Source organism: Streptomyces sp. NPDC001709 (genome assembly GCF_053596375.1).
The window spans coordinates 38,655-133,181 of the sequence record NZ_JBSFGB010000028.1; the positions used below are offsets into that span (position 1 = coordinate 38,655).

Here is a 94,527-nt window from a genome sequence, read left to right on the forward strand (position 1 = left end):
CACCGGCTTCTCCGGATAGACCGGCTTCACCGGCTTCGCCGGATACACAGGCTTCACCGGCTGCACCGGCTTCTCCGGATAGACCGGCTTCACCGGCTTCGCCGGATACACAGGCTTCACCGGCTGCACCGGCTTCTCCGGATAGACCGGCTTCACCGGATGGACAGGCTTCTCCGGATAGATCGGCTGCACCGGCTTCTCCGGGTAAACCGGCTTCACCGGATGGATCGGCTTCTCCGGATAGATCGGCTTCACCGGATGGATCGGCTTCTCTGGATAGATCGGCTTCTCCGGATACATGGGTTTGCCCGGAGACACCGGCTTCTCGGGATGAAGCGGGTACGCGGGCTTCTTCGTGTCCGGCGGTTGCGGGGTGGGGTGCTGCTGAGCATAAGCGGCACCCGGGCTCGCCAGCGCGGCAACGGCGAGCGCGGCGATGGTGGCAGCTGACGCCAGAACGGATCGCCGTCGCGGCGATGTCGTCATTCTCTCCACTCTCCTCGACTTGGGTCAGAGCTTGATGACGGCTAGTCAGTCCCGAGGGCTTGTCAATGAATGATCAGGAAATCGGAGCCGCATATAACGCTGCGGCGGTCAGAAGCCACCGGATGGGGTAGCGCACAGCACCCGGCAGTCGGCGCGTCGCCCCCGGCAGACCTGATAGTGGCTCAGTTCTCCTGCCGTTCCCGCGCCGTGCGGGCGGCTGCCCCTCCCCCGGCCTGGAAGCCGCGCCGACTCGGGCCCTGCAGCCCAGCGCGATCGCCTGGCACGGCGGGCTCGTCGAGATGCGCGATCCCCCATATGCCATCCGCTTTTCGCTATTCGCTCACCACGGTCTCGGCAGCCGGCCACAGCCCTGCTCGCCGCCCACCGCCACCTCTCCGGGCCCCGCCCCGGGGACGCTCTGGCGCAGGCGCCCGCCCGCTCCCCTCGAACTCGTTTCCTGCCCGCTTCTGGTCCGCGCGACCTACTGGACGGTATACAGACCGAGTCGAACGCGCGTGGGCCGCTCTCCGGTGCCGGCACCGTGCGATGAACCGGTCTCAGGGGGAGGATCCATGGCGAACGGCACACCTATGGCGAGCGGGGCGGGACGTCGGCGGAGAGCCGCCGTAGCAGCAGGGGCGGCACTGGGCGGTTGTGTTCTCGTCGCCGCTGCCACGGCACCGGCCTCCGCGCACCCCGCGGGGCACGGCCGCGGCATCGACTACGTCGCCCTCGGCGACTCCTACACCTCGGGCCCCGGCATCCCGCAGCAGGTGGACGCCAACTGCGCCCGCTCCGACCACAACTATCCCTCACTCGTGGCGGCCCAGCGGCACGTGAGCACGTTCACGGACGTCAGCTGTGCCGGGGCGACCACCGCCGAGATGTGGCAGGCGCAGGGCACCAACAAGCCTCAGCTCGACGCGCTGGACCGGGACACGGACCTGGTGACGCTCCAGATCGGCGGCAATGACGTCGGCTTCGGCCCGATCATCAGCACCTGCGCCCACCTGGCCGCCCAGGACCCGACGGGCAACCCCTGCGAACGCTCCTACAAGGCGTCGGGATACGACCAGCTGGCCCTCGCGATCGTCAAGGCCGCGCCGAAGGTCGACCGGGTGCTGCGGGCGGTGCACGCCCGGGCGCCGCACGCGCGCGTGGTCGTCGTCGGCTACCCGGACCTGCTGCCCGAGGACGGCATCGGCTGCTTCCCCCAAGTACCCTTCGCCCAGAAGGATTTCGCCTACCTCCGGGACACCGAGAAGCGGCTGAACCTGATGCTGCGCCTGGTCGCCGGGGTGAACCGGGCCGAGTACGCCGACACCTACGGCCCCACGGTCGGCCACGACATGTGCAAGGCACCCGCGGACCGCTGGATCGAGCCGCTCCAGCCGGCCGCACCCGCCGCCCCCGCACACCCCAACGCCAAGGGCGAGGAAGCCATGGCGCAGACGGTGCTGGAGACGCTGGAGCAGGGGCGCGGACGAGACTGAGCCCCCGCCGGGCGGCCTCGCGGCAGGGGAGGCCGCCCCGGGTCGGTCAGCCGCCCAGCGCGCCCAGGACCACGGCCTGGGCCTCCTCCTGTACCCGGGCGAGGTGGTCGGGCCCGAGGAAGGACTCGGCGTAGACCTTGTAGACGTCCTCGGTGCCCGACGGGCGGGCCGCGAACCAGGCGTTCTCCGTGGTGACCTTGATGCCGCCGATCGCGGCGCCGTTGCCGGGCGCCTCGGTCAGGACGCCCGTGACGGCCTCCCCGGCGAGCGTGTCGGCGGTGACCTGCGCCGGTGACAACTTGCCGAGCAGCGCCTTCTGTTCGCGGGTCGCGGGCGCGTCGATGCGGGCGTAGGCGGGTTCACCGAAGCGGGCGGTCAGGTCGGCGTAGTGCTCCGACGGCGTCCGGTCCGTGACGGCGGTGATCTCGGAAGCGAGGAGGGCCAGGATGATGCCGTCCTTGTCGGTGGTCCACACCGAGCCGTCGCGGCGCAGGAAGGAGGCGCCCGCGGACTCCTCGCCGCCGAACCCGAGGGTGCCGCCGACCAGTCCGTCCACGAACCACTTGAACCCGACCGGGACCTCGACCAGTTGACGGCCGAGGTCGGTCGCGACCCGGTCGATCATCGTGGAGGAGACCAGCGTCTTGCCGATGCCCGCGCCGGCGGGCCACTGGTCGCGGTGCCGGTAGAGGTAGGAGATGGCGACCGCGAGGTAGTGGTTGGGGTTCATCAGGCCCGCGTCCGGGGTGACGATGCCGTGCCGGTCGGCGTCGGCGTCGTTGCCGGTGGCGATTCGGAACCGGTCGCGCTGCTCGATGAGGGAGGCCATCGCGTAGGGCGAGGAGCAGTCCATGCGGATCTGGCCGTCCCAGTCCAGCGTCATGAACCGCCAGGTGGGGTCGGTGTGCGGGTTGACCACGGTGAGGTCGATGCCGTGCTGTTCGGCGATGCGTCCCCAGTAGGCGACGGAGGCACCGCCGAGCGGGTCGGCACCGATGCGCACGTCGGCCGCGCGGACGGCGTCCAGGTCCAGCACGCTCGGCAGGTCGCCGACGTAGGCGCCGAGGAAGTCGTACCTCTGTGTCGTCTCCGCGGCGAGCGCCTGCGCGTACGGCACCCGGCGTACGTCCTTCAGGCCGCCCGTGATGATCTCGTTCGCCCGGTCCTGGATCCAGGAGGTGGCGTCGGAGGCCGCCGGGCCGCCGCTCGGCGGGTTGTACTTGAAGCCGCCGTCGGCGGGCGGGTTGTGCGAGGGGGTGATGACCACACCGTCGGCGAGTCCGGTGGTGCGGTCCCGGTTGTAGGTCAGGATCGCGTGCGAGACGGCGGGGGTGGGCGTGTAGCCGTCGCCGCTGTCGATGAGCACGGTGACGCCGCCCGCGGCGAACACCTCCAGCGCGGTGACCCTCGCGGGCTCGGACAGGGCGTGGGTGTCGGCGCCGAGGAAGAGGGGGCCGTCGGTGCCCTGGGCCGCGCGGTACTCGCAGATGGCCTGGCTGGTGGCGGCGATGTGGTCCTCGTTGAAGGCGGTCGCCAGGGACGAACCCCGGTGCCCGGAGGTGCCGAACGCCACCCGCTGTGCCGGGTCGGCCGGGTCCGGGTGCAGTGCGTAGTACGCCGTGGCCAGCCGGGCCACATCGACAAGGTCCTCGGGACCGGCCGGCCGGCCGGCTCGCTCGTGCGGCATGAGTCCGTTCCTCCGCGTCGTCGGTTCGATCGCTCACCGCCCATCTTTCCTCGTCAGGGCCCTGACACGCGAGTGCACCCCGCCCTATGATCCAGTGCTCCGATCTCCACGCGGTGCCGCCGCCCGTGCGGGGCGCCTTCCACAGACAGGTCTTCCACCGTGACCGGATCCGCCGCCCAGGCTCCTTGGTTCCTCGCGCGTTGCGCGCAGTTCGCCGTGCCGGTGGCGGCCGGTGTCGAACTGGTCCGGGCGCTGAAGGTCCGTGCCCATCTGCTGCATCCGTCGGCCACGCCGGCCGCCGACTCCGGCCGGGTGTCGATGATGTTCGTGTATGTGATGACGGCGGCGGTCGTGCTGTTCCTCGTGTGGTTCGCCCGCTGCCGGCGCAACGCCGAGCTTCTCTCGCCCGGAGCGGTGCGCGGCTCGGCCGCGTGGGCCGTTCTCGCCTGGCTGCTGCCGGGAGTCAACCTCTGGGCTCCGCGCAGGCTGCTGCTCGACGTGCAGCGCGCGAGCGGCCCGGCCGGCGCGGACCCGGGCCGCGGGGATGTCCTGGTGAACGTGTGGTGGGCGGCCTGGTTCGGGCACAAGGCTCTGTCCCTGGCGGACATGAACCTGGGCGACGGCACCTCGCTGCCGCTGCTCGTGGCGGCGCAGGCCCTCGACCTCCTGGCCGCCACCCTGGCGGGCGTCCTGATCCAGCGCATCACGGCACGGCAGGCCGCCGGGCTGGGTTCGGGACTCCCGGCACCCCTGCCCGTCGACCTGCCGCACGCGTCGTAGCACCGGTGCGTCAGCCGATGTGGTAACTGTCCCCGTACACCTTCCAGTCGAGGGGGGTGTTCAGGTCGAGGTTGCCCTTGCGCAGGAAGACCCGCTGCTCGGTGTCGACACGGCTGGTGTCGCTGTGTGCCTCCTCCTGCTTCATGGCCCACACCCGGGCGTCGAGGAAGGCGTTGAGGTACGTCGTCTCGTCGCCGCCCTGCGCCGGCGGCTTGGCGCTGCGCAGGGCCCGCTTGCGGATGTTGCGGAAGCTTGTCGGGTCGTCGCCGTCGCCGTGCATGACGAGGGCGTCGTAGTAGCAGAACTGGCCGAGCGCCCGCAGGCCGTCCGCCTTGCCCTGGGCGACCGCGGGGTTGAAGTAGACGCGGTCGCGCTCGTCGTTCTGACACTGCTGGAACACCGTGTCCTGGGCGGCCTTGCGCCAGTCCTTGGGGAAGTTCGGGTCCAGGCCCTCGTGGGAGTCGGTGCCGTTGACCTTGCGCAGGGCGGGCAGGTACTTGGCGAGGACGTTGCCGGGCTTGCGGTCGGCGTAGAGCTGGACCAGGTCGAGCATGTCGCCGGTGCCGGAACAGAAGCCGATGATGCCGCCGGTGTAGCCGCGTCCGTCGGCGATGTCCTCGATGTACTTGTACTGGGCCTTCCAGTCGAGCGAGGAGTTCTCCGCGCTCGACACCAGTTCCATGGCGATCTCCTTCTTCGCCGGGTCGTCGAGGCCCGACGACGCCGCCGCCGGTGCGGCGGTCGCGCGCTGGGACGCGAGCAGGGCGCCGGAGGCAACGGTGGCGCCGAGCAGGGCGACGACGGTCCGGCGGGATATGGGTGTGGGGGCTGCGGTCTCGCGGTCTGGGTTCACCACAGGGCTCCAAGCGGGAGTGGGGGGTGGGTCGTTGGTCCGTGCCAGATACTGGTAGGAAAGTTTCCTATCAAATGCGGGCGGACTCGGTAACAGGCTCGCGAGAAGTTCGTAGGATCGAACGAGGACGCTGTCGGAGGAGCGTGCCTCAGGTGGGCCGCACGCCGTCCCGTTGCTGCTCGGAGTCGTACAACTGCCGTGACACCGTCATCAGTTCGCGCTGCTCCTCACGCGAACCGACCATCGGCATCGTCACCGGTGGCCGTGACCAGCGCGGCGGTCACCAGCGGGGTGGTGCCGCCGAACGCGGAGACGGCGACGTTGAAGCCGATGCCCATCGCCGCGTAGCGGACGGCGGTCGGGAACAGGGCGGGCAGCGTGGCCGCGCTCGGCGCGGCGAAACAGGCCAGCAGGGTGGCCAGGAGCAGTACACCGAGGATCGGCGGCCAGGTGCCGTGCGCCTTGATCAGCTGAAACGCGGGCACGGCCAGCACGATCATCGCGGCGGCGGCGACGCCGTAGACGGGCCGCCTGCCGACGCGGTCGCTGAGCCGGCCGAGGAAGGTGATCAGTACGACGATCCACAGCATGCCGACGAGCACCAGGAGGTCCGCGGAGCCGCTGGAGCGCTTCAGGGTCTCGGTCTGATAGGTCGGCAGATAGCCGGTGACCATGTAGTTGGTGACGTTGTACGGCAGCACCAGGCCCATGCAGACCAGCAGGGGCCTCCAGTGGCTGCGGACGATGTCCTTGAACTCGCTGCGCGCCGATTCCTGCGCCAGGGCCTTCTCGTGCTCGTCCAGCTGCTGCCGGAAGGCCGGGGACTCCTCCAGCCGGAGCCGCATGTACAGGCCGATCACACCGAGCGGCCCGGCGACCAGGAATGGGACGCGCCAGCCCCAGGACAGCATCTGGGAGTCCGTCAGGGCGAGATTGAGCACGGTGACCAGGGCCGAGCCGAGGGCGTAGCCGACGAAGGTGCCGAAGTCGAGCCAGCTGGAGAGGAATCCGCGCCTGCGGTCCGGCGAGTACTCGGCGACGAAGGTGGTGGCGCCGCCGTACTCCCCGCCAGTGGAGAAGCCCTGGACCATACGGGCCAGCAGGAGCAGCACGGGCGCGGCGATGCCGATCGTGCCGTAGCCGGGGACGACACCGATGGCGAAGGTGCCGACCGCCATCATGATCATGGTGGTGGCCAGCACCTTCTGCCGGCCGATCCGGTCGCCGAGCGGCCCGAACACCAGGCCGCCGAGCGGCCTGACGACGAAGGCCCGTCGCCCTTGCCGAAGGCCCTGCGGCCCTGGCGGAGCCGGTCGGTCAGCTCCTCGCGGACCTGGCGGGGCAGCCGATTCAGAAACGGAACCGCACAATCCCATCCGGGACGGCGGTTGGACTTGCGGGGCGCGCGGGCGCAGGGTGGACGAGCCCGTCCGCACACGGAGGGGCAACCCCTACCGCACCACCCGGAGAAAGACCCGATGACCCACGTCGCGGACCCCGCACGCTACGACGGCACCATGCGCTACCGGCGCACCGGCCGCTCGGGGCTGGACCTGCCCGTCCTGTCCCTGGGCTACTGGCACAACTTCGGCGACGACCGCCCCTTCGAGACCCAGCGCGAGATCGCCCTGCGCGCCTTCGACCTCGGCATCACCCACCACGACCTGGCCAATAACTACGGCCCGCCGTACGGCGCGGCCGAGCTGAACTTCGGCCGGCTGCTGCGGCGGGACCTCGCGCCGTACCGGGACGAGCTGGTGATCTCCACGAAGGCCGGCTGGGACATGTGGCCCGGCCCCTACGGGCAGGGCGGCGGCTCCCGGAAGTATGTGCTGGCCTCGCTGGACCAGTCGCTGCGCCGGATGGGCGTGGACTACGTGGACATCTTCTACTCCCACCGGCTGGACGCGACCACGCCGCTGGAGGAGACGATGGGAGCGCTCGACACCGCCGTACGCCAGGGCAAGGCGCTGTACGTCGGCATCTCCTCCTACGACGCCGAGCGCACCCGGCAGGCGGCGGCGATCCTGCGGGACCTGGGCACCCCGCTGCTGATCCACCAGCCGTCGTACAGCATGCTCAACCGCTGGATCGAGACCGACGGCCTGCTGGACGCGGCCCGGGAGGAGGGCTTCGGGGTCATCGGCTTCACGGCGCTGGCCCAGGGCCTGCTGACCGGTCGCTACCTGGACGGAGTGCCGAAGGACTCCCGGGCGGCGCGCGGCACGTCGCTCGACGCCTCCTGGCTGACGGACGACATGCTGCGACGGCTGCGCGCCCTGAACGAGATCGCGGCCCGGCGCGGTCAGACGCTGGCGCAGCTGGCGCTGGCCTGGGCGCTGCGCGACGAGCGGGTGACATCGCTCGTCATCGGCGCCTCCCGCACCGAGCAGCTGGAGCAGAACGTCGCCGCACTGGAGAACCTCGCCTTCACGGCGGAGGAGCTGGCCGAGATCGACAAGTACGCGACCGACGGCGGTGTGGACCTGTGGCGCGAGGCCCGGCTGGGCCGGCTCGGGTGACCGGCGCGATGCCGCTCGGGCAAGAAAATGGCACTCAGTGACATCCACTACTGACATCAGGGGATAAATCCGACATAATGGAGGTCGTACGGACAGCGTTGTCATGGCGCGACTGCGCCTTCACGTTCTCCCGCGACTTCCAAGGAGCCGCTCCCCCTATGGCACACGGAGCCCATCGCAGCCCCCTCCTGCCTCCCCGCCCCGACCTGGGCCTCGCCCGTGACTGCGAGGTGTGCCTCGGCTGGGGCACCGTCGTCACCCGCGACGGGGACCACGAGCTGTGCCACATGTGCCAGGCCGCTTTCGACGACGAGGACACGTTCCACTCCGAGTCGTAGGCGCAGCCCCGCGGGCCCGGCCCGCTGATCCCGGCGACGTACCGTTGATGCATGGCCGCCCCTCCGCTACCGGGTCCGCTGGCGCATCTGGCGCCGCTGCTCGGCCACTACGGCTACTGGGCCGTGGGGGCCGTGGTCCTGGTGGAGGACTTCGGTGTGCCCGCACCCGGCGAGACGATCCTGCTGGCCGCCGGGGTGTACGCGGGCGCGGGGCGGCTGAACGTCGTCGCCGTGGCAGCCATCGCGTTCGCCGCGGCGGTCATCGGGGACAACATCGGCTATCTGATCGGCCGGACCGGCGGGCGGGCCTTCGTGCACCGGTGGGGGCGGTACGTCTTCCTGACACCGAAGCGGTTCGAGGCCGCCGAGGCCTTCTTCGGCCGGCACGGCGGCAAGATCGTGACCGTGGCCCGGTTCATCGAGGGCCTGCGCCAGGCCAACGGCATCATCGCCGGCACCACGGGCATGCACTGGCGCCGCTTCCTCGCCTTCAACGTACTCGGCGCCGCCCTGTGGGTCGGCCTGTGGACGGCCCTGGCCTACCAGGTGGGCAGCCACATCACGACCGTCTACGACGAGGTCTCGCGCTACCAGCTGTACGTTCTCATCGCCGTCGCCGCTCTGATCGCCACGTTCGCCGCATGGCACGTCGTACGACGGCGACGCGAGCGCTGACCCCGTTCAGGCGGGCAGCTCATCCGGCACGCGGCGGCTGCCCAACACCCGTATCGGACACCGGCGTTGCCGCCCTCCGGTCCGGCCCCGCCTGCCCGGTGTCGTTCTCGGCACGCTCGTGGCTGCCGCGCAGGGCGGAGGCGAGCGCGGAGACCAGGGCCATGGCGGCGGCGACACCGAAGACGACGGTCAGGCCGTGGTGGAAGGGTCCGGAGACGAGCCCCGGGAAGAAGGTGTGCCCGGTGAGAGTGGCGCGCTGGGCGGCCGTCAGGTGGTCCAAAGTGCCGCCGCCACCGAGCAGATGGCCGATCGGGTTGTCGCCCAGGAACGTGGCGAACAGGGTGCTCACCGGCGGCAGCGAGGCCACCTCGTGTGCGGTCCCGGCGGGCACGCCGTGCGCCTGGAGTCCGCTGCCGAGCGTCTTCGGCAGGGAATCCGCGAGGCCGGAGACCATCAGCGAGAAGAAGACACCGATGGACAGGGCCGTGCCCGAGTTCTGGAAGGTGGAGCGCATCCCGGAGGCCACGCCCCGGTAGCGGGCGGGCACGCTGCCCATGATCGATGAGGTGTTGGGCGAGGAGAACATGCCCTGGCCAAGGCCGTTGAGCAGCAGCAGCGCGGCGAAGAGGCCGTAGCCGAAGTTCACCGGCAGGGCCAGCAGGCCGAGGAAGGAGCCGGCCACGACGATCAGCCCGGCCGTGGAGAACAGGCGGGCGCCGAACCGGTCGGACAGGTAGCCGGAGACGGGGCCCGCGACGAGGAAGCCGAGGGTGAGCGGCAGCATGAAGATGCCGGCCCACAGCGGGGTGTCCTCGAAGTCGTAGCCGTGCAGCGGCAGCCAGATGCCCTGCAGCCAGATGATCAGCATGAACTGGAGTCCGCCGCGGGCGATCGCGGTCAGCAGGGCGGCCAGGTTCCCGGCGGCGAACGCCCGCACCTTGAACAGCGACAGCCGGAACATGGGCTCGGGGACCCGCATCTCGACGCGAGCGAACACCAGCAGCAGGAACACGCCGCCGATCAGTCCTGTGAGCACCCACGGGTTGGTCCAGCCGGTGGGGTGGCCGCCGTAAGGCTGGATGCCGTACGTGATGCCCGCGAGCAGGATGCCGGCGCCGAGGGCGAAGGTGAGGTTGCCGAGCCAGTCGACACGGCCGCGTCCGCCGGCCGCGGTCTCGCGCAGGCTCAGATACGACCAGACGGTGCCGGTGACGCTGACCGGGACGCTCACCCAGAACACCGCCCGCCAGTCGACCGCGGCCAGCAGACCACCGGCGAGCAGGCCGAGGAACTGCCCGGCGAGCGCGGTGATCTGGTTGATGCCGAGGGCCATGCCGCGCTGCCGGGCCGGGAAGGCGTCGGTGAGGATGGCGGCCGAGTTGGCGGTGAGCATGGAGCCGCCGAAGGCCTGCACGATGCGCCACAGGATCAGCCACAGCGCGCCCGCGCCCGCCCGGAACGGGTCGAGGGACAGGGCGACGGAGGCGCATGCGAAGACCAGGAAGCCCAGGTTGTAGATGCGGACCCGGCCGAACATGTCGCCGAGCCGGCCGAGGACGACCACCAGGACCGCCGAGACCAGCAGATAGCCGAGGATCATCCACAGCAGGTAGCCGATGTTGCCGGCGGCGAGCGGGTCGAGGCCGATCCCGCGGAAGATCGCCGGCAGCGAGATGATCACGATGGAGGCGTCCATCGTGGCGATCAGTACGCCGAGCGTGGTGTTGGACAGGGCGACCCACTTGTAGCCGGGGCCCGGGGGCATGTCCCGCTGCCGGGCGGAGCGGGCGAGCAACCGGGCACGCAGACCCGCGGCGGGTGCCTGGCCGTTCGGGTCCGCTGCGCCGGTCATATCCGCTCCGCCAGCCGGTCGAGCAGGGGCAGGGCGTCGCTCAGGGCCTGCCGCTCCTGGGGGGTGAACTCGTCCAGGGCGTGGACGAGACGGGCCACGGACTCGGAGCGGCGCTGCTCCAGCACGGTCCGTCCCTCGTCGGTGATGGAGACGATGGCCCGGCGGCCGTCGGCCGTGTCGGGGGTACGGCTCACCAGCCGGCGTTGTTCGAGTCCGGCGAGCGTTCCGGCCATCGCCTGCGGCCGGACCCGTTCGAGTTCGGCCAGCGAGCCGGGCGAGTCCGGCCCGGTACGGGCCAGCCGGGCCAGTACCGAGACCCCGGACAGCGTGACGTCCCCGACCCCGTGCGCCTGGCGCAGTCGGCGGACGATCCGGCCCATGGCCAGCCGCAGCTCGGCGGCGAGTGCAACCGTGTCCATGGTTATTAACGATAGGTTTATCAGTCTGGACTGTTCAACCAAGAGTAAGCAATCACGAGCAATCGGAGGATTCGGCAGGGCCGTCCCCTTGATCGTCGGTCCAGCGGGTAGCCGGGAAGGGCGGGGCGATCCCGCGTGTACCGGAAAGGACCCTGCACCCGGAGGAAATGGGCGACGACGTATGGACTTCCCGCTCAGGGCGCATGCGACCACGCAGGCCCGGCCCGAGCCCGCGCGCTGCGGGCGCGCCTGGGACGCCGGCGCTGTCGGCATCGGCGACGCCAGGGACGCCGTCGCCGCCCTGCTCTCCCGGGTACGGCCCGCGCCCGCACGGCGCGCGGTGCAGGATGCCCAGATCGTCGTCAGCGAACTCGTCACCAACGCGGCCCGGCACGCCCCCGGCCCGTGTGCCCTGCACCTGTCGCTGCTGCCCGATGCCACCGCGCTGCGCATCACGGTGACGGACACCTCCACCGCCCTGCCCCACCGGCGCCCTCCCGATCCCCGCCGCATCGGCGGGCACGGGCTGCATCTCGTGGCGGTGCTCTCCCGGGGGCTCGAGGTGACCCGGCTGCCCCACGGCAAGCGGGTCACGGCCACCGTGCCGCTCACCGCCGAGGAGGTGTGAACGGCCCCTCCCCGGGGCGGGTCACGCCCGGGCGAGGCGGTCCAGGAACCGGCCGACCAGGTCCAGGCCGGTGCGCAGGACCCGGGTGTCGTCGGCGAAGCCGATCCGCACGGTGTGCTCGATGCCGAACGCGGCGCCGGGGGTGACCATCACGCCGGTCTCCGCCAGCAGGCGGGTGCAGAACCCGTAGGAGCCGATGGGGGCGTGGTAGCGCAGCAGTGCGGTGGCGCCCGAGGCGGGCCTGACGTAGCCGACGTCGTCGCGGCCGCCGACCCATGCGACGGAACGCAGCTGCTGGCGCCCGGGCAGAGTGCCGTGATCGGCAGCGACCAGCAGTACGCCTACCGCAACGACGACGCCGAACCCGTCGTGTTCATGCGGGTCGTCACCGGCGCCTGACGGGCTCCCGGAACACCGGGCGCCGTTTCGGACGGGCGGACGCAGGGCACCCGTGCCACGCTCGAGGGAGAGCACCGAGAGTGAGGGCCCCGGTACGGGTGCGGGCAGTGATGCTGCCCGCAGTGCTGTTCCTGGTCGCCACCCGGCGGGCCAGCGAGGAGGTACGGCGATGAGGGACGGCGGCGAGGCCCGCGCCCATCTGTGGTACGGCCCGGAGCCGGACGTGACCGGTGCCTCCGGCTACCCGGACGCCCCGCCGAGGCTGGGCTTCTTCACCGACACCTCGGTGTGCATCGGCTGCAAGGCCTGCGAGGTGGCGTGCAAGGAGTGGAACGCCGTCCCGGAGGACGGCCTCGAACTGACCGGCATGTCGTACGACAACACCAAGAGCCTGGGCGCCGACACCTGGCGGCACGTGGCCTTCATCGAGCAGCGCAAGCCGTTCGGCGGGCAGGAGCCCGGGGTCGCGCACGACGACGTCGACGTCTTCGCCGCCGCCGCGCGACTCGGCACCGATGCCTCCTCCCCCGGCCCGGGTGCGACCGCTCCCCCGCCCGGGCAGGCACCCGGAGGCGCTCCCGCCGGGCAGATCGCCCCCATCTCCCCGGACGGCCGCACCGAGTTGCGCTGGCTGATGGCCTCCGACGTGTGCAAGCACTGCACGCACGCCGCCTGCCTGGACGTGTGCCCGACCGGCGCGCTGTTCCGCACCGAGTTCGGCACCGTCGTCGTCCAGCCGGACGTCTGCAACGGCTGCGGCTACTGCGTGCCCGCCTGCCCGTACGGCGTCATCGACCAGCGCAAGGACGACGGCCGGGTGTGGAAGTGCACTCTGTGCTACGACCGCCTCGGCGTCGGCATGGAGCCCGCCTGCGCCAAGTCCTGCCCTACGGACTCCATCCAGTTCGGCCCCCTGGAGGAACTGCGGGAGCGGGCGCGGGCCCGGGTGGCGCAGCTGCACGCGGCCGGCGTGACCGACGCGCGGCTGTACGGCGAGAGCCCGGACGACGGGGTCGGCGGCAACGGGGCGTTCTTCCTGCTGCTGGACGAGCCGGAGGTGTACGGCCTGCCCCCGGACCCGGTGGTCACCACCCGCGACCTGCCCGCCATGTGGCGGCACGCGGCGCTGGCCGCCGCCTCGCTGGCCGCCCTCGCCCTCGGCAGCTTCGCGAGGAGGTCCCGATGAGCGAATCCGACGTCACCCGGGACGGCGTCCAGGGGGTACGGCCAGGCCGGGAGGCGCCGACGGGCTCTGGTGGCGGCCGCCGCCGGGGCCGGCGCGGGCGGGGCGAGGAGCCGATGGTTCCGGACGCCGCGTTCTCGTCGTACTACGGCAAACCCGTGCTGAAGAAGCCGACATGGAAGCCCCTGGACATCGCCGGGTACCTGTTCCTCGGCGGGCTGGCCGGGGCGTCCTCGCTGCTGGCGGCCGGCGGGCAGCTCACCGGGCGGCCGGGGCTCGCGGCACCGGCGAAACTCGGGGCGGCCGGGGCCATCTCCCTCTCGCTGGCCGCGCTGGTGCACGATCTGGGCCGCCCGGCCCGGTTCCTCAACATGCTCCGGGTCCTGAAGCCCACCTCCCCGATGAGCGTGGGTTCCTGGCTGCTCGTGGGGTACGCGCCGGCGGCGCTCACCGCCGCGGCCACCGAGGCGGCGGGCCGCTACCGGCTGCTGGGCTCGGCCGCCACCGCGGCCTCCGCCGTCCTGGGCCCGGCGGTGGCGACGTACACCGCGGTACTGCTCTCGGACACGGCGGTGCCCACCTGGCACGAGGGCCACCGGGAGCTGCCCTTCGTGTTCGCCGGATCGGCGGCCACCGCGGCCTCCGGGCTGGCTCTGGCCGCGGCACCGATCGCCCAGGGGGGTCCCGCCCGCCGAATGGCCGTCCTCGGAGCCGCCCTGGAACTGGGCGCGTTCCGGACGATGAAGCGGCGCATGGGCCTCGCGGCCGAGCCGTTCGAGCGGGGCAGGCCCCACCTGTTGCTGCGGGCCGCGGAGGCACTCACCGCGGGCGGAGCGGCCCTTGCCCTCGTCTCCGGGCGACTGCGCGACCGCCGTCTGGCCGTGGCCGCCGGTACCGCGCTGCTCACCGGCTCGATGGCCCTGCGCTTCGGCGTGTTCCACGCCGGGGTGGCGTCGGCCGAGGACCCGAGGTACACGGTCGTACCCCAGCGGGAACGGCTGGCGGCACGCGGCCGTTGAGGACAGGGCCGAGGCGCCGATCCGGGCCCCGGGTCCGGCAGGGCGGTCACGTCCGGCCGGGGCACTGCGCGCCTCACCGCGGAGCGGGATGCCGTGGCCGCGGGCATGCTGGGAAAGAGGGGCCCACCGAGCGGGAGGAGTGGCTGTGGGCGTACGCACCTGGATCGGCTCCTGGCCGGTCTACCGCCAGCTGAAGGGCACCGATCCACTGGGCCGGGGCGCCGCGGCGAAGAGCGGGCGCAGCGAGCGGCTGGAGCCCCGGGTGGCCGCCGCCGACCGGGTGGTGAAGTCCGTCTGCCCGTACTGCGCGGTGGGCTGCGGCCAGAACGTGTACGTCCAGGACGAGAAGGTCACCCAGATCGAGGGCGATCCGGACTCCCCCATCTCGCGCGGCCGGCTGTGTCCCAAGGGCGCGGCGAGTCTCCAGCTGACCACCGGGGACGCCCGCGAGCACCAGGTCCTCTACCGGCGCCCGCACGGCACCGCGTGGGAGCGCCTGGACCTCGACACGGCGATGGAGATGATCGCCGACCGGGTGATCGAAGCGCGCCGCGCGGGCTGGCAGTGGGAGGTCGACGAGACCCGCACCCGGCGCACCCTCGGCATCGCGAGCCTCGGCGGGGCCACGCTCGACAACGAGGAGAACTATCTGATCAAGAAGTTGTTCACCGCGCTCGGCGCGATCCAGATCGAGAACCAGGCGCGCGTTTGACACTCCTCCACCGTTCCCGGTCTGGGAACCTCGTTCGGACGCGGCGGCGCGACCACCTTCCAGCAGGACCTGCAGAACGCGGACTGCATCGTCATCGAGGGCTCGAACATGGCCGAGTGCCATCCGGTCGGGTTCCAGTGGGTGATGGAGGCCAAGGCGCGGGGCGCGAAGGTGATCCACGTCGATCCGCGGTTCACCCGCACCAGCGCGCTGGCCGATGTGCACGTGCCGCTGCGGGCGGGCAGCGACATCGCCTTCCTCGGCGGGATCATCCACTACGTCCTGGAGCACGAGAAGTACTTCCGGGACTATGTCGTGGCGTACAGCAACGCCCCGGTGATCCTGCGGGAGGACTTCCGCGACACCGAGGATCTGGCGGGCGTCTTCTCCGGCCTCGACGCCGGCAACCGCCGCTACGACAACGCCAGTTGGCAGTACGCGGGCACCGAGATGCAGGCCGCGTCCGGCGAGCGCGACCAGGAGTACGAGGAACGCACCGGCGGCGGCCGTTCGGTGTCCGAGGCGGCACGCGGCGAGGCGCACGGCGCCGGGGGCGCGGTGATCGGCGAGGGCGTGCCCGAGCGGGACGAGACGCTGACCCATCCGCGCTGTGTCTTCCAGGTGCTCAGGCGGCACTACGCCCGCTACACACCAGAGCTGGTCGAGCAGGTCTGCGGGGTGCCGCAGGAGCTGTTCCGGCAGGTGTGCGAGCTGGTCACGCGGAACTCCGGGCGCGAGCGGACCACGGCCTTCGCGTACGCGGTCGGCTGGACGCAGCACACGGTGGGCGTGCAGTACATCCGCGCGGCGGCGGTGCTGCAGACCCTGCTCGGCAACATCGGCCGGCCCGGCGGCGGCATCCTGGCGCTGCGCGGGCACGCCTCCATCCAGGGCTCCACCGACATCCCGACCCTGTTCAACCTGCTGCCGGGCTACATCCCGATGCCGCACGCCCACCAGGACCAGGACCTCGCCGCCTTCGTGGAGGCCGAGGCGGCGCACAAGGGCTACTGGGGCAACATGCGCTCGTACCTGGTGAGTCTGCTCAAGGCGTACTGGGGTGACGCGGCGACCGACGCCAACGACTTCTGCTTCGACTACCTGCCGCGGCTGACCGGTTCCCACTCGGCGTACGAGACGACGATGGCCCAGCTGGAGGGCGTGTGCAAAGGCTACTTCCTGTTCGGTGAGAACCCCGCGGTGGGCAACGCCAACTCCAAGCTGATGCGGCTCGGCATGGCGAACCTGGACTGGCTGGTCGTCCGTGACTTCTCGCTCATCGAGTCGGCGACCTGGTGGCAGGACGGCCCCGAGATCGAGACCGGGGAGCTGCGCACCGAGGACATCCGCACCGAGGTGTTCTTCCTGCCGGCCGCCGCGCACACCGAGAAGGACGGCAGCTTCACCAACACACAGCGGCTGCTGCAGTGGCACCACCAGGCGGTCGAGCCACCCGGCGAGTCGCGCAGCGACCTGTGGTTCGCCTACCACCTGGGGCGGATCATCCGGGAGAAGCTCGCGGGGTCCACCGACGAGATGGACCGGCCGGTGCTCGATCTGGCCTGGGGCTATCCGACGAAGGGCCGGCTTGCCGAGCCGGACGCGGAGGCCGTCCTCGCCGAGATCAACGGCCATGACGCCGAGGGCCGTCCGCTCTCCTCGTACGAGCAGCTGAGGCCCGACGGCTCGACGACCTGCGGTTGCTGGATCTACTGCGGTGTCTACGCCGGCGGGGTCAACCAGGCCGCCCGCCGCAGGCCCGGCCGGGAGCAGGACTGGGTGGCGGCCGAGTGGGCGTGGGCCTGGCCCGCCAACCGCCGGATCCTGTACAACCGCGCCTCCGCCGACCCGCAGGGCAGGCCCTGGAGCGAGCGCAAGGCGCTGGTGTGGTGGGACCCGGACAAGGGCGAGAGCGGCGAGTGGTCCGGGCACGACGTGCCCGACTTCAAGAAGGACAAGTCGCCCGATCACCGGCCGCCCGCGGACGCGACCGGTCCGCAAGCGCTGTCCGGCACCGATCCGTTCATCATGCAGGCCGACGGCAAGGCCTGGCTGTACGTGCCGTCCGGGCTCACGGATGGCCCGCTGCCGGCCCACTACGAGCCGCAGGACTCGCCGTTCCCGAACCTGCTGTACGACCAACAGCGCAATCCGGTACGGCAGTTGATGCCCACGTTCCCCGACAACCGGTACCAGCCGAGCGGTGACGAGCCCGGCTCACGGGTGTTCCCGTACGTGGCGACCACCTACCGGCTCACCGAGCACCACACGGCGGGCGGCATGTCCCGCTGGCAGCCCTATCTGGCCGAGCTGCAACCGGAGTTCTTCTGCGAGGTCTCCCCGGAGCTGGCGGCCGAGCGGGGCCTGGAGCACACCGGGTGGGCGACGATCGTCAGCGCCCGCGGGGTGGTCGAGGCGCGGGTGCTGGTGACCGACCGGATGGCGCCGCTGATCGTGCAGGGACGCCGGCTGCACCAGGTGGGGCTGCCGTACCACTGGGGTCCCAACGGCTACACCACCGGGGACGCGGCCAACGAGCTGCTGCATCTGTCCCTGGACCCGAACGTCCACATCCAGGAGTCGAAGGCGTTCGCCGTGGACATCCGCCCGGGACGGCGACCGCGCGGTCCGGCCTCGGTGGAGCTGGTACGGGCGTACCGGGCCCGGGCGGGCATCGACGAGCACACGGGAACGGAGCCGTAGCGGCTACCGGAGGACGATCGAGCAGGAGCCGCGCGGCACCAGCTCCCCCACCACCGGCGCTCCGGGCAGCTCGCCGGCGACGAGCAGCCCGCCGGAGGTCTGGGCGTCGGCCAGCAGCAGCCGGGTGTCGGCGTCGGCGTTCCCGAAGTCGGTGTGCGGGGCGACCCATTCGAGGTTGCGCCGGGTGCCGCCACTGACGTACCCGTCCCGGACGGCCTCCCGTGCCCCGTCCAGATACGGTACGGCGGCGGTGTCGACGACGGCGGTCACGCCCGATGCCCGTGCCAGCTTGTGGAGATGGCCGAGGAATCCGAACCCGGTGATGTCGGTCGCGCAGGTGACCCCGGCCGCGAGGGCGGCCTGTGCGGCGTCCCGGTTGAGTGCCGCCATCGTGGCGACGGCCTGCTCGAACCGCTCGCCGGTGACCTTGTGCCGGTTGTTCAGCACGCCCACGCCCAGCGGCTTGGTCAGCGAGAGCGGCAGCCCCGGCCGGCCGGCGTCGTTGCGCAGCAGCCGCGCGGGGTCGGCGAGGCCGGTGACGGCCATGCCGTACTTCGGCTCCGGATCGTCGACGCTGTGCCCGCCGCCCACATGGCAGCCGGCCTGGGTGGCGACGTCCAGTCCGCCGCGCAGCACCTCGCGGGCCAGGGCGAAGGGGAGCCGGTCGCGCGGCCAGGCCAGCAGGTTCACGGCGAGCACCGGCCGGCCGCCCATCGCGTACACGTCGGACAGGGCGTTGGCCGCGGCGATGCGCCCCCAGTCGTAGGGGTCGTCCACGACGGGGGTGAAGAAGTCGGCGGTGCTGACGATCGCGGTTCCCCGGTGCGTGACCACGGCGGCGTCGTCCCCGGTGGCGAGCCCGACGAGCAGTGGGGTGTCGCCGCCGGCGAGCCGGGGCACGGTCAGCCCGGCGACCACCTCCTCCAGCTGTCCGGGCGGGATCTTGCAGGCGCAGCCGCCGCCGTGGGCGTACTGCGTGAGCCGGACGGGCGCCTCGCGGATCGGTGGGGATGTCGATGCCATGGCGGCGGTCTCCTGGGGCAGTAGCCTGACGGGCGGTGGAGGCGTGTGGGTGCCTGGTGGCCCTCCCGGTCTTCAAAACCGAGGGGCCCGAGGATCTCGGGCCGGCGGGTTCGATTCCCGTCCGCCTCCGTGCTCCGCGTCCGTACGGCAGCGCCGGCGCTGCTCGTCGACGCGCTCGGTGTGGCCGCGGGCGTCCAGGAACTCCAGCAGCGGTACGGCCACCCGGCGGGTGGTGTCCAGCGCGCGCCGGGCCTCTTGAAGCGTGAACGGCTGGGGCAGGGTGCGCAGCACGGCGACGGCCTCGGCGGCGGCGCCGGGCAGCAGCACGATCCCGTCAGCGATCCGCAGCAGCGCGCCAGCCGTGACGGCGGCGGCCAACGCCCGGCGGTCCAGGCCCAGTTCGGCGAGCCGGCCGGCCTCGGGGGCGCGGAACGGCGTACGGGCGAGGTCCTGGCGTACGGCGTCCACGGCGGCTCGGACGGGCGGGGGGAGCGCGGGCCGGAGACTGTGCACCGTATACAACCGGCCTTGCCGACTGCGGAGTTGAGGTGCGGCTGCGGTCAGGGCGTCGACGAGGGACCGGTCGGGCAGACCGAGCATCCGGCGGGCCGCCTCGGCGGGCAGGCCCGGCTCCAGCGGGTGTTCCTTCGCGTACCGCGCGACCTCGCTGACGAGCCGGCCCTGGAGGGCGGTCCAGTACGCGCCGTCCGCCAGCCAGTCCCCGGCGACGGGGCGGACGGGGGCCGGGATACCCATCGCCAGCAGGTCGGCGCGCCGGATCAGTGTGCGGCGGCGCAGTTCGGCGGCGCCGTCGGGGTGGCCGGTGAGGGCGGCGAGCTCGGCGGCGCGGGCCCGGCCGGCACCGCGCCGGGTCAGCCGGGGCGGCCGTACGTCGAGGACGGTGACGCCGCAGGGCGTACGGCTCCCGCCCGGTTCGCGCAGCACCGCGCGGTCGCCGACCCGCAGGGGCAGGCCCCGGGCGAGGGTGAGCCGGGCGGTGTCCTCGCCGAGCGGGCGGACGGTGACGGGTACGGCGGCGGTGCCGATGTGCAGGGTGACCGAGCGGGGCAGCTCGTCCACGGGCTCGCCGGTGACCCGCACGTCGAGCACCTCGGTGCCGAGCCAGCGGTCCGGGGTGAGCAGCACCTGGCCCCGGCGCAGCGCGTCGTCGCCGTGGCCGTGCACATTGACCGCCACGCGGGCCACCCCGCTGACGGCGGTTCGCTCCTCGTGCAGGGTCTGCAGCCCGCGCACCCGGAGCACGGCCGAGCCGTCCCCGGTCACGAGCCGGTCGCCGACCCGCAGGGTGCCCGCGCCGAGGGTGCCGGTCACCACGGTGCCGTACCCATGCACGCTGAAGGCCCGGTCGAGCCACAGCCGCACGTCGGCGCCGGGGTCGGGGTCGGTCAACTCACCGGCGAGTCGGGCCAGTTCACGGCGCAGCGCGTCAAGTCCCGCACCGGTGACCGCGCTCACGGCGACCGCGGGCACCTTGCCGAGGGAGGTCCGGGCCAGCCGCTCGACGGCGTCGGCGCGTACGGCTTCGGGGTCGGCGAGGTCGCTGCGGGTCACCGCGAGGACGGCGTGCCGGACGCCGAGCGCGTCGAGGACGGCCAGGTGCTCCTGCGACTGGGGCTGCCAGCCCTGGTCGGCGGCGACCACGAACAGCACGGCGGGCACCGGCCCGACTCCGGCCAGCATGGTCGGTACGAAGCGTTCGTGTCCGGGCACGTCGACGAAGGCGAGCTGCTCCTCGTCAGGACCGGGCCGCGTCCACACGAATCCCAGGTCGAGGGTGAGTCCCCGGCGACGCTCCTCCGCGTACCGGTCCGGCTCCATGCCGGTGAGGGCCCGGACCAGGGCGGATTTGCCGTGGTCGACATGGCCGGCGGTGGCCATGACCCGCATCACGCCTGCCTCCCCGTCCCGTCCGCACGGCCTTGGACCCGCCCGATGGCGGCGTCGTCCGGCCCCGTCCGGGCGAGCTGCCCGCCGATCCGCGACGGCGTCGCCGGTCCAGCCGCGGCGGGCCGCGCCTCGTACCCCGACCGCGCCGCCCGGATCGCCTCGGCGAGCCGTTCGTCGTCCTCCGGCGGCACCGCGCGCAGATCCAGCAGGCAGCGGCCCGCCTCCAGGCGGCCGACGACCGGGACCCCGCCGGTGCGCAGCGCGACGCCGTACGGCTCGGGCAGCGAGAGTGCCGCGCTGGGCAGGGTGACTCCGGGGGCACCTCCGCCGCCGACGGTGGCGGCGGAGGTGACGGCCCGTACGTCGATGCCGTCGGCGGCGAGAGCGTGGGCGAGCCGGTCGGCGCGGGCGCGCAGGCGGGCAGGGTCGGCGGCGAGGGCGAGGGCGGTCGGGGCGGGCGGGCCGGCGAGGGTGGCCTCCAGCGCGGCCAGGGTCAGCTTGTCGACGCGCAGGGCGCGGGCCAGCGGATGCCGGGCGAGGGCGCTGACCAAGTCCGCGTCGCCGAGCAGCAGTCCGCACTGGGGGCCGCCGAGCAGCTTGTCGCCGCTCGCGGTGACCAGCGAGGCACCGGCGCGAAGCTGGGTCCCGGCGTCCGGTTCCCCGGGCAGCGCCGGATGCGGAGCGAGCAGTCCGGAGCCGATGTCGACGACGACCGGGACGCCGAGGCCGCTGAGTTCGGCGGTCTCGGCGGACCGGGTGAAGCCGGTGATACGGAAGTTGGACGGATGCACCTTGAGCACGAACCCGGTGCCGGGACCGATCACGGCGGCGTAGTCGGCGGCGGTCGTGCGGTTGGTCGTACCGACCTCGCGGAGCCGGGCGCCGGTCGAGACGAGCAGGTCGGGCAGGCGGAAGCCGTCGCCGATCTCCACCATCTCGCCACGGCTGACGACGATCTCCTTGCCGGCGGCCAGTGCGGTGGCGGCGAGCACGAGCGCGGCGGCACCGTTGTTGACGACGTGGACCGCGCCGGCGGACGGCACGTGCCGGCGCAGGGCGGCGAGGGCGGAGCGGCCACGGCGGGCCCGGACGCCGGTCGCCAGGTCGAGTTCGACGTCCGTGGGTCCGGCGGCCTCCTGCACGGCCTGCCGGGCGGCGGCCGACAGCGGGGCCCGGCCGAGGTTGGTGTGCAGCAGCACGCCGGTGGCGTTGATCACCGGCCGCAGGCCGCTCGCGCCACTGGGCAACAGGGAGAGGGCCGTCTGCGGCACCTGCTCGGGCGGGATGCCGCCCTCGCGGGCCCGCTGCTGCGCCGCGCGCACGGCGGTCTTCACCACGTCGGCACCGAGCCGCTCCACCGCCGTGGCCAACCGGGGGTCGCGCAGCAGGTCGTCGGTGCGCGGGATACGGCGGCGTGCGTCGGCGGCGCCCGGCGGCTGCACGGTCGTGCCGTCGTGGGTCGTGTCGTCGTGGGGCGCGCTGTCGTGGGGCGCGCCGCCGCCGATCGCGCCGCCATGGATCGCGCCGGTATGGATCGCGCCGTCATGGGTCATGCCGTCGTGGGGCGCGCCGTCAGGCGGATTCGCGTGGCCGGAGCGTGAGCCGGCAGCCCCGGTCCGTCGGTCCGCCGCGCCCACCGTCCGCTGCTCCATGCCGCGCCCGTTCCTCCGCTTCGGCCCGTACCCGTTCCGGCTCCGACCATCGTCTCCCAGTGCCCCGGACCGGCCGTTCGACACGCCGGGCCGCAGGATCCGCCGGACAGGCCCTAAGGGGATGCCGTCGGCCAGGGCCGGTCGTTCGCCCCGTCGACGTTCTCGGTGTCCGGGTGCGGCCGGGGCGGCGGGGGCTCCCCGGCGGTGAGGTGTTCCAGTACCTCGACCAGTTCCTGGCAGGCCTTCTCCACCGAGCGCCGGGTGTTGCGCTGCTCGGTGATCAGAGCGGACAGCAGGAGCGCGGTCAGGGCCATGGAGCCGTTGAACGCCTGCAGCTTCGCCATGATCTCGATCCGGCTCAGCCCCGCGAAGGCCCCGGCGCCGTCCGTCGCGGCGACGGCGGCCAGCACCGACGTCAGCAGCGCGCACAGCACACTGCCGACGAGCTGGAAACGCAGGGCGGCCCAGATGAGGAGCGGATAGACGAGGAAGAGCACGCTGATGGAGTTGTAGACGGCCACGGGCACGAGAGAGCAGGCGACCACGGCCAGCGCGGTCGCCTCCTTCCAGCGGGCCGGGGACGGCGGCCAGCGCGCGCCGTGCAGCAACAGCAGTAGCGGGGTGACGAGCAGGACACCCATGGCGTCGCCGACCCACCAGGCCAGCCAGACGGGCCAGAAACTGTGCACGTCCAGCTTGTCGGTGGCGACGAGGAGGCCCACACCGGCGGTCGCACTGATCAGCATGGCTGTCAGTGCGCCCAGGAACACCAGGGCGACACCATCCCTCAACCGGCCGAGATCGAGGTGGAAGCGGGCCCGGCGCAGCAGGAGCGCCGCGCACACCGGTGCGCCCGTCTGGGCGGCGAGGGTGCCGAGCACGGTCAGGTGGGGGGTAGTGAGGGACATCACGGCGAAGAAGGCGCCGATCGTGATGCCGGGCCAGACGCGCAGGCCGAGGATCAGCAGGGCGGCGACGGCGACGCCGGTCGGTGGCCAGATGGGGGTGACGACGGCGCCCTCGACGGACAGCTGGCGCAGGAGTCCCAGCCGGGCCGCGCCGTAATAGCAGGCCGCGACGGCCAGTACCTGGACGGCGTAGCCGCCCGGCCGGCGCAGATCCTCGATACCCACCACAGCAGCAATCTCACACCGGCGGCCCCGGGTCGGCGAGGCGAGAGCCGGTGCGGTCCGGCCCTATGGCTGAATCCCGGAACGCGTGCGCGGCGGCCGGCCGTGCGCCGCAGCGCCGGACGCGGGTTCACAGGTGGCCGTCATGGCTGTTTCCGGGGCTTCCGGGGCTGTCCAGGCCGACGACCAGGACGGCGGCGTCGTCCTCGTGGCCGACGCTCTCCGCTCCCTTGATCACGGCGGCGGCCAGCGCGTGGGCCTCCAGGCCGGCCACGGCGGCGATACCGGCGAGGCGTACCACCTGGTCGAGGCCGTCCTCGATGTTCAGCGAGGGACCCTCCACCACGCCGTCGGTGAGCAGCACGAACACACCGCCGGTGGTGAGCCGGTGTCTACTCACCGGGAACTCCATGCCCTTCTCGATGCCGAGCGGCGGCCCTCCCTCGTCGTCGACGACACCGGACTTGCCGTCGGCCGTGGCCCACACGAACGGAATGTGGCCGGCCCGTGCGCTCTCCAGCACTCCGGTGGCCGGGTCGAGGCGCATGAAGGTGCAGGTGGCGAACAGGTCGCTGCCCAGGGAGAGCAGCAGCTCGTTGGTGCGGGCGAGGAGTTCGCCCGGCTCGCCGGTCACTGAGGCGAGGGCGCGCAGCCCGGCCCGCACCTGGCCCATGAAGGCGGCGGCCTCGATGTTGTGGCCCTGGACGTCGCCGATGGACAGCCCGATCCGGCCGTCGGGCAGGTCGAACGCGTCGTACCAGTCGCCGCCCACGTTGAGGCCGAGGTTGGCGGGTGTGTAGCGGACGGCGAGGTGCAGACCGGGTGCGGTGGGCAGGTCCCGGGGCAGCATGCCGCGCTGCAGGGCGATGGCCAGCTCGACCTGGGTGCGCTGCAGCTCCGCGCGCTCGCGGGCCTGGGCGGTGAGCGAGCCGAGTCTGGACAGCAGCTCGTCGCCTTCGTCCGAGGGGCGCTTGCGGGGCATCGGTCACTTCCGGCGGGGCGGTGGTCTGCGATGACCGGCCGCCTGAATTTTCGGCAAACGTCTAGATTTTACCTATACCGGATGATCTCGCCCCACGAGTGGGCCGCTGTACGGCTCCCGGTCAGCGCACCTCGGAGTCGATCCCGGTGATCACGGCTGGACCCAGAGGCGCGCTCCGCTCGTCCAGTCCCGCATCCCGGAGGGCGGAGCCGGCGAGCCGGCAGGCCTCCTCCTCAGCGTGCCGGCGGGTGTCCGCCCGGACGGTCAGGCGGAGGGTGAAGGTGTTGTCCTCGTTGACCCTGAGCACGTCCAGGCCCTCGGCGCTCCCCATCCGGGTGCCGTGCGGATCGGCGGGACTGAGCGCCGTGGCGAGGCGGGTCCGGGTGTCCGTCCCGATGTCCGCGGTGAAGGTGCCGGGAACGCTGATCACGTAGGTCGTCATGACGATCCTTTCCTCGGGCGTTCCCCCGCCTACCCCGATTCACGGCCGCACAACGCCTGCCGCGATCGACGGCGGGCTCGGCCACCGCCCGCCGGTCCGGGCCGGCGCCCTGCCGGTGACGTCGGCGCTCACCGCCCTGGGCGTGGCCCACCGGGGCGGGCGGGAGCGTCGGTCCGCGTGACGGGGTGGCGGTGGCTCACAGCGGCGAGTGGGCCACCGCCGTCACATAGGCGCCGAACAGCAGGGACACGACGGTGAGGCCGCTGTAGACGACCACGGCGTGGGCCGGCCGGACCCGCCAGGTCCGGACCAGTGCCCGGGCCATGGGAATGAGGAGCGGGAAGGCGGGCAGCAGGAAGCGCGGCTTGGAGGAGAAGGAACCCGAGCCGCCGACCACGAGGAGGACCAGGACTCCGGCGAAGACCACCAGGGCCAGCGGTGCGCGTTCCAGGCACAGCAGCGCGAACAGCAGCACGCCGGCCGCCACGATCACCAGGGCCACCGGATAGACCATGCCGCCGCCGTGCAGCAGCAGGGCTTTCAGGAAGCGCGCCGAGCCGAGGCCGAAGTCGAAGCGGGAGTCCCAGGCGCTCTGCACCTTGAAGTACCCGCCGAGCAGGTCTCCGGTCTGGTCGCCCACCCACAGCACGTAGCCGAGCCAGCCCAGCGGGGCCAGTACGGCACCGGCCCACAGGCTCACCGGGACCCGGCCGCGCAGCCGTAGCGCCTCGTAGCCGGCGGCGAGGGAGACGGCCACCGCGATCGCGAAACCGCTGGGCCGGGACAGGCCCGCCAGCGCGGCCAGGACACCGGCCCACAGCCAGCGGCCCTTGAGCACGCAGTACAGGGACCAGATGGCGAGCGCGGCGAACAGCGACTCGGTGTAGGCGATGGTCAGCTCGACGGAGTGCGGCATGGCGGCCCACAGTGCGACCAGCGCCGTGGCGACCCCGCGCCCGTAGAGGTGGTGGCCGATGACGTACACGCCGTATGCCGCGACGCCCGCCGCGATCCAGGAGATGAGCAGCGCGGCCTGGCCGGGCGTGAACGGCAGGACCGTGGTCAGCGCCCTGATGAGCCCCGGATACAGGGGGAAGAACGCCCAGTCGGACTGGACGGCGCCCTGCGGGGTGATCCAGATCCGGTGGCCGTAGCCCTGGGCGGCGATGTGCAGGTACCAGCGGGAGTCCCACGAATGGGCGAAGCTCCTGACCAGCGAATGACCCCGCAGGGCGTTCGTGAGGATCACCACGAGGACCCCGGCGAGCCGTACGGCCGCGAACAGGGCGAGGGCTGGGAGCGCCCCCTCGCGGATCCCGCGCCGGGCAATCCCTGGCGGGCTCGGCGGACGAAGGGGCCGGGACGGGGCGGCGGCCGACTCGGGGCGCGGTACTGATGAGGTGCTCACTCTCTTGACCTTGGGCACGCCTGGTTAGACGTGCAATCCGCGACTCGGGTTTCTTACGTACTTCCACCCTGATTCAGGAATCAGTCAAGGAAAGGGTGCAAATCCCTTACTCAGCGCCCCTCGGCCTCTTCCGCCACCCCCGGAAGGAGCACGTGAGGGGTGTGGTTACCATATGAGCGCTGCCTAGCTCGAAAGATGGATCCGTGACTGTCAACGACGACTCGTTCACCAACTGGAAGATCCGCGAGGAGATCGCGGAGTCGATGATCCCGCTCATCGGGAAGCTGCACCGCGAGCGGGACGTGACCGTCCTGCTGCACAGCCGCTCCCTGGTGAACAAGTCGGTGGTCAGCATCCTCAAGACGCACCGCTTCGCCCGGCAGATCGACGGCGCGGAGCTGTCGGTCACCGAGACCATGCCGTTCCTGAAGGCACTGACCGACCTCGACCTCGGGCCCTCCCAGATCGACCTCGGCATGCTGGCCACCACCTACAAGGCCGACGAGCGCGGGCTGAGCGTGGCGGAGTTCACCGCCGAGGCCGTGGCCGGTGCCACCGGTGCCAACAAGATCGAGCGCCGTGAGCCGCGCGACGTCGTCCTGTACGGCTTCGGCCGCATCGGCCGGCTCGTCGCCCGGCTGCTGATCGAGAAGGGCGGCTCGGGCAACGGCCTGCGGCTGCGCGCCATCGTCGTGCGCGGCGGTGGCGGCCGGGCCGCCGAGGATCTCGTCAAGCGCGCCTCGCTGCTGCGCCGCGACTCCATCCACGGCCAGTTCCAGGGCACGATCACCGTGGACGAGGACACCAGCACGATCGTCGCCAACGGCAACGCGATCAAGGTGATCTACGCCGACGACCCGTCGGCCGTGGACTACACCGAGTACGGCATCCGGGACGCCATCCTCATCGACAACACCGGCAAGTGGCGCGACCGCGAGGGCCTGTCCAAGCACCTGCGCCCCGGCATCGAGAAGGTCGTGCTGACCGCGCCGGGCAAGGGCGACGTCCCGAACATCGTGCACGGCGTCAACCACGACACCATCAAGCCGGACGAGCAGATCCTGTCCTGCGCCTCCTGCACCACCAACGCGATCGTGCCGCCGCTGAAGGCGATGGACGACGAGTACGGCGTGCTGCGCGGCCACGTGGAGACCGTCCACTCGTTCACCAACGACCAGAACCTGCTGGACAACTACCACAAGTCCGACCGCCGTGGCCGCTCCGCGCCGCTCAACATGGTCATCACCGAGACCGGTGCCGCCTCCGCCGTCGCCAAGGCGCTGCCGGACCTCAAGGCGAAGATCAGCGGCAGCTCCATCCGCGTCCCCGTGCCGGACGTCTCGATCGCCATCCTCAACCTCCAGCTGGCCCGCGAGGCCACCCGCGAGGAGGTCCACGACTACCTGCGCGAGGTGTCGCTGACCTCGCCGCTCAAGCGCCAGATCGACTTCATCACGGCGCCCGACGCGGTCTCCAGCGACTTCATCGGCTCGCGGCACGCCTCGATCGTGGACGCCGGCGCGCTCAAGGTCGACGGCGACAACGCGATCCTCTACCTCTGGTACGACAACGAGTTCGGCTACTCCTGCCAGGTCGTCCGCGTCGTGCAGCATGTGTCGGGCGTGGAGTACCCGACGTACCCGGCGACGGCGGTCTGATCCCCCCTCGCCACTACGCGTACGGCCGCCGACCGGGGTTCCCGGTCGGCGGCCGTCGTGCTGGGGCGCGTGCGGTCAGGCCTTGGCGGGCTTGGCGCAGGCGCCCGCGGCACACGCGGTGAGCCACTGGTCGAAGTCGGCGTCGTAGCGGGTGCCGATGCCGTCGTGGTAGACGGCGTATCCGCCGGCGTAGTCACCGACGCGGAAGCGGGCGAGCATGCGCTGGAGGTCGTCGGGGTGTCGCTCGGCCATGTAGCGCACGGCGAGGTAGCCCCACGGGTAGGTGCGGATCACATCGCTGTTGTCGTAGGTGCTCTCGAAGAGGGTGCTCAGCTTGTACGTGTGCTTGGCCGCCTCCTGGGTCGCCTGGTCGTCGGCGAGGTTCCGGTAGCTGTAGGAGACGTACTCGGCCAGGCCCTCGATCCACCAGATGTCCGGCACGGAGATCTGCTGGCCGAAGTCGCCCTTCATGTCGTCGCGGCCGTCGAGGAAGTGCGTGTACTCGTGGTTGAGGTTCCAGATCCGGGCCGTGAAACCGTCGTCGTAGTTCTTCTGGTACATGATCGACGTGACGTGGTTGGCCGGGTTGGACGGGTCACCGTCCAGGGTCATGCCGCCGTTGTCGGTACTGATGCCGTAGATGGGACCGGCGTAGGTCTGGTAGTCGGCGCGGCTGGCGAAGACCACGAGCTGGATGGTGGACACGTACTGACCGGGTATCGATCCGTCGGCCTTGACCACGCCGCGGAAGTAGGCACTCTGGTTCAGCACGCTGGCGCACGTGGCATCGAGGTCGGCGGCGGTCAGCGACTGGGCGAGGATGCTGACGTTCGTGTCGCACTGGCGGTTGACCGGCAGGACGGCCTTGGTCAGCTTGGCGGGCAGGTCGCAGACGTCGTAGTAGGCGCAGTTGGTGCTGTCGTAGGCGTTCGCCTGCGTGGCCACGGCGACCCAGAGCCCGGCCGTGGGGCCGGTGATCGCGGTCTCGTCGAGCAGCTCCTTGGTCAACGGCCGGACGGTGTCCTGCAGTTCGGGGTGCTCGACATAACGGGCCAGGTTCATCCCGGCGTTGGAGTCCAGGAACGCCTGGTCGGTGCCGAGCATATCGGTGTTGGCGAGCGCGAAGTCGTACAGGGTGTCGATGATGCCCGGGGCGGCCTCGACAGCCTTGACGTAGTCGGGGTTCCAGTTGCCGCGCCACAGCGGCGTGTAGACGTCGTTGACGGCCCTGATCATGCTGTCCACGGAGTCGTACGAGCTGTCGTAGTCGTTCAGCAGCCGCTGGTAGACGGACAGATAGCGGCCTTGCTGGTCGGCGCTGTCGGTGAGGATGACGCTCTCGCCGAGGATGTCACCGTTCACCGCCGTCACATCACGCGAGTGGGACCGGGCGAAGAAGGCGTCCAGGCCGGCCGTGACGGCGGTGGTCAGGCGGGTGGTGTACGCGCCCACGTCCGCGGAGTGGTTGAACTGCACGTAGTACCCGGCCCGCAGGAAGAGGACCAGCTGCTCCAGACCGCCGGAGTTGTCGCCGCGGTACAGCTTGGCCGTGCGGGTGTACGCGGCCGCCACGCTGAGCATCTGGGCCTGGCGGAAGACATCGTGCGCGTCCTTGCCGGTCACCGAGAAGAGGGTGTTGACGCAGTCCGTGGTCGAGGCCTTCACGAACGACACGAGGGCGGACCCGCTACGGCTGCCGAAGTCGGCCGGGGTGCAGGAGGCGGCCTTGGCCGTCCTGCGAGCCGGATGGTTCGACAGCGGCTGGAGAGGCGGGAGTTGAGCGGGGCTGAGCCGCCGGGCCTGGCTCGCGGGACGCTCGGTGGCGGGGGTCGTCGCACCGGTCGGCGACGGCTTGGACGCATGCTGCCGGGGAGCGGCGGCACCGGGGTGCGGCTGCTGCGGTGCCGCCACCGCCGGGGCGGACAGCAGCCCGGCGACGGTGAGACAGACGACCGCGGCGCCGGCCGCGCGTGCGGCCGTGCGGGGGTGGCTGCGGCCGGGCATACGTCTGGGCAGCGCGAAGCGATAGCGCATCTGGATTCCTCCACGAAGGGATGCGCCTCGGTGGGGTGTTGAGGCGTGTGAGGCACTGTCTCAGCGGGTCACCCGCCCCAACAATGCCGTGTGACATAGCACATGACACCGCACGCTCATAACATCAAGGCACGCGCTTGACGCTGGAGCGGGACCGCTACGCCCCGGTGACACTCCAGGTTCGCGAGGCCCAGGCGCGCAGGTGGGGTGCCTGGGCGACGAGGTCGCGGTAGGCGGCGGTGGCGGACTGGGTCAGTGCCTCCACGACCTCGTCGGTTACGGTGTCGGGCCGCCAGACCAGCACATAGCGGCACCACAGCGGGGTGCCGACCAACGGCTTGACCACGACGTGCGGAATCGGCCGCAGCGTCGGCTGCACCAGGGACACCCCGAGGCCGTCGGCGATCATGCTCTGCAACTGGTTCTGGTCGCCGAGGAACTCGTGGACGGTGACCGGGGTGAACCCCGCCGCCGCACAGGCGTCGTAGAACACGCCGGGCCAGCCGGCGCCGTCGTCCGGGGTCACGAACCACGCGTCCTCGGCCAGGTGGGCGAGCTGGACCTGGGCGCACTGGCGCAGCCGGTGCCGGGAGGGCAGGGCGACGAACGTCGGCTCGGTGACGATGCCGCGATGCCGCACCGCGCCCGAGTGGCGCAGCTCCATGCCCGGATAGTCGGCGGCGATGGCCGCGTCCACCATGCCCTCCTCCAGCAGCTCCACGATCCGCGAGGAGGCATAGACACTGGTGACCGCGAGGGACAGTTCGGGCAGCCGGGTACGGACGCGGGAGACCGTGCCGGACAGCATCGGCGAGTTGGTCGAAGCCACCCGCAGGGTACGGCGGGCTCGCGCGGCGGCCGGGCGGTGGCCTATGGCGTCGGCGCGGGCCAGCACGTCGCGGGCCTGGGCGACGACCTCGGCGCCGTAGCGGGTCGGCCGCACTCCGCCGGTACCGCGCTCGAAGAGCGGCTCGCCGAGGTGACGCTCGATGCGCCGCAGCTGGGTGCTCACGGCGGGCTGCGAGTAGCCGAGCTGTGTCGCGGCGCGGCCCACGCTGCCGGCGTCGGCGATCGCGCACAATACCCGCAGATGCCGCAGCTCCAGCTCCATCGCGCCACTCCCCGTTTCCGTCCCCGGCCGGTTCCCGGGACGCGTCCGCCTCCCCGGGAAAACCGGTGCTCACAGCCATCGCCGGCCGTGGTCGCGACCGGGCGGACCGAAGCGTCGCACTGTGCCGCCCCAGACACAAGTCGCAGGTCCGCCGACCTCGGGGGGCCACTGCCGGGCGCCCGGTCCGCTCACGCGACGCGTGACAATCCTGTGACTCCAGGGGGCAGCCCCGTCGGCCTCGGGAGCCACGCCATCGGGGCACCTCAGCGCCCCGCGGGTCCCGCCCCGCCGACCTCGGGGGGCGCGCTGTCGAGCAGGGCAGGCACGGCAATGACCTGCAGGGTTCATCCCCGGTCGGCCCCGGGGTCGTGCCGTCCAGCGGGGTGCTGGACCAGTCCGGTTCTCACCGCCGGCCCAGTACCTCCGCGACCCGGATGAAGCCGTCCGTGCCGTGGCCGAGGCCGATGGTGCGTCGGGTCATGCCTTCCACGGCGCGCATCACGCCCGCGTCGATGCCGTGGGCCTCGGAGACGTCGATGACGTGGGCCATGGTCGAGGCGGCCGAGGTGAGGGGATTGATCGCCCCGGAGTAGGTGCCGTCGTCGGTGTCCTGCGCGAACTCGGCGAAGAGCGGCGGCAGGATCGCGCCGATGCCCTGCGCGAAGGGTGCGAGTTCGCTGGCGGTGACGCCCTCGGCCCGGGCGATCGCCACGGCGTGCGCGTAGCCCGCCATCGCCGTCCAGAACAGGTCGAGCAGCGCGATGTCGAAGGTGGCGGCGCGTCCGATCTCCTCACCGAGGTGGGTGTGCGTGCCGCCCAGTGCCTCCAGCACGGGCCGGTGCTCCTCGTACAGGGCGCGCGGTCCGCTGTGCAGGAAGACGGCCCCGGGGGTGCCGATGCTGGGGGCCGGAGTCATGATCGCGCCGTCCAGGTAGCCGATGCCGTGGGCGGCCGCCCAGTCCGCGGTCTCCCGGGCTCGGGCCGGGGTGTCGGCGGTCAGGTTCACCACGGTACGGCCCTTCAGCGCCCCGGTGACGGGCTCGGGCCGCAGGAGGGCGTCGACCGCGTCGTAGTTCACCACGCAGACCACGGTCAGGTCACCGGCGGCCACGGCCTCCTCGGCCGAGCCGGCTCCGGCGGCTCCCTGCTCAACCAGTTCCCGGTCCTTGCCCGGTGTCCGGTTCCAGACCGTGGTCCGCACACCGGCCTTCAGGAAGGCGCCGGCCAGCGAGCGGCCCATCGGCCCGAGCCCGAGCACGGTGACCGCAGGAAGATTCGTGAACGTGGACATGTTTCAACTCCCGTACATTTCAAGGAATGTGGCCGTACGGCCGATGGGTTGGAGATGGAGGAAAGGGACACCGATGTCACGCAGCCGCGCCCAGGATCCGAACGTCTGCGGGGTGACCGCCGCGATCGCCGTGATCGACGGCAAGTGGAAGACGTCCCTGTTGTGGCTGCTGGAGTCCGGTCCTCACCGGCCCGCCGAACTACGGCGCCGCCTGCCGGGGCTGAGCGAGAAGGTGCTGACTCAGGCGCTGCGCGAGATGGAGGAGGACGGCCTGGTGCACCGGGAGGTGTACGACGTGCTGCCGCCGAAGACCGTGTACACGCTCACCGGATTCGGCCGCGAGCTGTCCGACGCCCTGGGCCCGGTGTCCGACTGGGGACACCGCCGCCTGGAACAGCTCCGCGAACGCGGGGCAGCGTCCTGACACACCACCGCTGTCACCTCCTCTCACGCGGCGTCGTAGCCCCTGACCTCGTGAAACAGCCTCTCCCGGCCGGGTGGCGGCTGCCAAGTACGCACAAAAAAGTGGGTATGGGGGAGCATCCGGAGGACGGGGGCGAGCGCCGCGCGGCTGCCGACCGCTGCCTGTAGCCCACCGACAGCCGCCCCGTCACCGCCGACGGGCGCGCCACAACCGCCTCCGGATCGCCACCCCCGGTCAGTACGCCCGTACCACGAACGGCAGATCGCCGCCCACGCACGGGCCATCGGGCGCTGTACCGGGCCGATCGAGCTGAGCCTGTCCCCCGGCACCGACATGTCCCTCGCCCGCCTGGACCATCTGCGCGAACACGCCACGATGTGGCGGGTCTGCGACGACCTGTGGGACCGGTGGGAGGACGTCGAGGCACAGTTCGCCCGGATGGCCCGGTGGGCGCCCTGGCAGGGCGAGGGCGGCTGGGCGGACGCCGACATGCTGCCGCTCGGCCGTGTCGGGATCCGTGCCGAGCGCGGCGAGGACCGGCTGTCCCGGCTCACCCGGCCGGAGCAGATCAGTCTCCTGACCCTGTCGCTGATCTCGCGTTCACCGCTGATGATGGGCGGCGACCTGCCCAGCAGCCCGCCGGAGACCGTCGGCCTCCTCACGAACGGCGAGGCGTTGGCCGTCCTCCTGCACAGCACCGGCAACCGCGAGGTGCTGCGCGAGGGCGACCTGGGGCTCTGGACCGCCCGGGACACCGACGGCCGTACCCGCTACGCCGCCGTGTTCTCCCTGGCCGACGAGCCCCGTCGGTACGAGATCCCGCTCGGCGCCCGGCCCGCCGACCGCGTCCGGCAGCTGTGGAGCCGTACGGCCGTTCCGCACGACGGCCGGCAGTTGGCCGTCGACCTGCCCGCCCATGGCGCCGCCCTCACCCTCATTTGCCTATAGTCTTTAGGAAGCTCCAAAATCACTTAAGGCAGATGGGAGAGGGATGATGGTTCGCGCAGGCCTGACCACCGAGCGCCTGGTCCGTGCCGGCGCGGAGCTGGCCGACGAGGTCGGCTTCGACCAGGTGACCTTGTCGGCGCTGGCCCGGCGGTTCGACGTCAAGGTCGCGAGCCTCTACTCGCATCTGAAGAACTCCCAGGACCTCAAGACCCGGATCGCACTGCTGGCACTGGAGGAGCTGGCCGACCGCGCCGCCGACGCGCTCGCCGGCCGGTCCGGCAAGGACGCCCTCACCGCGTTCGCCGACGTCTACCGCGACTACGCCCGCACACACCCCGGCCGCTATGCGGCCACCCGCCACCCGCTGGACCCCGCGGCGGCGGCCGCGAGCGCGGGCGGCCGGCACGCGCAGATGACCCGGGCGATCCTGCGCGGCTACGACCTGCCCGAGCCGGAACGGACCCATGCGGTCCGCCTCCTCGGCAGCGTCTTCCACGGCTACGTCAGCCTGGAGTCGGCCGGCGGATTCAGCCACAGCGCCCCCGACTCCCAGACGTCCTGGGCGCGGATCCTGGACGCCCTCGACTCCCTGCTGCGCGACTGGCCCAGCCCCTCCTGACCCCTCCGAAACACAGGCCGACACCATGCACACCATCCCGCTGACCCCCGAACTCCTGCGCGGAGCCCTCGACTTGGAACGCACCGCCCACGGACTGCTGCCGCACCGGCTGCCCGCCCGCGCCCGCGCACAGTGCGCCGACCCGCAGCTCGCCATGGCGGAGTCCCAGCCCTCCGGCGTACGACTGGTGCTCCGGACCCGCGCGACCACCATCGAGCTGGACACCCTGCCGACCAAGCGGATCCATGTCGGCGCACCGCCCCGCCCCGACGGCGTGTACGACCTGCTCCTCGACGGACGTCACGCAGGCAGCGGCCGGGTCGCCGGCGGCAACACGCTCACGATCGACATGACCGCCGGCACCGTGGAGCACCGGCCGGGCGAAGCCGGCACCGCGCGCTTCACCGGGCTGCCCGACGCCGTCAAGACCGTGGAGATCTGGCTGCCGCACAACGAGACGACCGAACTGGTCGCCCTGCGCGCCGACGCGCCCGTCGAGGCCGCGGCGGACGGGGGCGGCAGGGTGTGGCTGCACCACGGCAGTTCCATCAGTCACGGCTCGGACGCCGCGAGCCCGACCACCACCTGGCCGGCGCTCGCCGCCTCCCTCGGCGCGGTCGAGCTGATCAATCTGGGCCTGAGCGGCAGTGCCCTGCTCGACCCGTTCACCGCTCGCACGCTGCGCGACACGCCCGCCGACCTGATCAGCGTCAAGCTCGGCATCAACGTGGTCAACACCGACCTGATGCGGCTGCGCGCGTTCGGTCCCGCCGTCCACGGCTTCCTCGACACCGTCCGCGACGGACACCCCGACACCCCGCTGCTCGTCGTCTCGCCGATCCTGTGCCCCATGCACGAGGAGACGCCGGGCCCCACCCTTCCCGACCTCACCACCCTGAGCGAGGGACGGCTGCGGTTCCGGGCGGGCGGGGACCCGGCGGAGAAGGCGAGCGGGAAACTCACCCTGGGTGTCATCCGGGAGGAACTGTCCCGGATCGTGCGCGAGCGGTCGGCCGAGGACCCGCATCTGCACTACCTCGACGGCCGTGAGCTGTACGGCGAGGCCGACTTCGGCGAGCTGCCGCTGCCCGACGGCCTCCACCCGGACGCCGCCGCGCACCGCCGCATCGGCGAACGGTTCGCGGCGCTGGCGTTCACGCCGGGCAGTCCCTTCGCGGACGGCGTCGGCTGACCCGTACGGGCCGGCTCACACCAGGTGGGCGAAGACCACGAGGTTGTCGGTGTAGTCCTTCGCGTCGTGGTCGTACTCCCCCGCGCAGGTGATCAGCCGGACCTCGGGGCGCTGGGCGTCGGCGTAGACCCGCTTGCTGGGGAAGTCGTCCTTGGCGAAGGTCTCCTTGTCGTCCACGACGAACTCGGCGTCGCGTCCGTCGGCGCGCTCCACGGTGAAGCGGTCGCCCTCCTTCAGCTCGTCGAGGCCGGCGAAGACGGCCGCCGAGGTCGTCGTGTCGACGTGCCCGGCGATGATCGCGGTGCCCTTCTCCCCCGGCGCGGCGCCCTTGGCGTACCAGCCGACCAGGTTGGTGTCGCCGGCCGGTGGCGGTTCGAGCTGGCCCGAGGCGCCGATGGTCAGGGTGGTGAAGGGGGCGTCCACGGAGATCTTCGGGATGAGCAGGCGGGTGGGGGCGGACCGGGGCAACTCAGCGGCGTCCTCGGGCTCGGGCGGATCGGACTCGGTGGCGCTCGCGTCAGGCTGCCCGCCGGCGTTCGCGTCGGACGGCCCGGTGGTGCTCGCGTCGGGCGGCGCGGTGGCGCTCGCGCCCGCGGCACGGGACGCGTGGGGCGTGCCGTCCGAGGTCTGGTGGCCGCCGAACACGCTGACGGCGAGGAGGACGATCGCCACGCCCCACAGCGTCAGCCGCCCGCCACGGCCGGAACTCCGCCCGTCCGCCGGCGGTTCCGCGGGGGTCGGGGAGGAGGGATCTGCTGCCATCGGACACCACCTCTCTCGGGCACGGCAGCACGGGGATCAGGACAGGGGCGCCGGGAACGTTGCCCGGCGCGCAGGGGGACGGGGGGACGTACGTGCAGGGGAACGCGAGGGACCGCCCGCCGCGGGTGCGGGCCGCCGACACGCCGGGCGCGTCGGCGGCGGCCGCAGCCTCTGGAACGACGTCGGATCAGGACGCCTGCTCGCCGGCCTTCTTGCGCCGCAGCACGTACATGCCGCCTGCGCCTAGGGCCAGCACCGCCAGACCGCCCGCGGTGACGGTCGGAGTGGCGAGCGCGCCGCCGCCGGTGTGCATACCGCCGTGCGGTTTGCCGTGCTCGTCACCGCGCTCGTCGTGGTCACGGCCGCCGTCCCGACCGCCGTCGTGGCCACTTTCCCGGCCGCCGCTGTCCCGGTCGTTGTCGTTGCCGGACCGACCCTCGTCGCCACCGGAGCCCGAGCCCCAGTCGTCACCGCCCACCTTGGCGAGGGCTCCGCCACCGGCGTGCACGCCACCGCGCGGCCCGTGACCGCGACCCTTGCCGTGCTCACCACCGCGCTCGTCGCCGCCACCGTGTTCGTCGCCGTGTTCGTCGCCGCGCCCGTGGTCGTCGTCACGGCCGTTGTCCTCGTCGGAACCACGCTCGTCGTCCCGCCCGTGCTCCTCGTCGGAGCCCTGGTCGTGGCTGCGCAGCGTGGCGAGGGCTCCGCCACCGGCGTGCACGCCACCGCGCGGCCCGTGACCGCGGCCCTTGCCGTGCTCACCACCGCGGTCTCTGTCGCGGCCGCGGTCGCCACCGTGGTCGTCGCCGTGTTCGTCGCCGCGCCCGTGGTCGTCGTCACCGCCGTGGTCCTCGTCGGAACCACCCTCGTCGTCACGCCCGTGCTCCTCGTCGGAGCCCCGGTCGTCACTCCGGACGGCGGCAAGAGCTCCGCCACCCGTGTGGATTCCACCGCGCGGCCCGTCGTGTCCGCGTCCCTTTTCGCGGTCGCCGCCGCGACCCTTGTCGTGGTCGCGACCCGAGTCGTCGTCGCGGCCGTGTTCGTCGTCGGAGCCTCGGTCGTGGTCCCGGCTGTAGGAGGAGTCGTCACGGCCAGCGTCGTCGCCCGCGGGAACGGCGAACGCGGCACTGGGCGTGGCGAAGGCTAGGGCGGCTGTGGCGGCCGCCGTAGCCAGAAGCATGCGGGCAGATCGCATAGCGATGTCCTTCCGCCGTGGCCGGGCAGCGGATACCTCATCAGCTGGATGGACCCGGCCTCGACATGAACCACCGTCAGTGAGGGCGCAAGCTCCCACCATCCGAGCCACCCAGCCGGGTCATCGGGCCACCCGTCTGTCCCAGTGATTCCGCTCTGCGACCCCTCGTCCGGGCGAATCACCCGGCGCGTCGCTCCCGCTCTCACGCGGCCGAGTGCGGTATGTCCCGCCTTCCTCCGGAAGAGCCGGGGCGCGGCCCCCGAGGCAACACCAGCCAGACGGCCGCCGGATCGGTCGCCGGCATCACCCACGACGCCCTGCCGCCGGGCATCGCCCTCTTGTTATGACCGCCGTCATAACGCAGGCTGGTGCCGACAGCACGGCCGATGCGGTGGGAGGAAGTAGTGGCGGACCAGATGGCGCGGGCCCTGTGGGAGCGGTACGAGCCGGTGCACGATCTCGTGTACTTCGCACCGGAGGTGCGCCGGGCGGCGGACGCGCTCGGGATGCGCGGCTACTGGATGGGGTACTTCGCGCTGCGGGCGGCACCGCTCGGCATGGTCCCCCCGTCCGTCGTGACGAGCTGCTTCTACGTCTTCCACCCCGCCCGGGTGACCCGCGCCCTGCCGGACGCCTGGGCGTACGCGTCCCCCGCCGACGTGCTGGCCGCGCGCCGGGATGCCCTGGACGCGGCGATGACCGGCCTGTTCGGACCGGACGCCGTCGCCTCGGCCGACTTCGCCGAGGCCGCCGACCTCGCCTGGCAGGCCGCTACGGCGGCGGACACCACGGGCCGGGTGCTGGCCGCAGCCAACCAGGCGCTGGAACGCCCGGTCCGCCCCACCGCACGACTGTGGCAGGGCCTGACGACACTGCGCGAGCACCGGGGCGACTCGCATGTCGCGGTGATGGTGAGCCAGGGGCTCGGGCCGGTCGAGGCCATGCTGCTCAAGGCGGCGGCCGGCGAGTCCGACGGGACCCTGCTGCGGGAGTCGCGCAAGTGGGAGCAGGCGGACTGGGAGGCGGCCGGGGTGCGGCTGCGCGAGCGGGGCCTGCTCGCGGCCGACGGGTCGCTCACCCCGCCCGGGACCGTCGTACGCGCGGAGGTGGAGGCGCTGACGGACGCGGCGGCCGAAGGCCCGTGGACCGCGCTCGGCGCCGACCGCACCGCGCGCCTGGCCCAGCTGCTGGAGCCACTGTCCCGCACGGTCGAGAGCGCGGGCCTGCTACCCCCGGGCAATCCAGTGGGACTGACCCGGGCCACCGATCCCGCCGACCGCTGAGGAAGCGCAGGGCGAGCCCGCCGGGACGCCCTCGGGACACATCTCGTCGAGTGCCGACTGCCCCTCGGAGACCACCATCGGTGCCGGATCCCGCCGACCGGAGCGCGGGCCTGCTACCCCCGGGCACTCCGGTGGGACTGACCCGGGCCGCCGGTCCCGCCGGCCGCTGAGGGAACGCGGGGCAAGCCTCTCGGGACCTCCTCGGGACACATCCCGTCGACCGCCGACTGCCTGTCAGGCGAGTCCCTCGGAGACCACCGTCGGTGCCGGATCCCGCCGAGCACCCGGTCGGCCTTTAGGGATCCCCCGGGGCTCGTGCGCCGTCGGCCACCGGGCGAGCCCCGGACCAGCCTTCGGGGAGCCCCCGGCCTCATATGCCCTCGGCCGCCGACTGAGCCTCGGCCGGGCGCCGGGACTACCCCCGGACTCACACCTCGTCGGATCCCCCACTCGTGTGCGGGTATCTCCGTCAGCCGGGGCGCCCCCCAGCGCCCGCCCGCGCCGATGAGCCCGCAAGGGCCTGCGCTGCCCATCGCGGCGGCACTCGGGCGCCGGCTCGGCCCTGGCCGACCCCGGCCGACCCCGGCGGCGCCCCTGCCCGGGGTGCCGGGCCGGGGGCGTCGTACGGGTGGCGGGGTGTGGCCGGTTACCAGGTCACCGGCAGCCGCTCGGGGATGCGCTTCATGAAGCCGGTGCGCCACACCAGTTGGCTGGGCGGTACGGCGAGCGCGAGGTCCGGGAGCCGGTCGAGGAGGACCTCCACGGCGATCCGGGCGTGCGCACGGCCGAGCGCGGTCGCAGGGCAGTAGTGGGCGCCGCCGCCGAAGGAGAGGTGGTCGGCGGTGTTGTCGCGGTGGACGTCGAAGCGGTGCGGGTCGGGGAACTTCGCCGGGTCGAGGTTGGCGCCCTCCACCAGCACCAGCACGAGTTCGCCCGCGCGTACGTCGACGTCGCCGAGCCGGACGTCCTCCAGGGCGAGCCGGGGCAGGGCGTCGCCGATGGAGAGGTTGACCCGCAGCAGTTCCTCCACGCCGGGGCCGATCAGGTCCGGGCGGTCCCGCAGGAGGTCGCGGGCGATGGGGTGGGTGAGCAGGTAGACCAGGGCCATCGAGAGGAAGCCCGAGGTGGAGATGACCCCCGCGCCGAACATCGTGACGCCGACGGTGGCCAGCATCTCGTCGGTGAGATGCGCGTAGTCGGGGTCCTCGCGCAGGGCGGCGAGTTCGCCCATCAGGCCGTGCGTCGCCGGATCGTCGAGCAGGGCCGTCATCCGGGCGATGTCCCGGTCCCAGTTGATCTTCGCGCCGGTGATCGGGCACGGCGAGTTCATGAAGGCGATGTCGAGGCTGCGCAGGAAGGCCGGGGCCTCGGCCTGCGGGATGCCGAGGATGCGGCAGTGCATGCCCGCCGAGTACGGCTCGCAGAACGCGCCGCGCAGATCGGCCGTCGGGCCTTCGGCGGCCATCAGGTCCACCAGCCGGTGGGCGTCCTCGCGCAGCCATTCCATCAGGCCCGGCGACTTCGGGTTGAGCGCCTTCAGCACCGCCCGGCGCAGCCCGGCGCCGGTGATGTTGCCCATGTTGTTCACGACCTCGGGCGGGATCGTGAGCGCGTACTGCCGGGGCACTCCGGGGGCGGAGGTCTCCTTCAGGGAGAACCGGTCGTCCTTCAGCACCTGTGCGCACAGGTCGTACGACGACACCAGCCAGGCCTCGTCGCCGGCGATGGTCCGCACGCGCCGTACGGGGGTGGCGGCGCGCAGCTCCTCGACCTCGGCGGGGACCCGGGTGCCGTCCCAGGAGAACGGGAAGTCGAGCAGGGGCGGGTGGTCGGTGCGGATACCGGGGGCGGTGGTCATGCGGCGGTTCCTTCCAGGGCGACGGCGGGGGTGACGATGGCGTGGCCCTGGTTGCGGGAGGCGCGCAGGCCGGCGCCGCGGGAGTACAACAGCTCGGCCATCGGCAGCAGTTGGTGGTAGCAGTTGAGCGAGGACGGCACTTTGAGGATGGCGGGGGTGTCCAGGAACAGCGGAGCCTCGGCGCACACGTACTCCAGGCACACGGCGCGCTGCCGCTCGGTCGGCTCCTCGCCCCGCGCACTGAGGAAACGATTCACCAGGGCGTCGCACACGGCCCGGAAGGCCCCGTCCGAGGCGAGGCGCTCCTGGAGATGCCGGTGGATGTCCTGGTAGGCGGGGTTGGTGCGGAACTCGGACATCGGGTGCCAGTCCAGCCGCAGGCCCTCGGGGTCGGCCGCCGACACCGCGTCACGGACCTTGGCGCGCACCCCGCGCAGGTTCTTCACCGCCTTGCGCCGGGCCTCGTCCGGTGGATAGCCGGACGCCTCGTACATCTCGGCGACGTACAGGTCGGTATAGACGAAGTCGACCTTGTCGAAGTGGTCCAGCCCCCAGCGGGCGAGGTCGTGCAGGCGGCGGGCGGAGAAGTAGCTGTTGCCCGGGGACACACCGATCACGGCGTGCGCGCCCTCGCCCAGGATGACTTCGCAGTGGGAGGTGTACGGCTGGACTTCGAAGACGTCGGCCATCAGCACGGATGCTGTGGTCAAAGGTGAAATCCTCCGCCGCGCGCAAGTCCCGGCGGGGCCCTGTGCCCCTGGTGTAGCAACGCGGCGTCCTCACGCTAGCCGTACGGAATCAGCACGGGTAGTTACCGCCTAGGTTTGGCTGAAAACAGTCGTAGCAACGGTCGAAGTCACCTGCACCCGGCCTCTGTTGCGGGCCGTACCCTGGGGCCGTGGTCAACCGAGACGAGGATCACCAGGATCACGAGGACCCGGCACGGGCGGCGTCCCGGCTCACCGGACGCCCGGCCACCGGCGGACGGGTGGTCTCCGGGTCTCCGGCCGAGGTGACGCTGGACGGCGGGACACCGGTGATGGTCAAGCTCGGTGACGCTCCGGGAGCCGTACGCGCGGAGGTGGCGGGACTGCGCTGGCTGTCCGCCGCGGACGCGGTCCGGGTGCCGGCGGTGCTCGGTCACGACGAGCGCTGGATGGTGACCGAAAAGGTGGCGACCGGACGGCCGGATCCCGATGCGGCGCTGCGTTTCGGCCAGGCCCTGGCCGCCCTGCACGCCGCGGGTGCTTCGGATTTCGGGGCGCCGCCGCCCGACGGCCCGGTCGACGCGTTCATCGGCCTCGCCCCCATGCGCAACACGCCGGGCACCGACTGGCCCCGCTGGTACGCCGAGCACCGGGTGCTGCCGTATGTGCGTGCCGCGGTCGACCACGGCACGCTCCGCCCGGGCGAGGCGGCCGTGTTCGAGCGGGTCTGCGCACGGCTGCCGGAGCTGGCGGGACCCGCCGAGCCGCCCGCTCGGCTGCACGGGGACCTGTGGAACGGGAACGTGCTGTGGGGCGCCGACGGCGAGGTCCGGCTCATCGACCCGGCCGCGCACGGCGGACACCGGGAGACCGACCTGGCGATGCTCCAGCTGTTCGGCTGCCCGTATCTGGAGCGGGTGCTCGCCGGGTACGAGGAGACGGCACCGCTCGCGGCCGGCCGGAGCGAGCGGGTGGGCGTGCACCAGCTGTTCCCGCTGCTGGTACACGCGGTGCTCTTCGGACGCGGGTACGCCGAACAGGCCCTGACGGCGGCGCGGAGCGCACTGTCGCTCGCGTGACGGACCCCACACAACCGCAACCGGGCAACGCCGCGGCCCTGATCGGCGTCATGTGCCAGTGCGGAACCTCCCGTTCAGCACCCCCTCCGGCCTGCGGTTACTCAGCGTGAGGAAACCAATCACCCGTTCGATTCGTATAAGGACGTGAAAGCCTAATCAGGGAGAGAACATGCAACCGTTCACGCTCAACTACGCGCGCCCCGCAGTGCAGTTGGACGTCACCACTCCGTATGCGTACGACTCCGGACTGCAGTTGAACATCCTTCCGGACGGGCGGATCGCCGCAACGGACCACGCGACCCTGAGAGCCCTGGGAACCACGACCTCGACCGCCGGTTCCAAGACACACTTCGACGACTGAACCGCGGGACCTGAAAGATGACCGTGCTCATCCTGACGAGTGAAGAGGACGTGACGGCGGACATGGTGGTCCTCCGGCTGGGCGAGGCGGGCGTGCCCGTCGTCCGGCTCGATCCCGCCGATCTGACCAACGGGGTGGCGCTGTCGGGCGAGTACGTGCGGGGCGCCTGCCGTGGACATCTGTCCGTCGGCGGGCGCCTGGTGAGCATGAGCGGCCTGCGCTCCGTCTGGGTGCGCAGGCCCGGCGACGCGGCCGCCCGCGCCGCCCAGCCGTCCGCCTGGCTGACCGAGGAGTCGGCACAGGCGCTGTACGGCATGCTGCGCACGATCGACGCGCGCTGGATGAACCATCCGGACGCCGCCCGCCGCGCCCGCCACAAGCCCTGGCAGCTGCACCTCGCGCAGGACAGCGGGCTCGCCGTGCCGGCCACGCTGATCACGACGTTCCCGCAGGCGGCCCGGGAGTTCGCGGAGCGCTTCCCGGACCTCGTGGTCAAACCGGTGTCCGGCGCGCATCCGCAGGAGCCGCCGCGTGCGGTGCCGACGAGCCGGGTGGCGCCGGACACCGACTTCTCGGCGGTGGCGTTCGGCCCGACGCTGCTGCAGCGGCGGGTCACCAAGCGGGCCGACATCCGGCTCACCGTCGTCGGCGACACCCTGCTGGCCGCGCGCAAGCCCGCCGACCCGGACGCCCACCCGGACGACGTGGACGTCCGTTTCGCCCCTTCGGTCTCTCCCTGGCTGCCCGCGGACGTGCCCCCGCGCGTCGCCGAGGGCGTGCGGCGGTACATGAGGGGCGCGGAACTGGCCTACGGCGCATTCGACTTCGCCGAGGACGCCGACGGGATCTGGTGGTTCCTGGAGTGCAACCAGTCCGGCCAGTTCGGGTTCGTGGAGATGGACACAGGTCAGCCCATCGCCGCCACGATCGCCAAGTGGCTCGCCGGGGACGGGGATCGGGGCGGCAGGTGTGCGCAGGGCGACCGGAGCGCAGCCTCTTGAGGGTGCGGGGATCGGCTCGGAGAAGGGAACGCCATATGCGCATCGGACTGCTGGGAACGGGCCCGTGGGCCCGAGCCGCGTACGCGCCCGCCCTCGCCGGCCACCCCGGCGTCGAGTTCGCCGGGGTGTGGGGCCGGCGGCCGCAGGCGGCCACCGAGCTGGCCGGGCAGTACGACGTCCCCGCGTACGACGACGTGGACGCGCTGCTGGCCGACGTGGACGCGGTCGCCGTGGCCCTGCCGCCGTCCGTGCAGGCCGAGTTGGCGGTGCGGGCGGCACGGGCCGGCCGGCATCTGCTGCTGGACAAGCCGCTCGCGGTGTCGGTCGCCGAGGGGCGGGCCGTCGTGGCCGCGGTGGAACGGGCGGGGGTGGCCTCGGTGGTGTTCTTCACCGCGCGCTTCCAGAAGGAACCGGAGGCCTGGATCGAGGAACAGGCGGCAGCGGCAGGCTGGTTCACGGCCCGCGCGCACTGGCTGGGGGCCGTGTTCACCTCCGACAGCCCGTTCGCTGCCTCGCCGTGGCGGCGGGAGAAGGGCGCGCTGTGGGACGTCGGCCCGCACGCCCTGTCGGTGCTGCTGCCGGTCCTCGGCGACGTGCGGCAGGTCGTGGCGGCGGCGCACGGTCCCGGGGACACCGTGCACCTGGTCCTCGACCATGCCACCGGCGCATCGAGCACCCTGACGCTGAGCCTGACGGCACCGCCCGCGGCGGCCGGGGCCGATGTGGAACTGCGCGGCGAGGCGGGCGTGACGCTGATGCCGGGCAGCTCCGAAGGGGCGGTCCCCGCGCTCACCCGCGCCACCGACGCCCTGCTGACGGCCGCCCGCACAAGCCGCCCACACGCGTGCGACGCCGCATTCGGCCTCCGCATCACCGAGCTGCTGGCCTCAGCGGAGGCCCGCCTGACAGACGACCGGGGCTAGATCCCGGCTCCCCCCCTGCCCGCCCAGCCGGGGGCAGGGGTCGGCGGATCGGCGTCGGAGCGCGTGCCCGTCAGCCGTTTCACCCGGCGCCGACGACGCCGTCGGCCCAGAAGTTGATCCGCTCCCGTACGACGGGGTACCCGGCCGTGGCGAAGTGTGCGGCCATGGGGAAGTTGGCCTGGTCGGTGGCGGCGGCGATGAACTCGGCGCCCCGGTCGGCCAGGAAGTGGGTGCACTCGGCGAGCAGGTCGTAGGCATAGCCGTGACCGCGCTGTTCCGGCACGACACCGACGAAGGCGACGCAGGCCCCGGCCGGATTGCGCGCCGGGATGTGGATGCCGACCGTCTCGCCCTCGGGTGTGCGGGCGATCTGCCACCAGTCGCGCGGGGAGGCGAGCCAGTGGAAGACGTCCAGTTCCTGCTGTGCGGCCAGGTCCGCCCCGCCCCGCTCGACGGCCCGGCGGGCGTGGGCGTCCAGGGTGACGGAGTGGATGCGGCGCAGCAGGCCGAAGAACACGGCGTCGTCGGGCTCGGCGGCGAAGACGAGGCGGCCGGGCCGTTCGGGCAGCCCACGGTCCGGGGTCCAGCGGTACAGGAAGCGCTCGACCAGCGGTGCGTAACCGGCCGCGCGTGCGGCGGCGGCCCGGGTGTCGGCGGCGGCCCGCTGTCCGGGGTCGGCGCGCCAGCCGGAGGGCAGGTCGAGCTCGAGTTCGTCGGTCCGCCAGGGTGCCGTCCGCAGGAGTTCGGCTCCGGCCGCCTCCTCGCCCTCGGCCACGTCGAACCAGTTGATCACGAGCGGCTCGGGATCCTCCGGCCGGCCCCACCAGGCGGCGCGGGCCACGGTGTGCCCGTCGCGCAGGGCGATGCGCTGCCAGTCGGGGCGGTAGCGGGTGTGCCGGTGCTTGTCCCGGAACGCCAGCGGGTCGGGCATGGTGTCGAAAAGGTGTGCGCTGCTCTCGTCGAGCGCGCGGATGACCAGGTCGGTCACGGATTCCTCCGGGGTGCGTGCCGCGTCGCGGCGGGATGCGCGCTCCCGGTCAGGCGTGGCACACCCGGGTGACGGGGAGGTGGGAGCGCGGGATGACAGTGGCCATGACGCTCGCCTCCTTCCGTCCGTCTCGGGCGTGCCCGCACACGCTAGGCGGGTCGCGGCCGGGGCGTCCACCGCTTTTCGCCGACCGTGCGCGGGACGTCCGCCCTCCATCGGCCTGGCGCAGGTGGGAGGCCCGGGTGCGGAGGGCGGCGTAGCTTGGGGATGTGACATCGGTGCGCGGCGGGTCGTCGCGTCGGGACCGGGAGGATCGCGGCTGGTTGCGGGGCGCGCCGCCGCCGTGGTGGGTGCGGGTGCTGCCCGTGCTGCTGCTCGTGGTCGTCAGCACGGCCACGCTGGTCACCCCGCACGCCCGCGATCTGGGCTTCCTGCTCGGAGCGATTCCGCCGCTGGCCGTCCTGTCGTACGGCCCGCTGGCCACCGCGCTCCTCGGCATGGGGGTGGTCGCGGTGCTGAACATCCCCGCCACCCATCTCAACCGCCCCGGCAACACCGATCTGCTCACCATCGTGTTCGTGGCCGCGCTGAGCGTGTTCGTGTCGTATGTGCGCAGCCGCCGGGACGCCCAGCTGGACACGGAGCGGGCGATCGGCCAGGCCGTGCAGCGAGCCGTGATGCCGCCGCTGCCGGCGCGGGTGCGCGGTGTGGGGTGCGCGGGTTTCTACCGGGCCGCGCAGGACGGGACGCTGGTCGGCGGGGACTTCTTCGACGTGCGGGCGGGGCCGTTCGGGGTGCGCGCGGTGATGGGGGATGTGCAGGGACACGGGCTGTCGGCGATGTCGACGGTGGTGTCGCTGCTGGGCGCGTTCCGGGAGGCGGTGCTGGACCAGCCGGACCTCGAGTCGGTCGCCGCGCGGATGGACCGCAGGCTGGCCGTGGACTCGGCGGGCGTGCGGCACGCGGAGCTGTTCGCCACCGGGGTGCTGCTGGAGTTCTCCTCCGACGGGCGTGCGGTGCGGGTGGTTGCCTGCGGTCATCCGGCGCCCGTGCTGCTGCACCGGGAGCGCGCCCTGGAGGTGACGGTGGCGCCGGGACCACCGCTGGGGCTCGGGCTGGTCGGCGTGGACCCGCCGAAGGAGGTCACGGTGCCGCTCGGGCCGGGCGACCGGCTCTTCCTGGCCTCCGACGGGGTGTGGGAGGCGCGGGGCGCCGACGGCGCCTTCTATCCGCTGCCCGCGCGGCTGGCCGCCCTGACCGGCACGGCGTCCGCCGAGCTGCCCGAGGCGGTGTGGGCCGACCTCGTGCGGCTGCGTTACGCGGTGCGGGACGACGCCACCATGCTGGTACTGGCTCCTGGGCAGCAGGCTGCCTGAGCGCCCCGCCGGTCAGCCCACGTCCCACAGGAAGCGGTGGGTGTGGATGCCGAAGTACGGGAACGACTGGATCTCGCGGACGCCTTCGAGGGGCCGTACCACGTCGTTGACGAAGTCCAGCAGGGCCTTGGGGCCGGGGGCGACCACCTCGGCGAACAGGTCGAATCCGCCCGAGGTCAGCACCGAGTAGACGACCTCCGGACGTTCGGCGAGCGCGTCGGCGACGGTGCGGGGGTCGCCGTCGACGCCGATGCCGAGCAGGGCCATGGCCTGTCCGCCCATGGCCATCGGGTCGGTGACCCCGACCACCTGGACGGCCTTGGAGTCCAGCAGGCGCTGCAGGCGCTGCCGGGCCGCCGAGGCGGACAGGCCGACCTTCGGGCCGAGGTCGGCGTAGGCGATGCGGCCGTCGGTCTGCAGCTCGCGCAGGATGGCCCGGTCGATCTCGTCCACGCGTGTCCTTTCGGGTGTCTGTCGTCGTGCCGGTGGGTCAGACGACCAGTTCGGCGAGGGCGGCGGCGAAGACCTCGGTGTGGGTGTCGACGTCCTGCTCGGTGGTGTCGGGGCACATGAGCGCCATGTTGTGGAACGGGGTCAGCAGGATGCCCCGGTTGGCGAGGTAGAGGTGCAGGAAGTCCTCCAGCTCGGGGTCGGACGCGGCCGCGGACTCGGTGCCGGTGCGCGGTGCCGGGGTGGTGAAACGGTACTCGGTACGGGCGCCGAGCCGGCTCACCGACCACGGCAGCCGGTGCTCCTCGATGCCCGCCCGGACACCGGCCTCGAAGCGCTCGGAGAGCTTGTTCATCCGGGCGAACGCCTCGTCGGTGAGGACGTGTTCGAGGGTGGCCCGCATCGCGGCGACCGACAGCGCGTTGCCGGCGAGGGTGCCGCCGACGCCGCCCATGTCGACGAGGTCCAGGTCGGTGCGGGCCAGCAGGCGCTCGGCGAGTTCGGCGGACAGCCCGTAGGCGCCGGCCGGGATGCCGCCGCCGATCGCCTTGCCGATGGTCAGCAGGTCGGGTTCCAGATCCCAGGCGGCCGTGCAGCCGCCGGGCCCCGCGGAGAAGGTGTGCGTCTCGTCATTGATGAGCAGGCTGCCGTACCGCCTGGTCAGTTCGCGCACGCCGGTGAGATGGCCGGGCTCCGGCAGGACGATGCCGATGTTGGTAAGGGCGGGCTCCATCAGGACGGCGGCGACGTCACCGTGAGCCAGTTCCCGCTCGAGTCCGGCGAGGTCGTTGAACTCGGCCACCCGGCTGGTCAGGGTGACGTCGCAGGGGGCGCCGACGTTGCCGGGGCGTGCGGCGCCCGCGCCGTCGGGGCCGACGACGATCAGGGACTCGTCGACGCTGCCGTGGTAGCAGTAACTGTTCACCAGGATCTTCGGGCGCCCGGTGACCGCCCGGGCGAGCCGGATCGCCCAGCGGTTGGCGTCGGTCGCCGTCAGCGCGAAGCTCCAGCGCGCCAGGCCGAAACGGCGGGTCAGCTCGGCGCCGACCCACTCGGCGTCCTCCGTGGGCAGCATCGCGGTCGCCCCGCCCAGCTCGGCGAACCGCCGCTGTACGGCCCGGGTGACCGGGGCGGGCGAGTGGCCGGCCATCGCACCCGTGTCGCCCAGGCAGAAGTCGATGTACTCGTGCCCGTCCACATCGGTGACCCGGGCGCCGCGCGCACCGGCCAGATAGCGGGGGAAGGCACCGGCCGTCTTGTTCATCCAGGTCATCGGCACCCGGCCGAAGAGGTGGTCGGCCCGCGCATGGGCCGCGCGCGAGCGCGGGTTGCGGCGCTCGGCCTCGGCGCTCTCGCGGGCCAGGAGGGCGTGCAGACGCATGCGGTCCATGGAGTACCTCACTGGAGATGGTGACGGATACCGTGAGTCTATGATCGATACAACGGCCAGCTCAAGACATCACACGTGAATCGATTGTCGCGACGATCGAATCAAGCGTGCTCGGGTGTACGGCCATCGGGGGGTCAGGCCTCCCCCCTCCCCCGACTGCCGTACTCACGGCCGGAGTTCGAACGTCCCGCCTCAAACGCCAGGGTTCGCCACCCCTTCCGCCACGTAGAAATATCTACGAGCATGCATCTGCCGGGTCGGGGTGCAGGGAGCGGTGCATGGCGAACACGATGTGGATGCGGGGCGTGGAGTGGCTGGCCGCGGCGGCCGGGGACCCACGGTCCTGCAAATGGGAGTGGGATCACGGCGAGGGCATCGCACTGCTGGAGGCGGGCCGCTTCTGGGACGTGCTGAGCGTCCCCGAGCGGCTGGGCCTGCTCACCCTCGACCTGCTGTGGCGGCCCGGCGTGCCGGTGCCGGGACCGACACTGGTCGACACGGCGGCGGGCCGGGTCGGGTTCTTCCTGCCGCCGGATCCGTCCGGGGGCTGGGTGGGCGCCGGTCTGCGGTACGCGACCAAGGGAGCCTGGGTCGCCGTACCGCCGCCGTACCGGCCCGCGCGTTTCCTGGAGTGGCTCGTGCCGCCGGACGGCACCGGCGTGCTCCACTCGCCCGGCGCGCTCGAGGAGGCGCTGCGGCAGGCCAACGGCACCCTCGCCGTCCTCGCGCCGGTGTGCGGGCAGTGAAGGATCAGGCGCGCCCGGCCGGGCGCCGGGCGCGCCGGGCCGACTCGGGGAGGACGGCCCACGGCACGTCCGGGGGTCCCGCGGGCACGGCCCGCCCCTCCGCCCGCCACTCGGCGACGAGCCGGGCGTAGATCGGCTCCCCGGCCCGATCCTCCTGCGCGGTCCGGCCCGTCCGGCGCATCCGGTCCAGCCGGTCGATCCGGTCCAGCAGATCCAAGCGGTTCGCCGGGTCCAAGCGGTTCATGCCGGGGCAACGGCCGTGGGCCGCCGGCGGCACGCCTCGCCCGGTCGGCTCACCGGGGCGGGTGAGGCCATCCCCCGAACGGCGTCCTCCACCGGTCGGACAAGCATCTTGCCGGCTCGCTCCGGGTGGCCTGCCCCGGCGGCCGTCCGTCCGAGGGGCGGGGTGGGGTGGGCGCTTCTATTCTGGGAAGGTCCGGGCTCCGAGGTCCCGCTCACCGCGCGTTCGGCTCTCACGTGCTTGGAGTCAGACATGTCGCAATCGTCCGCACGTCTGCGCCGGGGGGCCGCGGTCGCCGTCACGGTGGGGACGCTGATGGCACCACTGTCCGCCGGGGCCGTACGGGCGGCACCGGACGTCGTACCGGCCGTTCTCGCCGCCGGCTCGCCCAGCCCGACTCCCTCGGGACCGGACGTCCGTGACCTCACCCCTGGCGTGGCCCGCCAACTCGACGCCGCCGTACGGAAGGTGATGCGCGAGGCGAACGTGCCCGGTGTGACCGTGGGCATCTGGACGCCGGGACAGCCGAGTTACGTGCGTTCCTTCGGGGTCGCCGACAAGAGCACGGGCCGGCGGATGGCGCCGGACATGTTCATGCGCATCGGCAGCGAGACCAAGACGTTCACCGTGACCGCGCTGTTGCAGCTGGTGGACCAGAAGAAGGCCGGCCTGGACGATCCGATCGGCAAGTACATCGACGGCGTGCCCAACGGCGACAGGATCACGCTGCGTCAGCTCGCCGACATGCGCAGCGGGTTGTTCAACTACTCCGAGGACCCGGGCTTCTTCAAGGCACTGACCTTGAACCCTAAACGGCCCTTCACGCCCGGGCAGTTGCTCGCCTACTCCTTCAAGCATCCGGTGATGTTCCAGTCGGGGCAGAAGTTCTCCTACTGCAACACCAATCTCATCCTGCTCGGTCTGGTGGTGGAGAAGCAGAGCGGGCAGCGCCTCGGGGACTACATCAAGCAACACGTCCTCGATCCGGCCGGGATGACGCACACGCTCTTCCCGACCGGCAACGAGTTCCCCACTCCGCACGCGCAGGGCTACACCCGGCAGACAGCGAACGGCAAGGAAGCCGACGCGGCCGACTGGAACCCGTCCTGGGGCTGGGCGGCCGGCGCGATCATCTCTGACCTCGAGGATCTGCACACCTGGGCGCGCACGGTCGCCACGGGCCAGTTCCCGGACGGGAAGCGGATGGTCACCACCGCCACACAGAGGCAGCGGCTGATCACCCCGCAGACCGGCTCGTTCAAGGGCGCCGGATACGGTCTGGGCATCTTCGACGTGCAGGGCTGGATCGGCCACAACGGTTCCCTGCCGGGTTACGAGTCGCTGACCGTCTACCTGCCGTCGACACGGACGACCCTCGTCGCCCTCCTCAACACCGACACCGGCTACCGGTCCCAGGAGCCCAGCACCGTGCTGGGCGAAGCGATCACGAAGATCATCTCCCCCGCGCACGTCTACAACCTGCCCGTCACACCGACCGGATGAGGCGCCGGGAGCGCGAGCCGGAGCGCGGGGCCGCGACCGGTCCCCCGTTCCGGTCGTGCCCCGCGGAATGCCGAACCTACGTGCGGCGCCGCACGCGGGGTAGCGCACCGATGCCCGGCTCGGCCCGCACAACACTCACCGGTGCACAGCCGAGTCCGATTGACCCGGGTTCGCGACGCCCGGGCCGGCTACGCCGAGATCGGGCACGGGCAGCTCGCCGGTGACCAGGTGGGCGAGGACGACCTCGTACAGGTCGGTACCACCGACCGACAACCGGCGCTCCAAGACGGGCTCGGCCGCCCGGACGTGTTCGCGCACGGTCTGGGCGTGCACGCCGAGCGCCTGGGCGGCGCGTTCGGCATGTGCGTCGGCGCCGGTCCAGGCGCGCAGGGTGCGGCGCAGATCGCGGCCATCCTCGTCGAGGCGGCCGAGGAGCCCCTCGGCCCAGGTGCGCAGCGCGCTCGTCCCGAGCAGCTCGGTGAGCCGGGTCCGGACCGGCGCATCGGGTGCGCCGCCGGGGTCGTACGGGCCGTGTGCGGCCTCGGTGTTGAGGGCGGCGTGGGCGAGTGCGCGGACGGCCAGCCGGGAGAGGTCGGCGCCGAGCAGCGCGGCGACCCGGTCCATCCGGGCGCGGACCGTGTTGCGGCTGACACCGAGCACCTTGGCCGCGTTCACGGCGGTGAATTCGAGGCCCAGCCGGGTGGTGGCGAGCAGTTCGGCGCGCACGTGGTGCGGCAGTGTGTCGAGCGGGCGCAGCACGGCCGCGGCCCAGGCCCGCAGTGCCGCGGGATCCATGAGCTGTGCGGGGCGGATGCGGGCTGCGTAGACGGCGGCCCGGTCGCGCCGGAAGCGGGCCACGGCGAGGGCGGTGACGGCCTGCCCGTAGGCGGTGGCGGTCAGTGCGAGGCGCTGCTGGGGGCTGCCGCCGAGGTAGGTGCCGGGCCGGTCGGCGACGAGGGACCGCAGCCGCTCCCCCACCTCGGCGAACGGGCCCACGACGATGACGTGTTCGTCCACCGCGGGGCAGCGCACGACGAGCGCCCGGCCGTCGGTGGCGTCCACGCACGCGTCGGCGAGCCGGTCGCGTTCGGCGGCGACGCCCTCCAGGACGTAGACGCGGGCGGCGTCCTGCTCCAGCAGGCCCGGCCACAGCCCGGCGGCGACCCGGCGGGCGGAGACGATGTCCTCCACCATGAGCAGTTGCAGGATCGCCAGCCGCAGATCGGCGGTGGCCTGCCGCAGCCGCCGCCCCGCCTGCGCCAACTCCCTTTCCCGCAGCAGCAGTTCCAGCACACCCGCGGTGCGGCCGAGGATCTCGGCGGTGTCCCGGTCGAAGGGTGCCGGGCGGGCCACGGCGAGGACGGCTCCGGCCGCCGGGCCGGGTCCCGGACGCCGTATCCCGACCAGGCGCACATGCCGTTCGCCGTCCTGCAGGGCGGCGGCGGAGATCCGGCCGGCGGCCACATCGGCGACGACGGCGGAGTCGAGCGGCAGGCGCTCACCGGCGAGCAGGCCGCCGTGGGCGTCCTGGAGGCAGACCGACCCGCTCACCGTCCGGGCGAGCCAGGCGACGAGCCGGCCGAGATCGCGCCCGGCGGGCCGCAGATGGTCCAGCAACTCCTGCGCCCAGGCACTGTCACCGCCGTACGGCTGCTGGGACGCCGGGCCCCCGTCCGGTCGGCCGACCACGTGCCGCTCTCCTCGTCTCCATGGTGACCTGGGCTTACGCATCCGCACGTTACCCGACGCGCCGCACTTGCGCGCCGGGCATGCCTCCGCCGGCGGCCCGGGGGGATGGGCCGCCGGCGGAGGCGTCGCGTCCGGGCCGGGGGGGGTGGCCAGGACGGTCAGGATTCGGGTGCCCAGGAATCCATAAAGTACTCAACGAAATCCCAGGGGATCGGCCGACCGCGACGAACGGCGGCCGTGACTCCGCGGCCGCGAGGGGAGCGGCGCGTGGTGCGCACGTGGCGTACGGGACGGCATAAGCTCGACGCGTGGCGAAGTACTTCGACGTGCATCCCGAGAACCCGCAGCCGCGCAGCATCGCCCAGATCGCCGACGCGGTGCGCTCGGAAGCACTTATCGCATACCCGACCGACTCCTGTTACGCGCTGGGCTGCCGCCTGGGCAGCCGGGACGGCATGGACCGGATCCGGTCCATCCGACATCTGGACGACCGACACCACTTCACGCTGATGTGCCGGGACTTCGCTCAGCTCGGCCAGTTCGTGCGGGTGGACAACGACGTCTTCCGTGCCGTGAAGGCATCCACGCCCGGCAACTACACCTTCATCCTCCCGGCGACCCGCGAGGTGCCGCGCAAGCTGCTGCACCCGAAGAAGAAGACCGTGGGCGTACGCATCCCCGACCACGTGGTCACCCAGGCACTGCTGGCGGAGCTGGGTGAGCCGCTGCTGTCCAGCACGCTCCTGCTGCCGGACGAGGAGGAGCCGCTGACGCAGGGCTGGGAGATCAAGGACCGGCTCGACCACGTGGTGGACGCGGTCGTCGACTCCGGCGACTGCGGCACCGAGCCGACCACGGTCGTGGACTTCTCCAGTGGCGAGGCGGAGATCGTACGGCGGGGCGCGGGAGACGCCAGCCGCTTCGAGTGAGCTCGACGGGCTCCGGGTGCGGTGTTGCGGATCTTGCGTGACAGCATGGGCCGTAGCCGCGGCGTCGAGAGCGATCGCCTCCCGGCGCCCATTTCCCGAGGGAGGGCCTGCTCACCATGACCGATGTCCAGGGACACGATGTCGACATCACGACCGAGGACGGCGTCGCCGACGCCTACCTCGCCCATCCCGCCGACGGCCGCCCCCGTCCGGGCGTGCTGTTCTACCAGGACGCGTATGGAATCCGCCCGTACCTGAGGTCCATGGCCGACCGACTGGCCGCGGCCGGTTACACCGTGCTGGTGCCGAACGTCTTCTACCGCCTCGGCCGTACCCCGGTCGTCGATCTGCCGGAGTTCATCGACCCGGCCGCCGATCCGACGATCTGGGAGCGGCTCGGCCCGGTCGTGGCCTCGCTGACGCCGGACCTCGCCGCGCGGGACGCGGGCGCCTATCTGCACTGGCTGGCCGACAGCCCGCTGGTCGCCGACGGGCCGGTCGCGGTCACCGGTTACTGCATGGGCGCCCGGCTGGCCCTGCGGACGGCGGCGGCGCACCCGGACCGGGTCGCCGCGGCGGCCGGGTTCCACGGCGGCGGCCTCGCCACCGACGAGCCGGCCAGCCCGCACCTGGGCGCCCCGGACATCACCGCGGAGCTGTACTTCGGACACGCCGACAACGACCGGTCGCTGCCCCCGGAGCAGATCGCGCGCTTGGAGGAGGCGCTGACCGCGGCCGGCGTGCGGCACACCTGCGAGGTGTACCCGGGCGCCCACCACGGCTACACGCAGGCGGACACGCCCGCGTACGACCACGAGGCCGACGAACGGCACTGGGCGGCACTGCTCGACCTGCTCAAGCGCACCTTCTGACAACCGACTCGCGGCGCCCGTCACACGACGGGCGCCAGGCCGATCGGGCCCGGTTCTCGTCCAGCTCATTGACATGCACGCGACTCGGCACGAGTCTGAGAGCGCTCTCAAACAGGTACGGACCAACATCCGTACAACCCCGACCCCACACGGAGGTAGGAGAGTGCCTCACACACGCACACGCCGGGCGCTGCCCCTGGCGGCCGCCGCGGCCCTGGTCGGCGGGGTACTCGCCGTCGGTGCCCCGGATCTCGCCGGGGCCGCCGTACCGGACACCATCCCGCTGCAGCTCACCAACAACTCGGGCCGCTCCGAACCGGTCTACGTCTACGACCTCGGCACCCAGCTGTCCTCCGGGCAACAGGGCTGGGCGGACGCCAACGGGACCTTCCACGCCTGGCCGGCGGGCGGCAACCCGCCGACCCCCGCGCCGGACGCGGCGATCGCCGGACCGGCTCCCGGGCAGTCCAAGACGATCCGGATACCGAAGTTCTCCGGCCGGATCTACTTCTCCTACGGCCAGAAGCTCGACTTTAGGCTGACGACCGGCGGCCTGGTGCAGCCGGCCGTGCAGAACCCCTCCGACCCCAATCGGAACATCCTGTTCAACTGGTCCGAGTACACCCTCAACGACTCGGGGCTGTGGCTGAACAGCACCCAGGTCGACATGTTCTCGGCGCCGTACGCGGTCGGGGTGCAGCGCTCCGACGGCAGTGTCAGCAGCACCGGGCATCTGAAGTCCGGTGGCTACACGGGCTTCTTCAACGCGCTGCGCGGTCGCTCGGGCGGCTGGGCCGGGCTGGTCCAGACCCGTTCCGACGGCACGGTGCTGCGCGCCCTCTCGCCGCTGTACGGCGTGGAGACCGGCGCCCTGCCGGCGAACGTGATGGACGACTACGTCAACCGGGTCTGGCAGAAGTACACGACGTCCACGCTGACGGTGACGCCGTTCGCCGACCAGCCGAACACCAAGTATTACGGCCGGGTCTCGGGCGGCGTCATGAACTTCACCAACGCCTCGGGTGCGGTCGTCACCAGCTTCCAGAAGCCCGACGCGGACAGTGTCTTCGGCTGTCACAAGCTGCTCGACGCGCCCAACGACGCCGTTCGCGGCCCCATCTCCCGCACCCTGTGCGCCGGTTTCAACCGCTCGACGCTGCTGATCAACCCCAACCAGCCGGACACCACGACGACCGGCTTCTACCAGGACCCGGTGACGAACCAGTACGCGCGCGCGGTCCATGCGCAGATGGCCGACGGCAAGGCCTACGCGTTCGCCTTCGACGACGTCGGCAACCAGGAGTCGCTGGTCCATGACGGCAGCCCGCAGCGGGCGTACCTGACGCTGGATCCGCTGGGCTGACATGCCGAGGCCCCGCACCACTCGGGTGCGGGGCCGCGGGTGGGTGACTCAGCCGGTCGTCAGGGCGGTGTCGTCCACGACGAAGCTGGTCTGCAGCGAGGAGTCCTCCACGCCGTTGAACTTCAGCGTGACCGTCGAACCCGCCAGCGAGGACAGGTCGAAGGACTTCTGGCTGTAGCCGGAGGCCGCGTTGAGGTTCGAGTAGGTCGCGAGGGTCTTCGAACCGGCGGTGACCGTCAGCTTGTCGTACTGGGTGCCGCTGGTGGTCTCCGAGGTGTCGATGTGCAGGTAGAAGGTGAGGGTCGCCTTGCAGCCCGCGGGGATCGTCACCGACTGGGACAGCGTGTCGGTGTGCGAGGAGCCGTAGCCGTCCAGCCAGGCCTTGTACGAGCCGCCGTGGGCCGCCTCACCGGTGTCGTTGGTGATGACGCCGCTCGTCGCCGTCCAGCCCGTACTGCCGGACTCGAAGCCGGGGTTGCTCAGCAGCTGCTTGGAGGTGCAACCACCGCCGGTGGAACTGACTGTCCAGGTGAAGGTCGCGGTACCGGTCGCGCCGGTGGAGTCGGTCACCGTGACGGTGGTGCTGGACGTCCCGGCCGTGGTCGGTGTTCCGGTGATCAGGCCGGTGGAGCTGTTGATCGACAGGCCCGCGGGCAGCCCGGAGGCGCTGTAGGACAGGGCTCCGCTGTTGGTGCTGCTCGCCTGGATCTGCAGGCTCACGGCGGTACCGACGGTCGAGGACTGGCTGCCCGGGTTGGTGACCGTCACTCCGCTGCTCGGCGGGGTGATGTGGCTGCCGACGTTGATACCGGCGAAGGCGTTGCCGACTCCCGCGTACTGCGCGGAGTTGGTCCCGTACAGGGCGGCTGCCGCGTTCAGGGCGGCGGTGCGGGCGCCCGCGTAGTCGGTGCTCGACGTCATGTACGTCGTCAGTGCCTTGTACCAGATCTGCAGCGCGGCGGCGCGGCCGATGCCGGTGACGGCGACGCCGTCGGAGGTCGGGCTGTTGTAGGTCACACCGTTGATGACCTTGGTGCCGCTGCCCTCGGACAGCAGGTAGAACATGTGGTTCGCCGGGCCCGAGGAGTAGTGCACGTCGAGCCCGCCGACCCCGGAGTACCAGGAGTCGGCGGACGAGCCGTCCTTGCTCGGCTTGTCCATGTAGCGCAGCGGGGTGCCGTCGCCGTTGATGTTGATCTTCTCGCCGATGAGGTAGTCACCGGGGTCGCTGGAGTTGTTGGCGTAGAACTCCACGCCGGTGCCGAAGATATCCGAGGTCGCCTCGTTCAGGCCGCCGGACTCACCGGTGTAGTCCAGGCCGGCGGTGTTGGAGGTGACGCCGTGGCTCATCTCGTGGCCGGCCACGTCCAGCGAGGTCAGCGGGTCGTTGTTGCCGGAGCCGTCGCCGTAGGTCATGCAGAAGCAGCTGTCGTCCCAGAAGGCGTTGACGTAGTTGCTGCTGTAGTGCACGCGGCTGTAGGCGGCGACGCCGTCGTTCTTGATGCCGCTGCGGCCGAAGGTGTTCTTGTAGAAGTCCCAGGTCTCCTGCGCGCCGTAGTGCGCGTCGGCGCCCGCGGTGGCGGCGTTGGAGTTGGTGCCGTCGCCCCAGGTGTCGCTGCTCTGCGAGAACAGCGTCCCGGTCCCCGAGGTGCCGTGGTTCAGGTTGTAGGTCTTGTGACCGCCGCGCGTCCCGTCGTTCAGCGTGTACGTCGAGCCCGACTGCGTCGTGGTCAGCGTCACCTGCCCGCTGTAGTGGGTGTTGCCCACGCCGGTCTCGATCGCCTGGTACCGGTGCAGCTCCTTGCCGGTGGTGGCGTCGGTGATGACGTGCAGCCGGCTGGGCGTGCCGTCGTCCTGGAAGCCGCTGACCACGGTCTCCCAGGCGAGCTTCGGGGTGCCGGTGCCGGCCCAGATCACCTTGCGGGCGCTGTCCGCGGTGGGCTTCTTGGCGGCGAGGGACTTGGCGGTCTTCAACGCCTTGGTCTCGGCGGCCGACTTGGTGAAGGCCGCGGTGGTGGAGGCGACCTTGATCGTGTGCTTGTTGTTGTACGTGGTGCTCACGGTGCCCGCGGCCAGGGAGGCGGGCGGGGTGTGCACGATGAGGTCGCCGCCGAGGACGGGGAGTCCGGCGTAGGTGCGCTCGTACCGGGTGTGCAGGGTGCCGTCGTTGTCCTTGACGACGTCCTTGACGACCAGCTTCTCCTTCGCGCCGAGCCCGAGGGTGCGGGCGGTCGCGGCGGTCTTCAGCTGGGCGCTCTTGATCAGTGCCTGGTGCTGGGCCGGGCTGAGCTCGGCCTCCAGGCCGCCGGTGCGCAGCGGGCCGGGGTGGGGAGCGGCGGGCTTGGCGAGGGCCGGAGCGGCCTGCATGCCGACGGCGAGAAAAGCCGCGGTGGAGACCAGGGCGGCTCCGACCGTGGCCCGCTTGTGGGGAAAGCGTCTGTGGGGTCTCACTCGTACTCCTCCTGCTGCGGCCGCCGGGTCGCGGCCGGTGACAGACGGGCAGACGGGTCCGCTGCCCGGGTGAGCTGAGCTGTGCGGCACAGTGATCCGTGAACACACCGGGGATGTGCGGTGCGTGGACGAAGGATTCCAGCCTTGTTCCGCGCATGTCAGTCATGCGGTGGCCATTCGAGGGTTTTCCCTATGCCGGGCATGACGGACACGGCCCGGGCTCTCGCACACCGCCGTACCGGTATTCCGCCTAGGCGCCGACGCCGGACCCGGTGTGGAGCCGCGCATCCGCCGTCCCCAAGTGCCTTTGCAAAAAGCGTACTTGGTGCCGCAGCAGGTCGCAGGTGAGGTCCGTCCCGACGGGCTGGTGTCCCGCGCCGGGCAGGAGCAGCACCTCGTGCGGCCGGCCCGCGGCGAGCAGCGCGCCGGACAGCCGGAGGGTGTGGGCGGGCGTCACCTTGGGGTCGGCGAGCCCGTGGACCAGCAGCAGGGGGCGGGTGAGCCGGGGCGCCTCGCGGAGCAGGGAGCAGGCGTCGTAGCGGTCGGGGTGCTCCCGTGGGTGGCCGAGGAACCGCTCGCGCCAGTGGGCGTCGTAGAGCCGCTGGTCGGTCACGCCCGCGCCGGCCACGGCGGCGCGGAAGACGTCCGGGCGGCGCAGGACGGCGAGCACGGCGAGCGAGCCGCTGAACGACCAGCCGCGGATACCGACCCTGTCCAGGTCGAGCACGGGGTGCGCACGGGCGGCCTCGTGCAGGGCGTCCACCTGGTCGTCGAGCACGGGCCCGAACAGGTCGCCGTGCACCTCGCGTTCCCAGTCCGGCCCGCGCCCCGGGGTGCCCCGCCCGTCGGTCACCAGCACCGCGAAGCCCTGCTCGGCGAACCACTGCGACACCAGCGTCCGCCAGTCGTGGGCGGCGGTGACCCGCTGCCGACCCGCGCCGCCGTAGGGGTCGAGCAGCACGGGGAGCGGGCCGTCGTCCGCCGCCCGGTGCCAGGAGGGCAGGTACAGGGCGGCCCGCAGCGCCCGCGGGCCGAGCCGCAGCAGGCTGCGCCGCACACCCAGCACCGGCGTCTCCACGTACGACGGCACGGTCAGGGCCGGCCGCCCGGCCCGCGGCACCTCGGCGCGCGGGGCCGGGCTGCCGGTGTCCGCGGTGGTCCGCACGAGGGTGCCGCCGCGCAGCACTCCGCCGTGCAGCCCCGGGCCCACACTCCGCCGGCGCGGTGCGTCTCCCGGCCGCCAGGACCACAGGTCGACCTCGGTGGGTTCGTCCGACGCGGTGAACAGCACCTCGTCGCCGTCGACGCCGAGGACGGCACGCACCTGACGGCCCGGGGGCGTGACGGGTTCGCCGTCGGCCGTGAGGCGCCGGGTGCCGTGCAGATCGGCGTGCGCGAGTACGGCCCCGGAGGCGGTGCGGGCCGGCAGTCCCGGCACCAACTCCACCCAGCGCGCCTCCCGTTGCTCGTGCAGCACCTTCGTACGGCCGTCCGCCGGATCGATGCCGAGGAACCGGACGGTGCGCTGGTCACGGGACTGCACGACGGCGAAGGGGCCGTGCGTGTCCCAGCCGGCGCCTACGACGTACTCGAAGGCCTCGTGGTCCCAACGAACGGACATGAGCGGGCCGTCGGGAGCGGTCCGGGCCAGCCAAAGGGTGACGTCGGGGTTCGGTGTGCCGGCGAAGGCGTGGCGGTGGGCCCTGGGCGGGCTGTCGGGCCTGGCGGGGTCGGTGCTGTACCAGCGGCGTACGCGCCTGCGGTCGGTCCGGGCGCACAGCAGGGCGGTGCCGTCGGGCGCCCACCAGTGACCACGCGGGCCGTCGGGAAGCGTCGCGACGGTGTGCTCGGCCACCCCGAACTCCACGTCATCGACGCCCGGTTGGGCCATCGGTCGATCTCCGCTCCCGTCCGCTGCGATGACGCGGAGCGCCCCGCGGCAGACGTAGGCGATACGACGACCGGACGGATCGGGGCGCGGGTCGGACACGGGGCGCATGGCCGGCAGACGCCGGGGCTCACCACCGCCCGGAGCGACGGCCCACAACACCCCGCCCAGCGCGAAGACGACGAGCCCGCCCACCGCGTCGGCGGCATAGCCCGCGATCCCCCGCACCCGGCGCCCGGCGCCGAGCAACCTGACCGGATCGGCCAGCAGCCGCTCCGCACCCGAGGCGAGCTCGAACCCCCAAAGGCAGGCGGCCGGGTCGTCCCCCGTACGACCCCGCAGGTACAGCACGGTCCCGCCGTCGGCCGTCACGGTGAACCGTCCGGGGACACCGCGGCTGAAGCGGGCCGTACGGGCGAGCTGGGTGGGGAGGAGGTCGGGCCGCACGCAAGGCGTCTTCCCTCACCCCTGGACTCGCACACATATTCGATTCTGGTCGGACTCCCTCCGCCTTCGCCTCCGTAGCAGGGGGCGGACTCATGGCAGGATTCCCGATCATGAGCGGTGAGCGAGAAGACCGGCCCGTTGCCCTGGTCACCGGGTCTGCCTCGGGGATCGGGGAAGCCGTCGTACGGCGGCTGGCGGCGGACGGCATGCGGGTGGTCGTGCACTCGCGGCGCAGTACGGAGACCGGGGAGGCGCTGGCCGCCGAGCTCGGCGGTGTGTACCTGCGGGCCGACCTGGCCGTGGAGGAGGAGGCGCGCGGACTGGTGGAGGCGGCACTCGGCCGGTACGGGCGGCTGGACGTGCTGGTGAACAACGCGGGCATCAGTTGGCCGATCCCGCACGGCGACCTGGCCGCGGCCACACCGGCGGACTGGCGACAGCTGCTCGAGGTCAACCTCATCGCACCATGGGTCCTGTGCACCGCGGCACTTCCGGCGCTGCGCGAGTCCCCTGCGGGCGGCAGCATCGTGAACATCACCAGTCACGCCGGCGTGCGCCCCAAGGGCTCGTCGGTGCCGTACGCGGCGAGCAAGGCGGCGCTGAACCACGTCACCCGGCTGCTCGCGGCCGCACTCGCGCCCGACGTACGGGTCAACGCGGTGGCGCCGGGGCTCGTGGACACGCCGATGACGAAGGACTGGACGCAGGCGCACCAACTGTGGCGCGACCGCGCGCCCATGCGCCGCCCGGCCCAACCCGCCGATGTGGCCGACCTGGTGGCGTCCGTGATCGCCAGCACCTATCTCACCGGCGAGGTGATCCTGCTCGACGGCGGACTGAACCTCACCTGAGGGGCCGCCCGGCTTGAACGGGCGCGCCTGCGCTGTGTCGTTCGGCCCCCGGCAAACGCTCGACAAGAGATCCCCGGCGCCCCTAGCCTCACGGCGTGTCCGCATCCCCGAGCCCCCGGTCCTGGCACGAGGTCGGCTCGCGCCAGGAATTCGCCGCCTATCTGGGCTTCCTCGCCGACGACTGCGAGCGGGCGTGCACCGGCGACTCCACCGCGCGGCCCGCCGTACTGCCGTGGGGCAACCGCACCATCGACGACTTCCTCCGGGGCTGGGTCCGGCTGCTCGGCTCCCGGGCCGGCGGAGGAATCGTGGTGTCCGAGCGGGCACCCGGCGAGCCCGGCTGGCGGGGACTGGCTTGTCTGGTGGACGGCGCACGCACGGCGTCCCCACGGTACGACCGCGTCCTCGCGGACGCCGCCACCGGTCCCGACGAGGTCGACAGCGCCGAGGGCCTGCGCGGCTACGTGGCCGAACTCGCCCTCGGCTTCCGCCGCGACGAGCGCGAGCGGCAGGCGAGGGCCGACCGCGGCGAATGGGCCGGCGAGGGAGACACCTGGGCGCACAGCACGCTGTACCACTGGTTGGACGCCTGGTCGCGCTGGGTCACCGCCGAATCGCCTCTGCACACACGGCTCGAACCGGTCACATGGCACTCCGTCGCCCTGCAACTCGGAGCCGCGCAGGGCTACGAGTAGAAGGTCCACAGCGTACCGGCGGCCCGGATGCCGGTGCCGTGCCCGACCGTGAACGACATGTGTGCCGTTCATGTACACCGGGCCCCCGCCAACCGCCTCTGACCGGCGCGTTGTTACCGTGCACCGCGTGTCTGACTCCTCGCGCGATACCGCACAGGGCGCCGGCTGGGGCTCGGCCGAGCCCGGTGCCTACAAGCAGCTGATGCCGGACCACGTCGAGAAGCTGTCGTGGCTGAATCCGCGGACCCTGTGGGCGGCCCGCAACGGCGTGCTGGCGTCCTGGTTCGGTGACCCGACCGGTCGTACCCGCAGCCGCTGGGTGGCGCGCCGCGAGGCGGCCGGGGCGCCCGCCGACAAGGTGATCCGTCGGGAGACCACCGACAGTTTCTCCTTCATGGTCATCGGGGACACCGGCGAGGGCGACGATCCTCAATACGCCGTCGTACCAGGCTTTCTGAAGGCAAGTCAGGGCACCGACTTCGCGGTCATCGCGAGCGACGTGATCTATCCGGTGGGCAGCGCGGACGACTACGGCAGCAAGTTCTTCCGCCCCTACCAGGACTATCCCGCGCCGATATACGCGATACCGGGCAACCACGACTGGTACGAGGACCTCGGCGCCTTCATGCGCGTCTTCTGCGCCGACACCCCGCCGCTCGGCCCCGAGCCCCGGCCCCGCCCGCTCAGCGGCGCCTGGTGGCGCGCCCTGCTGTGGCACCGGCCCCGGCCGGCCGACGAGCAACGGCTCGCCGCCGCCCGGGAGATGCGGTCGGCACCAGGGCAACAGGCCGCGCAGCCGGGGCCGTACTGGGCCGTCGATGCCGGTCCGGTACGGATCGTCGGCATCGACACCGGTCTGCTCGGCACGATCGACGCCGAACAGGGCGCCTGGCTGCGCGAGGTGTCCCGGGGACCGAAGCCGAAGATCCTGATCACCGGGTCGCCGCTGTACGTCGACGGCGAGCACCACCCGTGCGCGATCGAGGGCGGCGGGACGGTGGACGACATCGTGCGGGCCCCGGAGCACCACTACGTGGCCGCGATCGGCGGCGACATCCACAACTACCAGCGCTACCCGGTCGACGTGGACGGCCGCACCATCCAGTACGTGGTCGCGGGCGGCGGCGGGGCGTTCATGCACGCCACACACACGATCCCGCGGGTCTCGGTCGCGGGTGTGACCGAGCGGGACTTCCGCTGCTATCCGCTGCGCGGCGACTCGCTGGCCTTCTACAGCCGCTTGTACGGCCACCGGCTGCGGCTGCGCCGCTTCTTCACCCTGACCGAGGCCGAGGCGACCGCGGTCGTCGCCGAACGCCTCGGCATCGAGCCGGGCCGCAAGCCCGGCACGGACACCCGGGTGACCCGGCGCACCCGCATGGTCGCGAGCCTCCTCGGCACCGGCGGCCGCCCGGACCGCACGTCCCGGTTCCGGCTGCCCGTGCACAAGGTCTACACCCAGCTGTTCTCGCCCGGCTCGGCCACCTACAGCCCGCCGTTCTTCAAGTGCTTCCTGCGGCTGGACGTCGCTCCGGAGGCGGTCCGGCTGCGCTGCTTCGCCGCCACCGGCAACCGGGCGCAGGAGGTCGAGCCTCCGGTCGAGGACGAGATCGTCATTCCGCTGAAGTGATCACACGGTTGTCACACCCGCCTGCCAGAATCGGCAGACGGAAGCGACGTACGACCGCTGGAGGAGCCCGTGCCGCCCACCGCCCGCCCGCTGCGCAAGCTGGGCTTCCTCACCATCGGCCTGTTCGACCCGGCACAGCCGGCCCTGGGCCACGAGTCCACGCTCGGGATCATCGAGCTGGGCGAGCGGCTCGGTTTCGACAGCGCCTGGCTGCGTCACCGCCACCTCCAGTACGGCATCTCCTCACCGGTCGCCGTCCTCGCCGCCGCCTCCCAGCGCACCCACCGCATCGAGCTGGGCACCGCGGTGACCCCGCTCGGCTGGGAGAACCCACTGCGCCTCGCCGAGGACCTGGCGACGGTGGACGTCCTGTCCGGGGGCCGGCTGAACCCGGGCGTCAGCGTGGGCCCGCCGATGCACTTCGAACAGGTCAAGGAGGCCCTGTACCCGGACACGGCCGAGGCCGAGGACTTCGGCTACGAGCGGGTGCGGCGGCTGCTGGACCTGGTGCGTGGCAAGGCCGCCAGCGACTTCAGCGGGGTCGAGGGCTTCGAAGTCTTCTCGGACGTGGTCCAGCCGCATTCCCCCGGGCTCGGCCGGCGGCTGTGGTACGGCGCCGGCAGCCTGGGCTCGGCGCGCTGGGCGGGCCGGCACGGCATGAACTTCCTGACCAGCAGCGTGGTCAAGGCGGAACGGCCGGACGGGCCATGGGACTTCGCCGAGATCCAGCGCTCCCTCATCCGGGAGTTCCGCGCCCATCACCCCGACGGCGAGGCGGCCCGTGTCTCGCAGGGGCTGGTCGTGATCCCCACCGACTCCGCGGGCCCGGAGCAGCGCGCGAAGTACGAGGCGTACGCGGCGAAGCGGCTGCCCCGCACGACCTCCCCGCAGGGTCCGGGCCGGCTGCTGTTCGCGCCGGACCTGGTCGGCACCTCAGAGGAGATCGCCGAACAGCTGCATGCGCACGCCGCGTTCCGGGAGGTGGACGAGGTGGCGTTCGCGCTGCCGTTCACCTTCGAGCACGAGGACTACGTCCAGATCCTGACGGACATGGCGACGAAGCTGGGGCCGGCGCTGGGGTGGCGGCCGGCGAGCTGACCCCCGGGCTCTCGGACCGGCACCGGCACCGGCACCATCCGACGGACCGGTCACCGGACGCCGGCCACCGGGCGCCGGTAACCGAGCGCCGGGCGCCCACGCGCCATTCACCGGCGCCCGCCCAGGCCGCCGCGCGGAGCCCGTTTCACCAGCGGCCCGGTTCCGTGCCCACGACCGCCTCCGACGGCCTGCCATCCACCCCCACGGGCACGTCGCCCTGGAGCATCACCCAGTGCATGATCCGGGGAGAACCGACGTGGGTGTGGTCGCTCGGGGCGAGGTGGATGGTGGCCCGGTTGTCCCAGAAGGCGACGCTGCCCGGCTCCCAGCGGAAGCGGACCGTGTACTCGGGGCGGACCGCCTGCTCCACCAGCATCTGAAGGATCGCCGTGCTCTCCGGGCGGGAGAGGCCGACGATCTCCTCCACGTAGTAGCCGTTGACGAACAGCACCCGCTCCCCCGTCTCCGGGTGCACCCGCACCAGGGGGTGCTGGGAGACGACCTGGTGGTCCAGCAGGTGGCGGACATACGGGTCGTCTCCGGGCCGGGGCTGGTAGCCCATGCCGAGCCGGTGCTCGGCGCGCAGCCCGTCCACGAAGGCGCGGACCGGCGCCGAAAGGCCAGCATAGGCTGCGGCCAGATTGGCCCAGGTCGTGTCGCCGCCGTAGGGCGGTACGGCCTCGGCGCGCAGGATGGTCGCGGCGGGCGGGTCGATACGGGTGCCGTAGTCGCAGTGCCAGCCGCGCAGCAGGGTGTGCCGGCGGCGGTGCAGCCACTCGTCGCGTTCCATGCCGTAGCGGCCTGCCAGTTCCAGCCGGTCGGCCGTCGTCTCGACCTCCGGGAAGTCCGGCGGCGAGTGCGGCCCGCGGCGCGGCATCACAACCGGCTCGCCGAAGCGGCGGGCGAAGGCGACATGCCCGGCGTGGTCCAGTTCCTGCCCGCGGAAGAACACCACCTTCCAGCGCAGCACCGCCTGCCGGATCAGGGCCACCACCGCGTCGGCCGGAGGCTCGGCCAGGTCGACGCCGGTGATCTCGGCTCCGATGTGCCCGGCGACGGGCCGCACCTCCACGCCCTCGACCCACTCCGTCTGCTCCGCGGCGGCCCTGTGTGTCGTCATGCGCGCTCCCGTGCTCGTCCGAACCGGCTCCACGGAAGATCGTGGCATCCGGGGCCTCACACGGCGAACTTCCGGATGGCCGGTGGATGCGTCAGTACTTCCTCGGCATGCCGAAGGACCTCGGCGAGGCGGCGATGCTGGACGGCGTCGGGCGCTGGCGGATCTTCCGGTCGGTGTACGCACCGCTGGCGGCGATCGCCCGCCGCGTCCCGCGCCGCGCTCGGCGTGGCGGTGGCTGGCCCCCTCACTCCCAGGATCGCGGGGGTACTGCCACGGCGGGTCCGGCGGGCGCAGGGTGGGGAGCGAGGCGGCCGGGAGGACCGGTGGCCCGGACATCCTGAGCTTCATCCTGAGAGGTACGACATGACTGCACAGCTCGGCGGCACCGTCACCCCGGCCGACGGCCTGACCCTGACCCGCGTCGGGTACGGCGCCATGCAGCTGGCCGGGCCGCACGTCTTCGGCCCGCCGAAGGACCGTGACCGGGCCGTGGCGGTGCTGCGCGCGGTGGTGGAGGCGGGCGTCACGCACATCGACACCGCCGACTTCTACGGGCCCGTGGTCGTCAACGAGCTCATCCGGGAGGCCCTGCACCCCTACCCCGAGGAGCTGCACATCGTCACCAAGGTCGGCGCCCGCCGGGGAGCCGACGGCAGCTGGGTCCTGTCGCGGCATCCCGAGGACCTGAAGGCGCAGGTGTACGACAACCTGCGGAACCTCTGCGTGGAGTCGCTGGACGTCGTGAATCTGCGGCTGGGTGGCGTGGACGCCCCGAACGAGGACTCCCTGGCCGAGCAGTTCGGCGCGCTGGCCGAGCTGCGGGAGCGGGGTCTGATCCGGCACCTGGGGCTGAGCACGGTGACGGCCGCGCAGCTGGACGAGGCTCTTGCGATCGCGCCCGTGGTGACGGTGCAGAACCTGTACAACCTGGCCAACCGGCAGGACGACGCCCTGGTGGAGCGCACGGCGGCCGAGAACATCGCCTTCGTGCCGTACTTCCCGCTCGGCGGCTTCACCCCGCTGCAGTCCGAGACGCTGGCGAAGGTGGCCACCCGGCTGGAGGCCTCGCCGCAGCAGGTGGCGCTGGCCTGGCTGCTGCGGCGTTCGCCGAACATCGGGCTCATCCCGGGCACCTCCTCCCCGGAGCACCTGCGGGAGAACATCGCCGCCGCGTCCCTGGTGCTGCCGGACGACGCGGTCGCCGAGCTGGACGGCATCGCGGGCTGAACGGCCTGGTCCCGGGTACTCGGGGGCCGTGAGGCGGACGCACGGAAGGAGCCGCAGGTGGCAGCGGAGGACCGGCTGCGGACGTACCGCGGCAAGCGTGACTTCGAGCGGACCCGGGAACCGTCGGGCCAGGAGCCCCGGGGCGCGGGTGACGAACCCCATTTCGTGGTGCAGATCCACGACGCGAGCCGGATGCACTTCGACTTCCGGCTCCAGGTCGACGACGTCCTGAAGTCCTGGTCGGTCCCCAAGGGCCCGTCCACGGATCCCGGGGACAAGCGGATGGCCGTGCCCACCGAGGACCATCCGCTGGAGTACGAGGAGTTCGAAGGGGTGATCCCGCGGGGCGAGTACGGCGGCGGCACGGTGATCGTGTGGGACAACGGCACGTACGAGCCGCTCAGCCACGACCGCAAGGGGCACCCGGTGGACTTCGCGGAGTCGCTGGAGCGCGGGCATGCCACGTTCCGGCTGCACGGCAGCAAACTGCACGGCGAGTACGCCCTGACCCGCTTCCGCGGTGGCGAGGGCGAAGAGGAGGCCTGGCTGCTGGTGCGCAAGGGGCCGGCGCGGTCGGCCGGGCACGGCACGCCGGATCCCCGGCGGGCCCGCTCGGTGCGGACCGGACGCACCCTGGCGCAGGTGGCGGCCGACGGCGGGGAGTGAGCGGCGGTGCCGGGGCTGCTCGACGCGCTGCCGGCCGATCAGCGGGAGCTGCTGCGCCCGGCCCGGCCGGGCCCGGAGCTCGCCGCGTCCCCGATGCTGGCCACGCTCAGCGACCGGCGGGAGTTCGGCGAGGGCTGGCTGTTCGAGCGGAAGCTGGACGGGGTCAGGCTGCTGGCGGTGCGTGAGGGTGGCGGGGTGCGGCTGCTCTCGCGCATGGGTCAGCGGCTGAACGACACCTACCCGGAGATCGTGGAGGCGCTCGCGGCACAGGAGTGCGCCGACTTCACGGTGGACGGCGAGGTCGTGGCGTTTGCCGGGGCCGTACCGACTTCGCCCGGCTGCAGCGGCGGATCGGGCTGACCCGGCGCCGGGACATCGAGGCGTCCGGGGTCGCGGTGACGTACTACGCATTCGACCTGCTGCGCCTGGACGGCCGCGACACCCGTCAACTCCCGTTGCGCGTCCGCAAGTCGCTGCTGCGCCGGGCGCTCACCTTCCGCACCCCGCTGCGGCTCACTTCGCATCGCAACGCGGGCGGCGCCGAGTTGCTGGCCGAGGCGTGCGGGCGGGGCTGGGAGGGGCTGATCGCCAAGCGGGCCGACGGGCCGTACCGGACGCGCCGGTCCACGGACTGGCTGAAGCTCAAGTGCGCACAGGGACAGGAGTTCGTGATCGGGGGTTTCACCGAACCGGCGGGCAGCCGCGTCGGGTTGGGGGCGCTGCTCCTCGGCCACTACGACGGTGACCGGCTGCGCTATGCCGGGAAGGTCGGCACCGGTTTCGACCGGCGGACGCTGCTGGCCCTGCGCGAGCGGCTGGACGGGATGCGCCGGGACACCTCGCCTTTCGCGGGTGCCGTGCGCGAGGCACGCGCCGGCTGGGTGAAGCCGGAGCTGGTCGCGCAGATCGGCTTCACCGAGTGGACCAGGGACGGGATGCTGCGGCACCCCCGCTTCCTGGGGCTGCGCGAGGACAAGCGGCCACGGGACGTGGTCCGGGGAGCGCGCGGCGGCCTGATTCCCGCGCTCACGGCCACACCCGGATCACGGCCCAGATCGTCTTGCTCCGGCCGGTCTGCCGACTGCCCCAGCGCTGGGTGAGCTGGGCGACCAGCAGCAGTCCGCGGCCGCCCTCGTCGTAGGCGTGTGCCCGGCGCAGGTGCGGTGAGGTGGAACTGGCGTCGGAGAACTCGCAGATGAGGGCGCGGTCGCGGATCAGCCGGAACTGGATGGGCGGTTCGCCCGTAGCGGATGGCGTTGGTGACGAGTTCGCTGACGACGAGTTCGGCCACGAAGACGGCGTCGTCCGGCCCCCAGGCGGCCGGTTGTTCGCCGACCGCCTGCCGGAAGGCGGCGACCTGGGCGGGGTCGGGCGGGACATCCCAGGTGGCGACCCGGTCGGTGCCGAGGGCGCGGGTGCGCACGAGGAGCAGGGCGACGTCGTCGCCGGGCTGGCGACGGTGCCGGCCCGCGCGGCGAGCGTGTCGTCCGCGTCGATGACCGCCACGGCGGCGCCATGCTCGTGAGAGGCCGGGCGCCGGGGCGTGAGCGGTTCAGCCTTTGTGGGCGCGCAGGGCGGCGAGAGCCCGGTCGGCGTGGGTGTTCATGCGCAGCTCACTGCGGACGATCTCCAGCACCGTGCGGTCCTGGGCGATCACGAACGTGACGCGCTTGGTGGGGGCGAGGGAGAACCCGCGTTTGACGCCGAACCGCTCACGGACCGTGCCGTCGGCGTCGGAGAGCAGCGGCATGCCGAGCCCGTGCCGCCCGGCGAACTCCTGCTGTTTGTCGACGCTGTCGCCGCTGATGCCGACGGGCCGGGCGCCGGCGGCGGCGAACTCGGCGGCGAGGTCACGGAAGTGACAGGCCTCGGCGGTGCAGCCGGGGGTGAGGGCGGCCGGGTAGAAGAAGAGGACCACCGGCCCGTCGGCCAGCAGCTCGGTGAGCCGGCGGACGGTGCCGGTCTCGTCGGGCAGGGCGAAGTCCTCGGCCTTGTCCCCGACCTCGATGCGTTCCGTCATGACCGTCCTTCCTCGTTCCGGGCGACTCCCCGGGCCCACAGCTCCAGCGGCAGGTGCAGGGGCAGCCGTGCGATTGCGGCCGTGCGCAGCGGTGCGGGCCGGTGCCGCCGGTCCACGGTCATCCGCACGTTCGCCGGGACGATCCCGACGCAGAAGGCCGTGGCCGCCTTCGCGGCGACCGCGCGTGTCCGGGGCGCCGCGGCCCCTGCGGCCGGCGCCGGCTCCACGATCCCGCTGCCGTACGTCCCTGCCCTGGGCGACCCCGGCCGCGGCCGGCAGGCCGGCGAGCGGCAGGGGCGAGCGTTCGCACCGGGGCACGGTTCCTCCTGTGATGGCCTGCCGCCGGATATTACTGGATGGTAGGTGCGGCGGGTGGCCCGTTGCCGCAATGGGCGCCGGTCGTCAGGCCGTGGTGACCGTGTCGTCGGCCTCCCGGCCGGAATCCTCGTCGATCGTGTAGGCGAGGAAGTCGTCGACCATGCGGTGGAAGAGGGCCGCCATCTGCCGCAGGTCCTCGGGCCGCCAGCCGGCGAGGGCGAGCTGCATGCCCCGGGCCCCGGCCTCGCGGATCCGGTCGACGGCCCGCCGGCCCGCGTCGGTGAGCCGGATGCGCTGGGCGCGCCGGTCGACGGGGTCCGGCACACGCGTGACGTATCCGGCCTTCTGCAGCTGCTGCACGGTCCGTGTCACATGTGAGGCCTCCACGCCGAGGCGCTGCGCCAGCCCCCCCCCCGGCCGCAGCGGCTCGGAGTCGGCGATCTGCCGCAGCAGGGCCACCGCGTCGACGACCTCCCCTCGTCCCGTCGGCCGTCCGCGGACATCGGCTGCGTGTCGCACAGGCCGCCCTTCGGCGCGGGCGTGCTGGAATCGGCGAGTCCACCGCCGTTTCGAACACCGGAGGAATTCCATGGCCTTCGCCGTCGTCGCCCAGTACCAGTGCTCCCCCGCCGACGCGGACACCGTGCGCGACGCCCTGCGCAAGATGCGCGAACTGGTCCCGTCGGAACCCGCGAACCTCGCCTACGAGGCGCACGAGATCGTCGATCGTCCGGGAGCGTTCCTGTTGTACGAGCGCTACACCGACCGCGCCGGCTTCGAGTCGCACAAGGAGACGGAGCACTTCGCGGAACTGATCCGGGGAACGGTGTTCCCGCTGCTGAAGGAGCGGACCATCACCTTCGCCGAGACGTTCTGACCCGCCGCGGACGCTGTGGGCGCCGCCCAGGTGGCCTGGCCTGCGGTGCCGGCGCCCGTCCCGCGGGACGTCCCGGCCGTCCCCGGGGACACCGGCACGGCATCGAGGCGGACGGGCGCGGAAACGCTGGCTGTCGTGATCACTGCTCGTGGTCACGAGAACGACAGCCGGAGGTTGCCATGATCCGACGGACTCTCAAGAGCGGTCTGCTGGCCGCGGTCGCGGTGCTCGCGCTCCTGCCCACGGCGGCCGGCGCCACCGCGGCGAGCGCCGCCACCCCGCAGCCGGTACCCAGTGCCACCACCCAGCGCCACACCACCCACCACGCCGAGCACCGCACCCACCGCAGCGGTCGGCGCGCCCAGCACCGCAGGTACGCCACGCACCGCCGGCACCACCGCGTCCACCTCCGCACGCACCACGTGCGCCGCGTGCACCGGAACCACCGGCTGACGGCCCAGCGGGCGGCGTACCACTTCCTGCCGCAGACGGCGGCCTACCGCCTCGCCCTGCACGCCGCGCCGTACCACCTGCGGTACCGCCTGGCGGCCCAGCTGATGACGTACCGTCACGTCCCGCCGCTCACCGGCGTTGTCGCCACGCACCACGCCCCGCTCAACGTCCGCTCCGGCCCGGGCACCGGCTACCGGGTGATCGGCCACCGGTACGCCCACCGGACACTGGCACTCACCTGCAGGACGCGCGGCTCCTGGGTGCACGGAAACCGCACCTGGTACCGGCTGCCGCACCACGCGGGCTATGTCTCGGCCCACTACATCCGCGCCAGCCGCACCCTCCCCTGGTGCTGACGGCGGACCACCGCCGCACCACCCAGCTGCCGAAGGCCCGTTCGACGACCCCCGAACGGGCCTTCGGTGCGTCCGTGCCTCACCTTCCTCCTACCTCACCGGGTGTTGCAGTCGCCGCACTCCAGGGAAGCTATTCCGGCAACAGGGGCGAAACCGCCCATAGCGGAAAGGGAGTCGAGGACGCGCGATGCGGCACCCTCAAGCACCGACCACGCCGGACGAGGCACTGACGGTGGGACTGCGCGAGCTGAAGGACCGTACGGGGCTGAGCCTCGCGGCGCTGGCCGCACGCACCCCGTACAGCAAGTCCGCGTGGCACCGCTATCTGTCCGGCGGCACACCGCCGCCGAGGCCGGCCGTGGAGGCGCTGTGCCGGCTCGCCGGCACCGAACCCGACGACGTACTGGCGCTGTGGGACGCGGCCGGCGTCCCCCCGCCCCCGACCGCGCCCGAGAAGCCCGGCCGAACGCGGTGGTTCGGGCGGATCCCGTCCCGGCGTGCGCCCTGGTTCCCGCTGTCCGTACTGGCGCTGTGCGGTACGGCGACGGCGGTGGTCGCCGCCGTCGCCCTGTCCGCGCGGCCGGGCACCGCGCCCGCCGCACAGCCCCTGTCGACGGTGCCCCGCTGTCACGGCCGGTCCTGCCAGGGCGAGTTGCCCGACACCTCGGTGTGCGCCCGGGACGCGCGGACCGCGAGCACGGTCACCGACCCCGCCTACACGCTCCGGCTGCGCTACTCGCCGTCCTGCGGGACCGCCTGGTCCGAGGTACGGCTGCGCTCCCCCAAGGCCCGCGAGGTGTCGGTGCGGGCCGGCCAGGACGTGCTCTCGGCCGGTTATCCGGCGGACGACTCCACCGGGGACAGCAGCCCGATGCTGTCGGTGTCCTCGCCGCGGGGCGTGGAGGCGTGTGCCGAGGCCGGCGGGGAACTGGCCTGCACGGGCCTGGACGTCGAACCCGACGGGCGGGGGTGAACGACGGGACACGGGCACGGCGCCGCACCCGGAGGCAGCGTGCGGCGCCCTGCGCGGCGGCCGGTGAGCCGGCGGTGACGAGCTTTTGAAGCTGAGCGACTCCGGCATGTCGACAATTTTGTGTGCGTTTTTGGCCGCTGCCGGCTCGCTCGTCGGGCCGCTCAGCCCGTGCGGTACAGCTCGCTGAGCAGTTCGAGGACCGCTTGGAGGGCCGGGTGCGGGTCGTCGCGCCACCAGGCGAGCCGTACGGCGACGGGCTCGGCGTCGCGCACCGGCCGGTAGACGATGCCGGGTCTCGGGTACTGGTTGGCGGTCGACTCCGCGGTGACACCGATGCCGCGTCCGGCGGCGATGACGGTGAGCCAGTCGTCGACGTCGTGCGTCTCCTGGACGGCGGGACGGGAGTCCGGCGGCCACAGCTCGGGGGTGGTGGTCCCGGTGCGCCGGTCGACCCAGAGGATCCGGCTGGTGAGCTCGGCGAGCCGGACGGACCGGCGCCGGGCCAGCGGATCGTCGGCGGCCAGCGCGCACAGGCGCCGCTCCAGGCCGACGATGGCCGCGTCGAACCGCCGGTCCTCCAGCGGCCTGCGCACCACCGCGAGATCGCAGGCGCCTTCACCGAGACCGGCGGAGGCCGTGTTGACGCGGACGAGATGCAGATCGGTCCCGGGGTGGGCGGCGGTCCAGCGCCGCTGGAAGGCGACGGTGTGGCGGCCGACCGCCGACCAGGCGTAGCCGATGCGCAGCCGGGTGTGCCCCGAGGCGGCCTCCTGGACCAGGTCGGCGACGTCCGCCAGCACCCGCCGGGCCTGCGTCACCACCCGCAGCCCGGTCGCCGTCGGGGTCACCTCGCGCGAGGTGCGCCGCAACAGCCGTACCCCGAGGGACCGTTCGAGCCCCGCCAGGGTGCGGGACACGGCCGCCTGGGACACCCCCAGGGCGATCGCCGCGTCGGTGAAGGTGCCCTCGTCGACGATGGCGACGAGACAGCGCAGCTGCCGAAGCTCGATCTCATCCATACGCTCAGCGTATAGATGCGGAGGCCCATGCATTTTGCGCAAGTCCCGGACGGCCGGACCCTCCTCTCATGCGACGAGCTCTGCGACATCCCGCGGTGACGGTGCCCGTATCCGCTGCGGTCCGGAACCCCGCGCCCAGGCGGCTGACCGGGGTGGCGGCCATGTTCGGCAGCGGCCTTTCCAATCAGACCGGCGCGGCGATCGGCTCGCTCGCCTTCCCGGTCCTCGGTCCGCTCGGGGTGGTGGCGGTACGCCAGTACGTCGCCGCGCTCGTCCTCGTGGCTGTGGGCCGACCGCGCCTGCGCGGCTTCACCTGGCGGCAGTGGTGGCCGGTGCTGCTGCTCGCCGGGGTCTTCGGCACCATGAACCTGACCCTGTACAGCGCGATCGACCGGGTCGGCCTCGGGCTGGCGGTGACGCTGGAGTTCCTGGGCCCGCTCACCATCGCGCTCGCCGCCTCGCGCCGCCGGCTGGACGCAGGGTGCGCGGTACTGGCGGCGGCCGGAGTCGTGGTGCTGATGCGCCCCCAGCCGTCCGCCGACTACCTGGGGATGGGCCTGGGCCTGGTGGCCGCGTGCTGCTGGGCCTCGTACATCCTGCTCAACCGGGTCGTCGGGCGGCGCATCCCGGGGGCGCAGGGGACGGCGGCGGCCGCCTGCGTGTCCGCGCTGACCTTCCTGCCGATCGGGCTCGTCGTCGCCGTACGGCATCCGCCGACGACCGGCGCCGTGCTGTGCGCGGTGGCGGCGGGCGTGCTGTCGTCGGCCGTGCCGTACCTCACCGATCTGCTCACCCTGCGCAAGGTGCCGGCCCAGACCTTCGGACTGTTCATGAGCGTCAACCCGGTGCTGGCGGCCGTGGTGGGCTGGGTGGTGCTGGGGCAGAGCCTGGGCCTGCCGGAGTGGGCGGGGATCGGGGCGGTGGTGGCCGCGAACGCGGTCAGCATCGCGAGCGCGCACCGCTGAGGACGGCAGGCACAGTCGCCCATGCCGGGTCAGCTGCGGGGGGCCAGGCCCCCGCAGCTGACCCCGCTCTTGCCCGGGTCGGTCGCCCGGCGCAGTCTGGGTCTATGGGTGCTCAGGACGGCCCCACGCTCATCACGTCCGTGCAGCGGGCCTTCCGGCTGCTGGAGGCGGTGAGCGCGCACGAGAACGGCGCGCCGGCGAAACAGCTGGCACGCGAGACGGACCTGCCCCTGGCCACCGCCTATCACCTGCTGCGCACCCTCGTGCACGACGGATACGTGCGAAAGCTGGACGACGGCGGCTTCGTCCTGGGCGACAAGCTGAACACCCTGCATACGGTGGGCGCGGGCCGCGCGCAGACACTGCTCAGCCGCGTGCGCCCGACGCTGGCCGCCCTGCGGGACGAGCTGTCCGCCGCCACCTACCTCACGTTCTACGAGGAGGGCGAGATCAGGGTGGCCGAGATCGTGGACAGCCCCCGCATGCCCCGGGTGGATCTCTGGGTGGGTTTCGAGGATGCCGGACATGCCACCGCACTGGGCAAGTCCGTGCTGCGCGAGCTGGACGAGGAGGCCCGCCGGGACTATCTGTCCAGGCACCACCTGCCCGAACTCACACCGCGGACGATCACCAGTCTTCCGGAGCTGCTCCGCAGGATCGCGGCACCCCCCTTGGCGCCGGCCGTCACGGACATGGAGGAGTACGCGCTCGGCACCGTGTGCGTCGCCGTGCCCGTCTACTGCGGGAACACGCTCGGCTCGCTCGGCGTCTCCCTGCCGGCGGAGCGGCGGGCCCGGCTCCCGGAGATCCGGGCACGACTGCTTCCGGTCGCGAGCCGAGTGACCAGGAGCCTCTCGCTCACTATCTGAAATTCCGCTTCTTGTGGCTGTCCTCGCCCAGCCCGTTTCATTGACGAAACGGACATTCCGGGTGAGCAACCCCCTACCGGCGAGGACTGCGGACCAGACATGCTCCAGGCCCGACACCATGGCGGCGCCCACGCGCCGATGCGGCTGTTCAGGAACCGTGTGGCCGACGCCCGGCGATCGGGCCACCGGCCTGCCGCCGGGCGGCTGGCCGCGGCAATGCCCCTGCTGCCGGTTCTGGTCCTCGCCGTCGTCGCGCTCCTGGACATCGCCGCCGGGGCGGGGATGCCCTGGTTGCCGCTGCTGGCGGCCGGACCCGCGCTGGCGGCCTCCACCAACGGGCCGCGTGGTGTGGTCTGCGTCGGGCTCCTCGCCGTGGCGATGGGCATGGCGCTGGCCATCGGGCACGCGGCCCCCGCGCGCGAGCCGGCGCCCGTGGTGTCCGCCCTGCTGGCCGTCACCGCAGCGAGCGGCCTGGCCAGCGCGCTGCGTGGCCGTCGCGAGCGGGTCCTCGCCGCCGTCCGCTCGGTCGCGGAGGCCGCTCAGCACGCCCTGCTCCAGCCCGTCCCGAACACCGTCGGCCCGTTCCAGGTGGCCGTCCGCTACAGCGCCGCGGCGGCGGAGGCGCGGATCGGCGGGGACCTCTACGCCCTGGTGACCACGCCCTACGGCATCAGGCTGATCGTCGGTGACGTGCGCGGCAAGGGACTGCCCGCCGTGGGAACGGCCGCGCTCGTGCTCGGGGTGTTCCGCGAGGCCGCCCATGACGAGCCCGATCTGCTCGACGTCGTCGCGAGGATCGAGCGGAGCCTGGCGCGCAACCTCGGTCCCGACGACTTCGTCACCGCCGTGGTCGCCGGGCACTCCGGGTCGGGACACCTGGAGATCGTCAACTGCGGACATGCGCCGCCGCTGCTGATATCCGCCTCCGGAGAGGTCGCGGCGGTGGAACCGGCCCATCCCGCTCCGCCGCTCGGGCTGCGCGCCCTCTCGGGCCAGGCTCCCCGCCTGCAGCGGCTGCCCTTCGCGGTGGGAGACCAGCTGCTGCTCTACACCGACGGGGTCACGGAGGCCCGCGATCACGCGCGTTCCTTCTATCCGCTGGCCGAAGGGGTGGCCCGCCATGTGTGCGAGGAGCCGGCGCGCACCCTCACCGCGCTCCATGACGAACTGCTGACGCATGTGGGCGGCCGGCTGCACGACGACGCCGCCCTGCTCCTGCTCCGGAAGACGACCGTGGACGAGCCGGCGGGCGTGCCGTCACGCTACGAGGCCGCGCTCCAGGGACGGAACGGGGCCGCACTCTAAGGCGCGAGGAGTTCCGCCCACCGGGTGACCCCCTGGAGGTGGGCGCGTATGCCATGGCTGGTGGCCAGGGCGTGGACGATCGTCTCGCCCCTGCCGTGCTCGTCGGGGTCGATCCCGGCGAGGGACCCGCCCAGCGGAAGCCTGGGTCCCGCGTCGGTGACCTCGACGCGCAAGGTGGAGCCGGTCTCGCCCCGCACCCACGACAGCCGGAGCACGGCCGGGGGCCGGGCGTGCAGGATCGCGTTGGTGACAAGCTCCGACACCACGAGCAGTGCGTCCTCCACGAGGTGCGGGCACACGCTCCAGTCGGTGAGGACAGCCGCCGCACGACGGCGTACCGCCGAGACGGCGCCGGCGGCGGGCGGCACCGGACACACGTGGTCGTATGCCGCCTGAAGCAGCGTCTTGAGCTGTGCCGCCATGTTCTCTCCCGGTGTGTGTACGGGCCGGTCCAGCGCCGTGACATCGGCGCGTTACGGGCTCGCATGCACGCTAGGGAGACAAATCGGGCCGGTCAATGAACGGCGGTCGGCATTACCGAACGCTGCCCCACCGCCGCCCCACGGGCACGGCGTCCGTGCGGGTAATAGGCTCGCTTCATGGCCGGCCCAGTCCAGTCGATCGAACGGGCGGCGGCGATTCTGCGTCTGCTCGCCGGCGGGCCCCGCCGACTCGGTCTCGGCGAGGTGGCGGCCTCGCTCGGGCTGGCGAAGGGCACCGCCCACGGCATTCTGCGCACGCTCCAGCACGTGGACTTCGTGGAGCAGGACGCGGCGACCGGAAAGTACCAGCTCGGGGCCGCCCTGCTGCACCTCGGTACCAGCTACCTCGACGTCAACGAGCTGCGCTCGCGCTCGCTCAACTGGGCCGATGCCCTGGCCGCCCGCAGCGGGGAGGCAGTACGCCTGGGCACCCCCCTGGAGGGCAGCGTCCTCGTCGTCCACCACGTGTTCCGGCCCGACGACACCTTCCAGACCCTGGACGTGGGCTCCCTGCTGCCGCTGCACGCGTCCTCGCTCGGCAAGGTACTGCTGGCGTACGGCACCGCGAGCGTCGAGCCGGCCCAAGGGCGGGAGCTGGAGGCGTACACCCGGCACACCCTGGTCGATCCCCAGCAGCTCGCCCGGGCGCTCGCGGAGGTCAGGGAGGTCGGATGGGCCGCCGAGATCCAGGAGATGAGCATGGGCGAGGCCGGACTCGCCGCGCCGATCCGCGGGCACGGCGGCCTCGTCGTCGGCGCCATCGGGCTGTCCGGGCCGGTCGAACGGATCTGCGACAGCCACGGCCACCCCCGCCCGAGTCTGGTCACGCTGATCCGTGAAGCCGCACGGGCGATCTCCAGGGACCTGGGAGCCGCCCGCTGGTAGGCCAGGACAGCCGCCCCTCGATCCGTCGGAAGGCAGACCCGATCATGGCTGAACGGTACGTAATGTCCATCGATCAGGGCACCAACTCGACCCGATGCATCCTGTTCGACCACCGGGGGCGGCTGGTCTCGGTCGCGCAGAAGGAGCACCAGCAGCACTTCCCCAGGCCCGGCTGGGTCGAGCACGACGCCATGGAGATATGGCACAACCTGCGGCACATCGTGCCCGAGGCGCTCTCCGCGGCCGGTGTCGACAGGGGGCAGGTCATCGCCATCGGCCTGGCCAACCAGCGCGAGACGACGGTGCTCTGGGACCGGCGGACCGGCGCCCCGCTGGGCCGGGCGATCGTCTGGCAGGACACCCGCACGGCGCCGCTCGTCGAGGACCTCAGGCAGCGCCCCGGAGAGGCGTTCTTCCTGGAGCGGTGTGCCCTGCCGCCCTCGACCTACTTCTCCGCGCTGCGGATCCGGTGGCTGTTCGACCACGTCAAGGGGGTCGAACAGCGCGCCAAGGACGGCGAGGTGCTGTTCGGAACGATGGAGAGCTGGTTGATCTGGCATCTCACCGGGGGCGCCGACAGCGGCCTGCACATCACCGACGCCACCAACGCCAGCCGCACCATGCTGATGAACATCCGCACGCTCACCTGGGACGACGAGCTGCTGGCCTTCTTCGGGGTACCCCGCGTGATGCTGCCCGAGATCCGGTCGTCCGCGGAGACGTACGGCGAAGCCCGCTCGCTGCTGCCCGGGGTCTCGATCACGGCCGCCCTCGGCGACCAGCAGGCCGCCCTCTTCGGCCAGACCTGCTTCTCCCCGGGCGAGGCGAAGTGCACCTACGGAACGGGCAGCTTCCTGCTCCTCAACACCGGCAGCGAGCTGGTGCGGTCCCGGCACGGGCTCCTCACGACCGTCGCGTACAAGATCGGGGACCAGCGGCCGGCCTACGCCCTGGAAGGGTCGATAGCCGTCACCGGTGCCCTCGTCCAGTGGTTCCGGGACCGCCTGGGGCTGATCAACACCGCCCCGGAGATCGAGACCCTCGCGCGGACGGTCGAGGACAACGGCGGCTGCTACATCGTCCCCGCGTTCTCGGGTCTGTTCGCGCCCCGCTGGCGCAGCGACGCACGCGGGGTCATCGTCGGCCTCACCTCGTACATCACCAAGGGCCACCTGGCGCGTGCCGTCCTGGAAGCCACCGGATGGCAGACCCGGGAGGTCGTCGACGCCATGAACGCCGACTCCTCGGTCCCCCTTCGGCAGCTCAAGGTGGACGGGGGCATGACCGCGGACAACCTGCTCATGCAGTTCGTGGCCGACGTGCTCGGCGTGCCCGTGGTACGGCCCATGGTCGCCGAGACGGTCTCACTGGGCGCCGCCTACGCGGCCGGGCTCGCCGCGGGCTACTGGCCCGATCTGGAAGTGCTGCGCCGCAACTGGCACCGGGCCGGCCAGTGGCTGCCGGACATGGACCCCGAGCTGCGCGAGTCGGAGTACGACAACTGGCAGCGAGCCGTGGAACGGTCGCTGGGGTGGGTCAGACCGCCGCGATCTCCCTGACGCCGAACCGGCGGGAAGCAGACAGCGCTGGACGGCAGGTCGTGGTGACCTTTGATGAATGAAACTCAGCGCGCAGGCCCGACCGGGGCCAGCCACAGACCCAGGATCGCGTCCACGAGGCCGGTGGCCGCCTCCGCCCAGGTGGTGCGCGGGGGCGGGGTGCCCTCGGCGAGGGACCGTTCCCGCTCCGCGCAGGTGTGCAGGATCAACAGGCGGACCATCTGGCCGCGTTCGGCGCGGACCTCGGGCGGCAGCTCCGGCAGGGTGCGGTTCAGGCCCTCGATCGCCTGCCGCAGCGCCGGCGAGGCCATGGACTCCTCGACCATGATCTCGTGCAGCGCCGGGTCGGTCATGACCTGGGCGCAGAACCGGGCGTACCAGGTGGGGCTGCCGAGCCCGGCCAGGTGCTCGGTGACCGGTCGCACCAGGCACTGGACCCAGTCGCGTACGTCGGTGGAGTCGTCGGCCGCGACGAGGGCCCGCTCCCTGAGCACCTCGATGCGCTCGGCGTGCCGTCGGGCCACCGCGCGGACCAGGTCGGCCTTGGTGCCGAAGTGGTAGCCGACCGCCGCGTTGTTGCCCTGGCCGGCGGCCTCGCTGACCTGGCGGTTGGAGACGGCGTAGACGCCGTGCTCGGCGAACAGCCGTTCCGCCGCGGTCAGGATCGCTTCCCGCGTCGCGTTCACCTGTTCGGCCCGCGCCGTTCTGCGCGCCATGCTCACCACCGCTCCGGGACTGCGCTCCGCCCCGGGGCGGCCAGTCCCGCGCGCCGCCCCGGGCCCCCGCCCGGGGCGGCGAGGTCCAGCCGAAGAAGCGTACGGCGCGCGCCCGCCCCATCCGGGAAGGTTCCCTTTCTCATGTCCGACGCTCCCGCCCGCCCCGCCGAGGCCGGCAGATCCGTTGCGTCGCGGCCGGGTGCCGTGGTCGCGGTGCTGGCCCTGGGCGGTCACGGCCACGCTGCTGGCCGCCGCGGTCGCCACTCCGGTGGCGGGACGGCTCGGCGACATGTTCGGCAAGCGGCGCCTGCTGCTGGTGGCCGGTTCGGTGGTGTGCGCGCTCAGCGACGCGCTGGTCCCGATGATCACCGGCCGTGCCCTCCAGGGGCTCGCAGCGGCCGTGGTGCCGCTCGGCATCGGTTGCCGCCGGAGCGGCTGGCCGGCTCGACCGCGCTGATGAGGGCCTCGCTCGGCGTCGTGGCCTTCGCGCTCGTACTGACCAGGTGCCGGAGTCGAGCGTGCGCACCGGTGGCCGGTTCGACCTGGTCGGGGCGCTCGGCATGGCCGTCGGACTCGTCTCGCTGCTGCTCGCCGTATCCAAGGGCGCCGACTGGGGCTGGGGCAGCGGCACCACCCTGGGTCTGCTCGCGCTCGCCGTCGTGGTCCTGGTGGCCTGGGGCTTCTTCGAACTGCGCACGGCCGCGCCGCTGGTGGACCTGCGCACCACGGTCCTCGGCAGGTCCATGCTCACCGTGGGTCTCGTCATGGCCCCACAGGGCCTGGTGATGATGGCCATGGCGCCCGTGTCCGCCCTGATCACCAGGGCTTGGGGCCCGAAGATCACGCTGATGATCGGAGCGGTGATCGTCGCCGCCGTTTACGGGCTCGACATCGTGATGATGAGCGAGGTCTGGCAGCTGATCCTGGCGTCCTGCGTCATCGGCGCGGGCGTCGGCTTCGCCTACGGCGCCATGCCGGCCCTAATCATGGGGGCGGTACCGCCGTCGGAGACGGCCGCGGCGAACAGCCTCAACACGCTGATGCGGTCCATCGGCACGTCGGTGGCCAGCGCCGTCGCCGGGGTGGTCCTGGCGCAGCTGACGATCAGCCTCGGTGGCCACGCGCTGCCGTCCGAGAACGGCTTCAGGGTCGTCATGGCGATCGGCGCGGGCGCGGCGCTCCTGGCCTTCGGCGGAGACGGTCGGTTGAGATCGGCGGGGGCGGGGGCGCCGGGGACAGGGCTGTGCGGACAGGCCCGGGCCGCGCGCGGCGGTGTCGGCATCCGGCGGGTGTCCACTCTCGGCCCGCCCGATACGACCCCGGTACTCAGCCAACGCTGAGGCCGCAGCCCCCGCCGCGGTCCCTTCACGCCCCGCGCCCGCTTCCGGCCTCCCAGGCCCCGGCACCGGAGACGGCCGGCTGAGGCGGCTGGGGGTGTGTAGCCGCGCTGGAGAGGCCACACACCCGCGACGGACGGTCCCCGGCGCGCGGAGCCGGCGCGGGCGCCGTTCAGGGGAACCCGCGGTGAAAGGGGCGTGACGGCGCCGGGTGTGGTCGAGGTCTTCAGCCGTGACCGCCGTACCCCTGCCGCTCATCGCGCCGATGCTCGCCACTCCCGGCACGCTGCCGCCCGCCGCGCAGGACGAGCGGTGGGCGTACGAGACCAAGCAGGACGGGCAGCGGGCGATGGTCTATCTGCCCGGCGACGGCAGCGTGCTGCTACGCGCCCGCTCGGGGGAGGACATCACCGCGGCCTATCCCGAACTGCGGCCGCTCGGCGGCGCGATCGGCGCCACGCCTGCCGTGCTGGACGGCGAGGTACTGGCCCTGGACGAACAGGGGCGGGCCGACTTCCAGTTGCTGCAGAGCCGGATGGGCCTCACGCACGCCCCCGCGCGGGCGGCGCGCCGGGCCGCGCAGGTGCCGGTGCATCTGGTGCTGTTCGACGTGCCGTACCTCGAGGAGTCGCTGCTACGACTGCCGTACGTACGGCGGCGGGCCCGGCTGACGGAGCTGGGCCTGGCCGGGCCGTACTGGTCGACGCCGGGTGCCGTGACCGGACATGGCGCCGAGGCGCTCGCGGCGACCCGGGAGCACGGCCTGGAGGGCCTGGTGTGCAAACGGCTGGACTCGGTGTACGAGCCCGGGGTGCGCTCCCGAGCCTGGATCAAGATCCGGAACTGGCGCGCCGAGGACGTGATCGTCGGCGGCTGGCTGCCGGGCAAGGGACGGTTGAGCGGGCTGCCCGGCGCTCTGCTGGTCGGTCAGCGCGACGCGCGCGGCCGGCTGCGGTACGTCGGCGGGGTGGGCACCGGATGGAGTGAAGCCGAGCGGACCGAACTGGCCCGGCTGCTGGAGGCCGCCGCGAGCGACCGGTGCCCCTTCGAACCCGCGCCCCGGATCCCGCAGGCCCGCTGGGTGCTGCCCCGGCTGGTGGGAGAGGTCGGCTACAGCACCCGTACCCGGGCCGGGCTGCTCCGCCAGCCGTCGTGGCTGCGGCTGCGCCCGGATCTGCCGCCGGAGGAGTCGGCGGCGGACCTGCCCGAGGGCCTCGGGTGAGACCGGACTGTCGAGCCCGGCTCCGGTCATGGGGTCTATCGTGTGCGCATGCCGGTTCCCGAACTGATCCGTATCGTCTCCCGCGACTCCCCCATGGCCTTGGCCCAAGTCGAGCGGGTCCGAGCCGAGTTGGCCGTGCTGCACCCGGGTGTGCGCACCGAGGTGGTTCCGGTGAAGACCACCGGCGACAAGTGGCTCGGCGATCTGTCCAAGGTCGAGGGCAAGGGGGCGTTCACCAAGGAGGTGGACGCGGCCCTGCTGGCCGGGGAGGCCGATCTCGCGGTGCACTGCGTCAAGGACGTGCCCGCCGACCGGCCGCTGCCCGCCGGGACCGTGTTCGCCGCGTTCCTGAAGCGGGACGACATCCGGGACGCGCTGATCCACCCGGGCGGGCTCACCCTGGACGAGCTGCCGGCCGGCACCCGGATCGGCACCTCCTCGGTGCGCCGGGTGGCCCAACTGGCTGCCACGCACCCGCACCTGGAGTGTGTGCCGTTCCGCGGCAACGCCAATCGCCGGCTGGAGAAACTGGCCGCCGGGGACGCGGACGCGCTGCTGCTGGCGGTGTCCGGTCTGGAGCGGATCGGCCGGACGGACGTGATCAGCGAGGTGCTGTCGGCGGAGGCGATGATGCCGCCGATCGGCGCGGGCATCCTCGCTCTGCAGTGCCGGGAGGACGACGCCGGTCTGATCGACGCCGTCAGCGGACTCGGCGACCCGGACACGCACCGCGAGGCGACGGCGGAGCGGATGTTCCTGCATGTGCTGCAGGGCCACTGCAACAGCCCGATCGCCGGCTACGCGCGCGTGGACCGCAGCGGGGAACTGTCCCTGCGGGCCTGTGTGTTCACTCCCGACGGCAAGACCCGGCTGAACGCCCACGAGTGGGCGGGCCGACTGGATCCGGCCACCCTCGGCACCTCGGTCGCGGTGGCGCTGCTGCGACAGGGCGCGCGGGAGATCATCGACGGCATTCCGCACTAGGGTCTGCCGTCACATACCCGTCGTCCGCCCGTGGGGCGTGCCCGGCGGCGTCCGGTGCGCGCGGTCGCCAGGCGCCGGGAGCGCCCCCGAAGGGGGTCCCCCGCGATGGGGGTCACCCGCGATGGGGTCCCCCGGCGCGAGCGGAGCCGAGCGTGGGGATGAGCCACGTGGGCGGTTCGGCGACGCGGCTGAGGGCACGTCTCCGGGGAGTGCGCGCAGCCGCGGCTCGTGCGCCGTTCGACCGCGTCAGGCGGAGCCGGGCTCCGTCTGATCCCTCAGGAAGACGCTGACCTGGTGGGCCAGGCTGCCCTGCCCGGCAGCCGTGGGGGCGGTCGCCGGGGCCGCCTCCAGGACGCCGATACCACCCGTCCACAGCCGGCGGTCGCACCACTCCTCGTCCACCCGCAGCTGCACCTGCACGTCCACGTGGGTCAGGGCGGCCTCGGGGGCGGCGGCGAAGAGCACGGCGGTGGCCCGGCGCAGCGGGTAGACGTCGAAGCCCTCGACGAACTGGGAGTTGCGCCAGTCGATGAACGCGCCCTCGCCGTCGGGGCCGACCCGGACGTCGATCTGACCGTCCTCCAGGTGGATGCCGTAGTGCCGCGCACCGCGGTTCTCGACCGTCACCCGGACACTGAAGTACGTCAGCCCGGCGGCGGCGTCGTCGCGTCCGCGCGGCGGCTCGGCCGCCTCCAGACGGTGGACGCGGACCCGCAGACCGGCATGCTCGTCGTACTCGTGCCAGTCCCCGACCACGTTCGGCTCGTACACAGTGCCCCTCTCGACCTCCGAGAGCTGCTGTTTATCTGTGGGCTGAGTGCACTGTCAAATGAGCAGAATGCGCTGTGGCCAGGGGGTTCGCCCGCTTTGATCGCTGATCAAGCGCTGCCCAGGAAGGATGCGTTCGCGGCGCTTTCGGCGGGGGTACGGGTGCGTGCCGCACATCACGTCCGCGGCAAGATCATCGCGCCAGCCGGCCGAGCAGTGCGGAGGCCGCGGTGATGCCGAGCGCGGCGGCCACCGCAAGGACGGCGAAGTCGGTGCCGAGATGCGCGTGCGTGCCGAGCAGAAGACCACGCAGGGCGTCGACTTGATAGCTGAGCGGGTTGACCTTGCCGACGGCCTGCAGCCAGCCCGGCATCACCGAGACGGGGTAGAGGGCGTTGGAGGCGAAGAACAGCGGCATGGTGATCGCCTGCCCGAAGCCCATCAGCCGGTCGCGGCTGAGGACGATGCCCGCGATGGTCATCGACAGACAGGAGAAGAAGACGGAGGCGAGGACTACCGCGGCGGCGACGCCGAGCAGCTTCAGCGGGTTCCAGGTCAGGGCCACGCCGAGCACGGCGGCGATCACGATCACCACGACCGCCTGCACCAGCGACTTCACCCCGGCGGCGAACGCCTTGCCGGTGATCAGTGCCGAGCGCGGGGTCGGGGTGACGAGGAGCTTGTTCAGGATGCCCGCGTCGCGCTCCCAGATGATCTGGATGCCGTAGAAGATCGCGATGAACATGGCGGACTGGGCGATGATGCCGGGCGCCATGAAGTCGATGTACGGCACTCCGCCGGTGGGGATCGCCCGTATCCGGGTGAAGGTCTGGCCGAAGATCAGCAGCCACAGGGCGGGCTGGACCGCGCGGGTGTACAGCTCGGTGCGGTCGTGCCGCAGTTTCTGCAGCTCCACGGCGCACATGGCGGCGACCCGGGCGGGCAGCAGTCGCCAGCCGGCGCGCGGGACGGGCGGGCGGAGCAGCAGGGCGATGTGGTCGTCGGGGGTGCGGTCAGCCGACGCGGCGCGCGGTGCGGCGGGTGCTGCGGACATCGCGGAAACCTCCTCCGGAGTTGTCGTCGAGGCCGCTGCCGGCGACGTCGCGGAAGACGTCCTCCAGCGTGGGCAGGGTGTCGGCGTCCCGGCGTTCGGCGAGGCCGTAGCGCAGCTCTGCCGGGGTGCCGAGGGCGCGGATGCGGCCGCGGTGCATCAGGCCGACCCGGTCGCAGTACTGGTCGGCCTCGTCCATGTAGTGGGTGGTGACGAGGACGGTCATGCCGGTCGCCGCGCGGACGGCGTTGATGTGGTCCCAGACGCCGGTGCGGGCGATCGGGTCGAGCCCGATGGTCGGCTCGTCGAGGATCAGCAGCCGAGGCGCGCTGACCAGCGCCTGGGCCAGCTCCAGGCGGCGTACCATACCGCCGGAGTAGGTCCCGGCGAGCCGGTCGGCGGCATCGGCGAGTCCGACGGCGGCCAGCGCCTGGCCGACCCGTTCGGCGCGCTCGCGGCGGGGCACGTCGAAGACGCGGGCGAAGAGGGCGACGTTCTCGCGGCCGGTGAGCCCGCTGTCGGCGGAAAGCTGCTGCGGCACGTAGCCGAGCAGCCGGCGCACCGCCATGCGCTCCCTGGTGGCATCGTGCCCGAAGACGCGGACCATTCCGGCGGGGACGGGCAGCAGGGTGGTGATACAGCGGATGGCGGTGGTCTTCCCGGCCCCGTTGGGCCCGAGCAGCCCGAACACCTCCCCCTCCCGAACAGCCAGGTCGAGCTCGTCGACGGCATGGGTGTCCCCGAAGGCGTAGGCAAGCCGGGTACAGCTGACGGCTTCGGGGGCACCAGCAGTGCCCCCGTCCGCGGCGGCGACGCCTTCGGCGCAAGCGCCGGCGGTTCCTGCGGTGCCGATGGCTCCGGCGGGCACCGTGACGGCATCGGTGGGCGCCGTGGCGGCCTCGACAGACGGGCCGACCGCTTCAGCGGTGCCCCCAGCCGCGGCAGATGCGTCCGCCCCCTCGTCGGCGGTGCCCGCGCCCGGCGGGGACGCGCCGGGGGGCGCGGCCGTGTCGGCGGCCTCGGTCGGTGCGCTGGTCCCCTCGGGGGTGCCGGTGGTGGGGTCGGGGGCGGCGGGGGTGTCCTTCGTCATGGTGTCCGGACCTCCGTCGTGATCGTCGGCCTTCGTCATGCTTCCCCGGCCTCCTCGTACAGAGCGGCGGCCAGCTTGTGCAGCGCCGGAAGGGCCGCGTGCAGGGCCGCGCGGTCGGTGTCGTCCAGCCGGGACAGCTGCCGGCCGACCAGCTCGGCCCGGCGCCGCTGCCAGTCGGCGAGCCGTTTCTCGGCGGACGCGGTCAGCTGCAGCCGGGCCGCGCGCCGGTCGGCGGGGTCGGTCCCGCGGACCAGGTGTCCGCCCCGGACGAGCTGGTTGACCAGGGTCGACACGGAGTTGCCCGCCAGGTGCAGCTCCCTGGCCGCGTCCGAGATACCGATGCCGGGCCGGGACTCGACCAGCCGTAGCAGCTCCACCTCGGCACCGCGCAACCGGGGCACGCTCAGCCCGTCGCGCAGCCGCCGCCGGATCAGCCGCTGAATGCGCACCAGCGCGTCCGCCAGCTCCTCCGGGAAGGTCTCGGACTCCGTTGCCGCTCGCCGCGCCGTCTCGGGTTCCACACCGGAGAGATTACCTCTGACACAGAGGTAATTCCTGTCGGGAGGCGTCAATACCTGCTCGGCCGCATCCGGTTTGCGGTTATTTGTTTTGCTATGTACGGCGGCGGGAAAAGGTAAGACAGTGCTTCGGACCGGAGGCACGTCCGTGGGACCCGGCCCTGCCGGACGCCCCGGTGTCCTTTCCCTGGTCCGCGCGCGCCTCCCACGGTGTCTGTCCATCCAGCACCTGCTGAGAGAGGTGCGCACGATGAGTGTCACCGGCAGCACGACCTCCCATCCCCACGATGACGCCCCCGACACGGCGGAGTCCTTCGAGCGGCTCGCGCAGTTGCCCGACGGCCCCGAGCGGCGGGCGCTGCGTGATGAACTGGTCCAGCTGTGGCTGCCCATGGCCGAGCGGATCGCCGTGCGGTTCCGCGGCCGCGGGGAGGCCCTGGAGGACCTGTACCAGGTGGCCGCCCTCGGTCTGGTGAAGGCCGTCGACCACTACGACCCGGAGCGCGGCCGCGCCTTCGAGGCGTACGCCGTGCCCACCATCACCGGTGAGATCAAGCGCCACTTCCGCGACCACATGTGGACCCTGCACGTACCGCGCCGGGTGCAGGACCTGCGCAACCGGGTCCGTTCCGCCACGAAGGAACTGGCCCAGAGCACCTCCGGGCGTCCGCCCACCGTGGCGGAGATCGCCGCCTTCACGCGGCTCAGCGAGGACGAGGTGCGCACCGGCATGGAGGCGCTGGAGTGCTTCTCCGCGCTGTCCCTGGACGCCGAGGTGGCCGGGACGGACGGCTACGCCCTCGGGGACTCCCTCGGCGGCCCCGACCCCGGATACGACCTCGTGGTCGACCGGGCCGCCGTCAGGCCGTGTCTCGAGGCGCTGCCGGAACGCGAGCGCATCATCCTCTACCTGCGGTTCTTCCGCGGAATGACACAGAGCCGGATCGCCCAGCAGCTCGGCATCTCGCAGATGCACGTGTCCCGCCTGCTCAGCAGCTGCTGCGACCGGCTGCGCGAGGAGGTGCTCGCCGAGGCCCGCTGAACCCCGCCCGGGACTCACTCCTCGGCGGCTCCGGGCAGCTGAGTGGGGCTGTACCGGTCGAGGGCGTCCTCCAGCGCCGCGCGGACCTCGGGCGGGATGTCGCCGCGGCGGCCCCAGATGAGGATCAGCTCCGCTATGTTGCGCAGCTTGATGTTGGTGTGCTGGGAGACCTCCTTCAGCACCTCCCAGCCCTCGTCCGGGGTCATCCTGCCCAGGGCCACGATCATTCCGATCGCCTGGTCGACGACCGCGTGGGAGGTCACGGCCTCCTTCAACTGGTCGACTTCCGCCTGCAGCTCCGCGATCCGGTCGGGCTCGCTCGCACCCATGTCCCCATGGTCCTCGGTGGCCTGGACCGATGCCACCGGGGGTACTCGACAGGCACCGGACCCCGTTCCGGTTGGACACTGGTGCCAGACCGGTGGCCGCCCGGCCCCGAGAGCAGGACGCGACTGCCATGAACGACAACGCCCCCGTCAGCGGTGGACCGCGCAAGCGAGACGTCGTCTCCACGCACTCCGTCTTCGGCGCCCCGTGCTGGGTGAGCCTGACCAGCCGTGATCTCGCGGCCACCCAGGAGTTCTACACGGCCGTCCTAGGCTGGCGCTGGCGTGGCGCCAAGCTGGGCGAGCACTTCCGTATCGCGCTGGCGGACGGGGTGCCGGTGGCGGGGATCGCCGCGGTCGCCGCCATGTGGCAGATGGCGGTGGCCTGGACGCCGTACTTCGCCGTTCCGGACGCCGACGTGGCGGTGGCCCGGGTCCGCGAGCGCGGCGGTACGGCGGCCGTCGGACCGCTGTCCTTCCCGCCGGGCCGGGCCGCGCTGCTCGCCGACCGGGACGGGGCCACCTTCGGCATCTGGCAGGGGGAGCTGGTCGGCAACTGGGAGGCCTGGCGGCGGGCGTCACCGACCTTCATCCGGCTGCACACCCGCGACGCCTTCGACGCCGCGATGTTCTACGGCGAGATCCTCGACTGGGCGTCCGGGAAGCCGGGCTGCTGCGAGGTGGAGTACGAGGGCGGCGAGGTGGTGCTGCGCAGCCAGGGCGACATCGTGGCGCGCATCGACTCGGGCGCGGTGGAGTCGGCACCGGATCCCTCCGTGCGGCCGCACTGGCAGATCCACTTCGCCGTCGCGGACGTCATCGGCTGCGCCCGGACGGCGGAAAAGCACGGCGGCAGCGTCCTGAGCGAGGAGGAGGACGAGGCGATCCTGCGGGATCAGGACGGCGCCCAGTTCACGGTGACGTCACACCGCGCTCGCTGAGCCGGGGGGACGCGTCGTCCGCCCGCACCCGCAGACAGGCACTCACCTCGCGACCCGGGACGGACGCGACAGCAAGATCAGGCTGCGGGCCTCGCCGCGGAGCCTCGTACCGGCCTTGTGTTCGCGTTCGTCCGGGATTCCGTCCGGGTCGGCGGTGTCGATCAGGGTCGTCCAGCGCTCGCCGAAGGACTCGTCGGGCAGGCGGAAGTCGACCGGTTCCCAGTAGCCGTTGACGAGCAGCAGGAAGGAGTCGTCGGCCATGCGGCGCCCGTAGGCGTCGCGTTCGGCGATGGCGTCGCCGTTGAGGAACACGGTCACCGAGTGCGCGTCGCCACGCTGCCAGTCCCGGGCGGCCATCTCGCGGGCGTCGGGCCTGAGCCACATCAGGTCGGGCAGCGGCTGTTCGGCGTTGGTCGCGGTCTCGCCGCGGAAGAAGCGGCGCCGCCGCAGCACGGGGTGCGCGGCGCGCAGGGCGATCAGGTGCCGGGTGAACTCCGCCAGGGACCGCTGCTCCTCCGTCAGCTCCCAGTCCACCCAGGAGATTTCGTCATCCTGGCAGTAGGCGTTGTTGTTGCCCCGCTGGGTGCGGCCGAGTTCGTCGCCGTGGCAGAGCATCGGGATGCCCTGCGACAGCAGCAGCGTGGCCAGCAGGTTGCGCTGCTGGCGGGCGCGCAGTTCGAGGACGGTGGGATCGCGGGTCTCGCCCTCCGCGCCGCAGTTCCAGGACCGGTTGTGGCTCTCGCCGTCCCGGTTGTCCTCGCCGTTGGCCTCATTGTGCTTGTCGTTGTACGACACCAGGTCACGCAGCGTGAAACCGTCGTGCGCGGTGACGAAGTTGACGCTCGCGCGCGGCCGGCGCCTGCTGTGCTGGTACAGGTCGGAGGAGCCGGTCAGCCGGGAGGCGAACTCGCCGAGCGAGCCGGGCTCGGCCCGCCAGAAGTCCCGTACGGCGTCCCGGTACTTGCCGTTCCACTCCGACCACAACGGCGGGAAGTTGCCCACCTGGTAGCCGCCCTCCCCCACGTCCCAGGGCTCGGCGATGAGCTTGACGCGGCTGATCACCGGGTCCTGCTGGATCAGGTCGAAGAACGCCGAGAGCCGGTCCACCTCGTGGAACTGCCGGGCCAGCGTGGCGGCGAGGTCGAAGCGGAAGCCGTCGACATGCATCTCGGTGACCCAGTACCGCAGCGAGTCCATGATCAGCTGGAGCACGTAAGGGTGCCGCATCAGCAGGCTGTTGCCGGTGCCGGTGGTGTCGTAGTAATGCGCCCAGTCGCCGTCGACCAGGCGGTAGTAGGAGGCGTTGTCGATGCCCCGGAAGGACAGGGTCGGCCCCATCTCGTTGCCCTCGGCGGTGTGGTTGTAGACCACGTCGAGGATCACTTCGAGGCCGGCCGCGTGCAGCGCCTTCACCATGGCCTTGAACTCGTCGACCTGCTGGCCGAGGGTGCCGAAGGCGGCGTAGGCGTTGTGCGGGGCGAAGAAGCCGATGGTGTTGTAGCCCCAGTAGTTGGACAGGCCCCGGTCCTGCAACACCCCGTCCTGTACGAACTGGTGCACCGGCATCAGCTCCACCGCGGTCACCCCGAGCGAGGTCAGGTGCTCGAGGACGGCGGGGTGCGCGAGGCCGGCGTAGGTGCCGCGCAGCCGCTCGGGGACGTCCGGGTGGGCGCGGGTCAGGCCGCGCACATGCGCCTCGTAGATCACCGAGTCCGAGTACGGCGTCCGCGGCGGGCGGTCGTCGCCCCAGTCGAAGGACGCGTCCGTGACCACGCCCAGCATGGAGTGCCCGGCGCTGTCGGCGGGGGCGGGGCCGTCCGGAGCCCGCTCGTACAGCGAGGCGTGGTTGTCGATCTGCCCGTCGACGGCCCGGGCGTACGGGTCGAGCAGCAGCTTCGCCGGATTGCACCGGTGGCCGAGCGAGGGCTGCCAGGGGCCGTACACCCGGTAGCCGTAGCGCTGGCCCGGCGCGATGCCGGGCAGATAGGCGTGCCAGACGAATCCGTCGACCTCGTGCAGCCGGACGGGGGTCTCGCGTCCGGCGTCGTTCACGAGGATCAGCTCGACCCGCTCGGCCACCTCGCTGAACAGGGCGAAGTTGGTGCCCTGTCCGTCGAACGCGGCACCCAACGGGTAGGGCTGCCCGCTCCACACGGACAGCCCTTTCCTTCTCTTGCGGGCGGTCACCGGCTGCCCTCCAGGGCGTCGCCCAGTACGGCGGCCGGCGCACCGAGCGCGTCGTCCACGGCGCGCGCCGGGGCGGCCAGCACCGCCACCGGCAGTTCGCGCGGCACCTGGAGCCCCTGCCGCAGCGTGGGCGCGGGCGCGGTCGGCACCAGCGGGACCCGCTCGCCGGCACGGGCGCGCTGCGAGAACCAGATGATCTTGCTGCCGGTCTCCGAGGTGCAGCAGCCCCAGCCGTCGCTCATGGCGGCGATGTCGGCGAGGCAGGCGCGCAGGTCCTGGTCGGGGCGCAGATCCGGGTCGTCGTCCCCGAACGCGGTGATGAGGTGCTGGCCGTTCCACCACATCTCGATCGACGTGTGCTTGTCGGTGGCGTGCTGGTCGATCGCCCGCAGCAGCAGTTCGGCGCCGCGGCAGACGGGGTCCGCGAGGTTCTCGAGGTCCCAGTAGCGGAGGTGGGCGGCCAGGATGCGGCTGACCTGTCCCACCCGTTCCGGGCTGACTTCCACATCGATGTGGTAGTAGCAGGGCACTGCGGTCTTCATCGTCGCTTGCTCCTCACCGGCGAAGCTCTCGCTCCCCTCGCCCGTCCGGGAGGGATCCCGGATGCCCGCCCGGGAAAGGTCCCGGACACACAGCGTGAGCGCTGATCGCTTCTGAGTCACCTCTACGGTGCGGGCACTACGCCATTCGTGCAACACGAGAGCCCGGCACCCGCCCGTGGTTGAAGATCCAACAAGACGCTGCGTCGTCGTCCGTGCACCATAAGTGAAAGCCTCGATCGCCGTAACGGTGCCGTGCCCTCCCGCGCGCGGACACCACCCGACCGTCGGGAACGCGCCCAGTCGAGAGCGTGGAGGGTGAAGAGGGCAATGCTGCTACCCGCCAAGGCCGAAGTGGCCCGGGCGTTGCGGCGTTACCGGGCGTGGGAGCGCGTGATGCTCGCCTCGCCCCACGACCGCACGGTCCGGGCCACCTTCGAGGACTCGGGCTACACACTGTGCGTGCTGATGGGCAAACGCTGCGCCCGCGAGGCCGCGGATGCCGCCGAGCGCTATCTGCGCACCAACCTGGTCACCTACCTGCGCGAGCAGGACGGACGACCGCGGCCGCGCCGGTCGGCCAGACGAGCGCCACCACCGGAGCGGCGTTCCACGGCGCCGGCGCCTGACCTGGCACCGTACAAGGCATTCCCCACGGGACCGGCGTGAGCCGGCCCTTCTCGGATCGCGAAGCCGGGCCGGGTGCCCGGCTTCGCGCACGGCGGAGGTGAGATACATGCGCAGGACCCCGGCCATCGGCCGTGTACCGGTACGCGACGTCCGGCCGGCCGTGGAGTGCGGCAGGCGCCCGGCGAAGGCGGTGGCCGGGGAGACCTTCCAGGTGACGGCCACCGTGTTCCGAGAAGGGCACGACGCCGTGGGCGCCAATGTGGTCCTGCGCGATCCGAAGGGCCGCCGTGGCCCGTGGACGCCGATGCGTGAACTGTCCCCCGGCAGCGACCTCTGGGGCGCGGAGATCACCGCGGACGCGACGGGCCGGTGGACCTTCCGGGTGGAGGCCTGGAGCCACCCGCTGGCGACCTGGCGGCACACCGCCTCGGTGAAGGTGCCGGCCGGGATCGACATCGGCCTGGTGCTGGAGGAGGGTGCCGAGCTGTACGAGCGCGCGGCCGCCGGTGTGCCGAAGGGCCCGGAGCGAACCGCCGTCCGCGCCGCCGCGCAGGCCCTCGGCGACGACTCCCTGTCGGTGCACGAACGCCTGAAGGCTGCCCTGTCGCCCGAGATGGACGCGCTCCTGGCTCGCTATCCGTTGCGGGAGCTGGTCACCGCCTCCGACCCGATGCCGCTGCTGGTGGAGCGCGAACGCGCCCTGTACGGCTCCTGGTACGAGTTCTTCCCGCGCTC

Annotated in this window: 86 protein-coding genes, 1 tRNA gene and 7 pseudogenes; 51 read left to right on the forward strand and 43 right to left on the reverse strand. The window is 72.4% G+C overall.

Annotated elements, in window-relative coordinates; genetic code table 11:
• A pseudogene (locus ACWC0C_RS33175) lies at positions 1-486 on the reverse strand (hypothetical protein); the annotation flags it as partial.
• A gap of 572 nt (positions 487-1,058) precedes the next feature.
• Here ACWC0C_RS33175 and ACWC0C_RS33180 point away from each other — a divergent pair.
• The gene (locus ACWC0C_RS33180) at positions 1,059-1,979 is read left to right on the forward strand and encodes an SGNH/GDSL hydrolase family protein (RefSeq protein ID WP_450867807.1); all 921 of its coding nucleotides are present in this window, start codon (positions 1,059-1,061) and stop codon (positions 1,977-1,979) included.
• A gap of 46 nt (positions 1,980-2,025) precedes the next feature.
• Here the strand turns inward: ACWC0C_RS33180 and pgm are convergent, their stop codons facing one another.
• Complete coding sequence (gene pgm, locus ACWC0C_RS33185) at positions 2,026-3,666, reverse strand: phosphoglucomutase (alpha-D-glucose-1,6-bisphosphate-dependent) (RefSeq protein WP_450867808.1); 1,641 nt, start codon at positions 3,664-3,666, stop codon at positions 2,026-2,028.
• 159 nt (positions 3,667-3,825) lie between these two features.
• Between pgm and ACWC0C_RS33190 the strand changes: the two genes are divergently transcribed.
• Positions 3,826-4,446 (forward strand): DUF4328 domain-containing protein, encoded by a 621-nt coding sequence (locus ACWC0C_RS33190; RefSeq protein WP_450867810.1) that lies wholly within the window; start codon positions 3,826-3,828, stop codon positions 4,444-4,446.
• Between the two features lie 10 nt (positions 4,447-4,456).
• Here the strand turns inward: ACWC0C_RS33190 and ACWC0C_RS33195 are convergent, their stop codons facing one another.
• Positions 4,457-5,302 carry a chitosanase gene (locus tag ACWC0C_RS33195; RefSeq protein WP_449201552.1) on the reverse strand — a complete coding sequence of 282 codons (846 nt, stop codon included), beginning with the start codon at positions 5,300-5,302 and terminating at the stop codon, positions 4,457-4,459.
• Between the two features lie 145 nt (positions 5,303-5,447).
• Positions 5,448-6,570: pseudogene (locus ACWC0C_RS33200) on the reverse strand (MFS transporter); the annotation flags it as partial.
• 207 nt (positions 6,571-6,777) lie between these two features.
• Between ACWC0C_RS33200 and mgrA the strand changes: the two are divergent.
• The 3 genes from mgrA (at position 6,778) to ACWC0C_RS33215 (ending at position 8,834) form a co-directional block, all read left to right on the forward strand.
• Positions 6,778-7,821, forward strand: a complete 1,044-nt coding sequence (mgrA, locus tag ACWC0C_RS33205) for an L-glyceraldehyde 3-phosphate reductase (RefSeq protein ID WP_450867812.1) — start codon at positions 6,778-6,780, stop codon at positions 7,819-7,821.
• A 158-nt stretch (positions 7,822-7,979) separates the two neighbouring features.
• A complete protein-coding gene (locus ACWC0C_RS33210; protein WP_449201550.1) occupies positions 7,980-8,159 on the forward strand; it encodes a hypothetical protein in 180 nt (59 codons plus the stop codon).
• Between the two features lie 51 nt (positions 8,160-8,210).
• Positions 8,211-8,834 carry a DedA family protein gene (locus ACWC0C_RS33215; protein ID WP_450867814.1) on the forward strand — a complete coding sequence of 208 codons (624 nt, stop codon included), beginning with the start codon at positions 8,211-8,213 and terminating at the stop codon, positions 8,832-8,834.
• Positions 8,835-8,853: 19 nt separating this feature from the next.
• Here ACWC0C_RS33215 and ACWC0C_RS33220 read toward each other — a convergent pair whose 3' ends face one another.
• Together ACWC0C_RS33220 and ACWC0C_RS33225 are read right to left on the reverse strand one after the other, a co-directional pair.
• Positions 8,854-10,599 (reverse strand): MFS transporter, encoded by a 1,746-nt coding sequence (locus ACWC0C_RS33220; RefSeq protein WP_450867896.1) that lies wholly within the window; start codon positions 10,597-10,599, stop codon positions 8,854-8,856.
• An 83-nt stretch (positions 10,600-10,682) separates the two neighbouring features.
• Positions 10,683-11,105 (reverse strand): MarR family winged helix-turn-helix transcriptional regulator, encoded by a 423-nt coding sequence (locus ACWC0C_RS33225; RefSeq protein WP_450867816.1) that lies wholly within the window; start codon positions 11,103-11,105, stop codon positions 10,683-10,685.
• Between the two features lie 181 nt (positions 11,106-11,286).
• Between ACWC0C_RS33225 and ACWC0C_RS33230 the strand changes: the two genes are divergently transcribed.
• The gene (locus tag ACWC0C_RS33230; RefSeq protein ID WP_450867817.1) at positions 11,287-11,733 is read left to right on the forward strand and encodes an ATP-binding protein; all 447 of its coding nucleotides are present in this window, start codon (positions 11,287-11,289) and stop codon (positions 11,731-11,733) included.
• Positions 11,734-11,754: 21 nt separating this feature from the next.
• On the opposite strand, the gene ACWC0C_RS33235 is transcribed toward ACWC0C_RS33230, so the two are convergent.
• Positions 11,755-12,207, reverse strand: a complete 453-nt coding sequence (locus ACWC0C_RS33235) for a hypothetical protein (protein WP_450867818.1) — start codon at positions 12,205-12,207, stop codon at positions 11,755-11,757.
• 94 nt (positions 12,208-12,301) lie between these two features.
• On the opposite strand from ACWC0C_RS33235, the gene ACWC0C_RS33240 reads away from it, so the two are divergent.
• The 3 genes from ACWC0C_RS33240 to fdh all read left to right on the forward strand — a co-directional run bounded on the left by ACWC0C_RS33240 (position 12,302) and on the right by fdh (position 17,749).
• A complete protein-coding gene (locus ACWC0C_RS33240; RefSeq protein ID WP_450867819.1) occupies positions 12,302-13,318 on the forward strand; it encodes a 4Fe-4S dicluster domain-containing protein in 1,017 nt (338 codons plus the stop codon).
• Complete coding sequence (nrfD, locus tag ACWC0C_RS33245) at positions 13,315-14,334, forward strand: NrfD/PsrC family molybdoenzyme membrane anchor subunit (RefSeq protein ID WP_450867821.1); 1,020 nt, start codon at positions 13,315-13,317, stop codon at positions 14,332-14,334. The genes ACWC0C_RS33240 and nrfD overlap by 4 nt, the downstream gene beginning before the upstream one ends.
• Positions 14,335-14,479: 145 nt before the next feature.
• The gene (gene fdh / locus ACWC0C_RS33250; RefSeq protein ID WP_450867822.1) at positions 14,480-17,749 is read left to right on the forward strand and encodes a formate dehydrogenase; all 3,270 of its coding nucleotides are present in this window, start codon (positions 14,480-14,482) and stop codon (positions 17,747-17,749) included.
• 3 nt (positions 17,750-17,752) lie between these two features.
• Here fdh and selD read toward each other — a convergent pair whose 3' ends face one another.
• A complete protein-coding gene (selD, locus tag ACWC0C_RS33255; protein WP_450867823.1) occupies positions 17,753-18,772 on the reverse strand; it encodes a selenide, water dikinase SelD in 1,020 nt (339 codons plus the stop codon).
• 37 nt (positions 18,773-18,809) lie between these two features.
• Here selD and ACWC0C_RS33260 point away from each other — a divergent pair.
• A tRNA-Sec gene (locus ACWC0C_RS33260) sits at positions 18,810-18,902 on the forward strand.
• Between the two features lie 35 nt (positions 18,903-18,937).
• On the opposite strand, the pseudogene ACWC0C_RS33265 reads toward ACWC0C_RS33260, so the two are convergent.
• The 5 genes and pseudogenes from ACWC0C_RS33265 to ACWC0C_RS33285 form a co-directional block, all read right to left on the reverse strand.
• Positions 18,938-20,680, reverse strand: a pseudogene (locus tag ACWC0C_RS33265) (SelB domain-containing protein); the annotation flags it as partial.
• Positions 20,680-22,332 carry an L-seryl-tRNA(Sec) selenium transferase gene (selA, locus tag ACWC0C_RS33270; protein WP_450867825.1) on the reverse strand — a complete coding sequence of 551 codons (1,653 nt, stop codon included), beginning with the start codon at positions 22,330-22,332 and terminating at the stop codon, positions 20,680-20,682. The gene selA and the pseudogene ACWC0C_RS33265, both read right to left, overlap by 1 nt.
• 113 nt (positions 22,333-22,445) lie before the next feature.
• Positions 22,446-23,468, reverse strand: coding sequence for an MASE1 domain-containing protein (locus ACWC0C_RS33275; protein ID WP_449201539.1), 1,023 nt, complete (start codon positions 23,466-23,468; stop codon positions 22,446-22,448).
• A 124-nt stretch (positions 23,469-23,592) separates the two neighbouring features.
• Complete coding sequence (locus tag ACWC0C_RS33280; RefSeq protein ID WP_449201538.1) at positions 23,593-24,444, reverse strand: PP2C family protein-serine/threonine phosphatase; 852 nt, start codon at positions 24,442-24,444, stop codon at positions 23,593-23,595.
• A 121-nt stretch (positions 24,445-24,565) separates the two neighbouring features.
• Entirely contained in the window at positions 24,566-24,886 is a 321-nt protein-coding gene (locus ACWC0C_RS33285; protein WP_449201537.1) for a hypothetical protein, read from the reverse strand.
• Here ACWC0C_RS33285 and ACWC0C_RS33290 point away from each other — a divergent pair.
• Complete coding sequence (locus tag ACWC0C_RS33290) at positions 24,885-25,067, forward strand: hypothetical protein (protein WP_450867827.1); 183 nt, start codon at positions 24,885-24,887, stop codon at positions 25,065-25,067. The genes ACWC0C_RS33285 and ACWC0C_RS33290 overlap by 2 nt on opposite strands.
• A 15-nt stretch (positions 25,068-25,082) precedes the next feature.
• On the opposite strand, the gene ACWC0C_RS33295 is transcribed toward ACWC0C_RS33290, so the two are convergent.
• Positions 25,083-26,294 (reverse strand): hypothetical protein, encoded by a 1,212-nt coding sequence (locus ACWC0C_RS33295; protein WP_449201535.1) that lies wholly within the window; start codon positions 26,292-26,294, stop codon positions 25,083-25,085.
• Positions 26,295-26,497: 203 nt separating this feature from the next.
• Between ACWC0C_RS33295 and ACWC0C_RS33300 the strand changes: the two genes are divergently transcribed.
• Positions 26,498-27,952 carry a glyceraldehyde-3-phosphate dehydrogenase gene (locus tag ACWC0C_RS33300; RefSeq protein WP_449201534.1) on the forward strand — a complete coding sequence of 485 codons (1,455 nt, stop codon included), beginning with the start codon at positions 26,498-26,500 and terminating at the stop codon, positions 27,950-27,952.
• A 75-nt stretch (positions 27,953-28,027) separates the two neighbouring features.
• On the opposite strand, the gene ACWC0C_RS33305 is transcribed toward ACWC0C_RS33300, so the two are convergent.
• From ACWC0C_RS33305 to ACWC0C_RS33315, 3 genes are all read right to left on the reverse strand, one after another.
• On the reverse strand, positions 28,028-29,986 hold the full coding sequence (locus tag ACWC0C_RS33305; RefSeq protein WP_450867829.1) for a collagenase: 1,959 nt from the start codon (positions 29,984-29,986) through the stop codon (positions 28,028-28,030).
• A 157-nt stretch (positions 29,987-30,143) separates the two neighbouring features.
• The gene (locus ACWC0C_RS33310) at positions 30,144-31,097 is read right to left on the reverse strand and encodes a LysR family transcriptional regulator (protein WP_450867830.1); all 954 of its coding nucleotides are present in this window, start codon (positions 31,095-31,097) and stop codon (positions 30,144-30,146) included.
• Positions 31,098-31,500: 403 nt separating this feature from the next.
• Positions 31,501-32,388 (reverse strand): NAD(P)-dependent oxidoreductase, encoded by an 888-nt coding sequence (locus tag ACWC0C_RS33315; protein ID WP_450867831.1) that lies wholly within the window; start codon positions 32,386-32,388, stop codon positions 31,501-31,503.
• 73 nt (positions 32,389-32,461) lie between these two features.
• Between ACWC0C_RS33315 and ACWC0C_RS33320 the strand changes: the two genes are divergently transcribed.
• The 4 genes from ACWC0C_RS33320 (at position 32,462) to ACWC0C_RS33335 (ending at position 35,571) form a co-directional block, all read left to right on the forward strand.
• Entirely contained in the window at positions 32,462-32,812 is a 351-nt protein-coding gene (locus ACWC0C_RS33320; RefSeq protein WP_449201530.1) for a winged helix-turn-helix transcriptional regulator, read from the forward strand.
• Between the two features lie 333 nt (positions 32,813-33,145).
• A complete protein-coding gene (locus ACWC0C_RS33325; protein WP_450867832.1) occupies positions 33,146-33,760 on the forward strand; it encodes a hypothetical protein in 615 nt (204 codons plus the stop codon).
• Positions 33,761-33,806: 46 nt separating this feature from the next.
• On the forward strand, positions 33,807-34,379 hold the full coding sequence (locus ACWC0C_RS33330) for a TetR/AcrR family transcriptional regulator (protein ID WP_450867897.1): 573 nt from the start codon (positions 33,807-33,809) through the stop codon (positions 34,377-34,379).
• A 25-nt stretch (positions 34,380-34,404) separates the two neighbouring features.
• Entirely contained in the window at positions 34,405-35,571 is a 1,167-nt protein-coding gene (locus ACWC0C_RS33335) for a GDSL-type esterase/lipase family protein (protein WP_450867834.1), read from the forward strand.
• Positions 35,572-35,586: 15 nt separating this feature from the next.
• On the opposite strand, the gene ACWC0C_RS33340 is transcribed toward ACWC0C_RS33335, so the two are convergent.
• Positions 35,587-36,333, reverse strand: coding sequence for a class F sortase (locus ACWC0C_RS33340; protein WP_450867836.1), 747 nt, complete (start codon positions 36,331-36,333; stop codon positions 35,587-35,589).
• A gap of 187 nt (positions 36,334-36,520) precedes the next feature.
• Entirely contained in the window at positions 36,521-36,841 is a 321-nt protein-coding gene (locus ACWC0C_RS33345; protein WP_450867837.1) for a hypothetical protein, read from the reverse strand.
• 15 nt (positions 36,842-36,856) lie between these two features.
• On the opposite strand from ACWC0C_RS33345, the gene ACWC0C_RS33350 reads away from it, so the two are divergent.
• Entirely contained in the window at positions 36,857-37,480 is a 624-nt protein-coding gene (locus ACWC0C_RS33350) for a hypothetical protein (RefSeq protein WP_450867838.1), read from the forward strand.
• 452 nt (positions 37,481-37,932) lie between these two features.
• A complete protein-coding gene (locus ACWC0C_RS33355; protein ID WP_450867840.1) occupies positions 37,933-38,811 on the forward strand; it encodes an SCO6745 family protein in 879 nt (292 codons plus the stop codon).
• Positions 38,812-39,457: 646 nt separating this feature from the next.
• Here ACWC0C_RS33355 and ACWC0C_RS33360 read toward each other — a convergent pair.
• Entirely contained in the window at positions 39,458-40,669 is a 1,212-nt protein-coding gene (locus ACWC0C_RS33360; protein WP_449201523.1) for a cytochrome P450, read from the reverse strand.
• Positions 40,666-41,379 carry a tRNA-dependent cyclodipeptide synthase gene (locus tag ACWC0C_RS33365; RefSeq protein ID WP_449201522.1) on the reverse strand — a complete coding sequence of 238 codons (714 nt, stop codon included), beginning with the start codon at positions 41,377-41,379 and terminating at the stop codon, positions 40,666-40,668. Before ACWC0C_RS33365 ends, ACWC0C_RS33360 begins: the two co-directional genes overlap by 4 nt.
• A 188-nt stretch (positions 41,380-41,567) precedes the next feature.
• Here ACWC0C_RS33365 and ACWC0C_RS33370 point away from each other — a divergent pair, with 188 nt between their 5' ends.
• The 4 genes from ACWC0C_RS33370 (at position 41,568) to ACWC0C_RS33385 (ending at position 44,740) form a co-directional block, all read left to right on the forward strand.
• Positions 41,568-42,455, forward strand: a complete 888-nt coding sequence (locus tag ACWC0C_RS33370) for a fructosamine kinase family protein (protein WP_450867842.1) — start codon at positions 41,568-41,570, stop codon at positions 42,453-42,455.
• A gap of 169 nt (positions 42,456-42,624) precedes the next feature.
• Positions 42,625-42,816: a putative ATP-grasp-modified RiPP gene (gene tgmA, locus ACWC0C_RS33375; protein ID WP_449201520.1), complete on the forward strand. Its 192-nt coding sequence runs from the start codon at positions 42,625-42,627 to the stop codon at positions 42,814-42,816.
• 17 nt (positions 42,817-42,833) lie between these two features.
• Entirely contained in the window at positions 42,834-43,817 is a 984-nt protein-coding gene (tgmB, locus tag ACWC0C_RS33380; protein ID WP_449201519.1) for an ATP-grasp ribosomal peptide maturase, read from the forward strand.
• Positions 43,818-43,852: 35 nt separating this feature from the next.
• On the forward strand, positions 43,853-44,740 hold the full coding sequence (locus ACWC0C_RS33385) for a Gfo/Idh/MocA family protein (RefSeq protein WP_450867844.1): 888 nt from the start codon (positions 43,853-43,855) through the stop codon (positions 44,738-44,740).
• Between the two features lie 79 nt (positions 44,741-44,819).
• Here ACWC0C_RS33385 and ACWC0C_RS33390 read toward each other — a convergent pair whose 3' ends face one another.
• Positions 44,820-45,728, reverse strand: coding sequence for a GNAT family N-acetyltransferase (locus tag ACWC0C_RS33390; protein WP_450867846.1), 909 nt, complete (start codon positions 45,726-45,728; stop codon positions 44,820-44,822).
• Positions 45,729-45,997: 269 nt separating this feature from the next.
• Here ACWC0C_RS33390 and ACWC0C_RS33395 point away from each other — a divergent pair, with 269 nt between their 5' ends.
• Positions 45,998-47,104 (forward strand): PP2C family protein-serine/threonine phosphatase, encoded by a 1,107-nt coding sequence (locus tag ACWC0C_RS33395; protein ID WP_450867847.1) that lies wholly within the window; start codon positions 45,998-46,000, stop codon positions 47,102-47,104.
• A gap of 12 nt (positions 47,105-47,116) precedes the next feature.
• Here the strand turns inward: ACWC0C_RS33395 and ACWC0C_RS33400 are convergent, their stop codons facing one another.
• Entirely contained in the window at positions 47,117-47,557 is a 441-nt protein-coding gene (locus ACWC0C_RS33400; RefSeq protein ID WP_449201471.1) for an Lrp/AsnC family transcriptional regulator, read from the reverse strand.
• A 37-nt stretch (positions 47,558-47,594) separates the two neighbouring features.
• Positions 47,595-48,944, reverse strand: a complete 1,350-nt coding sequence (locus ACWC0C_RS33405) for a transaminase (RefSeq protein ID WP_450867849.1) — start codon at positions 48,942-48,944, stop codon at positions 47,595-47,597.
• Between the two features lie 278 nt (positions 48,945-49,222).
• On the opposite strand from ACWC0C_RS33405, the gene ACWC0C_RS33410 reads away from it, so the two are divergent.
• On the forward strand, positions 49,223-49,690 hold the full coding sequence (locus ACWC0C_RS33410; RefSeq protein WP_450867851.1) for a hypothetical protein: 468 nt from the start codon (positions 49,223-49,225) through the stop codon (positions 49,688-49,690).
• Positions 49,691-49,694: 4 nt separating this feature from the next.
• On the opposite strand, the gene ACWC0C_RS33415 is transcribed toward ACWC0C_RS33410, so the two are convergent.
• Positions 49,695-49,934, reverse strand: coding sequence for a hypothetical protein (locus ACWC0C_RS33415; protein ID WP_449201474.1), 240 nt, complete (start codon positions 49,932-49,934; stop codon positions 49,695-49,697).
• A gap of 249 nt (positions 49,935-50,183) precedes the next feature.
• Here ACWC0C_RS33415 and ACWC0C_RS33420 point away from each other — a divergent pair, with 249 nt between their 5' ends.
• Positions 50,184-51,434, forward strand: coding sequence for a serine hydrolase domain-containing protein (locus tag ACWC0C_RS33420; protein ID WP_450867852.1), 1,251 nt, complete (start codon positions 50,184-50,186; stop codon positions 51,432-51,434).
• Positions 51,435-51,569: 135 nt separating this feature from the next.
• Here the strand turns inward: ACWC0C_RS33420 and ACWC0C_RS33425 are convergent, their stop codons facing one another.
• A complete protein-coding gene (locus tag ACWC0C_RS33425) occupies positions 51,570-53,123 on the reverse strand; it encodes a helix-turn-helix domain-containing protein (protein WP_450867853.1) in 1,554 nt (517 codons plus the stop codon).
• Between the two features lie 308 nt (positions 53,124-53,431).
• Here ACWC0C_RS33425 and ACWC0C_RS33430 point away from each other — a divergent pair, with 308 nt between their 5' ends.
• The 3 genes from ACWC0C_RS33430 to ACWC0C_RS33440 all read left to right on the forward strand — a co-directional run bounded on the left by ACWC0C_RS33430 (position 53,432) and on the right by ACWC0C_RS33440 (position 56,287).
• Positions 53,432-54,052, forward strand: a complete 621-nt coding sequence (locus ACWC0C_RS33430; RefSeq protein ID WP_449201478.1) for an L-threonylcarbamoyladenylate synthase — start codon at positions 53,432-53,434, stop codon at positions 54,050-54,052.
• Between the two features lie 116 nt (positions 54,053-54,168).
• Positions 54,169-54,924 carry a dienelactone hydrolase family protein gene (locus ACWC0C_RS33435; protein WP_450867855.1) on the forward strand — a complete coding sequence of 252 codons (756 nt, stop codon included), beginning with the start codon at positions 54,169-54,171 and terminating at the stop codon, positions 54,922-54,924.
• A 163-nt stretch (positions 54,925-55,087) separates the two neighbouring features.
• Entirely contained in the window at positions 55,088-56,287 is a 1,200-nt protein-coding gene (locus ACWC0C_RS33440; protein WP_450867856.1) for a glycoside hydrolase family 64 protein, read from the forward strand.
• 48 nt (positions 56,288-56,335) lie between these two features.
• Here the strand turns inward: ACWC0C_RS33440 and ACWC0C_RS33445 are convergent, their stop codons facing one another.
• Both ACWC0C_RS33445 and ACWC0C_RS33450 read right to left on the reverse strand, forming a co-directional pair.
• Entirely contained in the window at positions 56,336-58,738 is a 2,403-nt protein-coding gene (locus tag ACWC0C_RS33445; RefSeq protein WP_450867857.1) for a M4 family metallopeptidase, read from the reverse strand.
• Positions 58,739-58,988: 250 nt separating this feature from the next.
• Positions 58,989-61,073 (reverse strand): prolyl oligopeptidase family serine peptidase, encoded by a 2,085-nt coding sequence (locus ACWC0C_RS33450; protein ID WP_450867859.1) that lies wholly within the window; start codon positions 61,071-61,073, stop codon positions 58,989-58,991.
• Positions 61,074-61,183: 110 nt separating this feature from the next.
• Here ACWC0C_RS33450 and ACWC0C_RS33455 point away from each other — a divergent pair, with 110 nt between their 5' ends.
• The 4 genes from ACWC0C_RS33455 (at position 61,184) to ACWC0C_RS33470 (ending at position 65,347) form a co-directional block, all read left to right on the forward strand.
• Entirely contained in the window at positions 61,184-61,924 is a 741-nt protein-coding gene (locus tag ACWC0C_RS33455; RefSeq protein WP_449201483.1) for an SDR family NAD(P)-dependent oxidoreductase, read from the forward strand.
• Between the two features lie 95 nt (positions 61,925-62,019).
• The gene (locus ACWC0C_RS33460; RefSeq protein WP_450867860.1) at positions 62,020-62,619 is read left to right on the forward strand and encodes a hypothetical protein; all 600 of its coding nucleotides are present in this window, start codon (positions 62,020-62,022) and stop codon (positions 62,617-62,619) included.
• Between the two features lie 127 nt (positions 62,620-62,746).
• Entirely contained in the window at positions 62,747-64,249 is a 1,503-nt protein-coding gene (locus tag ACWC0C_RS33465) for a metallophosphoesterase family protein (RefSeq protein ID WP_450867862.1), read from the forward strand.
• Positions 64,250-64,318: 69 nt separating this feature from the next.
• The gene (locus tag ACWC0C_RS33470) at positions 64,319-65,347 is read left to right on the forward strand and encodes an LLM class flavin-dependent oxidoreductase (RefSeq protein ID WP_450867864.1); all 1,029 of its coding nucleotides are present in this window, start codon (positions 64,319-64,321) and stop codon (positions 65,345-65,347) included.
• A gap of 145 nt (positions 65,348-65,492) precedes the next feature.
• Here ACWC0C_RS33470 and ACWC0C_RS33475 read toward each other — a convergent pair whose 3' ends face one another.
• Positions 65,493-66,467 (reverse strand): TauD/TfdA dioxygenase family protein, encoded by a 975-nt coding sequence (locus ACWC0C_RS33475; RefSeq protein WP_450867865.1) that lies wholly within the window; start codon positions 66,465-66,467, stop codon positions 65,493-65,495.
• A gap of 86 nt (positions 66,468-66,553) precedes the next feature.
• Between ACWC0C_RS33475 and ACWC0C_RS33480 the strand changes: the two are divergent.
• The 4 genes and pseudogenes from ACWC0C_RS33480 to ligD form a co-directional block, all read left to right on the forward strand.
• Positions 66,554-66,661, forward strand: a pseudogene (locus tag ACWC0C_RS33480) (carbohydrate ABC transporter permease); the annotation flags it as partial.
• A gap of 169 nt (positions 66,662-66,830) precedes the next feature.
• Positions 66,831-67,694, forward strand: coding sequence for an oxidoreductase (locus ACWC0C_RS33485; protein ID WP_450867867.1), 864 nt, complete (start codon positions 66,831-66,833; stop codon positions 67,692-67,694).
• A 57-nt stretch (positions 67,695-67,751) separates the two neighbouring features.
• Positions 67,752-68,360 (forward strand): DNA polymerase ligase N-terminal domain-containing protein, encoded by a 609-nt coding sequence (locus tag ACWC0C_RS33490; protein WP_449201489.1) that lies wholly within the window; start codon positions 67,752-67,754, stop codon positions 68,358-68,360.
• Between the two features lie 6 nt (positions 68,361-68,366).
• Positions 68,367-69,358 (forward strand): annotated as a pseudogene (ligD, locus tag ACWC0C_RS33495) (non-homologous end-joining DNA ligase); the annotation flags it as partial.
• A gap of 28 nt (positions 69,359-69,386) precedes the next feature.
• Here the strand turns inward: ligD and ACWC0C_RS33500 are convergent.
• The 4 genes and pseudogenes from ACWC0C_RS33500 to ACWC0C_RS33515 form a co-directional block, all read right to left on the reverse strand.
• Positions 69,387-69,813, reverse strand: a pseudogene (locus ACWC0C_RS33500) (ATP-binding protein); the annotation flags it as partial.
• A 99-nt stretch (positions 69,814-69,912) separates the two neighbouring features.
• The gene (locus ACWC0C_RS33505) at positions 69,913-70,380 is read right to left on the reverse strand and encodes a peroxiredoxin (protein ID WP_450867868.1); all 468 of its coding nucleotides are present in this window, start codon (positions 70,378-70,380) and stop codon (positions 69,913-69,915) included.
• Entirely contained in the window at positions 70,377-70,607 is a 231-nt protein-coding gene (locus tag ACWC0C_RS33510; RefSeq protein ID WP_450867870.1) for a hypothetical protein, read from the reverse strand. Before ACWC0C_RS33510 ends, ACWC0C_RS33505 begins: the two co-directional genes overlap by 4 nt.
• Positions 70,608-70,782: 175 nt before the next feature.
• On the reverse strand, positions 70,783-71,217 hold the full coding sequence (locus tag ACWC0C_RS33515; protein WP_450867872.1) for a MarR family winged helix-turn-helix transcriptional regulator: 435 nt from the start codon (positions 71,215-71,217) through the stop codon (positions 70,783-70,785).
• 70 nt (positions 71,218-71,287) lie between these two features.
• On the opposite strand from ACWC0C_RS33515, the gene ACWC0C_RS33520 reads away from it, so the two are divergent.
• From ACWC0C_RS33520 to ACWC0C_RS33530, 3 genes are all read left to right on the forward strand, one after another.
• On the forward strand, positions 71,288-71,575 hold the full coding sequence (locus ACWC0C_RS33520) for a putative quinol monooxygenase (protein ID WP_450867873.1): 288 nt from the start codon (positions 71,288-71,290) through the stop codon (positions 71,573-71,575).
• A 179-nt stretch (positions 71,576-71,754) separates the two neighbouring features.
• On the forward strand, positions 71,755-72,384 hold the full coding sequence (locus tag ACWC0C_RS33525) for a hypothetical protein (protein ID WP_449201495.1): 630 nt from the start codon (positions 71,755-71,757) through the stop codon (positions 72,382-72,384).
• Positions 72,385-72,571: 187 nt separating this feature from the next.
• Positions 72,572-73,357, forward strand: a complete 786-nt coding sequence (locus ACWC0C_RS33530; protein WP_450867875.1) for an XRE family transcriptional regulator — start codon at positions 72,572-72,574, stop codon at positions 73,355-73,357.
• Between the two features lie 161 nt (positions 73,358-73,518).
• Here the strand turns inward: ACWC0C_RS33530 and ACWC0C_RS33535 are convergent, their stop codons facing one another.
• Positions 73,519-74,376, reverse strand: a complete 858-nt coding sequence (locus tag ACWC0C_RS33535; RefSeq protein WP_450867877.1) for a LysR family transcriptional regulator — start codon at positions 74,374-74,376, stop codon at positions 73,519-73,521.
• Positions 74,377-74,528: 152 nt separating this feature from the next.
• On the opposite strand from ACWC0C_RS33535, the gene ACWC0C_RS33540 reads away from it, so the two are divergent.
• The 3 genes from ACWC0C_RS33540 (at position 74,529) to ACWC0C_RS33550 (ending at position 77,515) form a co-directional block, all read left to right on the forward strand.
• Positions 74,529-75,341, forward strand: coding sequence for an EamA family transporter (locus tag ACWC0C_RS33540; RefSeq protein WP_450867899.1), 813 nt, complete (start codon positions 74,529-74,531; stop codon positions 75,339-75,341).
• Between the two features lie 104 nt (positions 75,342-75,445).
• The gene (locus tag ACWC0C_RS33545) at positions 75,446-76,210 is read left to right on the forward strand and encodes an IclR family transcriptional regulator (protein WP_450867879.1); all 765 of its coding nucleotides are present in this window, start codon (positions 75,446-75,448) and stop codon (positions 76,208-76,210) included.
• Between the two features lie 99 nt (positions 76,211-76,309).
• Positions 76,310-77,515, forward strand: a complete 1,206-nt coding sequence (locus tag ACWC0C_RS33550) for a PP2C family protein-serine/threonine phosphatase (RefSeq protein ID WP_450867881.1) — start codon at positions 76,310-76,312, stop codon at positions 77,513-77,515.
• Here the strand turns inward: ACWC0C_RS33550 and ACWC0C_RS33555 are convergent.
• On the reverse strand, positions 77,512-77,937 hold the full coding sequence (locus ACWC0C_RS33555) for an ATP-binding protein (protein WP_449201500.1): 426 nt from the start codon (positions 77,935-77,937) through the stop codon (positions 77,512-77,514). The genes ACWC0C_RS33550 and ACWC0C_RS33555 overlap by 4 nt on opposite strands.
• A gap of 177 nt (positions 77,938-78,114) precedes the next feature.
• Between ACWC0C_RS33555 and ACWC0C_RS33560 the strand changes: the two genes are divergently transcribed.
• Positions 78,115-78,882 carry an IclR family transcriptional regulator gene (locus ACWC0C_RS33560; protein ID WP_449201501.1) on the forward strand — a complete coding sequence of 256 codons (768 nt, stop codon included), beginning with the start codon at positions 78,115-78,117 and terminating at the stop codon, positions 78,880-78,882.
• 44 nt (positions 78,883-78,926) lie between these two features.
• Complete coding sequence (gene glpK / locus ACWC0C_RS33565; protein ID WP_450867883.1) at positions 78,927-80,441, forward strand: glycerol kinase GlpK; 1,515 nt, start codon at positions 78,927-78,929, stop codon at positions 80,439-80,441.
• A 65-nt stretch (positions 80,442-80,506) separates the two neighbouring features.
• Here the strand turns inward: glpK and ACWC0C_RS33570 are convergent, their stop codons facing one another.
• Positions 80,507-81,157, reverse strand: coding sequence for a TetR/AcrR family transcriptional regulator (locus ACWC0C_RS33570; protein ID WP_449201503.1), 651 nt, complete (start codon positions 81,155-81,157; stop codon positions 80,507-80,509).
• Positions 81,158-81,298: 141 nt separating this feature from the next.
• Between ACWC0C_RS33570 and ACWC0C_RS33575 the strand changes: the two are divergent.
• The 3 genes and pseudogenes from ACWC0C_RS33575 to hemC all read left to right on the forward strand — a co-directional run bounded on the left by ACWC0C_RS33575 (position 81,299) and on the right by hemC (position 84,700).
• Positions 81,299-82,497, forward strand: a pseudogene (locus tag ACWC0C_RS33575) (MFS transporter).
• 262 nt (positions 82,498-82,759) lie between these two features.
• The gene (locus ACWC0C_RS33580; RefSeq protein ID WP_450867901.1) at positions 82,760-83,716 is read left to right on the forward strand and encodes an ATP-dependent DNA ligase; all 957 of its coding nucleotides are present in this window, start codon (positions 82,760-82,762) and stop codon (positions 83,714-83,716) included.
• A gap of 42 nt (positions 83,717-83,758) precedes the next feature.
• Positions 83,759-84,700: a hydroxymethylbilane synthase gene (gene hemC / locus ACWC0C_RS33585; RefSeq protein WP_449201504.1), complete on the forward strand. Its 942-nt coding sequence runs from the start codon at positions 83,759-83,761 to the stop codon at positions 84,698-84,700.
• A 246-nt stretch (positions 84,701-84,946) separates the two neighbouring features.
• Here the strand turns inward: hemC and ACWC0C_RS33590 are convergent, their stop codons facing one another.
• The 4 genes from ACWC0C_RS33590 to ACWC0C_RS33605 all read right to left on the reverse strand — a co-directional run bounded on the left by ACWC0C_RS33590 (position 84,947) and on the right by ACWC0C_RS33605 (position 88,130).
• Positions 84,947-85,471 (reverse strand): hypothetical protein, encoded by a 525-nt coding sequence (locus ACWC0C_RS33590; RefSeq protein WP_450867885.1) that lies wholly within the window; start codon positions 85,469-85,471, stop codon positions 84,947-84,949.
• A gap of 190 nt (positions 85,472-85,661) precedes the next feature.
• Entirely contained in the window at positions 85,662-86,522 is an 861-nt protein-coding gene (locus ACWC0C_RS33595; protein WP_450867887.1) for an ABC transporter permease, read from the reverse strand.
• Entirely contained in the window at positions 86,482-87,372 is an 891-nt protein-coding gene (locus ACWC0C_RS33600; RefSeq protein ID WP_450867903.1) for an ABC transporter ATP-binding protein, read from the reverse strand. Before ACWC0C_RS33600 ends, ACWC0C_RS33595 begins: the two co-directional genes overlap by 41 nt.
• A gap of 272 nt (positions 87,373-87,644) precedes the next feature.
• Complete coding sequence (locus ACWC0C_RS33605) at positions 87,645-88,130, reverse strand: MarR family winged helix-turn-helix transcriptional regulator (RefSeq protein ID WP_450867889.1); 486 nt, start codon at positions 88,128-88,130, stop codon at positions 87,645-87,647.
• A 247-nt stretch (positions 88,131-88,377) separates the two neighbouring features.
• Here ACWC0C_RS33605 and ACWC0C_RS33610 point away from each other — a divergent pair, with 247 nt between their 5' ends.
• A complete protein-coding gene (locus tag ACWC0C_RS33610) occupies positions 88,378-89,169 on the forward strand; it encodes an RNA polymerase sigma factor SigF (RefSeq protein ID WP_450867890.1) in 792 nt (263 codons plus the stop codon).
• Positions 89,170-89,183: 14 nt separating this feature from the next.
• Here ACWC0C_RS33610 and ACWC0C_RS33615 read toward each other — a convergent pair whose 3' ends face one another.
• Positions 89,184-89,498, reverse strand: a complete 315-nt coding sequence (locus ACWC0C_RS33615) for an ANTAR domain-containing protein (RefSeq protein WP_449201517.1) — start codon at positions 89,496-89,498, stop codon at positions 89,184-89,186.
• 128 nt (positions 89,499-89,626) lie between these two features.
• Here ACWC0C_RS33615 and ACWC0C_RS33620 point away from each other — a divergent pair, with 128 nt between their 5' ends.
• Positions 89,627-90,436, forward strand: coding sequence for a VOC family protein (locus tag ACWC0C_RS33620; protein ID WP_449201509.1), 810 nt, complete (start codon positions 89,627-89,629; stop codon positions 90,434-90,436).
• Positions 90,437-90,478: 42 nt separating this feature from the next.
• Here ACWC0C_RS33620 and glgX read toward each other — a convergent pair whose 3' ends face one another.
• Both glgX and ACWC0C_RS33630 read right to left on the reverse strand, forming a co-directional pair.
• Positions 90,479-92,623 (reverse strand): glycogen debranching protein GlgX, encoded by a 2,145-nt coding sequence (gene glgX / locus ACWC0C_RS33625; protein WP_450867892.1) that lies wholly within the window; start codon positions 92,621-92,623, stop codon positions 90,479-90,481.
• Entirely contained in the window at positions 92,620-93,165 is a 546-nt protein-coding gene (locus tag ACWC0C_RS33630) for a pep a2 (RefSeq protein WP_449201511.1), read from the reverse strand. The genes glgX and ACWC0C_RS33630 overlap by 4 nt, the downstream gene beginning before the upstream one ends.
• A gap of 327 nt (positions 93,166-93,492) precedes the next feature.
• Here ACWC0C_RS33630 and ACWC0C_RS33635 point away from each other — a divergent pair, with 327 nt between their 5' ends.
• Complete coding sequence (locus tag ACWC0C_RS33635) at positions 93,493-93,831, forward strand: DUF5133 domain-containing protein (RefSeq protein WP_449201512.1); 339 nt, start codon at positions 93,493-93,495, stop codon at positions 93,829-93,831.
• A gap of 67 nt (positions 93,832-93,898) precedes the next feature.
• A partial coding sequence (locus ACWC0C_RS33640; RefSeq protein WP_450867894.1) for a maltotransferase domain-containing protein occupies positions 93,899-94,527 on the forward strand: 629 nt, incomplete at its 3' end.

Excerpts from the sequence above, each read along its gene's own strand:
- ACWC0C_RS33180 (WP_450867807.1), top strand. The coding sequence starts at position 1,059 with ATGGCGAACGGCACACCTATGGCGAGCGGGGCGGGACGTCGGCGGAGA.
- pgm (WP_450867808.1), bottom strand. The coding sequence starts at position 3,666 with ATGCCGCACGAGCGAGCCGGCCGGCCGGCCGGTCCCGAGGACCTTGTC.
- mgrA (WP_450867812.1), top strand. The coding sequence starts at position 6,778 with ATGACCCACGTCGCGGACCCCGCACGCTACGACGGCACCATGCGCTAC.
- ACWC0C_RS33210 (WP_449201550.1), top strand. The coding sequence starts at position 7,980 with ATGGCACACGGAGCCCATCGCAGCCCCCTCCTGCCTCCCCGCCCCGAC.
- ACWC0C_RS33215 (WP_450867814.1), top strand. The coding sequence starts at position 8,211 with ATGGCCGCCCCTCCGCTACCGGGTCCGCTGGCGCATCTGGCGCCGCTG.
- ACWC0C_RS33220 (WP_450867896.1), bottom strand. The coding sequence starts at position 10,599 with ATGCCCCCGGGCCCCGGCTACAAGTGGGTCGCCCTGTCCAACACCACG.
- ACWC0C_RS33225 (WP_450867816.1), bottom strand. The coding sequence starts at position 11,105 with ATGGACACGGTTGCACTCGCCGCCGAGCTGCGGCTGGCCATGGGCCGG.
- ACWC0C_RS33230 (WP_450867817.1), top strand. The coding sequence starts at position 11,287 with ATGGACTTCCCGCTCAGGGCGCATGCGACCACGCAGGCCCGGCCCGAG.
- ACWC0C_RS33240 (WP_450867819.1), top strand. The coding sequence starts at position 12,302 with ATGAGGGACGGCGGCGAGGCCCGCGCCCATCTGTGGTACGGCCCGGAG.
- nrfD (WP_450867821.1), top strand. The coding sequence starts at position 13,315 with ATGAGCGAATCCGACGTCACCCGGGACGGCGTCCAGGGGGTACGGCCA.
- selD (WP_450867823.1), bottom strand. The coding sequence starts at position 18,772 with ATGGCATCGACATCCCCACCGATCCGCGAGGCGCCCGTCCGGCTCACG.
- selA (WP_450867825.1), bottom strand. The coding sequence starts at position 22,332 with ATGGAGCAGCGGACGGTGGGCGCGGCGGACCGACGGACCGGGGCTGCC.
- ACWC0C_RS33280 (WP_449201538.1), bottom strand. The coding sequence starts at position 24,444 with ATGCCCCGCAAGCGCCCCTCGGACGAAGGCGACGAGCTGCTGTCCAGA.
- ACWC0C_RS33290 (WP_450867827.1), top strand. The coding sequence starts at position 24,885 with ATGACGATCCTTTCCTCGGGCGTTCCCCCGCCTACCCCGATTCACGGC.
- ACWC0C_RS33285 (WP_449201537.1), bottom strand. The coding sequence starts at position 24,886 with ATGACGACCTACGTGATCAGCGTTCCCGGCACCTTCACCGCGGACATC.
- ACWC0C_RS33305 (WP_450867829.1), bottom strand. The coding sequence starts at position 29,986 with ATGCGCTATCGCTTCGCGCTGCCCAGACGTATGCCCGGCCGCAGCCAC.
- ACWC0C_RS33310 (WP_450867830.1), bottom strand. The coding sequence starts at position 31,097 with ATGGAGCTGGAGCTGCGGCATCTGCGGGTATTGTGCGCGATCGCCGAC.
- ACWC0C_RS33315 (WP_450867831.1), bottom strand. The coding sequence starts at position 32,388 with ATGTCCACGTTCACGAATCTTCCTGCGGTCACCGTGCTCGGGCTCGGG.
- ACWC0C_RS33320 (WP_449201530.1), top strand. The coding sequence starts at position 32,462 with ATGTCACGCAGCCGCGCCCAGGATCCGAACGTCTGCGGGGTGACCGCC.
- ACWC0C_RS33325 (WP_450867832.1), top strand. The coding sequence starts at position 33,146 with ATGTCCCTCGCCCGCCTGGACCATCTGCGCGAACACGCCACGATGTGG.
- ACWC0C_RS33330 (WP_450867897.1), top strand. The coding sequence starts at position 33,807 with ATGGTTCGCGCAGGCCTGACCACCGAGCGCCTGGTCCGTGCCGGCGCG.
- ACWC0C_RS33335 (WP_450867834.1), top strand. The coding sequence starts at position 34,405 with ATGCACACCATCCCGCTGACCCCCGAACTCCTGCGCGGAGCCCTCGAC.
- ACWC0C_RS33340 (WP_450867836.1), bottom strand. The coding sequence starts at position 36,333 with ATGGCAGCAGATCCCTCCTCCCCGACCCCCGCGGAACCGCCGGCGGAC.
- ACWC0C_RS33360 (WP_449201523.1), bottom strand. The coding sequence starts at position 40,669 with ATGACCACCGCCCCCGGTATCCGCACCGACCACCCGCCCCTGCTCGAC.
- tgmA (WP_449201520.1), top strand. The coding sequence starts at position 42,625 with ATGCAACCGTTCACGCTCAACTACGCGCGCCCCGCAGTGCAGTTGGAC.
- tgmB (WP_449201519.1), top strand. The coding sequence starts at position 42,834 with ATGACCGTGCTCATCCTGACGAGTGAAGAGGACGTGACGGCGGACATG.
- ACWC0C_RS33385 (WP_450867844.1), top strand. The coding sequence starts at position 43,853 with ATGCGCATCGGACTGCTGGGAACGGGCCCGTGGGCCCGAGCCGCGTAC.
- ACWC0C_RS33405 (WP_450867849.1), bottom strand. The coding sequence starts at position 48,944 with ATGGACCGCATGCGTCTGCACGCCCTCCTGGCCCGCGAGAGCGCCGAG.
- ACWC0C_RS33410 (WP_450867851.1), top strand. The coding sequence starts at position 49,223 with ATGGCGAACACGATGTGGATGCGGGGCGTGGAGTGGCTGGCCGCGGCG.
- ACWC0C_RS33415 (WP_449201474.1), bottom strand. The coding sequence starts at position 49,934 with ATGAACCGCTTGGACCCGGCGAACCGCTTGGATCTGCTGGACCGGATC.
- ACWC0C_RS33420 (WP_450867852.1), top strand. The coding sequence starts at position 50,184 with ATGTCGCAATCGTCCGCACGTCTGCGCCGGGGGGCCGCGGTCGCCGTC.
- ACWC0C_RS33435 (WP_450867855.1), top strand. The coding sequence starts at position 54,169 with ATGACCGATGTCCAGGGACACGATGTCGACATCACGACCGAGGACGGC.
- ACWC0C_RS33455 (WP_449201483.1), top strand. The coding sequence starts at position 61,184 with ATGAGCGGTGAGCGAGAAGACCGGCCCGTTGCCCTGGTCACCGGGTCT.
- ACWC0C_RS33475 (WP_450867865.1), bottom strand. The coding sequence starts at position 66,467 with ATGACGACACACAGGGCCGCCGCGGAGCAGACGGAGTGGGTCGAGGGC.
- ACWC0C_RS33485 (WP_450867867.1), top strand. The coding sequence starts at position 66,831 with ATGACTGCACAGCTCGGCGGCACCGTCACCCCGGCCGACGGCCTGACC.
- ACWC0C_RS33505 (WP_450867868.1), bottom strand. The coding sequence starts at position 70,380 with ATGACGGAACGCATCGAGGTCGGGGACAAGGCCGAGGACTTCGCCCTG.
- ACWC0C_RS33520 (WP_450867873.1), top strand. The coding sequence starts at position 71,288 with ATGGCCTTCGCCGTCGTCGCCCAGTACCAGTGCTCCCCCGCCGACGCG.
- ACWC0C_RS33525 (WP_449201495.1), top strand. The coding sequence starts at position 71,755 with ATGATCCGACGGACTCTCAAGAGCGGTCTGCTGGCCGCGGTCGCGGTG.
- ACWC0C_RS33530 (WP_450867875.1), top strand. The coding sequence starts at position 72,572 with ATGCGGCACCCTCAAGCACCGACCACGCCGGACGAGGCACTGACGGTG.
- ACWC0C_RS33535 (WP_450867877.1), bottom strand. The coding sequence starts at position 74,376 with ATGGATGAGATCGAGCTTCGGCAGCTGCGCTGTCTCGTCGCCATCGTC.
- ACWC0C_RS33545 (WP_450867879.1), top strand. The coding sequence starts at position 75,446 with ATGGGTGCTCAGGACGGCCCCACGCTCATCACGTCCGTGCAGCGGGCC.
- ACWC0C_RS33550 (WP_450867881.1), top strand. The coding sequence starts at position 76,310 with ATGCTCCAGGCCCGACACCATGGCGGCGCCCACGCGCCGATGCGGCTG.
- ACWC0C_RS33555 (WP_449201500.1), bottom strand. The coding sequence starts at position 77,937 with ATGGCGGCACAGCTCAAGACGCTGCTTCAGGCGGCATACGACCACGTG.
- ACWC0C_RS33560 (WP_449201501.1), top strand. The coding sequence starts at position 78,115 with ATGGCCGGCCCAGTCCAGTCGATCGAACGGGCGGCGGCGATTCTGCGT.
- glpK (WP_450867883.1), top strand. The coding sequence starts at position 78,927 with ATGGCTGAACGGTACGTAATGTCCATCGATCAGGGCACCAACTCGACC.
- ACWC0C_RS33570 (WP_449201503.1), bottom strand. The coding sequence starts at position 81,157 with ATGGCGCGCAGAACGGCGCGGGCCGAACAGGTGAACGCGACGCGGGAA.
- ACWC0C_RS33580 (WP_450867901.1), top strand. The coding sequence starts at position 82,760 with ATGCTCGCCACTCCCGGCACGCTGCCGCCCGCCGCGCAGGACGAGCGG.
- ACWC0C_RS33595 (WP_450867887.1), bottom strand. The coding sequence starts at position 86,522 with ATGTCCGCAGCACCCGCCGCACCGCGCGCCGCGTCGGCTGACCGCACC.
- ACWC0C_RS33610 (WP_450867890.1), top strand. The coding sequence starts at position 88,378 with ATGAGTGTCACCGGCAGCACGACCTCCCATCCCCACGATGACGCCCCC.
- ACWC0C_RS33615 (WP_449201517.1), bottom strand. The coding sequence starts at position 89,498 with ATGGGTGCGAGCGAGCCCGACCGGATCGCGGAGCTGCAGGCGGAAGTC.
- ACWC0C_RS33620 (WP_449201509.1), top strand. The coding sequence starts at position 89,627 with ATGAACGACAACGCCCCCGTCAGCGGTGGACCGCGCAAGCGAGACGTC.
- ACWC0C_RS33630 (WP_449201511.1), bottom strand. The coding sequence starts at position 93,165 with ATGAAGACCGCAGTGCCCTGCTACTACCACATCGATGTGGAAGTCAGC.
- ACWC0C_RS33635 (WP_449201512.1), top strand. The coding sequence starts at position 93,493 with ATGCTGCTACCCGCCAAGGCCGAAGTGGCCCGGGCGTTGCGGCGTTAC.